We start from the raw sequence: 112,889 nt of genomic DNA, 5'->3' as shown, positions 1-112,889 counted from the left end.
CTGCGTCACGGAGGTGCACCGGCACCGGCTCGACGCCCTCGCGCCTGCCGCCACCCGGGCGCTGGGCGTCCTGGACACCGTGCTCGGCGACGCGGCGCCCCGGCAGGTACGGGAGGAGACCGCGCTCCGGGCCCTGGGCGAGGAGCGCAGGCTCGTCCCGGCAGCGGTGCTCGTCAACTTCGAGGACCCGCAGATCGACACGGCGCAGGGCGATCAGCTGGTGCGCCGCCTCGTCGGCGAGGGGCTCGCGCCGAGTTGCCGGGCGCTCACCTCCCGGGAGTTCGGCGGCGACGAGGTGCTCGTCGTGCAGAGCGTGCTGGCGAGCTGGGCGCTGGGCACGTTCCGGCCCATCGAGGCCGATGTGTTCGACCGCGAGGCCTACCGGGCCTCGATGGAGAAGACCTGGAAGCAGTTCACGGCGCTCTCCCCCAACCAGCAGCGGAGCCGGGTCGCCGAGGTGCGCGAGGCCGCCCTCGACTGCGAGTTCACCTGGGCGGACGACCTGGCCGGGGGAGCGAAGTGACGGGCGGCCTCCTGCTGTACGCGCGGTCGCGGCGGGCCCCGGCCACGGCCGGAGCGCTCCTCGCCTCGGCGGTGCTGCTCGGGGCGGGCGCGGCGGCCGACGGCGTCGCCGATCCGCGGCTGAGCGTCCTGGCCGTGGCGGTCGCCGTCGCCGCGGCGGCCCCCGGGCTCGGCGGCCAGGACGCGGCCCTGGACCGGACGGCGGCGATCCGCTGGGCTCCGCTCCGGGCGGCGCACGTCCTGCTGATCGCCGTCGTCGTCGCCCTCGTGCTCCTGGCGGCGCAGACGGCGGGGCGGGACCCGGCGACGGCGGCGTTCCTGCTCCGGGACGCCGCCGGGCTGACCGGTCTCGCCGCGCTCGGGGCCGTCGTGGTCGGTGCGGAGTACGCCTGGACGCCGGTCGTCGGCTGGCCGGCCGTCACCTTCTTCGCACCGCCCGACCCGGGCGGGTTCGGCGGCTGGCTGCTGGCCCCGCCCGACGCCCGGGCCGCCGCCTGGACCGCCGGCGCACTGCTGGCGGCCGGCGTCACCGTGTACGCGGCGGCCGGACCCCGGAGGTGACCGACGGCGGGGAGGACCCCGCCGGTCGCGGCTACTTCGCGATGCCGTGCTCCGCCGCCCAGTCGTTCGCGACGTCCTCGGGGTCTTTCCGGTCCTTGTCCACCAGGCGGTTGAGCTCGGTGAGGTCCTCGGTCGTCAGCACGGCGCCGAGGCGGGCGAGCGCCTTGCGGACCGTTGAGTCGGCCTTGCGGTCGGCGATCAGCGGAACGACGTGCTGGCCGGGGATCAGGTTCTTGGGGTCGGTGAGGACGACCCACCCCTCGGCGGCGATGTCGGTATCGGTGGTGAAGAGGTTCGCCACGTCCACGTCGCCCTTCTTCAGGGCTCCCTTGACCAACGGGCCCGAGGAGTCGAGGGACTTGAACTCCTTGAACTCCACGCCGTACACGTCCTTGAGGCCCACCGAGCCCACCGTGCGCTTCTTGACCTCGGGGGCCGCGCCGATGACGAGCTTGCCGTTGTGCTTCGCGAGGTCGGCCAGGGATTTCAGGCCGTACTCCTTCGCGGTCTCCTCGGTCACCGCGAAGGCGTCGGCGTTCTCCGCCTCGCCGTACGGGAGTATCTGGAGGCCGCGCGGCAGTAGCATCGCGAGGGCGTTCTGCATCGTGCCCTCCTCGGTGGCCGTGGCCTTGGTGTCGAGGTAGTGCAGCAGCGCGCCCTGGTACTCGGGCAGCAGATCGATGTCGCCGCCCTTCAGTGCGGGGATGAGGATCTCGCGGGTGCCCAGGTTGGGGCGGACCTTCGTCTTCACCCCGGACGCTTCGAGCGTCGCGGCGTAGAGGTATCCGAGGACCTGGTTCTCGGTGAAGTTGGCGGTGCCGATGGTGACGCCGCCCTCACTGGAGCCCCCGCCCCCGCCGCCGGCCCCCGCCCCGTCGAGGGAGGTGATGCCGCCGCTGCACGAGGCGAGCGCGGGAACGGTGGCGGCGGCGAGGAGTCCGCCGAGGAGGTTTCTGCGGTTCATGGGGGGCTCCTAGGCCTGGGCCCGCGGGGCGGGGCGGTGGCGGAAAAGGACGCGTTGGAGGGCGGAGAGCGCGAGATCGAGGACGACGGCGACGAGCGCCACGAGCACGGCGCCGCCGAGCACCTGCACGAGGTCGCGCTGGGCGAGCCCGTCGAAGACGTACCGGCCGAGCCCGCCGAAGGAGACGTACGCGGCGATCGTCGCCGTCGCGACGACCTGGATGAGCGCGAGCCGGAGCCCCGTCATGATCAGGGGCAGTGCGAGCGGCAGTTCGACCTGGAGCAGGACCTGGTGCCAACGCATGCCCTGGCCGCGCGCCGCGTCCCGCACCTCGGGGTCGATCGCCGTCATCCCGGCGTAGGTGTTGGTGACGATGGACGGCACCGCGAGCGCGACGAGGGCGATGTAGACCGGCCACATCGACAGCCCGCTGGCGAGGAAGACGAGGACCACGAGACCGACCGTGGGCAGGGCCCGCCCGAAGCTCGACAGGTTGATCGCGACGAACGCACCGCGCCCGGTATGGCCGATGAGCAGACCGATCGGCAGGGCGATGGCGGCGGCGACGACCGTGGCGAGCAGCGAGTACTGGAGGTGCTCGGCGAGGCGGTGTCCGATGCCGTCGGAGCCGGTCCACTGCTCGGCGCCGACCAGCCAGTCGCCGAGGCCCTTGAGGAGTTCGTACATGAGGTCAGGCCCCCTGCTTCTGCCGGCGGGTCCACGGCGTCAGGACGTACTGGAGGGTGACGAGCAGGGCGTCCGCGACGAGTGCGAGGAGCAGGGTCAGGACGACGCCGACGATGACGGGGGTGGGGAAGTTGCGCTGGAACCCGTCGGTGAAGAGCTGCCCGAGCCCGCCGTCGCCGATGTACGTGGCCACGGAGACGAGGGAGATCGCCATCACCGTCGCGATCCGCACGCCCGCCATGATCACGGGGAGCGCGAGGGGCAGTTCGACGGTGAGCAGGGTGCGCAGCGGCCGGGAGCCCATCGCCTTCGCGGCTTCCTTCGTCCGGGCGGGGACGGAGTCCAGGCCCTCGACGGTGTTCCGCAGGAGCACGACGAGCGTGTAGATCGTCAGACCGATGACGGTGGTGGTGCGGGTGAGCCCGCTGACCGGCAGGAGCAGTACGAACACGGCGATGGACGGGATCGTGAACAGGACGTTCGACAGCCCGAGGAGCAGCCCGCGCAGCCTGCGCACCCGGTGGGCCACCACGGCCAGGGGGAGCGAGACGAGCAGACCGAGGAGCACGGCGCTCAGGGCGGCCTGGAGGTGGGAGAGCGTGAGCGCGGTGAGATCGTCGGTGTGGTCGGCTATCCACGACCAGTCGACACTCATGCGGCCACCGTGCTCGCCGCGCTGTGTACCCGGCCCGCGCGGTCGTGGATGTCCTCGCGGGACGTCACGCCGGTGAGGACGCCGTCCGCGTCGACCCGGGCGACCAGGCCGCTCGGCGCGGCGATCGACTCGTTGAGCGCGGAGAGGAGCGAGTCGGCGTCCCGCAGGCGCCGGACCGGCGTCTCCGTGTCCGTCTCCGCGTCGCGCCAGGCCAGCGGCTTGCCGGCCGCGTCGAGCGAGAGCCGCCAGCGGCCGCCTTCGGGGGCGGGGCCCTGGGCGACCCCTTCGAGCGTCGTCAAAGACAGCAGCTTCAGGCCGCGCTCCGCGCCGAGGAAGTCCGCGACGAACGCGTCCGCGGGGCGGGCCAGGAGCTCGGCGGGGGAGGCGCACTGGACGAGATGGCCACCGGTGCGGAAGACGGCTATCCGGTCTCCGAGCCGTACGGCCTCGTCGATGTCGTGCGTGACGAAGACGATCGTCTTGTTCAACTCCCGCTGGAGTCGCAGCAGTTCGTCCTGGAGCTGGGTGCGGACCACTGGGTCGACGGCGCCGAAGGGCTCGTCCATGAGGAGGACCGGCGGGTCCGCCGCGAGCGCGCGGGCCACGCCGACGCGCTGCTGCTGGCCGCCGGAGAGCTGGTGCGGGTAACGCTTCCCCGCGTCGGCGGCGAGGCCGACCGTCTCCAGGAGTTCCGCCGCCCGGGCCCGCGCCTTTCTGCGGCCCCAGCCGAGCAGCAGCGGTACGGTCGCGATGTTGTCCAGGACGGTGCGGTGCGGGAAGAGCCCGGACTGCTGGATGACGTAGCCGATGGAGCGACGCAGCTCGGCGGCGTCCTGCTCCAGGACGTCCTTACCGCCCACCCTGATCGTCCCGGAGGTCGGCTCGACCATCCGGTTGATCATGCGGAGCGTGGTCGTCTTGCCGCAACCGGAAGATCCGACGAGGACGGTCACGCCCCCTTCCGGCAGGTCGAGCGTGAGGTCGTGCACCGCGGTCGTGCCGTTCGGGAAGCGCTTGTGGGCCTTGTCGAATTGGATCATGAGGAGTCCCTTGCCCGGCTGCATATCATCATGCAGAGTTCTCGGTGACTGAATAGGTTGTCAATAGGTCGTCGCCGTGCGGGCGTAAAACCCTGGATACCAGAGGCCGCAGAACAAGACGGAGCGCCCGACAGAGGAGGAATTGCTACTGATGTCGTCTCGTATCTCGGACAGGGCGGTAGGCGGCAACGGTGCGGTCGTCACCCTGGACGGCCGCCGCCTGATGGTCGCAGATGTCGTACGAATGGCCGAATCCGTCGCCCGGCCCGTTCCGGGGACCGAGGGCATGAAGCGCGTGGAAGCCTCCTGGAACGCCGCGCGGGAGATCGCTTCGTGGGGTCGCGTCTACGGTCGTTCCACCGGCGTGGGGGCGAACCGGAACGAGACCGTGCCCACGGAGGCGGCTTCCGGCCACGGCCTCCGCCTGCTGCGCAGCCACGCCGGGGCGATCGGCGAGGAGCTCCCCGCACGGCAGGTCCGCGCCATGCTCGCCGTCCGCGCCAACCAGCTCCTCGCCGGCGGCGCCGGACTGCGCCCGACCGTCGTCACCGCGCTCTGCGAAGCTCTGGAGACGGGTGCCTACCCGAAGGTCAACGAGTTCGGCTCGGTCGGCACCGGCGACATCGCCGCCCTCGCGCAGCTGGGCCTCGCGCTGGCTGGTGAACACCCCTGGCAGGGCGCCGGGGCCGCCCCCGCGCCGCAGCCCCTCGACAACAACGACGCCCTCGCCCTGATCAGCAGCAACGCCCTCACCCTCGGCCAGTCCGCGCTCGCCCTGCACGAGCTGCGCACCCTGATCACGGCCACCCAGGTGGTGGCGGCCCTGTCGCTGATGGCGACCGACGGGAGTTACGGGGCCTACGCGCTGCCCGTGCACGAGGCGCGGCGGCACGCCGGTTCGTACGCGGTCGCGGAGCGGATGCGGCTGCTGCTGGGCGCTCCGGACCGCCCCACGCCGCCGCTCGGCCGGATCCAGGACCCGTACGGCTTCCGCTGCGTACCGCAGATCCACGGGCCCGCCCACGATGCGGCGGACGCGCTCGAAGAGGTTCTCGCGGTCGAGATCAACGCGGCGGCCGAGAACCCGCTGATCTCGGCCGACGATATGGCCGCCTACCACCACGGCGGCTTCTACCTCGCCCAACTCGCCCTCTCCCTCGACCACTTCAGGCTCGCGGTGACCCAGGTGGCCCGGCTGTCCACCTCCCGGCTCTCGACGCTGAACGAACCGGGCTTCACCCGCCTGCGCCCGTTCCTCGCGGACGGCGAGCCGGCGTCGTCGGGCGTGATGATCCTCGAATACGCGGCCGGGGCGGCGCTCGGCGATCTGCGGGCCTTCTCCGCGCCCGCCTCGCTCGGCCACGCGGTCCTCTCGCGGGGAGTCGAGGAGCAGGCGAGCTTCGCTTCGCTGGCGGCACGGCAGACCCTGCGGGCGTGCGAGGCGTTCCGGCTCGTCGTGGGCTGTGAACTCGTCGCGGCCGTCAGGGCGTTGCGCCAGCGCGAGCTGCGCCTCGACCCGGAGCTGCCGGTCGGCCGGGCCTTCGCACTCGCGGCCTCGGTGCTCGACGCGGAGCAGGCGGACCGGCCGCTGACGGACGATGTGGCCGCGGCGGCCGGGCTGCTCGACCGGTTCGCGGAGCTGGGGGAGGCCTCGGTCCGGCCCGGGCCCGGGGCCGGCGGCTCACCCGAAAGTGAAGGCATAGGCCTGTAGGCCCTCGTCCACGCGGAGTTCGAGGCGTGCGGTGCGCGGGCCCCGGTCGTCGGTGAGCCGGTGGAGCGTCGGCGCGCCGGTCACCCGGAGGGTCTTGGTGACCTCACCGTTCACGAGAACGGTGACCTCGCCGGCGCCGGCGACGCCATTGCTCCGCTGCTGCCGGGCGGCGTCGCTGTCCTCGATCCTCCGCTGGACATTGGAGGTGTAGTCGGGCAGCCACCGCGACCGGGCCGTGCCGCGCGGCGCTTGCCGTCAACGCTCCCGCGCGCGGGGCGCGGACCGTCCCTCCTCAGGAGCGGGTGGCGGTCCCGCAGCCCTCCTCGTCGCTTTCCCGCATACGCTCCTCCATCGACGTGCTCCGGTCGTACGGGTCGACCCCGGCACCGTCGCGCGCTTCGGCGGCGGTGCGCTCGGCGAGGAACTCGGGGGTCAGATAGCCGGTGAGGGTGTCGCACCCGCCGTTGGTGGTGTCCACCTTGTAGGAGACGAGCGAGAACGTCCCCGGTTCGATCACGACCTTCGCCGGGTCGTCCCAGCTCATCACCACCTCGCGGCGCACGATGGTGCGCGCGACCTCGTCGCTGTCCCCCTCGGCGCGCACGACCGGGTAGACGTAGGTGACGTCGGTGGACACCCGCACCGCTCCGCGCTCGCCCTCCTGGAAGGTGACCCGGCCGCGGGTCTTGACCACGTCCCCGGCCGGCCGCACATCGGCGGACCGGAAGCGGCTGAACAGCAGGAGCGGGTCGTTCTCGCGATCGGGCGCGCGGAGCGCCTTCTTGAGGAAACTCCGCACGTCCGCCTGGTGCGGGTTGATCAGAGCGATGGCCTCGGTCGGCCGCTCGCCGCGCAGTACGGCGGGGTCGAGGCTGGACGCGGCGAGGAAGTCCCGGGTCCTCGCGAGCGCGTCCGCGACCTCCGCCCTGCTCATCCAGCCGGTCGCCCGCGCCTCGGGCAGGTGGATGCCCGCCGGCCCGTCGCTCCATCGCGCGGCCGGCGATCCCCTGAACGGCTCGGCCAGGGTGGGCGGCCGGTCCGCGGCCTCCTGCGCCGGCGCACCGGTCGGACGCTCCGACTCCGCGGCGAGGGGCGTGACGCTCGCACCGTCGCCGCCGTCGAACCAGCTGCCGATCCCCCAGGGGCCGACGGCCACGACCACCACGGCGACGGCGGCCGCCAGACCGAGCACGGCCCAGCCCCTCCCCCCGCGCCGCCGGGCCGGCGTGTACGTCCGCCACCCCTCCGGCCGACCGGACTCCTCCTGGAGCCGCCGCGCCACCATCCGGGCCCGGGCCGACGGCTCCTCGGGTGCTTCCCGGCCCCCGGCCTCGGCCTCCCGCAGGAAACGCTCCCACTCCTCGTCCGGTATGGACGCCCCGCCCTTGCTCAACCCACCGCTCCCGCCGCGTGCTTGTGGCTCGTCCCCTCCCCAGGTCCGAGCGCTGTCCGGGGCATCATCACACGGGCCGCCGACACCCGGTGGCGGGCGCTCCCGTCAGCGGTTGGGCGCCCCGGCGCGCAGTCCGTCCATGACGAGATCCAACAGCCGGCCGGCCCTCGGCTCCCAGTCCTCGCGCGGATCGATCTGCCAGAGACCGGCGATGGCGAGGAAGAAGTCGTCCGGGGTCACCCCGGGGCGGACGACGCCGGCGTCCTCGCAGGCGCGGAGCAGGGTTCCGGCCGCCTCCATGACCGGGGTGGGGCCGGGCTTGGCGGGTCCGCCCGGCGCGCTGGTGACCAGCCGGATCGCGTCCGCGAGGCCGGCCTTGGTCATGGCGAAGCGGGCGAGGCGGTCCATCCACTCGCGCAGGGCCCGTTCGGGCGGCCGCGTCCGGAGCAGCTCGCCCGCGGCATCGGCGACCTGCTGCATCTCGTAGCGGTAGACCTCCAGGACGAGGGCCTCCCGGTGCGGGAAGTTGCGGTAGAAGGTGCCCTGCCCGACGCCCGCCTTCTTGGCGATCACGCTCAGCGGGGCGTCCGCGCGCAGTGTCAGCTCGGCCATGGCCACGCGCAGGATGCGCTCGCGATTGCGCTGCGCGTCGACACGCAGGGGGGCGTCCTTCTTCGGCTGGGACACGGATCCTCCTCGCGGGCTCGTGGCCGAAACCCGTCCTTGTTAACCGGACAGCTGTCCGTTACGTTTTTTCCGTGAACGGACAACAGTCCGGTTAGGCCTACCTTAGCGCCGGTCACGTTCGCCGGTCACGTTCGCCGGTCACCGGACCGACCGGTCCCGGCCGGCGGCCCGGTTCACCGTCACCAGACACCAGAGAAGGCTGATCATGGCCCCAGCGACCTCGTCGACGTCCCGTGCGATCATCCTGAACGTCAACGGCGAGAAGCACCACCTGCCCATCGACCACCGCATCACCCTGCTCGACGCCCTGCGCGAGCGCCTCGACCTCACCGGCACCAAGAAGGGCTGCGACCAAGGACAGTGCGGCGCCTGCACCGTCCTGGTCGACCAGCGACGCGTCGTCTCCTGCCTCAGCCTCGCGGTCGCGGCCGAGGGACGCGAGATCACCACCATCGAAGGCGTGGCCGAGGGCGACGAACTGCACCCCGTCCAGCAGGCGTTCCTCGACCTCGACGGCTACCAGTGCGGCTACTGCACACCCGGCCAGATCTGCTCGGCCATCGCCGTCATCGAGGAACACGCGGCCGGCCGGCCGAGCGCCGTCACCGACGACCCGGGGCCCGAGGCGGGACTGCCCCCGCTGACGCCCGACGAGATCCGCGAGCGCATGAGCGGCAACCTGTGCCGCTGCGGCGCCTACGTCTCGATCGTCCAGGCCGTCGCCCGCGCCGCCGAGTCCCGCGCCGCCGAGTCCCGGCCGGCAACCACGAAGGAGACCGCCGCGTGAAGGAGTTCGGCTACCAGCGCGCCCACGACGTCACCGGTGCCCTCACGCTCCTCGCCGCCGACCCGGACGCCCGGTTCCTCGGCGGCGGCACCAACCTCGTCGACCTGATGAAGTCCGGCGTGGAGCGCCCCGCCCGCCTCGTCGACCTCCGCGAACTCCCCCTGGGCGGCATCGAACCCACGGCGGACGGCGGTCTGCGCGTCGGGGCGACCGTCACCAACAGCGATCTCGCGGCCCACCCCGAAGTCCGCCGCCGCTACCCGGCGTTGGCCCAGGCCGTACTGGCCGGAGCCTCCGGGCAGCTGCGCAACATGGCGACCGTCGGCGGCAACCTCCTCCAGCGCACCCGCTGCGGCTACTTCACCGACGTCTCCAAGCCCTGCAACAAGCGTGTCCCGGGCAGCGGTTGCCCCGCCGTCGCCGGCGAACACCACAACCACGCCGTCCTCGGCGCCTCCGGCCACTGCGTCGCCGTTCACCCCTCGGACATGGGCGTGGCGCTGACGGCGTTCGACGCGGTGGTCTCCTACGAGAGCGCCGACGGGCCCGGCGAGACGCCGTTCACCGACTTCTACCTCCCCGTCGGGGAGACCCCGCACCGGGAGACCGTCCTGCCCCCCGGCGCGCTGATCACCCACGTCAGCCTCCCCGCCGCGCCCGTCGCCACCCGCTCCCGCTACCGCAAGGTGCGCGAACGCGCCTCGTACGCCTTCGCCATCGGCTCCGTCGCCGCGGCGCTCGACATCGAGGACGGCCGCGTACGCGAAGCGCGCCTCGCCCTCGGAGCCGTCTCCTCCCGGCCCTGGCGCGCCCGTGCGGCGGAAGCCGTGCTGACCGGCGCCCCGGCCGACGGGGCGACCTTCGCCGCCGCGGCGGACGCCGAACTGGCCGCCGCCCGGCCGCTGCCCGACAACGGATACAAGGTGACCCTCATGCGCAACCTCGTGGTCTCCGTACTCACCGAACTCGCCGGAAGGGACGCCCGATGACGACCACCACGCCGGGACCCCGGGCCGTGCGCGGAGCCGTCGGCATCGCCCACACCCGCGTCGAGGGCCGGGACAAGGTCACCGGCGCGGCCCGCTACGCGGGCGAGATCCCGCACCCGGACCTGGCCCACGGCTGGCTCGTGCTGTCCACGGTCACCCGTGGCCGGATCCTCGACGTGGAGACCGCCCCGGTCCTCGACATGCCGGGCGTGCTCACCGTGCTGCACCACGGCAATGCCCCGCGCCTGAACCTCGATTACGTCGGCACGCTCGGCACCCCGCCGGACCCGACCTGCGCCGTCTTCCAGAACGACCGGGTGCCGTTCGCCGGCTGGCCGGTCGCGCTCGTCGTCGCCGAGACCTCCGAGGAGGCCCGGGAGGCCGCCGAAGCGCTCGTGGTGACGTACGAGCGGGAGCCCCACGACACCGCGCTCGTCGCCGGCCACCCGGACGCCTACCCCGCCGCGAGCCACATGCCCGCCGAGACGGAGAAGGGCGACCTGGAGGACCGGATGGCCGCCTCCGCGCATGTGGTGGACGCGCGGTACACCACCCCCGAAGAGCAGCACAGCATGATGGAGCCGCACGCGGCGATGGCCCGCTGGGACGGCGGCCGGCTGGAGCTCGTCGACTCCAACCAGGGTGCCGTCTGGGTCCAGTCCGAGCTGGCCATGCTGTTCTCGCTCGACGCCTCCTCGGTGCGGGTCCGCTCCGAGCACATAGGCGGCGGCTTCGGCAGCAAGGGCCTGCGCGCCCACCAGGTGTCCGCCGTGATGGCCGCCACCGCCCTGCGTCGCCCGGTGCGCGTGGTGCTGACCCGGCGGCAGACGTTCACCCTGGGCGGCTACCGCAGTCCCACCATCCAGCGGATCAGGCTCGGCGCGGCCCCCGACGGCCGGCTGCTGGCCCTGGAACACCTCTCGCTGAGCCAGACGTCGACGGTGTACGAGTTCGTCGAGCCCAGCGCGGGCGTCGCCCGGGTGATGTACGACGCCGAGGCGCACCGCACCGGCAATCACGTCGTACGGCTCGACGTGCCGTCCCCTACCTGGATGCGCGCGCCGGGAGAGGCCCCGGGATCCTTCGCGATCGAGGCGGCCCTCGACGAACTCGCCGAACACACCGGGGTCGACCCCATCGAACTGCGCCTGCGCAACGAGCCGGAGGTGGGTCCGGTCTCGGGGCTCCCGTTCAGCAGCCGCAATCTGGCGGCCTGCTTCCGCGAGGGCGCGCGCAGGTTCGGCTGGGCGGACCGCGATCCGCGTCCCGGCATCCGCCGCGACGGACGCTGGCTGCTGGGCACCGGCACGGCGGCGGCCTCCTTCGGCGCCGGGGCCGCCCCGTCCACCGCCCTCGTCACGGCGGAGGAGGACGGTTCGTTCACCGTACGGATCACCGCCGCCGACATCGGCACCGGAGCCCGCACCGCGCTCACCCTGATCGCCGCCGACGCGCTGGAGACCGCACCCGAACGGGTCCGGGTCCGTATCGGCGACAGCGACTTCGGCCCCGCGATGATCGCCGGCGGTTCCATGGGCACCCGCTCCTGGGCCTGGGCCGTCACGGCCGCCGCCGCCGAACTGCGGGAGCGGCTCGCGGTGACCACGAACATCCCCCCGGAGGGGATCACCGTGCGGTCCGACACCACCGAAGCGCTCGGGAGCCTCGCGGCGAAGGAACGGCACTCCTACGGGGCGCAGTTCGCCGAGGTCGCCGTCGACACCGCCACCGGCGAGGTCCGGGTCCGCCGCATGCTGGGCGTCTTCGCCGCGGGCCGCATCGTCAATCCGCTCACGGCCCGCAACCAGCTCGTCGGCGGGATGACCTGGGGCATCTCCATGGCCCTGCACGAGGAGGCGGTCCGCGACCGCACCAGCGGCGGTCACTACGCCCCCGATCTCGCCGGCTACCACGTGGCCACGCACGCCGACGTCCCGGACATCGAGGCGGACTGGGTGGACGACCACGACCCCGAGGACCCGGTCGGCATCAAGGGCATCGGGGAGATCGGCGTCGTGGGCGCGGCGGCCGCCGTCGCCAACGCGGTCTGGCATGCCACCGGCGCCCGCCACCGGGACCTGCCGATCCGCCCCGACCGGATCCTCGCGGCGACGGTGCCGGACCCCGCCGGGGGAGCGCCGGATGCTTGACATCGCCGGTGAGCTGCACCGATGGATGGCGGAGGGCCGGGAGTTCGCCGTCGGCACCGTCGGCACCGTCGTCTCCGTCGCCGGCAGCGCGCCGCGCGGGCCCGGCGCGGCCCTCGCCGTCGACAGTGAGGGCGCGGCGATCGGGTCGGTCTCCGGCGGTTGTGTGGAGGGCGCGGTCTACGAACTGTGCGCCCAGGCCCTCCAGGACGGCCGGACCGTGCGCGAACAGTTCGGCTACAGCGACGAGGACGCCTTCGCCGCCGGGCTGACCTGCGGCGGGGTCATCGACATCATGGTCACGCCGGTCCGCGCCGACTCACCGGAACGCGCGGTGCTGAAGGCCGCGCTGTCCGCCGCGGTCTCCGGCACGGGGGCCGCCCTCGCCCGGGTGGTGAGTGGCCCGGACGGGCTCCTGGGACGGGCGCTGCTCGTCCGCGCCGACGGCAGTCACGAGGGCGGGCTCGGCGGGCGCCCGGAGCTGGACCGTACGGCGGCGGCAGAGGCCTCGGCCCTGCTGGACGCCGGCCGCACCGGCGCCGTCACCCTCTCCGAGGACGGGACGCACTGCCCCGGCGGGCTCACCCTGCTCGTCGAGAGCAGCGTGCCGCCGCCCCGCATGATCGTCTTCGGCGCGGTGGACTTCGCGGCGGCGCTGGTACGGGCCGGGAAGTTCCTGGGCCACCATGTGACGGTGTGCGACGCCCGGCCCGTCTTCGCCACCCGGGCCCGGTTCCCCGAGGCGGACGAGGTCGTCGTCGACTGGCCCCACCGCTATCTCCGGCGTACCCCCACCGACGGGCGCACGGTGCTGTGCGTACTGACGCACGAGGCCCGGTTCGACGTGCCGCTGCTCACGGAGGCACTGCGGATGCCCTCCGCGTTCGTCGGCGCGATGGGATCGCGCCGCACCCACGAGGACCGCAGCCGCCGGCTGCGCGAGGCAGGACTGAGCGACCGGGAGCTGGACCGCCTGCGTTCGCCCATCGGCCTGGACCTCGGAGCCCGTACGCCCGAGGAGACGGCCCTGTCCATCGCCGCGGAGATCGTGGCGGCCCGGCGGGGCGGCACGGGCCTGCCCCTGACCGGAGGCGCGGACCCCATCCACCGGGAACAGCACCAAGGAGTCCCAGGGGGAACAGCATCAGGAGTCCCATCGGGACCCGCCGGCCGTCAGCCGGCGCTGAGTCCGCCGCGGATCCGGTCGACGACGGCGGCGACGAGTTGGTCGAACTGCTCGTCCGCCGAGGGAAGGGACAGCGCGGCGGCCTCCCGCAGGGTGGGAATGTCGAGGCCGGCGTGAGCGGCGAGCCAGGTGTCGGGGACGAGCGTGTTCCGGTCGTCCCCGGCCCGGCCGGCGGGCCCGTCGACCACGAGGGCGAAGGACAGCACGAGCAGGGAGAGATGGCGGTGCGCCGCGAGCGCCGCCGGGAGGTCCAGGCCGATGTCCCGCAGCAGCCGGAGGAATCGGTCCAGGTTGAGCAGGCGATTGGGGTGCACCGAGGCCGGGGGCGTCTCCTCGTCCAGGGAGACCAGCAGGGCGCGGGGCCAACGGCGGTAGAGCGCGCGCAGGGAGCCCGCGTAGCCGGCGACGGAGGTCTCCCAGGCCGCGGGGTCGAGCGGGGGCGGGTTCCAGTAGGTCAGCATCAGGTCGACGGCCAGGCTGACGACTTCCCCGCGATCCTCGACGTAGTTGTACAACGCCCGCACGGTCACGTCCAGTTCGGCGGCGAGGGCCCGCATCGTGAGGGCCGGGAACCCTTGTGCGCCCGCCATCTCCAGAGCCTTGGCGGCGATGATCCCGCGAGTGAGGACAGGGCGGCCCTTGCGTGTGGCGGGTCTGCGGCGAGGCGTGGCAGGCATGGCCACAGCGTACGGCCCGCTTGAACTTCACGCGTGTTGACTTTAGTGATGGGCGGAGCCAGGCTGTCCATGTCACGGGCCGTCACGGCTCGTTCGCCTGCTCTCGCCGTGCGGGCCGTCCATGCCCGCCGAGCCCCGGAGGCCGATTCCGCATGCCTGCTCAGAGAACCCGACGCCTTCCGCCGCTGAGCGGGGTGCTGGTGCTCGTGATGGCCTCCACGGGCCTGGTGGTCGTCGACCTGACGATCGTGGCCATCGGGCTCCCGTTGATCAGCGCCGACGTCGCGGACGGAGCTTCGGCCGAGTCCGTGGTGGTCACGTACATGGTCGCCATGGGCGCGCTCACCCAGGTCGTGGGAAGCCTGTCGGACCGCTGGGGCCGACGGACCCTGTTCCTCGCCGGGATCGCCGTGTTCACCCTGGCCTCCCTGGCGGCGACCGTGGCAGCGGATCTGCTGTGGCTCAACGCCGCCCGTGTGGTCCAGGGGGCGGGAGCCGCCGCGATCATGGTGAACGGCGTTCCGCTGCTCTCGGACCGCTATGAGGGTGAGGAACGCGACCTCGCGATCGGCGCCTGGGGCTCGTTCGCGACCGCGGCGGGCCTGCTCGCGCCGACCCTCGGCGGGGTGCTCGCCGAGACCTTCGGCTGGCGGGCGGTCTTCGCGGTCAACCTGCCCCTCGGCGTGGCCGCCTGGGTGCTGGCCGTACGCGTGCTGCCCCGCTCCCCGGGGGCGCCGGGGGCGGGGCGGACGGACTGGCTCGGCAGTCTGCTGCTCATGCTCGGCCTCGGCACGGCGACGCTGCTGATGCTCCGCCCCGGCGACGCACCCTGGTCCGGGCAGGAGACCGCGGTGCTGCTCACCGCCTGTCTGGCGCTGGCCGTCTTCCTGGCCGTCCAGCTCCGGGTGCCCGCGCCCACGCTGGAGCTCCGGATGTTCGGCCGGCCCGCGTTCTCCGGTGCGATGCTGGCCGTCCTGCTCAGCCGCGTCCTGACCATCGGCGGCTCGGTCTACCTGGTGCTGTACTTCTCCGACGGCCTCGGTATGGGCCCGACCGGGGCGGGCCTGCTGATGACCCCGATCTTCCTCGCCCAGATCGTCATGGGCCTGGTCGGCTCCAAACTGATCGGCCGCTGGGCACCCGGCCTGGTCATCGGCGCCGGCTACGCGCTCAAGGGCGTCGGCCTCGCCGCTCTGGCGCTGCTGATCACCCCCGACGTCCCGTGGTGGGCGCTGCTGGTGCCGTTGCTCGCCTGGGGAGCCGGCGGCGGCATCGCGGGCGCACCCGTCATGGCCGTCGCCGTGCGGGTCACGGCCCCCGAACGGGTCGGCATGGTCGCCGGGACCGTCGCCACCCTCGCGTCCCTCGGCGCGGGGGTCGGCACCGCGGCGCTCGGCGCGGTCTTCACCCTCCACGGCGGCCACAGCGCCCAGGCGGTCACCGACGGCGCCCGAGCCGTACTGGGCGTCTCCGCGGCACTCGCGGTCGTCGCCGTGCTCACCACCGTCACGCTCATCGGACCGCGCCGCGTCCCCGGCCCGCCCCCCGCCCCGGCCGCGGCGGAGGAAGGCGGCGATCCTTCGGCCGCCCGGAGCTGAAGACCGCCGGAGGCGTCGGCCAAGGGCTGGGCAGCTCGCGAAGCGGCTGAGGACGCAGCAGGAACTCAGCCGCCGCCCGTGGGAGACGGATGACACCGCGGCGATGCCGCCGGCCATTCTGATCTGCCGGCCGAAGGGCACGCAGCTTGCCGAGGCTGACCCCGTGGTCGTCGCCGGGCTTCTCGTTCACCGCGCGCGCCCTCGGATCCCCCAGCGCGGCCAGCTCGGCCATCACCTCGGCCACCGTCACCTCCGCCGGCGTCTCTGCGGCCACCTCGGCCTCCTGTTGGTCCGCTCGTCCGTTCCCCTGCCGGTCCGAACGCCGGATTCAGCGTACGACGGACCTCCGGCGCACCCCGAACGCCCCGGTGCGGCGAGCGGCGCATGTTTGGCGGGGCCGTTCGGGGTGACTCCACTACAGCGGCGCGAGCCACCGGAAACAGACCCGCCCGGGTAGCGGACCCTGGGGCGCACGCCGGGGACGAGGAGACATGAACCGCTCGATGGAGCTACTGCTGACCGCACAGGAGGACACGATGCGTGACGTTCGCAGGATTCTGCGGGCCAAGGTGCTGAAGGCCCGCGGACTTGCCACGGAAGCGGACGGCAAGGCGCTCGACGACCAGGACCGCAGGGACGAGGGCCGACGTCGGCAGGGCGAGGCGCGCCGCCAGGAGCAGGGCCGCCCCGACGGGGACCCCGGCCGTTGAACGGGCCGGAGGTCAGGGTGCCCGAGGGCGAGGACGGCCCGATGGCGCGGCCGACCCCGTCCGACGAGTCCGGCACGGCCCGGCGGCCGGGCGCGGAAGCTCATCGGCCGGGCCGGGTCGTACGGCTGCCCGGCGTCTACCGGCCGCAGACCGACACCCTTCTCCTCGCCCTGGCCATGCGCCGCGAGGGGATCGGCCCGGGCACGGACCTGCTGGACCTCTGCACCGGGAGTGGCGCGCTGGCCCTGCACGCCGCCCGGCTCGGCGCCCGCGTCACCGCGGTGGACATCAGCCGCCGGGCCGTCGCGTCCGCGCGGCTGAACACCGCGCTGGCCCGCCTGCCCGTCACCGTACGCAGGGGTGACCTGCTCGGGGCCCTGCCCGGCCGCACGTTCGACGCCGTCGTCAGCAACCCCCCGTACGTTCCGGCGCCCGGCCTGTCGGTGCCACGGCACGGGCCCGGCCGCTCCTGGGACGCCGGCCCCGAAGGGCGGGTGATCCTCGACCGCATCTGTGACGACGCCTTCGCCGCGCTGCGCCCCGGCGGGCTGCTCCTGCTGGTCCAGTCGGGGCTGAGCCGCCCCGAGGAGACGGTCGGCCGGCTTTCCGCGGCCGGACTGGACGTCACCGTGACCGACCGGGTGACGATCCCGTTCGGGCCGGTCACCCGACGCCGGGCGGCCTGGCTACGGGACAAGGGTCTGCTGAGGGACCGTCTGGACAGGGAGGAACTGGTGGTGATCCGTGCCCGGAAGGAATGAGACGCCGCGCCGCGTGGTGATGAACCGGGAAGGCCCGATCCTGGTGGAAGGGCCGGTCGAGGTCGTGGGCGACGACGGCACGACGAACCGGTCCGACCGCTTCGCCGTCGCTCTCTGCACCTGCCGCCGCAGCCGCGCCTACCCCTGGTGCGACACCAGCCACCGCCGCCGCAAGCCCGCCGGTTCCACCGGGACCGACCAGGGCGGCCGACAGCCCCAGGCGGGCGAGGAGGAGCCCCGACCGTGACGACCCCGGACACCACCATCCACAGGACCCCCGTGGCGTCTCCCGGACTTCCCCGGGCACGCGGCCCCCTGAGCGAAAGCGTCCTCGCCGTGCTGGCGGGCGGCGGAGCCCCTCTGCCCGAAGCCGGTGCGGTCCGCCGCTCCGACCCGTACGGGGGCGACCTCCAGCTGCTCCTGTACATCCTGTACGAGCTCCACTACCGGGGCTTCGCGGGCGTGGACGAGCGTCTGGAATGGGACCCCGCTCTGCTCGCCGTGCGCGCGGCGGCCGAGGACGTCTTCCTGGACGCGCTGCGCCGGGACAGCGGCCCCGGCGGGAAGGACGTGGCGGAGGCGGTCGACGCGCTCCAGCTGGAACCCGTGGGGGACGACGGCCACAGCGTCAGCCACCACCTCCGGCGGGAGGGAGAGCTGTGGCAACTGCGCGAGTACGCCGCCGTGCGCTCCCTCTACCACCTCAAGGAAGCCGACCCGCACCTGTGGGTGGTGCCCAGGCTCCACGGGCGGGCGAAGGCGGCGATGGTCGCCGTCGAATTCGACGAATTCGGCGCGGGCCGGGCCGAGGACATCCACGCGCGGCTCTTCGCCGACCTGATGACCGACCTCGGCCTCGACGCGCGGTACGGCCGTTACCTCGACGCCGCGCCCGCCCAGGCCCTGGCCACCGTCAACCTGATGTCCCTCTTCGGTCTCCACCGGCGGCTGCGCGGCGCGCTCGTCGGGCACTTCGCCACCGTGGAGATCACCTCGTCCCCCGGATCGAGAAGGCTGGCCGAGGCCCTGCGCCGCGCGGGTGCGGGCCCCGCCGCCCAGCGGTTCTACGACGAGCACGTGGAAGCCGACGCGGTCCACGAACAGGTGGTGCGCCACGAGGTGATCGGCGGCCTGCTGGAGGACGAGCCCGGCCTGGCGGCGGACGTCGTCCTGGGCATCGAGGCGACCGGCCACCTGGAAGACCTCCTCGGGAACCACCTGCTGGCGGCGTGGCGCGAGGACCGCTCGGCCCTCCGCACACCACTGACGCCCTGAGTCCGGCGCCGCGAGGAACCGCGGGACAGTGGCACACGGCATGTTTGGTGTTCGCTGCGGGGGTACTCCTTCCTCAGGTATCCGGCGTACGCGGATCTCAGGCGCCGACCGGTTGGGAAAGCAGCCATCGGCGCCGTCCTCGTCACGGACGGGGGCGCAGGCGGGAACCACCGGAGGGAGGGCCGCCGGAGACGCTGCTGACCAGTTGCGCGCAGAGGTCACGGAGCTTGACGTTGCGGTGCTGCGAGGCGGTGCGCAGGGTCCGGAGCGCTTCCTCGGAAGTGCAGCGGCGCTGGATCATGACGATGCCGGCCGCCTGGTCGATCACCGTGCGGGACCGGAGCGCCGCCTCCAGGTCGGCGGTGAAGGTCCGCGTGTCCGAGAGCCGCTGGGCCAGTGCGACGGCCCCGGTGGCCTGGGCCGCGAGCGCGCGCAGCCCGCTCAGGTCGGCCTCGGCGAAGCCGTTCTCCTTGGGCGAGTAGAGATTCAGCGCGCCCGCCGTGTGGGAGCGCGCCGCGATCGGCAGCGACAGCGACGACCGAGTGCCGGCGGCGACGGCGAAGGCGGGGTAGCCGTTCCACCGGCTCTCCTCACCCATGTCGTCCACGCTGACCTCGTGTCCCTCGCGCAGGGCCTGAAGGCAGGGGCCGTCGTCCTGCCCGTACTGGGCCTCGTCCAGCAGTGGGGCGCTGGTGCCCGCGCTCGCCACGGTCAGGGGGCGGTTCTCACGCTCCAGCGTGACTCCGCAGCCGTCGGCCGTGGGCGACAGGTCCAGCGCGCTCCGGGCCAGGGCTCCGAGGAATCCGTCCAGGGTGTCGGTCCGCAGGAGGAGGGAGACGAGGTCCGGCGGCCCCGGAGCGAGCACTCCGTCGTCGCTCATGGTCGCTCCCTTCCGGGCCAGAACCCTGTGACCAGCATCGCACTATACGCGCCGCGCCGCCCCGCTTCCCCGGCGTGATCACCCCTGTCGCAGCGGACCGCCGCGCCCGACAGGTGTCGATCGCCGCGGGGCGGGCAGGCGCGTACGGAGGTCAGGAAGCGGCCGCGCTCTCAGCCCTGCTTCCCTGGAGTGCCCATGTTCCTGCTCAGCTACCACCTCGACGCCGCTCACCTGGTCGTGGAAGTGGGCGCAGTGGTCGACCTCGACAACGAGGCGACGATCGAGCGCGAGATCGTCCGCCTGCTGCCGTGCTGCGGCCCCCGGTCACTCATCGTGGACCTCCGCACCCCCCTGCTCACCCCCCGGGCCCTGGGACTGCTCCTGCGCGTACGCGGCCGGGCCGGGGAGCGTGGTGTCTCGATGGCGGTCGTGGCCGGCTGCGCCACGGCCCGCGAGGTGCTGAGCGCCGCCGGTCTCCTCCGCGTACTGAGGGTCGCCCCGACCCTCCAGGGCGCGGAGGCGCGCAGCCGGGGCTGCCGGTGGGAGCCGGAGTCGCCCCGGGACGGGAAGCGTGGCGACCGGCACGGTGAGGCGTCTTCCGGCAAGCACCCGGAGGGGCCGATCGGCCCGTACGCCGACACCTCCCGCCCTCGATTCCCGGGGGAGCGCTGACAGGGCGGACGCCGAGCGTGCCGATCCTGACAGGACACAGGCCGTGACCACCGCTCCGGACGAGAGGGCATAATGAAGGGCTGGAGGTCAGGAAACGGCCCTTGAGAATTCTTCCTGCCTCCGTGGAGTGTCCCGTGAACCTCTGTACTCGTCCCCGCGCCGCCCGCGTGGCTCCGGCCACCGGTGCCCCGTACGTCTCGGTACGAGCGGCCCGCGGCCGGCCACCCGCGACGAGGTCCCGTCTCGCGGACATTCCGCCAACATTGGCTGTCCCGACGGCCGGGGGCGCGCCCGCCCCTCGGCGGCCTTCCCGCGACGTCTGACCCCCTCACCGCCCCACGCCCGGAGCCCGCTCGGCGCCTCGGTGCGTAGGTGGCGGCTGCCCCCGTCCCGGCGGCCCGGACCGCGCCGCCCAGCTCTGCCCCGCCCTTTCCCGCGGCGGGCCCCCGCCGAGAACGAGATGATCATGACTGACAGGCCCGTGGCCGAGGCGCCGGACACGACCGCGCTGCTCCTGGAGACGAAGTCGCTGGACGAGTTCCTGCACGCACTCGCCCGCAGCGCCCTCGCCCTGGTGGAGGAGGCCGACGGCTGCGGTGTCACGCTGGAGCGGAAGGGGCGTCCCGTCACCGTCTCCAGCGTGGGAGCCAGCGCCACGAAGCTGGACGAGGCCCAGTACGGGCAGGACGACGGCCCCTGCCTCCAGGCGATGCGCACCGGCCGCGAGGTGAGTGTCCCGGACACGCTGCGGGAGAGCCGCTGGGCCGACTACCCCGCCTACGCGGCGGTCTGCGGCGCCCGGTCGTCGCTGTCCCTGCCCATCGCGCCCCACAGCCACACGGCCGGGGCCCTCAACCTGTACGCGCCCCTCCCGCACGCCTTCGACACCGCCGACCTCACGGCGCTGAGGCTGCTCACGGCGCAGGCCACCGGGGCCATCGCGCTGGCCCAGCGCATCGCGGACACGGAGGAGTTCGCCGCCGACCTGGAGGCCGCCCTGCGGTCGCGCACCGTCATCGACCAGGCGATCGGCGTGGTCGTCGGCCAGCAACGCTGTTCCCCGGAGAAGGCCTTCGACGTACTGCGCACGGCATCGCAGCACCGCAACATCAAACTGCGCGATCTCTGCGCCGAGTTGATCGCCAGCATCACGGGCGAGGTCCCGCCCGAGGGCCGGATCCAGCCCCGGGGCTGAATCCCCGGGGCCGCGGAATCCTCGCACCGAGGTGGCCCTTTCCGGCCCGCTGCCCGGTGCATCGCGTTTGAACTCGCGCGCAGGGGTATACGGCGCAGATCCCGGACGACCTGTACGAAGGAGATCCTGTGCCCCGAGATCACCGCAAGAACATCTTCGTCATCGGAATGGACGAGGCCAATCTGCGGACCCTGGAGACCGTTCCCGACGCCGACGGCCACCGTCTCCATCCGCTGCTCACCATCAAGGAGCTGCAGGAGGAGAGCAACACCGTCGACGAGCTGATGACCCGCGCACGTGCCGTGCTCGACGCGCACGAGGGAGACATCGACGCGATCGTCGGCTACTGGGACTTTCCCGTGAGCACCCTCGTACCCATGCTGAGCAGGGAGTACGGCACGAGGAGCACCAGCCTGGAATCCGTGGTCAAGTGTGAGCACAAGTACTGGAGCCGGCTGGAGCAGCAGAAGGTCATCGACGAATACCCCCGCTTCGGCGTGGTGGATCTGCACAGTGACGACCCCCGGCCGCCGGACGGCATGAGCTTCCCCATGTGGCTCAAGCCCGCCCTGGCCTACTCCTCCGAGCTGGCGTTCGGCGTCTCGGACATGACGGAATTCCGGGCGGCGGTCACGGAGATACGCGAGGGAATAGCCCGGGTGGGGAAGCCCTTCGAAGCCATACTCGACCTTCTGGAACTGCCGCCGGAGATGGCGGGGGTCGGCGGGCAGGTCTGTCTGGCCGAGGAGGCCATGACCGGTATCCAGGTGGCCGTCGAGGGATATGTGCACCAGGGCGAGGTCACCGTCTACGGCGTGCTCGACTCGATCAACTACCCCGGCTCCTCGTCCTTCCTGCGCCACCAGTACCCCAGCACCCTCCCGGCCCCGGTGATCCAGCGGCTGCACGAGGTCAGCGAACGCACCATGCGGCAGATCGGCATGGACGCGGCGACCTTCAGCATCGAGTACTTCTACGACCCGAAGACCGCCGACATCAGCCTGCTGGAGATCAACCCCCGGCACTCCCAGTCGCACGCGGAGATGTTCGCGTTCGTCGACGGTGTGCCCAACCACCACCGGATGTTCCGGCTCGCCCTGGGCGGCGACCCGGCCCTGCCGTCCGGTGGCGGCCGCTACAAGCTGACCGCAAAGTGGTACTACCGCTGGTTCGGCGAAGGGCGCGTCCACCAGGTGCCGACCGCCGAGGAGATCGCGGCCATCGAACGGGAGATCCCGGGCGTACACATCGACATGGTCCCCTCCGAGGGCCAGCGGCTCTCCTCGGTCAAGGGCCAGGACAGCTACAGCTACGAGGTCGCCCACATCTTCACCGGCGGGGACGACGAGGACGAGCTGCGCCACAAGTTCGACGCGTGCGTCGCGGCCCTCGGTCTGAGCTTCGACGAGACAGAACCGGGCGGGCGCGGCCGGAATTCTTCGTGACGCCCCGGGTACCCGCCCCCACCGGACCCGACGTCAGGAAGGAAGCCGCCGCCCGTATGCGATACGTCGAGCAACTCCCGTACGAGACGGGGGAAGAGAACCACGTCACCATCACCATGGCGGACGGGGTGCGCCTGTCGGCCAGGATCTGGCGGCCCGCCTCGTCCGACGGGGAACCGGTCCCCGCGGTCGTGGAGTGCATCCCCTACCGCAAGAACGACCTCACCTCGACCCGTGACGCCATCCACCACCCGTACATCGCGGGCCACGGCTACGCCTGTGTGCGCGTGGACCTGCGGGGGACGGGGGAGTCGGAGGGCGTGCTCCTGGACGAGTACCTGGAGCAGGAGCAGCGCGACACCGAAGAGGTGCTGGCCTGGGTCGCCGCCCAGCCCTGGTGCGACGGGAAGACCGGCATGATGGGCATCTCCTGGGGTGCCTTCGCCGCTCTCCAGACGGCGGCCCGTCAGCCCGAGAGCCTGAAGGCCATCGTCATCGCCTCGTTCACCGACAACCGGTACGCGGACGACATGCACTACCTCGGTGGCGCCATGCTCTCCGACAACCTCGCCGAGGCCGGCACGATGTTCGCGTACGCCACCTGCCCGCCCGATCCCGAAGTGGTGGGGGAGCGGTGGCGCGAGATGTGGTCGGAGCGGCTGGAGGCCGCCCGGCCCTGGGTCCTCGAATGGCTCCGCCACCCCCACCGCGACGCCTACTGGCAGCACGCCTCGCTCAACGAGGACTACGCGCGGCTGCGCTGCCCCGTCCTCGCCTCCAGCGGCTGGGCCGACGGGTACTCCAACGCCGTCACCCGGCTCCTGGCCAACGTGGACGTCCCCCGCAAGGGGCTGATCGGCCCCTGGTCCCACAAACTGCCGCACCTCGGCGAGCCCGGCCCGGCCATCGGTTACCTCCAGGAAGTCGTCAAGTGGTGGGACCACTGGCTCAAGGGCATCGACAACGGGGTCATGGAGGGGCCGATGCTCCGGACCTGGATGCAGGACAGCGTCCCGCCCTCCACGTCGTACGAGGAGCGCCCCGGCCGCTGGGTCGCCGAGCCCTCCTGGCCCTCACCGCGGATCAAGGAAGTGGCGTACCCGCTGCGGGGTTCCACCATCGTGACGGCGGACGACGAGGAGCCCCTCCCGCGCGGCCGGGCCCGCACCGTCCAGTCCCCGCTCTCCGTGGGCCAGTTCGCCGGCAAGTGGGCCTCGTACAACGCCCCGCCCGACCTGCCCTACGACCAGCGTGAGGAGGACGGCGGCTCCCTGGTCTTCGAGACCGAACCGCTGGCCGACCGGCTGGAGATCCTCGGCTCGCCCTGCGTCGACCTGGAGGTCTCCGCCTCCGCTCCGGTCGCCCAGGTCACGGCCAGGATCTCCGACGTCGCACCCGACGGCCGCGCCACCCGGGTGACGTACGGCGTGCTGAACCTGACCCACCGCGAGAGCGACGAGCACCCCGAACCACTGGAGCCCGGCCGGCGCTGCCGCGTCCGCGTGCCGCTGAACGGGGTCGCGCAGGCGTTCCCGCCCGGCCACCGCGTCCGGCTCTCCCTCTCGACCTCGTACTGGCCCCTGGTGTGGCCGGCGCCGGAACCCGTCCTGCTCACCGTCCATGAGGACGGCGGCGAGCTGATCCTGCCCGTACGCCCCACCCAGGAACCGGACGGCATGCCCCAGGCGGACTTCGGGGAGCCGGAGGGCTGCCTGCCGCCCCCCGTCACCCGGATGAGCGAGCCCGAGCAGGCCTGGAACGTCTCCAGGAGCCTGGTGGACTACCACTCGGCCCTCGACATCGTGAAGGACCGGGGCATGCAGCGGTACGAGGAGAACGGCATCGAGGTGGGGCTGCGGGCCTGTGAGAAGTACACCTCCGTGGCCGACGACTTCACCTCCCCGAGCGGCCGGTCCGCGTGGACCATGCGGTTCTCCCGGCCCGGCTGGGACGTACGGGTCGAGACGAGCACCACCCTGACGTCGAACGCGGACGAGTTCACCGTCGACGCCACCCTGGACGGCTATGAAGACGGCCGCAGGGTCTTCTCCCGCACCTGGAACGAGACCGTTCCCCGGCATTTGGCCTGACGGCACGACAGGAGGCTGGGACCGCACGTGTCGATCACCACCGAAGGCGCGGTGTACGCCTGCCTCGGCATCGGAGCCTTCCTCGCCGCGGCGCTGCCCAGGCTGCTCTCCCGCCTGCCGGTCTCCGTACCGATCGTCTTCCTCGCCGCCGGAGTGATCCTCTACCTGACGCCGCTGCCGCTGCCCGCGGTCGACCCGGTCGCCGACCGTGCGTGGGTGCACCACACCGCCGAGCTGTGCGTGATCGTCTCGCTGATGGGGGCGGGCCTGGCCATCAACCGGCCCTTCGGATGGCGGCGCTGGTCCGCGACCTGGCGGCTGCTCGGGCTGGCGATGCCGCTGACGATCGGGGCGACGGCGCTCGCCGTCTGGTCCCTGCTCGACTGGCCGGTGTCCGCGGCGCTCCTGGTGGCCGCCGTCCTCGCGCCGACGGACCCCGTGCTCGCCTCCGAGGTGCGCGTGGGGGAGCCGTCCGCGGAGAAGGAGGACGAGGACGAGGTCCGCTTCGCGCTGACGAGCGAGGCCGGGCTCAACGACGGCCTGGCCTTCCCGTTCGTCCTCGCGGCCGTCGCCCTGGCCGCCGCCGGGGAGAGCTGGGCCGGGGGCTGGGTGCGGCACTGGGTCTGGAGCGACGTGTTCGTCCGGATCGGCGTGGGCGTCGCGGTGGGCCTCGCCATCGGCCTCCTGCTGGGGCGGGTGCTCTTCCGGTCCCGGGCCAGATCGCTGCGGCTCGCCGAAGAGGGCGAGGGGTTCGTGGCGCTGGCGGCGACCTTCCTGTCCTACGGTGTTGCCGAGGCCCTGCACGGGTACGGCTTCCTCGCCGTGTTCGCCACCGCGTGCGCCCTGCGCAGGTCGGAGCACAGCCACGGCTACCACCAGGTGATGCACTCCTTCGTGGAGCAGATCGAACGCCTGTTGATGGCCCTGCTCCTCTTCGGCGTGGGCGCGTTCGTCGCTTCCGGAGGCCTGGCCGCGCTCACCTGGAGGGGGGCGGCGGTCGGCGTGCTGCTGCACCTCCTCATCCGCCCGGCCGCCGGCCTGCTCGCCCAGTCGCGGGGCCCGGGCCGCCCGAACGAGCGCGCGGCCATCGCCTTCTTCGGGATCCGGGGCATCGGCTCGCTCTTCTATCTCGCCTACGCCTTCGGGGAGGGCGGATTCGAGCCTTACGAGAAGGAGATGTGGGCGATCGTCGTCTTCGCCGTCCTGATCTCCGTCGTGGTCCACGGAGTGGCGGCGGCCCCGGTGACCGCCTACCTCGACCGACGTTCGGCCAAGTCTCTCTGAATGTGCCCCGACCGGGTGAGCCGTGTCTCACCGGGGCCCCACGACTTGTCTATGCAACGAGTTGCATAGAAGGATCGCGGTATGGCCCTCGACCACGCGATCCTCGTCTCCCTGCTGGAGAAGCCCGGCTCCGGTTATGAGCTGGCCCGGCGGTTCGAGCGGTCCATCGGCTACTTCTGGACCGCCACCCATCAGCAGATCTACCGTGTGCTCGGGCGGATGGTGACCGACGGCCTGCTCCTCGTCCGCGAGGTGGAGCAGCAGAGCCGGCCGGACAAGAAGGAGTACTCCGTCACCGGGACCGGCCGCGCGGCCCTCGCCGCGTGGCTGCACAAGCCGATCGAACCGGAGAGCCTGCGGCACGACCTCGCCGTGAAGATCCGGGGCGCGGCCTTCGACGACCCGGCCGCCCTGATCCGCGAGGTCGAGCGGCACCACCAGGCGCACCGGGACCGGCTCGCGCACTACCTCGCCGGGGAACTGCGCGACTTCACCGGGCCCGAGGCCCCCGCGCCCGCGGACGCGGGCCAGGAACTCCAGCACGTCGTGCTGCGCGGAGGCATCGCGTTCGAGCGCATGACGATCGCCTGGCTCGACGACGTACTCGACACCCTCAACCGGCTCGCGGCCTCGGGGCCGGACGCCTGAACGGCGCCCAGGCCGCCACCTCCGTGACCACCACGACCCTCACCCTTCCCGGAAGGCACCGCCATGGCTGAGTCTTTGCTGTTCAACCCGCGCACCTACGACCCCGAGCACTTCGACCCGGAGACCCGCAGGCTGCTGCGCGCCACCGTCGACTGGTTCGAGGAGCGCGGCAAGCGCCGGCTGATCGAGGACTACCGCTCCCGCGCCTGGCTGGGCGACTTCCTCGCCTTCTCCGCGAAGGAGGGGCTGTTCGCCACCTTCCTGACCCCCGCCTCCGCCGCGGTGGACGGGGCGGAGACGGACCAGCGCTGGGACACCGCCCGGATCGCCGCACTCAACGAGATCTTCGGCTTCTACGGTCTGGACTACTGGTACGCCTGGCAGGTGACCATCCTCGGTCTCGGCCCGGTCTGGCAGAGCGACAACGCCGCCGCCCGCGACCGGGCGGCCGGGCTCCTCTCCCAGGGCGAGGTGTTCGCCTTTGGCCTCTCCGAGAAGACCCACGGCGCCGACATCTACTCCACCGACCTGCTGCTGGAGCCGGACAGCGAGGTCGAAGGCGGCTTCCGGGCCTCCGGCTCCAAGTACTACATCGGCAACGGCAACGCCGCCGGTCTCGTCTCCGTCTTCGGCCGGCGCACGGACGTCGAGGGCCCCGACGGTTACGTCTTCTTCGCGGCCGACAGCCGCCACGAGGCGTACCACCTGGTGAAGAACGTCGTCGACTCCTCCAAGTACGTCAGCGAGTTCCGCCTCGCCGACTACCCGGTGGCCCCCGCCGACATCCTGCACACCGGCCGAGCCGCGTTCGACGCCGCGCTCAACACCGTCAACGTCGGCAAGTTCAACCTCTGCACCGCCTCCATCGGTATCTGCGAGCACGCGATGTACGAGGCCGTCACCCACGCGAGCAACCGCATCCTTTACGGCCGCCCCGTCACCGCCTTCCCGCACGTGCGCCGCGAGCTGACCGACGCCTACGTCCGGCTGGTGGGGATGAAGCTGTTCAGCGACCGCGCCGTCGACTACTTCCGCTCCGCCGGGCCCGAGGACCGCCGTTACCTGCTCTTCAACCCGATGACGAAGATGAAGGTGACCACGGAGGGCGAGAAGGTCATCGACCTCATGTGGGACGTCATCGCCGCCAAGGGCTTCGAGAAGGACAACTACTTCGCCCAGGCCGCCGTCGAGATCCGGGGCCTGCCGAAGCTGGAGGGCACGGTCCACGTGAACCTCGCGCTGATCCTCAAGTTCCTGCGCAACCACCTGCTGGACCCGGTCGACTTCCCGGCCGTCCCGACCCGCACGGACGCCGCCGACGACGCGTTCCTCTTCCGGCAGGGACCCGCGCGCGGCCTCGGCTCCGTGCGCTTCCACGACTGGCGCCCCGCGTTCGACGCGTACGCCGAGGTGCCCAACGTCGCCCGCTTCCGTGAGCAGGCGGACGCCCTCTGCGCCTTCGTCGGGACGGCCGCCCCCGACGAGGAGCAGAGCCGCGACCTCGACCTCCTCCTCGCCGTCGGCCAGCTGTTCGCACTCGTCGTCCACGGCCAGCTGATCCTGGAGCAGGCCCGCCTGACCGGCCTGGACGAGGAACTGCTCGACGAACTGTTCGCCGTGCTCGTACGCGACTTCTCCGCACACGCCGTCGAGCTGCACGGCAAGGACTCCGCCACCGAGGACCAGCAGAACTGGGCGCTCGGAGCGGTACGCCGCCCCGTCGTCGACGCGGCCCGTTCGGCGCGGATCTGGCAGCGCGTCGAGGCGCTGTCGGGAGCGTACGAGATGGCGGAGTAGCCCGCTCCCGGGCGGCCGACGGCGGGGGCGGCAGGCCGGGGGCCGTTCCGTTTGCGGGGCGGATGACATCGCGGTTCACCCCCGGCCCGTCCGATCCGCTGTGGGCGGCGACGCAGGTCGAGCCCTCGCGCAGGCCGCTCTACCGGGCCGGGGCCGACCCTGGCGCCGAGCATCGCCGCGGGTGAGGCGCCCGACACCCTCAAGGACCAGCGGGTCGTCTCACTCGACCTGGTCCGCCATGGTCGCCGGAGCCCAGTTGCGAGGCCAGTTCGAGGAGCGGCTGAAGAAGGTCACCCGTCAGCTCCCCGGAAGGGTCAGCCGCCGTGTGACGCGCAGCGCCGACTCCAGCAACCGCGCCCTGACCTCCGAGGTCCGGTACATCCGGTCCGACCGGAACGAGATGCCGATCGAGCCGACCTGGTCACCGCTGTACACAGGAGCCGCCGCACACGTCGTGCCCCGTGCGTACTCTCCCCGGTCCAGCGAGAGCGGGCCCGCGGGGGCGGAGTCGAGCTGCCGCAGCAGCTCCTCACGAGAGGTGATGGTGCGGGGGGTGAGGTCGGCCAGCGAGTGCCGGGAGAGGTAGCCGGCGCGGGCCTCCTCGTCCAGCTCGCGGAGCACGCTCTTGCCGAGCGCGGTGGCGTGTCCGGCGTCGTGGAAGCCCACCCACAGGTCCACCCGTGGGGCACGCGGGTTGTCGACGATCTCCAGGACCCGGATCTCCCCCTCGTCGTACAACGTCAGGTAGGCGGCGGCGGACAGGCTGTCGCGCAGCGACGACAGCAGCGGGCGGATGTGCTCCCGCAGCGCCTGGCCGTCGATGGCGGTGTGCCGCAGCGAGTCGCGCTCACGGAGGGTGAACGCGTCGTCGTCCAGCTCGTGCAGATAGCCGTCCCGGGCGAGCTCGTGCAGGAGCCGTCGGGCGGTGGGCTCGGGCAACTCCGCCTCCTGGGCCAGCTGCCGCACGGAGGCGCCGTCCCGGTGCGCCGCGGCGGCCTCCAGCAACCGGAGGTCCTGCCGGACGGACACCCCCGGCTCGGGGCCGGCCTGGTCACCCATGGCACCAGCATGGACCCGGTGCCGGAGAGCGGCAAGGCCGCTCCGGCGGGCGGGAAGGTGCCGGCCCCGCCGCGTTACGGACCGTACGCCGCCGTGGTACGCCTCCGATGCGGCCCAGCCCTGACCCGCCCCGACACCACGCAACGGCAGCCCGCCGCGCCGCGCCCCGAGCGGACGGGGCTGACCCCCTGCCGCTACATCACCATCGACCTCACGGTCTGGCGCAAAGCCGAGGAGGTGCGGCAGAGTTGACGGTCCATCACTCCCGGTCCCGCGCCCGTTATCGACGGGCAGCGGGGCCGGCACGGGCGTCAGTCGCGGACGAGCTCGCCGTCCCGGGCGACGATCCGCCCGCCGCGCACCACCATCTCGCGGCGCGGCAGGTCGACCACGACCTGCGGGAGGCACTCCCCGCGCACCAGCAGGAAGTCGGCCGGCGAACCGGGCTTCAGGTCCGCCTCCGGCAGCCCCAGGAGCCGGGCCGCGCCGTCGGCCCCCGAGCGGAAGGCCGCCTCCAGCTCCTCGTCGAGGCGGGCGTCCTGCACCTGGGCCAGCAGGTGCGAGCGGTGCAGCATGTCCGCGTTGCCGAACGGGCTCCAGGAGTCCCGTACGCCGTCCGAGCCGAGGCCCACGTGGACCCCGAGCTCGCGCAGCCGGCCGATCGGCAGCACCAGGTCCGACGAGGGGGCGACCGTCGTCAGGGAGATCCCGGCGTCCGCCAGGTCCGCCGCCAGCCGGTCGAGCTCCCGCTCGGGCAGTCCGGGCACGCAGAAGACATGGCTGACGGTGACCTTGCCCTGCAACGACAGCGCCCGGGTGCGGTCGATGATCGCGCGCAGCGACTCCAGCCCCGTCGCGGCCCGCTCGTGCAGGTGGATGTCGACGCCCACCCCGTGCCGGTCCGCGATGCCGAAGACGATGTCGAGCTGCTCGTCGAGCGCCTCGTCGAACCCGATCGGGTCGATGCCGCCGATCCGGTCGACCGCCCCGGTGCGCGCCGCCTCCTCCAGCAGCTCCTCCGTGCCCGGTGTACGGACCACCCCGTGCTGCGGGAACGCGACGATCTCCACGTCGAGCGCGTGCCGCAGGGCCCTGCGGGCGGATCCGACGCCCTCGACGCCCACCAGGCCGTAGGCGGGAGCGACGTCGACATGGGCCCGCATCGCGCGGGTGCCCTGGGCGACGGCGTGGCCCACCAGGCGCTCCGCGCGCTCCTTCAGGGGAGTCCGCAGCGCGTGGAAGAGCTTCACGTCCTCGGCGGTGTACTCCGCGATGGAACCCGCCGGATTCCGCGTCACCCAGGGCTCGCCCCACGCCGTCTTGTCGGGGTGGATGTGCGCGTCGACCAGGGTCGGCAGCGCGATCCTGCCCCCGCAGTCGACGATCTTGGCGCCGCGCGGCGCGGGCTCCGCGGTGATGACGCCGTCGACGACGGTGAGGTCGACGGGCGGCGTCGCCCCGTAGGGCCGCACGTTCCTGAACACCGTGGCGCGCGCGTGCCGGCCCGTGCGCTCCGGCTGCTCCGTGATCCGGTCGGCGGCGGACGGCGACGCTCCGCCGGTCCGGGGCGCGGCGGCGGCCTCGGACCCGGGCGCGGTAAGGGCGGCGGTGGTGCCCGCGAGGGCGGCGGCGCCGGCCAGCATGGAGCGCCGGGAGAGACCGGCGGTGGGGGCGGCGGTGGAATCGGCATGCATCGAGGGCTCCTTCGAAGGGGAGTGGGAGGGCGGAGGAGGCTGCGGAAGGGCGGGTGAGGGCACGGTCAGGCGGTCGGTACGGGGAACCCTGCCCGCACCACGCGCGCCGGGCGGCTCAGCACGCCGAGGTCGGCCAGCGGGTCGCCGTCCACCACCAGGACGTCGCCCGCGAAGCCCCGCGCCAGGCGGCCGGCCGTGGAGTCGAACCCGAGGAGCTTCGCGGCGCCCGTGGTCGCCGTGCGGATCGCGTCCAGGGCGGAGAGCCCGGCAGCGTGCATCAGCTCCACCTCGCGGCCGATCGGGTCGACCGTTCCGCCCGAGGAGTCGGTGCCCGCGGCGAGGGGGACGCCCAGCTCGTGCGCCGCGAGCACCGCCCGCTTCAGTACGGGCAGATAGCTGCGACCGCGCTCCGCCAGGACCGGGTCCGAGGATTCGGCGAGCCCGGCGATGGCGGTGAGCGTCGGCGTGAAGTAGGTGCCCCTGCGGCGCATTTCGCGCAGGGTGCGCTCGCCGACGAACGCCCCGTGCTCCAGCGAACGGATCCCGGCCGTGACCGCGTCGTGGCAGCCCTTCTCGCTGTAGCTGTGGCAGAGCACTCCCTTTCCGCCGCGCCGCGCCGCCGCCACGATCGTGGACAGCTGCTCGTGGTCGTAGACCTGGACGAGCGGGTCCTGTTCCGGCAGTCCGGCGCGTTCGTTGACCCGGGTTTTGATGGTGTCGGCCCCCCGCGCGAGGTTGACCTCGACCACCCGGCGCAGTGCCTCGGCCGAGCGCACCCCGTCGCGCAGCCGGGCGAGCGGCACGAGCTCCGGGTCGGCGAGGATCGTGTCGCCGAGGTCCGGGGTGACGAAGATTCCCGCGGCCCGGAGCCGGGGCGCCCGCTCCGGTGCCTGGCGGGCCAACTCCCGTACGGCGACGTCCTGGTAGAAGTTGGTCGAACCGCTGCGCGCGCTGGTCGCGCCCTTGAGGACCGCATCCCGCGCCTCGGCGGCCGTGTTGAGATGGATATGGGCGTCCACCAGGCCGGGCAGGATCCACTGTCCGTGGGCCCGCAGTACCGGTACGCCGGAAGGCGTCCGCGTCCCGAGACGGCCCCGGGGCCCGGCCGCGCGGACGACGCCCCCGATGATCACGACCACCGCGTCCTCGGTGACCTCGCCCGTCAGCGGGTCGAGCAGCCTGCCGCCCTCCACGACCAGATCGCCGCCCCGGCCCGACGAACCCCGGGACGCGGCCGACGCGGCGGACGCCGCGGGAGCGGCCTGGGCCAGGACGGCGGACGTCCCGGCCAGGGCGGCGGCGCCCGCGAGCACACCTCGCCGGGTCAGCCGGCCGGAGGGGGGCGGGGTGTTGTCGACGCACATGGAAAGGCTCCTTCGGCCGCGGCAAGCGGAAGCGAATATGGGAGCACTTTGTATACCAGGATGGTTGACGGTCTGGGAAGGAGTGATTCCGCTCCACGCACGTGCGGGAAACGTGCAGCTCTAGGGCGCATCAGGTGAATGCGGGGCGGGGTGTGAGGCGGGAGCGGGGGAGCTCTCCCACGGGAAGGCCCACCTGGTATACAAACCCATCTGGTATGCAAACTAGGCGTTGTCGAACAGGGACCGCAGCGCTACGGCTCGGCTGTCCCGTACGTGCAGCAGCGTGCTCGCCGCCGCGGACTCCTCGTCGCCCGTCGCGATGTACCGGAACATGACCGCGTGCTGGGCGCGCATGTGCTCCGGCTCCTCCCGCATCCCGAACAGCAACTGGAGCTGGCCGCTGAGCTGCTCCATGGTGCGAGCCAGCATCGGGTTGCCGCTCAGGGCGACGATGTCCTCGTGGAAGGCGGTGTGGGCCGCCACCTCTCGTGCCCCCTCGTCGTCGGTCGCCGCCTGCTCCGCCCGGTCGAGGGAGATCCGCAGCGCGGTGACGCCCGGCGGCTCCGCCGGGGCGGACCGCGCCACCCGCCGTGCCGCGAGCCGGGAGGCCTGGACGGCGAGCGGCTCCCACACCTCGTACAGGTGCTCCACGTCGGCCCGCTCCATCCGCCGCACCCTGACCCCGCTGTGCGGCAGCAGCTCCAGGAGCCCTTCACCCACCAGGGCGCGCAGCGCCTCGCGGACCGGGACGCGGGACATGCGCAGTTCCTCGGCCACCTCGCGCTCCACGAGGCGGGCGCCCTGCGGGTAGCGGCGGTCGACGATCCGCTCCCGGACCGCGTCCCGCGCGCGGGCGCTGAGCGACGTGCGCTCCGGGGCGCCCGCCCGCTCGCTCCCGGGATCGTCCGGCAGTGCCCGGTCCCGCCCTGCGCTGCTGCCCGTCACGTACGCCATCCTCCGTTCGCCATGCCCCCCAGGGCCGAGGGTACGCGGGGCCCGCGCCCGTCAGGCCGTGCCCGGGGTCCGTCCGTCCGGCAGGAAGAGCACCGAGTTGATGTAACGCTCCCGGCGCGGGACGAGGGCCCGGCGCAGCAGACCCTGGTGCACCAGGTGTTCCGTCCGCGCCTGGTGGGCCACCAGGTCGAACCCGTCGAGCGCGATCCAGCGCCTGCCCGCCAGGAGCCAGCCCGCGTAGCCCTGGCCGGTCAGCAGGTCGATCGCCGGAGCGATCGGGCCGAGCCGGCTCTCCAGCTCGATGAGGAGGACCGGACGGTCCTTGCGCAGCAGCTCCGCCGCACCGAGCAGCGCCGCCCGCTCGCCGCCGTCGACGTCCATCTTCACGAAGCCGACCCCGCGCAGCCCGAGACTGTCGACGGTGATCGACGGCACCTCCAGGCAGTGCGCGTGGATGTCGCGGCGGGCCAGCGACGACACCCCCCGGTCGCCGCTGTCCCCCTCCGGGAACCACAGCCGCGCCGTGCCCGCCCGGTCGGTCGCCGCGCCCTGGACCACCCGGGCGTTCGACGGCAGCGTCCGGCGCAGGTGTTCGGCCAGATGCGGCACGGGCTCGATGGTGACCACCTCGGCGCAGCGGGCGGCGAGCCGCCGCGACCAGGGGCCGTACCAGCCCCCGATGTCGAGGGCGACGGCGTCCGGCGGGCAGAAGTCGGCGAGCCGCCGGAGCTCGGGCTCGAAGCGCGGATACAGGGCGACGGCGGCCGAGCCGACGAGGCCCCCGGGCAGCCGGGACGCCACCGCCGCGGCGAACGTGGTCACGTGGCCGAGGCCTTGAGCCGGGTGAGCAGCCGCTCGTGGTCGTCCGCCCCGACCTTCCGGCCCGATGAGGGCAGCAGCTGCGGGATGCCGTCCACGATCGGGTAACTCAGACGCAGCCGGGGGTTGTAGAGCGCCTCCTCCTCGGCCAGCAGGGACAGCGGGCCCTTGTCGAGCGGGCAGGCCAACAGGGCCAGCAGCGGGTCGTCGGGGTTCATCGGGTGGCTCCTTGGTGTCGGAGGTGTCGGAGGTGTCGGAGGTGTCGGAGGTGTTGGAGGGGTGGGAGGTGTCGCGGCTGTCGGCGGCGTCCGGGGCGTTGGAGGTGTCGTGGGGTGTCGTGGGGTGTCGGACACGGCGTGCCGTATCCGGGTCAGGACGGGGCGGCGGGCTGCGGATCATGGCGCGGCATGGCCAGCAGGACGGAGAGGGCGAGCGCCGTGCCGCCCACCCGCAGGGCCAGCAGCAGCGGATCGTCGGGCAGCGTCTCGCCGAAGGCGAGCGTCCCGAGGACGGCGGTGAACAGGCTGGTCACCGTGGTGCACACCGGCACGATGAGGGAGGCCCGGCAGCGCTGCAACGCCGTCTGCGACATCACCAGACCGGCCCCCGCCGTGAACAGCAGCAGATACGGATACGGGGACGCCAGCAGCGACAGCGCGGCCTCGCCGGGACCGGTGCCGGTCAGGCGGCTGGACGTGCCCTTGATGGCCAGCGAGCTGACCCCGTAGAGCAGGCCCACCGCCACCCCGTATCCGATACCGCTGGTCGGGACCCGGTGCCGTTTGGCCGCCCGGCTCTCGACCCGTACGTACAGCAAGACGCCTGCCCCCAGCGCGGGCACGCAGACCAGGAGCACCAGCGCCCACGGCGCGCCGCCGCTCACCACGTCCTCGCCCTCGCGCACCGAGGCGACGACCATCAGCAGGGCCACCAGCACCCCGCCCAGCGCGTAGCGTTCGCGGCCCGTCGACTCCTCGCCGAGCACGGCCGACGACAACAGCAGGAGCAGCACCAGACCGGAGACGAAGATGCCCTGCGCCGCCGCGATCGGCAGCGCCCGGTAGACGATCAGCTGGGCCCCGAACCCGGCCGCCAGCGCCAGCGCGCCGACGATCCACAGCGGACTGGTCAGCAGCACCCCGACCACCCGAAGCGGCCGGCCCGCCGAGAGCGCGGGCAGCGAGCCCAGGGCCCGCTTCTCCACCACGAACCCCACGCTGTACAGCGCGTTGGCGACCAGCGCCGCGCCGACACCCCACCACATCGCGCTACCTCCGCCGCGCGTGGGCCAGCAGGATCGAGGCCGCCCCGGGCACCGCGCACGCCGCCCGGTCCAGCAGCCGCAGCGGACGCGGCACCCCGTGGAAGGGGGCACCCGTGATCCTCACGTCGGCGAAGCCGGACGCCGCCAGGAACGAGCGCAGCGCACGGGCCGTGTACAGCCGCAGATGCCCGACCACCTCCGAGCCGGGACGGCCGTGGATGCCGCGCAGGCTGACCTCCGAGAACACCGGCTGCACCCCGGCGAGCAGCAGCGCCCGGTTGTACCAGGCCGCCAGGTTCGGGGTGGACAGCATCAGATGGCCGCCGGGCCGCAGGACCCGCCGCAGCTCGTCCAGCGCCTGGTCAGGATCGACCAGATGCTCCAGGATCTCGCTGAACAGCACCGCGTCCGCGCACCCGTCGGCCAGCGGCAGCCCGCCGTGCTCCAGCTCGCCGCGCACCACGAGACCCATCCGGGGCCCGGCCCTGCGCAGCGCGTCCTGCGACCAGTCGACGCCGATCAGCCGGTGACCGGCGAGAATCGGGGCCGCCGTGGCCGCCGCCGTGCCGTCGCCGCACCCGATGTCGAGGATCACCTGCCCCGGCGCGCCCAGCGCGTCGGCCAGCAGCCGCGCCTGCCGCAGGGTGCGCCCGTCGCCCGAGGCGACGGGAACGGCCGGGTTCTCGTAGAAGCCCCGCAGCCCGGGCGGGGGAGAGGCGGTGCCGGTCATACGGTCTCCGAGGACGTCGATGCCAGGTGACGGGTGAACAGTTCGCGCAGGCGTACGCCGTCCTCGTCGCCCAGCAGGGTGCGCGACCAGCGCAGCGTCAGATGCAGCCGGCCACCCGTGGACGCCGTGGTGAACGTCAGCCCCCGGGGCATCCGGGCGGGCGCGGAGAACCACACGGCGGTGGCCCGGCCCGCCTCCCCGAAGTCCAACGGGTACGGCACCCGGCCGATGTTGCTCAGCAGCGTCGTCGAGGTCCACGGCCCCGCCAGCACCCGCAGCCCCCGGGTGAGGACGGCGCGGGCGGCCACCGGCAGCAGCGGCGCGGTCAGCAGGGAGGCGGAACGGCCCAACGGGGGGCGGGGGCGCGCCTTGAGCGCCCGGGTGCGCTCCGCGGTCGCCCGCAGCAGTGCCGGGACGTCGGCCCCGGGCGCCAGCTCGGACGCGGCGAAGCCGACCTCCACCAGCCGGGTGCCGTTCCCGATCGGCATCTCGGGGCCCCGGGTGCGGTCGTCGACCGGCATGGTGATCCGCAGCGGCCGGCGGTCGGCCCCCGGCGCGCCCCGCTCCCGGTTCCAGTCGGCCACCGTGAGGGCGGTGGCCACCATCAGCTGGTCGTTCACCGTGTAGGGCGCGCCGGACTCCCGCTTCGGGACGGGCAGTTCGACCAGCAGCATGGCGTTGCCCGGCACCGGCGCGGGCCCGGGCGAGCCCGCCGCGATCCGGGCGGGCCGGGCCAGCGGCGCCGCAGGGGACTCCGCGACGAGCGGCTCGGACGCCGGCCGCGCGGGTGCGGGGGCCGGCGGGACGTGGTGCGCGCCGTAGACCTCGGCGGCCGTCGCCGCCAGCCGCATGCACGCCGGGCCGTCGAGGGCGGTGTGGTGCACGGTGAAGAGCAGCACACACCCCTCGGTCCCCGGCTCCTCGACCACGGCGAGCCGCAGCGGCGGCGACGCCGTCAGCGGAGGGGCCTCGTCCAGCGCCCGCGCCCGGGCCCGGGCGAGCGCCCCGGGCGCGGACGGCGGAAAGGAGACCGGATCCGTGTCGGGACTCCCGGTCAGCTCCCACTCGTAGCGCCGGGCGAACGGGGACCGGGGGCGCTCCCGCATCAGCGCCCGGGGATGCCGGGCGAGCGCCTCGGCGAACGCGGAGCGCAGCCGGGCCTCGTCCACCCGGCCGGGCAGTTGGATCTCGATGTGCACGGTGTTCGGCTCGGCGTCCTGCGCACAGTGCCGGGCCACCTCGTCGACCACCGGGAACGGCACCCGGGCCGGGGCCCCGGGCCGGGGCGCACCGCCCCGCGCCCGGGGATGCCGCGTGGTCGCCATCAGGTGCTCCCTCCGGGACGGGACGGCGGCGGCTGCTGACCGCCGAGCTGCTGCGACGGTCCTTCACCGCCATCACCGCCATCACCGCCATCACCGCCGCCTCCCTCGCCCGAGCCCGAGCCCGAGCCCGAGCCGGATCCGTACCCGCTTCCGGGCGCCGGCGGCGGGGCCCCCTGCGGACGCTTCGGGTCGGTGGACAGCGTCCGGCCCGAAGCGGCGGCGGCCTGCGCCGGAACCGTGGGCGCCTCGCCGTCCGCGGCGGCCGTGCCCCGGCCCCCGGCGGCCCGCCTGCCGAGCGGCTCGCGCCCGACCGTGACCAGGGCGGCGAACAGGCCGACCAGCGCCAGGAACTGGGCCGTCGCGCCGAACGCGCCCTCGCCCGCCGCCGTGGTCTCCCCGGTGCCCACCGCGGCGACGACACCCGCGGCGGCCATCGCCGCGAACGCGACGGGCGCGAGCAGCCTCGGCCGGAAGTGGGCGAGTACGGCGAGGACCGGCACCGCCAGGGCGAGCGGCCCCGCGATCACCACCCCCACCAGGGTGAGCGCCACGGTGCCCAGGACCAGACCCGGACCCGGCACGACGGGCTGCACCTCGGCCGCGTACGGCCCGGCTCCCCGCCGGCGCACGAAGGCGAGCCCCACGAGCGCCAGGAGCAGGACCCCCGCGCCGATCAGCCCCACCTGGTAGATCCGGGCCGGCTCGTACTCCAGGGTGACCTTGCCGCCCTCGCCCTCCGGGACCAGCCAGGCCTGCTGCCAGCCGTCGATCCGCAGCGGGGTCAGCTCCTCGCCGTCCAGGGTGGCCTTCCAGCCCTTGTTGTGGTTCTCGTGGATCTGGAGGTAGGAGGCCTCGCCCGCGCCGACGGCGATCGTGCGCCGGTCGCCGTCGCCCCGCTCGACGTCCACCGAACGCGGCGTGCCCGCCGGGGCCTTCGGGGCCCCTTTGCTCAGCGTGACGTCCGTGATGGCGAGCGGTCCCGCCTCACCCGCCTCGACGGTGGTGGACGAGGCTGCCAGCTCCACCGTGCCGCCCTCGGTGCACGGTGTGACCTCGATGGGGCGGCGCTGCGTCAGGTCCCGCACCAGGCCCTCGGCGCGGGTCTCCAGGAACGTACCGCCGACGGACAGGACCGGACCCTTGCCGCAGGCCAGGCTGAAGGTCTTGTCCGGCTTCGGCTGCGGCGAGCGGTACTCCTCCAGGGCCGGGACGTAGACCTCGCTCAGCCCCACCGGCAATTGCAACTGGTCGTCGGCGACCGGGTTGTGGACGGTCAGCGGAGCCTGACGCGAGATGGTGATGTCCATCCGGTCGGTCCTGATGGGCGAGAAGCGGGCCATGCCGTTCTCGTCCACGGAGGCCACCGCCGTGCCGTCGGGGGAGCTGATCTGCACCTGCTCCGGGCGGGTGGACAGACCGCCGGCCGCCGCGAAGACGATCTCCCCGACCTCCTTCTTCTCCGGCCAGGACAGACGCAGCGTGGGGCGTTCGCCCGCGATCCACGCCGTGGTCAGATCACCGTCGGTCAGGTTGCGCGGAGTGAGGCTGGTGCCCAGCCGCGCCGTGGAGTCGGCGCTCACCTCGATCTTGTCCCGCTCGCCCGTCAGCTCGAACAGCAGCTTGTCCAGAGCCTCGCCGGGCACCGGAACCGCGCTCGCGGACACCTGGTACGCGCCCGCCTCCTGCGCGGTGAACTGCCGGTGCAGGCCGACCTCGGCCGCCACCGACGACAGACCGCCGGGGTCGCTGCCCCGCCGCAGCGAGTAGAGAGTGGAGTCCGCGCCCTCACGGGGCGCGTCGGAGGGCAGCTCCAGCATCCGGGTCACCTGCACCCCGGGGATCGCGATGTCGGTGAAGCCGGCACCGGTGAGCCCGGGACGCCCCTGCTGGGACTCCAGGATCGTCACCTTCAGCCAGGACGCCTGCCCGGTGGGCGCGGCCACCGTCTGCGCCGATCCGTCCGTCTTCAGCGGGCTGTCCTTGAAGCCCCGCTCGGTCTCGACCCGGACGACGGTCGGCGCGGCCCGCACGTTCGCGCTGGGCAGCGGCGTCACCTGGAGCGAGGCCGGAAGCTCTGTCGGGGTGGTGAAGTCGATCCGCACCCACTCGTCCTCGGGAGAGCCCGGGGACCCCTCCGCCCAGCCGGTGTCCGGGTTGCCGTCGAAGGCGTTGACCGGGTCGTACTGCGGCAGATGGAACAGCCAGTTCCCCACCGACGAGGCGCTGACCTTCTTGGCCCCGCGCAGCACGGCCGTCGTCTGGTGCTCCGCGCCGGAGGTCGGCAGGATCTGCCGGGGGCTCCGGTCCGGATCCTGCGCGGCCTGAACCGCGTTGCGCTCATCGGCGGTGTACGTGTACGAGGTGTTGGAGTTGACCAGCCCGAACCGGGTGTCGGCGCGCCGCAGCCCGTCGCCCGCCGCGTACAGCGACGGCCGCCCCAGACCCGGGTGCGCGTCACCGGCCAGCACGGCCGGCCGGCCGTTCAGCGCGCCGCTCGCCGACAGCGGCAGCAGGGACTCGGGGCCGCCGCTCACGACGGCCGTCGAGGCCACCGGGGACGTGGTCGCCCGCCCCGGACGCTCCGTCCCGGCGGGCGGCTCGTAGATCTCCACGGCCCGCTGCCGCGGATAGAGGCCCTCGACCTGCACGGGGGTGTCCGCCGCGATCCGGCCGCCGGTCATCACCGGACCGAAACCGGTGACGCGCCGGTACCCGGACGCCTCCAGGGTGCGCTTCACCGTGGCCGTGGGGACGTACCCCAACTGGTCGGGATCCAGGTCGTTGCGGACCACCACATAGTGCAGCCCCGCCCGGTCGAGGTACTCGCTCAGCCCGGGGACCTCGCCGCCGGTGGTCAGCGCCTGCTCGACGGCGTCCATCGCCCGACGGTTGCCCGGTGTGCCGAACGGCACGTAATCCCGTTGCGCCCAGGGCGAGTTCGCCAGCACGTCCAGCGGCTGGTCGATGGGGGAGCCCCAGGTGTAGATGCCGTGCGCGGTCGCGGGGACCACCAGGGCGCGGTCGTCTCCCGAGTTCTTCTCCAGCCAGCTCCCGGTCGTCCCCCAGTACGTGGGCAGCTGCTGGAACGAACCGGTCTGGAGGATCGAGCCGTTGACGTACGGCCAGGCGAGACCCGGCAGCACGAGCGCGGCGGCGATCACCGGCACGAGCCGGCGGGTGCGCACCGCGTTGCCGCCGCCACGCGCAGCCGCGGCGACGGAGGCCACCGCCGTCAGGTGCGCGAGGCCCAGCGCCAGGGCCAGCGCAAGACCCGTCTGGAACTTGTAGATGTTGCGGAACGGCACCAGCCAGCCGTCCAGCCACTCCTGCACGGTCCCGTGGAACAGCCCGCCCAGCGCACCGCCGTAGCCGGCGAGCGTGATGAGCGCGACGCTCAGCACGGTCAGCACCAGCCAGCGCCGCTCGGGCAGATCACGGCGCGCCAGCCCCGCCAGGCCCAGGGCGGCGGCGAGCGCCGAGCCCAGGATGGTGACGGTCGCGGTGGCGACGGTCCAGCCGGCGGGCAGCCAGGCCTCGCCGAAGTTCAGATAGCCCACCCAGTTCCCGCCGCCGCGCAGCACCTCGGTCGCCGACATGGTCGTCGTCGTGGTGTACGAGGACTCCACGTACGGCATGAAGTTCTCGCCGTAGACGCCCAACAGCAGCAGCGGAACGATCCACCAGGCGGTCGCCAGGATCACGCCCGGAATCCACCAGGCCAGCAGGGCGCGCTTGCGCGGCCCGCCGGGCCGGGACAGCAGATACAGCCCCACCGGCAGCAGCGAGGCCAGGGTGGACGCGGCGTTGACGCCGCCCATCAGCGGGATCAGCAGCGCGGACCGGGCCGCTGCGATCCTCGGCGCGAGCCGCGGGTCCGTCAGCGGCAGCAGCACCCACGGCAGCAGGGCGCCCGGCAGGGCCGCCGCCGACGTCGAGCCCACGACGATGGTGTACGTCGGCCACAGCGCGTACGCGACCGCGGCCGGCAGCCGGGTGGCCGGGGAACCCACGTGCAGCCGCTCCGCCAGCCGGAGCGCACCCCAGAAGGCGGTCGCCACGATCAGCGACAGCCACAGCCGCTCCGCGAGCCAGACCGGTACGTGCAGCAGGTCGGCGGCCCCGTAGTACGGCAGCATCGGAATGGCGTAGCCCACGTACTGGTCGGCGATCCCGCCGAACCCGGCCCGGCTGTGCCACAGCTCGCCCAGGTCGCCCAGGAAACGCCAGGGGTCCGCGACGACGCCGAGCTTGGTGTCGAACGTCATCCGGCCGGGCGACACCGCGAGGAACGCCGCGAACACGGCGGCCCAGAAGCCCAGCAGCCAGCGCCGTGAACGGGGCGTGGGCGGTCCGTCGGCGGGACCCGAGGGCGCGGGACCCGCGCCCTCGGGGGCCGTGGACCGGGGTGGGTGGACAGCGCTGGTCATGAACACCGCCGGAGGATGAGGAGGAGGTTCCAGGTGGCGAATTCCCGCAGGACGGGGATGCGCGGCACGAGCTGGGGAAGGACGGGCCAGTAGCGCGAGCGTGCTGAGACGACGGACACGTCGGAGCGGCTCCGGACGTGGCCCAGGGTCTCCCCGACGCCGATCTTGAAGAGGTTCTCGCCGAGCCGGTGCTTGGCCGGGTGGCCGGTGCGCCGCTCGTAGCGGCTCCGGGCGCGTTCGGCGCCGAGGTAGTGCCAGGGCGCCCACTCGTGGCCGCCCCACGGGGAGAGCCAGTTGGTGTACGAGACGTAGATGAGGCCGCCGGGGCGGGTCACCCGCGCCATCTCGCCGAGGAAGGTGTGCGGATCGGCGACGTGCTCCAGCACGTTGGAGGAGAAGCAGACGTCGGCCGCGCCGTCGGCGAGCGGCAGCAGATATCCGTCGGCGACGACGGTGTCCGCGCGCTGCCCGGGGCCGATCTCCGCCGGATCCGGCTCGAAGAGGTAGCTGTGCGCCCCGCGCCGCCGGAACTCCCGGGTGAAGTAGCCGTCGCCGCCGCCGATGTCCACGACGACCTTGTCCCGGAGCGGGCCGTGCCGCTCGACCTGGTCGGCCGCGTCACGGGCCAGCAGGGTGTACGCCGTGGCGGGGTCGCCCTGTTCGCGCAGGAAGGCGCGGAACAGGGCGGCCGACCGCCGGAACGATGGATCCTTCACGCGCTCGCGCCGATCGTCGGGGCGTTCGGGCCGTCCGCCGCCGGAGCCGCGGAACTGGCCGCCGCCTCGGCGGCCACCGCCGCGAACCTGCGCACACTGGCGGTCCACCGGTAGTCGGCGGCCCGTTCGCGGGCCGCCTTGCCCATCGCCTCGCGCCGCTCGTCGTCCAGCGCCAGCGCGCACCAGGAGGCGGCGAAGGAGGACGCGCCCGGGGCGAGGATCCCGGTGACACCGTCCTCGACGGAGTCGCGCAGCCCCGGCACGTCGAAGCCCAGGGTCGGGGTGGACCGGGCCGCGGCCTCCGTGACGACGAGACCCCACCCCTCCACGGCCGCCGGGTGCAGCAGCATCCACGCGGCGCAGAGCAGCCGGTGCTTCTCCGCCTCGGTCACATGACCGGCGAACTCCACGCCAGAACCGGCAAGTTGTTCCAGCCGGCCCCGCTCGGGGCCGTCGCCGACGATGACGAGCCGACCGCCGGTGACCGGCCGGACCCGCTCCCAGAGCTGGAGCAGCAGATCGATGCGCTTGTAGTCGACGAGCCGGCCCAGCGCCACGAACAGCGGGGTGGCGGACCGTGCGCCCTGCGGGCCCGGCTCCTGGACTCCGTTGTGCACCACGCGGATCCGCCGGTCGGGCACGCCCAGTTCGCGCAGGGCGCCCGCCGTGGACGGGGACACCGCGACCATCAGGTGGTCGCGGTAGGCCCGGGACAGGGCCCAGTGTTCGAGCTTGCGTCCGGCCCGGGCCACCGGCGCCGGGAAGCGCATGTCCCACAGGTCGGTGTGCACGTGGTTGACCAGGCAGACCGTGGGTCCGCGATGCCACAGCGGGGCCAGGTACGGCATGCCGTTGCAGACCTCGACGAGCAGGTCGCACGTGCCGATCCGCCGGGCGAAGGCGGACCGCGCGCCGAGGTAGTGCCCCAGCGCGGAGCCTGCCGAGACGACCCGGTAGGGCCGGCGGGCGGCCGGTCCGCCGCACAGCAGCGTGACGTCGTGGCCCTGCTCGGTAAGACCCAGGGCGAGCTGGTCGACCAGCAGCTCGGAGCCGCCGGCGGCCGGATTGTCCAGGTCGCGGTGGGCGAGGAAGACGATGCGTCTCGGGGTCGCGGGGACCGTGACGGGCGCCGGGCCCTGACCCGGACGCGCGACGGCGTCGAGCAGTGGGGGAGGGACGTGCTGGGGCATGGGTGCTCCAACTCGGCTCGGGGGGCGGGGACTGGGGGAGCGGCCCTCGGGGCGAGGGCCGCTTGGAGCGGGAGACGTACCGGGGGGCCGGGACGGGGGCGCGCCGGGGGCCGGGCAACCCGGCTGCGGGGCGAGGGATCGAGAAAAGTGATGAGAGAGAAAGACGGTGAGGGTGGTGAGGGTGGTGAGGAAGTGAAGAGGGGAAGGGCGGACAGGAACGAGACCGGGGGGCCGTGCTCTGGTGGGGATAGACAGTTTTCGGCACGGGTACGCGCCCGGCTACTCACCAGTGCAACAACTTGCCGGTAACTCAGATGTGCGGAATCGTCATCATGTGAGTGTTCGGCGCTTCCGGCTCCGTTCGGCGGCCCCGGACGACGAGCACGACGCCCGCCAGCGCGAGCACACCGCCCAGCCCAGCGGCCCCGGCCGGCGCGGTCGTGCCGAGCATCGCCAGCCGGTCGCTGTCCGCCGACGCCAGCTCGACCTGCTTGAGCTGGGTCTCCTCGGTGAACTCCACCCGCCTGCTCTCCAGGAGCACGACGGCGTCCTTCTCGGAGCCCGGGGCGCGCAGCGTCTTCCTCGGGCCGATCGCCGCGTTCATGATCCTGCCGGTCCGCCGGTCGACCACCAGCTCGATGCCGCTGTTGGAATACCACTCCTCGGCCAGCACCTGGGGGATCTTCTTCTTCCCCACGAGCAGTCCGGGCACCTGGCGCACCCCGGTCCTGGTGGGCTCGACCTCGCCCTTGAAGAGCAGGCCGGAGTAGCCCTGAACCTCCTGCTCACCGGCGTAGGAGAGCCGCACGACCCCGCCGAGCGTGCTGTCCCACCAGCGGTAGGAACGCTTCTCGACGTCGAAGGGGAACTTCAGATAGGCCTCCCCGTCGAAGGTCGGGGATTCCTCGCAGCAGTGGACCGGCTCGTTCGTGACCCGGTCGGTCACCCAGCGCTCCAGCGTCCACTGGAGGGCGTCACGGGGGTCCGATGCGGGCAGGGTGTCCCGGTGGTCGACCGAGGTGGAGACGTCCCACACGGCGTTGCCGCTCTTCTCGCTGTCGGCCACGTCCCCGCGCACCTGCCGCGTGATCGTGATCGTTCTGCCCTCGACCGTCTCCACCTCGGACGTGTCGAAATAGCTGCCCGTCCCGGTGAAGACGGTGGTGGTGTCGATGTCGATGGGGGTGCGCTTGGCGTGCGGCTGGACGTACCAGACGAGCAGCGGCGCGAGGACGAGCAGGAAAACCCCTGCCCCCAGCAGGACAAGCGACAGGGGTGAAGCGTTGTGGCGCATCCGGGCACTCCTGGGTCGAATCTCTTCGCGGAGGTGCACGGGCCCGGGCCGGTCAGCCCTTGATTGGCGTGAACAGTAAGCAAGCCCTTGACGGAATGTCAATGTGCTGTCGACACTGTGTCCCAGCCGGAGGGGCCCGGCTGACGGGGTGGGGATCGCCTCCAGCAAGGAGCTGACCCAACCATGCGCAGACTCATCGCCGCCGCTGTCACCGTGTCGGTGGCCGCCACACTCGCCGTGGGTGCGGCGGTCGGTGTCGTGGCACTGCTCGACGCCACTCCCGACCAGCCCAATACGCCCCTGATCAGCTATGACACCGCCCCGGCGGTTCCGTGACCCGCCCGGCCTGGCAGGACGTCCCCCGGTCGAAGCTCGACCGTTTCGAGGCGATCGCCCGGTCCGAGGCCCCCGAACTCGCTCAGATGATCCTGTACCAGATTCGCCAGGAATATCCCTATCTGCAACTGGTCGAGGACGAGTCCGGGGAGCCGCTGGCCCTCGTCGGAATCCGCCGTGCCATCGAAGGCTTCGTCCACAACCTCACCGCCGGCGCCCACCCCCGGGTGCCGCCGGAGATGTTCCAGGAGTTCGGACGCGGCGAGGGACTGGAGGGCCGCAGCCTCGACGCGCTCCAGGCCATTTACCGCCTCGGCGTCCGGCTCACCTGGCGCAGGCTCGCCGAGATCGGCCAGCAGGCCGACATCCCCGCGCCCGCCATGTACGAGCTGGCCGAATCGGGGTTCGAGTATCTGGACGGGCTCGTGGAACAGTCGGTACGGGGCTACGCCGAGGCGGCGGCCCGGCGCGCCAGCGAACGGCTCCGCCTCCAGCGCCAGCTGATCGAGCTCCTCCTGGTGGAGCACCGGGGCGATGTGTCGGTGGCCCTGTCCGAGCGGGCCGCCCGCATCGGCTGGGAGCTCCCGGAGACGATCGCCGTGGGTGTGCTCATGCGCCCGGCCCGCGAGGCCGTGGCCCCGGCGGTCGGGCAGGGCATTCTGCTGGAGATGGAGAGCGAGCAGCCGCGCATCGTCATCCCGGACCCGGACACGGCGGGCCGTGCGGAGACCCTGCGGCGCGCCACGGCCGGCTGGTCCGGGGCGGTCGGCCCGGCGGTCCCCCTGGCGGCCGCGGCGACCTCGCTGCGGTGGGCGGAGACCGCCGTCCAGCTGATCAATAAGGGGCTGCTGCCGCAGGGCGAGGTGCTGTACTGCACCGAGCGCACGGAGGAACTGCTGCTGCTCCCCGCCGAGGAGCTGATCGACGCGTCGGCCCGACGCTGCCTCGCCCCGCTGGAGGGCCTCGGTCCGACCCAGGCCCGGCGCCTGGCCGAGACTCTGCTCGCCTGGATCGAGACCCCCGGCGGCGCCCCGGAGGTGGCCGCCCGCCTCGGCATCCACCCCCAGACGGCCCGCTACCGGCTGCGGCAGATCCGCGAGCTGTGGGGTGACGCCATCGACGAACCCGATCAGCGCTTCGAGATGCTCCTGGTGCTCCGCGCCCGGCGTCTCCGGGGCGATCCGGCAGCCACCGCGGGCTGAACGGCGAACGGGCGGCCGGACGTCCGCGAACGTCCGGCCGCAGCCGACCCCGTCGGGACTGCCGGGATCAGACCGGGGTGACGTACGCCCCGGCGATCCCGCCGTCGACCAGGAAGTCCGTGGCGTTCACGAACGAGGAGTCGTCGCTCGCGAGGAACGCGACGGCGGCGGCGATCTCGGTCGGCTCGGCGAACCGGCCGACCGGGATGTGCACCAGACGCCGGGCGGCCCGCTCCGGGTCCTTGGCGAACAGCTCCTGGAGCAGCGGGGTGTTGACCGGGCCGGGGCACAGGGCGTTGACCCGGATCCCGTCGCGCGCGAACTGCACCCCCAGCTCGCGCGACATCGCCAGGACCCCGCCCTTGGACGCGGTGTACGAGATCTGCGAGGTGGCCGCGCCCATCCGGGCCACGAAGGACGCCGTGTTGATGATGGAGCCCTTGCCCTGCTCGCGCATGTAGGGGATCGCCGCCTTGCAGCACAGGTACACGGAGGTCAGGTTGACCTCCTGCACCCGCCGCCAGGCCTCCAGGCCGGTGTCCAGGATGGAGTCGTCGTCCGGCGGGGAGATCCCCGCGTTGTTGAACGCGATGTCGACCGAGCCGTAGGTGTCGAACGCGGCCTTGAAGAGGGCGTCCACCTGGTCGGCGTCGGTGACGTCGGTACGGACGAAGAGCCCGCCCGCCTCCTCGGCGGCCGCCTTGCCGCTCTCCTCGTCGACATCGGCGCAGACGACGTGCGCGCCCTCGGCGGCCAGCCGCCGGACGGTGGCCAGGCCGATGCCGCTGCCGGCCCCGGTGACGACGGCGGTGCGGCCGACCAGGCGGCGGCAGACGGAAGAAGTGTCGGTCATGGTGCTCAGGCCTCCGTGCTGATGAAGACGTTCTTGGTTTCGGTGAAGGCCGCCAGCGCGTCCGGGCCGAGCTCGCGGCCCAGGCCCGACTGCTTGTAGCCGCCGAAGGGTGTCGCATAGCGCACGCCGGCGTGCGAGTTGACGGAGAGATTGCCCGCCCGCAGCCCCTGGCTCACCCGCAGCGCGCGGCCGACGTCCCGGGTCCAGACCGAGCCGGCGAGGCCGTAGTCGGTGGCGTTGGCGAGGCGCAGCGCGTCCTGTTCGTCCTCGAACGGCAGGACCACGGCGACGGGCCCGAAGACCTCGTCGACCGCCACCGGCGCCTCGGGCGAGACCCCGGTGAGGACGGTCGGCGGGTACCAGAACCCGGGGCCCTCCGGGGCCGTTCCGAGGATGGCCCGTACGCCGTCGGCACCACGGTCGCCGTCGACGAAGCCCCGTACCCGGTCGAGCTGGAGCGCCGAGATCAGCGGACCCATCTGCGTCTTCTCGTCGGCCGGGTCGCCCACCACGACGGCGGACACGGCCGGGACGAGAGCAGCGAGGAAGCGGTCGTACACGGACCGCTCGACCAGGATCCGGGTGCGGGCGCAGCAGTCCTGACCGGCGTTGTCCAGGAAGGACATCGGCGCGGCCGCCGCGGCGGCCTCCACATCGGCGTCGGCGAAGACGACGTTGGGACTCTTGCCGCCCAGCTCCAGGGTGAGCCGTTTCACGCGCTCCGCGCAGCGGGTCATGATGTGCTTGCCGGTCCGGGTGGAGCCGGTGAACACGATCTTCGCGACGCCCGGGTGCTCGACCAGGGCGCTCCCGGCCACCGGCCCCTCGCCGGGCAGCACCTGGAAGAGACCCTCGGGAAGCCCGGCCTCCAGGGCGAGTTCGGCCAGCCGGAGAGCGGTCAGCGGTGTCGTCTCGGCGGGCTTGAGAAGGACGGCGTTGCCCGCCGCGAGGGCCGGGGCGAGACCCCAGGCGGCGATCGGCATCGGGAAGTTCCACGGGGCGATGACCCCGACGACGCCCAGCGGCTCCAGGACCGTGAAGTCGATGCCGCCCGCCACCGGGATCTGCCGGCCCAGGAGCCGTTCGGCACCGCCCGCGCCGTAGTCGAGGAGATCCCGTACGTTGCCGGCCTCCCACCGGGCGTTGCCGATGGTGTGTCCGGCCTCGCGGACCTCCAGGCGGGCCAGTTCCTCGATGTGTTCGTCGACGACGACGGCGAAGCGGCGCAGCAGCCGCGCCCGGTCGGCGGGCGCGGCGGCCGACCAGCGTCGCTGGGCGGCGGCGGCACGGGTGACGGCGGCGTCCACATCGGCGGCGGAAGCCGCCGGGACGGTGGCGATGACCTCGGCGGTCGCCGGGTCGAGGACGTCCAGGGTGGGATGTGACACGTACGGACCCCGATCGGGATGTGGTGGTCAGAGGCGTTCGAAGGAGCGGCGCAGTTCCCAGTCGGTCACCGCGGAGTCGTACGCGGTCAGTTCGACGCGGGCCATGTTCAGGTAGTGGGCGACGACCTCCTCGCCGAACGCCTCCTTGGCGATGGGGCTGGCCTCCCACAGCTCGGCGGCCTCGCGCAGGGTCGTCGGCACCCGGTCGTAGTCCCCGGTGTAGGCGTTGCCCGTACAGGCCTCGGGCAGCTCCAGCCCGTGCTCGACCCCGTACAGTCCGGCGGCGACCATTCCGGCGACGGCCAGGTGCGGGTTGACGTCGCCGCCGGGCAGCCGGTTCTCGAAGCGCATCGAGCGCCCGTGGCCGACGACCCGCAGGGCGCAGGTGCGGTTGTCGACGCCCCAGGCGACGGAGGTGGGGGCGAAGGAGCCGGGCTGGAAGCGTTTGTAGGAGTTGATGTTGGGCGCGTAGAGGAGGGAGAAGTCCCGCAGGGCGGCGAGCTGGCCGGCCAGGAAGTGCCGCATCAGCTCGGACATGCCGTCCTCGCCCTCGCCCGCCATCATGTTCGCGCCGTCCGCGTCGGTCAGCGAGAGGTGGATGTGGCAGGAGTTGCCCTCGCGCTCGTCGTACTTGGCCATGAACGTCAGCGAGACGCCCTCCTGGGCCGCGATCTCCTTGGCGCCCGTCTTGTAGACGGCGTGCTGGTCGCAGGTGGTGAGCGCCTCGTCGTAGCGGAAGACGATCTCGTGCTGGCCGGGATTGCACTCGCCCTTGGCGGATTCGACGGTCAGCCCGGCCCCCTGCATCTCGTTGCGGATCCGGCGCAGCAGCGGCTCGATGCGGCCGGTGCCGAGGATCGAGTAGTCGATGTTGTACTGGTTGGCCGGGGTCAGTCCGCGGTAGTCGCGGTCCCAGGCCTCCTCGTAACTGTCCCGGAAGACGATGAACTCCAGCTCCGTGCCGACCTGCGCCGTGTATCCGAGCTCCGCCAGCCGGTCGAGCTGGCGGCGCAGGATCTGGCGTGGGGCCGCCACCACCGGGCTGCCGTCGTGCCAGGCGAGATCCGCGATCAGCAGGGCGGTCCCCTCGTGCCAGGGGACGGGGCGCAGGGTGGCGGGATCCGGGACCATGCCGAAGTCGCCGTAGCCGTTCTCCCACGAGGACATCGCGTAGCCGTCGACGGTCCGCATCTCGGTGTCCACGGCCAGGAGGTAGTTGCAGCCCTCGGTGCCGTGCTCCAGCACCTCGTCGAGGAAGAACCCGGCCGCGAACCGCTTCCCCTGGAGCCGGCCCTGCATGTCCGGGAAGGCCAGCACCACGGTGTCCATCGACCCGTCCGCGACCCGTGAGCGGAGCTCGTCGACGCCGAGCGGGGGTGTGCGGTCTGCCACGGGATGCCTCCTTGGGTGAACCGGGAGGCTTAAGGTATGACAGGGAACCATTGCTTGGGAAGGGGATCGACCAGTGGCCGCGAGGAGCAGAGCGGATGACACCCGTCCGGCGGTAGAGGGGGCGGCAGCGGCAGAGATGGCAGCGGCAGAGATGGCGACGGCGGTCGACGCCGCCGGGGACGGGGGCGACGCCGCGACCGACAGGCTGGACTCCGTGCTGCGGCCCGTCCGCGCGGGCAACGGCTTCGAGGAGGCGCTGGAACAGCTCCTCCAGCTCCTGCGCCTCGGGCTGGTCCCGCCCGGCGAACGGCTCCCCTCCGAACGCGAGTTGGCCCAGCATCTGAGGATCAGCCGGGTCACGCTGCGCGAGGTCCTCAAGGTGCTCCAGGATCAGAGCATGGTCGAGAGCCGCCGGGGCCGCTACGGAGGAACGTTCGTCCTGCCGCGCACCGCGGCCCCCGGCGGCAGCGGCGAACTGCGCCGCCGCATCGCCGCCGTCGACGTGGAGGACACCCTGCGCTTCCGCGAGGTGCTGGAGGCCGGAGCGGCTGGCCTGTGCGCGGAAGGGCTCCCGGCGGACGGCGCGGCGAGGCTGCGGGCCGCGCTCGACGCGACGCGGGGCGCCAGGCTTGCGGACTACCGTCGCCAGGACACCCTGCTCCACCTCACGCTCGTCGAACTCTCCGGCTCCCGCACGCTCGCCGCGCAGTACGCCGCGGTCCGGGCCACCCTCAACGAACTGCTCGACTGCATCCCGCTGCTGGTGCGCAACCTGGAGCACTCCCAGCAGCAGCACGCGTCCGTCGTCGAGGCGGTGCTCGACCGGGACGCGGACGCGGCCCGCGAGATGATGCGCGAGCACTGCGGGGGGACGGCGGCCCTGCTGCGCGGCTTCCTGGCCTGAGCCTGAGCCCGGGCCCGGACCGGAGCTGAGGCGGGTCCCCGCATGGCGGCGCGGGCGTCGAATCCGTAACCACTCTTTAACGCACGCCCCTTGCTATTCGCTCCCCCGTTCCACAAAGGTGTGCCGACAAACCTTTGATCGAAGCAGTTCCAACGATGACGTAGACGCACACATCTGGAGCGCTCATGGCTCAGGGAACCGAATCACCCGCCGGACCACCCGGTGACGCGAGCCCGGAGGTGTCCGGCACGGACGCGTATCTGCACCGCAGGACCCTGCGCCGGGGCAGTGCCGGCTGGCTCCTGCTGACCGGGCTCGGCGTCGCCTACGTCGTCTCCGGCGATTTCTCCGGCTGGAACATCGGCCTCTCCAAGGGCGGCTTCGGCGGACTCGCCGTCGCCATGGTCCTGATGGGCGTCATGTACGCGTGTCTGGTCTTCGCGCTGGCCGAACTCTCCGCCATCCTGCCCACGGCGGGCGGCGGCTACGGCTTCGCCCGCCGGGCGCTCGGCACCTGGGGCGGCTTCCTCACCGGCACGGCCATCCTCATCGAGTACATCCTCGCGCCCACCGCGATCGCGCTGTTCATCGGCGACTACGTCGAATCGCTCGGCCTGTTCGGCCTCACCTCCGGCTGGCCCGTCTACCTCGCCTGCTTCGCGATCTTCATCGGCATCCACCTCTGGGGAGTCGGCGAGGCGCTCCGCTTCAGCCTGGTGGTGACCGCCATCGCGGTGGCCGCGCTGCTGATCTTCGCCATCGGCGCGTTCACCGAGTTCGACGCGGGCCGCCTCAACGACATCCCGGCGGACCCCTCCGCCTTCGGCTCCTCCTCCTGGCTGCCGTTCGGACTCCTCGGGATCTGGGCGGCCTTCCCCTTCGGCATGTGGTTCTTCCTCGGCGTGGAGGGCGTGCCGCTCGCCGCCGAGGAGGCCAAGGACCCGGTCCGCTCGATGCCCAAGGCCCTGGCCATCTCCCTCGCCGTGCTGGTCCTCCTGGCCGTCATCACCTTCATCTCCGCCACCGGCGCCCAGGGGGCCGACGCCATCAAGGAGGCCGGGAACCCGCTCGTGGTGGCCCTGCAAGGAACCGGTGAGCCGACCGCCCTGAGCCGCTTCGTGAACTACGCGGGCCTCGCCGGACTGGTGGCCTCCTTCTTCTCCCTGATCTTCGCCGGATCCCGCCAGCTGTTCGCCCTCTCCCGGGCCGGCTACCTGCCGCGCTTCCTCTCGCTGACCAACCGCCGCAAGTCCCCCTACCTCGGCCTGCTGATCCCCGGAATCATCGGGTTCACGCTCGCCGCCTGGAGCGGCGACGGCGGCCGGATGCTGAACGTCGCCGTCTTCGGCGCCACGATCAGCTACGCCCTCATGGCCCTCTCCCACCTGGTGCTGCGCCGCCGCGAACCGGAGCTGCCGCGCCCCTACCGCACCCCCGGCGGCGCGCTCACCTCGTCCGTGGCCTTCGTTCTGGCATGTTCGGCCCTGGTGGCGACCTTCCTGGTGGACCGCGACGCGGCGTTCATCGCGCTGGGCGTGTACGCGGTGGCGCTGGCCTACTTCGCCTTCTACAGCCGTCACCGGCTGGTCGCGGGGGCCCCGGAGGAGGAGTTCGCCGCACTGGCGGCGGCCGAGGCCGAACTCGCCCGCGACTGAGCCCCGCACCCCTTCCGCCCCTTGCCCCGATCCAACGAGGAGTACGTTCCATGTCCCGGCCCGTCATCGGCATCAGCACCTATCAGGACCCGGCCCGCTGGGGTGTGTGGGAGATGCCCGCGGTGCTGCTGCCCGCCGGTTATCCCCGCCTCGTCCGGGCGGCGGGCGGGCTCGCCGTGCTGCTGCCGCCCGACGACGCGCGGGACGCGGCCCGGGACACCGTCGCCGCCCTCGACGGGCTGGTGATCGCCGGGGGAGCGGACGTCGAACCGGCGCGCTACGGGGCGGTCGCCGATCCCCGTACCGGTCCCCCGGCCCGCGAACGCGACGCCTGGGAGCTGGCGTTGATCCGGGCGGCCATCGAAGGGGAGGTTCCGCTGCTCGGCATCTGCCGGGGCATGCAGCTGCTGAACGTGGCCCTCGGCGGCACCCTGCACCAGCACCTGGACGACCACACCGGCGGCCCCGGCGTCTTCGGCAGCCACCCGGTGACCCCCGTGCCCGGCACCGTGTACGCGGACGCCGTCCCGGAGACCACCGTGGTGCCCGCCTACCACCACCAGGCGGTCGACCGGCTCGGCGGCGGCCTGGTGGCCACTGCCCACGCCCCCGACGGGACCGTGGAGGCCCTGGAACTCCCCGGGCACGGGAGCCTGGTGCTCGGGGTGCAGTGGCACCCGGAGATGGGCGAGGACACCCGGGTCATGGCCGCCCTGGTCCGGGCGGCCGGGGTGCGGTCCCGCCGGATCCCTCGAACCCCGGTCCGGAGAAGTCGGGCCCCGCGTACGCCGGTGAGCTGAAACGGGAGCCGTGGCCACCGCCCGCACCCGGCGTGGGCGTCGCCGCACCGGCCAGCTCCTGGAGGAGGAACGGCCTGATCCCCCGGTCGCGCAGCGCCGCGAGCCAGGCCTCACGGGCGTCCTCGACGTCGGGGAACCGGTCGGGCACGGCCGCCGTGCCGTCCGCCGACTGCCTCGCCGCCGTGCGGTACAGGGCGACGGCGCTGACCAGGGCCGTGACCGCCGCGACCACCAGACTGAACCAGCCGACGCCGACGAGGGTGCCCGCCAGGGAAGACAGGGCGCCGGCGAGTCGCAGACCGTAGCCCAGCAGCAGGAAGGTCGCCGCTGCCACGGCGGCGAGCACCGGCGTCAGCACCCCGAGGACGGCCAGCACCCCGGCCCCCGGCCGCTCCTGATCGCCCGGTCCGGAGAGTGGCGGGCTTCCGGCGTTCTGCCGTCCGCCCCGGGCGCGCCGCCGCAGGGCCGCGTACCGCCGGTACTCGGCGTCAGCCGCGGGCGTCGTGCGTGCCACGGCCGCCAGGCCCCGGACGCGCAGCCGGCCGCCGGGGACTCCCGAGCGTTCGAGCAGCCGTTGGATCTCCGGGGAGGCGATCACCTCGTCGAGTGCGCGTCCGTAGTCGGAGCTGTCCTCGTCCCCGAGCCGGGTAGGTCTGCCCATGCTGTCCCTCGGTCGACACAGGTGTGCCGACACCTGTGTGGTGGGTGTTGCGCCACCGCACCGCGGGGGCGCGCACGTGCCGCGTGCGCACCTCCGCGGCTGTCCGGTGAGGCGTTCGAAGCGTGCTGGAAGGGTGTTCCGGAAGGATCTAGAGGTGCTGCGCGACCGCGGGCATGAGGTCCTGGAAGGTCCGCCCGTCCGCCGGCGCGCCGATCGCGGTCATCTGCCAGCCCGAGCCGGACCGCTGGACCTTGGCCATGATCTGGGCGGTGTGCCGCCCGCCGCCGGTCAGGGTGTACCGGGCCAGCTCCTGGCCGTTGCTCTCGTCGACCAGGCGGCAGAACGCCGCCTCGACCTCCTCGAAGGTCTGACCGGTGAAGGAGTTCACCGTGAAGACGATCTGGTCCACATGGACCGGCACGCGCCGCAGGTCGACGACGATGGACTCGTCGTCCCCGCCCTGGCCCGCCCCGCCGACCCGGTTGTCCCCGGTGTGCTGGACCGAACCGTCGTCACTGGTCAGGTGCTGGAAGAAGACCACGTCCTGCGGGGCCTGGCCCGCGAAGAGCACCGCCGAGGCGTCCAGGTCGATCTCGCGAGCGGTCAGCCGCGCCAGAAAGCCCTTACGGGGAGCGGACTTCCAGCCCAGTCCCATCCGTACGACACCGAGCTCGCCGCCGCCGGACTTGGTGAGGCTGACCTGCTGGCCCTTGGTGAGGTTGATCGTCATCGTTCCGCCTTCGGTGACTGGGTGACTGGGGTGACTACGGTAGGGCGTGCGCCTCAGGGATCCCGACGGCTCAGAGGCTGACGCCGAAATCGGCGACGATGCCGCCGAGGCCGGAGGCGTAACCCTGCCCGACCGCGCGGAACTTCCACTCGGCGCCGTGCCGGTACAGCTCGCCGAAGACCATCGCGGTCTCGGTGGAGGCGTCCTCGCTCAGGTCGTAGCGGGCGATCTCCGCGCCGCCCGCCTGGTTCACCACCCGGATGTACGCGTTGCGCACCTGGCCGAAGCTCTGCCCCCGGCTCTCCGCGTCGTGGATCGAGACCGGGAACACGATCTTCGCGACGGTCGCGGGCACCGAGGCGAGGTCGACCTTGACGATCTCGTCGTCGCCCTCGCCCTCACCGGTGAGGTTGTCGCCGGTGTGCTCGACCGACCCGTCGGGGCTCTTGAGGTTGTTGTAGAAGACGAAGTGCTCGTTGGAGAGCACCCTGCCCGCCTCGTCGCAGAGCAGCGCGCTCGCGTCCAGGTCGTAGTCGGTGCCGGTGGTCGTGCGGACGTCCCAGCCGAGACCGACGAGGACCGCGGTCAGCCCCGGGGCCTCCTTGCTCAGCGAGACGTTTCCGCCCTTGGCGAGGCTCACGCCCATGATGTTCTCCCTTGTGCGGTGACAGGTGTTCACGCGCTGGCGGCCACGCCACGGGTGAGGGCGCGGACACTCTGCGACTACGAGAAAATCTACAGCACTGTAGATTTCCGGGGCCAGGCGGTGTTCGGCCCGCCCCGGCCGGTCGCCGGTACCTCCGCCGGCTGGATACGATTTCCCGACGCCCGGCAGGCGGAACGCCACGGCCGGGCGACCGAACGGAGAAGCCGGGCGGACGGACGGAAAGAGGGGTCGGGCCGTGGACGCCGAAGGAGCCGGTGGCGAGCGGGAATCACCCGCCCGCAGGCGTGGCCAGGGCGAGCTGGAGGCCCAGGTGCTGTCGGTGCTGGGCGGGGCGAGCGAGCCGGTGACCGCCGCCTGGGTGCTGGAACGGCTCGGCGCGGGCCTGTCGTACAGCACCGTCATCACGATCCTGACGCGTCTGCACGCCAAGCAGGCGGTCACGCGCACCGGACGGGGCCGCCCCGTCCTGTGGGAGCCCGTGGCGAACGAGGCGGGGCTCGCCGCCCTGCGCATGCGCCGGCTCCTCGACAAGCAGAGCGACCGGGACGCGGTGCTCTCCAGCTTCGTCTCCGTCCTCTCCTCGCACGACGAGGAGCTGCTGCGGGCCCTGCTCGCCGAGAGCGGTCCCGACGACACCGGAACGCCCTCGGACCGGCCGGAGCGCTGACGATGGGCGTCTTCGTCTACCTGCCCCTCGTGCTGCCCCTGACCGCGTTGCCGATCGCGCGCCTGGCCGAACAGCACCTGCACCCCCGCAGGGCCGCCCGGCTGCTGACCACCGCCGCCGTGATCCTCGCCTCCTGCAGCCTGGTCTGTCTCGGACTGCTGGTGGTGGTGGGCACGGCCCAGCTGCCCGGCAACCCGCTGCCCGACGGCTGGTCCGACGCCGAGGTCCGTGACGCCGTGCCGCACGACGCGTTCGCGGGCAAGGCGTCCATCCTCGCGCTCGTCGTCGTGACGGCGGCCTGCGGATTCACCGTCCGCCGCCACTACCGCTTCCGGGCGCGGGCCCGTCGGACGCTCGCGGGCCTGCCGGGCGGCGACGTCGCCGTGCTGCCCGACGACGTCCCGTACGCCTACGCGCTCCCCGGCTCCCCGGGGCGGGTGATGGTCTCCACGGCGCTGCTCGCCTCCCTCGAACCGGCCGAGCGCCGGGCGTTGTTCGCCCATGAGCGCGCCCATCTGGCGGGACGCCACCACCGGTTGCTGCTCGCGACCCGGCTGGCCGGCTGCGTCAATCCGCTGCTGTGGCCGCTGCTCGGCGCCCTGGTCTACAGCACGGAGCGCTGGGCGGACGAGGAGGCGGCCCGGGTCACCGGCGACCGCCGGCTGACCGCACGCGCGGTCGGCAAGGCGGCGCTCGTCTCCCGCCCGGTGCCCGGCGGCACGGCCTTCGCCGCCTTCGCCGCGGCGGGGCCCGTGCCGCGACGGGTGGCGGCGCTCCTGGGCCCGGTACCGCCGGACCGGGGCTGGCCCCCCGCCCTCACCCCGGCCGGCATCGCCGCGCTCGTCGCCGCGGCCGGGACGACCGTCTCCGCGCTGTCCGCGCTGAACGCGGCCGTCGCACTGTTCCTCGTCCTGGAGGCGGCGACACCGCTGTAGCCCGGGGCCCCTCGGGCGGGGCGGGCACCCGGTCCGGAGCCGCGAAAGAGCGCCCCGACACCTGTCGCTACAGGGTTGTAGAGTTCATCAGTCGCGGAACGCGGGCCCCGTCGACGGCGGTTCCTCACCCGCCCGGCATGCAGAATCATGCCCGGGTGCTCACCTCCCGCCGGAGTGCGTCCCACTCGAACCCATGGCTGGAGAACCCAGCCGGACAGGAGCCACGCGTTGTCCGCCAGTCCGGGCCCCTCGGGGCCCGACCCCCACAGTCACCGACCCGCGGCCCCGGGCAGAGCCGCCCGCCGCCTTCCGCGCGGGAGGGGTGACCGATGACCTCCGCCCTGCTCGGCCTGCTGGCCGTGTTCGTCCTCACCGCCGGGACCGGCTACTTCGTGGCCCAGGAGTTCGCGTACGTCTCCGCGGACCGGCTGACCCTCGGCCGGGAGGCAGCCGCCGGGGACAAGAGGGCCGCCCGTGCCGTGAAGGTGCTGGAGCGGCTCTCCTTCATGCTGTCCGGCGCACAGCTCGGCATCACCGTCACGGGACTCGTCGTCGGCTTCCTCGCGGAGCCGTCCGTCTCCGCCCTCCTGCGGCCCGCCCTGAGCGGCACCGGCCTCTCCGACGGGCTCGTGTCGGGCATCTCCGTGGCGCTGTCGTTCGTGGTGGCGACCGTCATCCAGATGGTCCTCGGCGAACTCGCCCCCAAGAACCTCGCCCTGGCCGTGCCCGAGAGCATGGCGAAGTCCCTCGCCTCCTCCACCCTGATCTACCTGCGGATCGTCGGCCCCGTGGTCCACGTCTTCGACGGCGTCGCCAACCGGCTGCTGCGCCGCATCGGCATCGAACCGGTCGAGGAGCTCCACCACGGCGCGACCCTGGAGGAGCTGGGTCACCTCGTCGGTGAATCCCGCGAACAGGGCGAACTCCCGGCCGCCACGGCCGAACTCATGGACCACGCGCTGGAGTTCTCCGAGCGGAACCTGGGCGAGGTGATGATCCCGCGCGCCGACGTGGCGTTCGTCCGCCGGGACGCCCTCGCGGCCGAGGCGGTCGAGCTGATCGCCCGGCACGGGCACTCCAACTACCCGGTGCTCGGCGACCACCCGGACGATCCCGCCGGAGTCCTCGGCGTGCGGGAGCTGATGCGGCTGCCCGCGGCCGACGTCGGGCGCACCACCGTCGGCTCCCTGGCCCGCCGTCCCCTCCTGCTGCCGGAGCTCCTCAGGCTCCCGGCGGCGGTCGCGCAGATGCGCGAGCGCGACGACGAGTTCGCCGTCGTCCTCGACGAGCACGGCGGTCTGGCCGGGATCGTCACGTACGAGGACATCGCCGAGGAACTCGTCGGGGACATCGCCGACGAGTCCGACACCGTCGTCGAGCTCGCGGTCGCCGACGGCTCCGGCTGGATCGTGGACGCGGGCCGCCGCCTCGACGAGATCGAGGAGGCCACCGGCGTCGCACTGCCCCAGGAGAGCGAGGACTACGACACTCTGGCCGGGCTGATCATCGACCGGCTCGGACGCTTTCCCACCGTGGGCGACCGGCTCACCGCCGGCGCGGTCCGGATCGAGGTGCGCACCCTGGACCGGCACGTCGCCGAGTACGTCCGCGTCGAACCCACCGAACCCACCGAATCCACCGAACGTGTCGGACCCACAGGGCCTACCGGACCCACAGGGCCTACCGGACCCACTGGACAGGAGCCGCAGGCATGAGCTTCCCCATGGCGCTCTTCGTGACGGTCCTCCTCCTCATCGGCAGCGGATTCTTCGTCGCCGCCGAATTCGCCCTGGTCGCCTCCAAGCGACACCGTATGGAACAGGCCGCCGCCCGGGGGCAGCGCGGGGCCAGAGCCGCGCTCGACGGGATGCGCGAGTTGTCGCTGATGCTCGCCGGAGCCCAGCTCGGCATCACCATCTGCACCCTGGGCCTGGGCTCCGTTTCCAAGCCCGCGATCTCCCACGAGCTGGACCCTCTGCTGGAGCGGCTCGGACTGCCCGCGGCCCTCAGCTACGGCATCGCCTTCGCGCTGGCGATGATCGTCGTCGTCTTCCTCCATATGGTGGTCGGCGAAATGGCCCCGAAATCCTGGGCCATCGCCCACCCGGAGCGCTCCGCGATGCTGCTGAGCCCCGCCTTCCGCGCCGTCGTGGGCGCCGTGCGCCCGCTGATCCGGCTGCTGAACGCGATCAGCAACGCCCTCGTGCGGCTGTGCCGGGTCACCCCGCGCGACGAACTCGCCTCGGTGCACAACCGCGACCAGCTCACCCACCTGATCGAGGAGTCCGAGCGCCTCGGGCTGATCAGCAAGGGCGACTCCGGACTGATGACCAGGTCCCTGACCGAGCCGGGGACCCCGGTCTCCGTGCTCCGGACCCCCGTGGAGCGGATCGCGACGGTCCCGGCGGACGCCGGACTCGACCGGATCCTGGCCACCGCCGCCGAGGCCGACCGCACCCGCCTGCTGGTACGCGACGGGGAGGAGATCCTCGGATCGGTGCACGCCCGGGACGCCCTCGTGGCCCGCGCCGGAGGCCGGGACGTCCTCGCCCGCGACCTGGCCCGCCCCGTCCCGGAACTGGCCCCGGACGCGACCGCGGCACACGCGGTGGAGCAGTTGCGCGAGCGGAGGGCCACGATCGCCGTCGTACGCGACGGGGAGGGCGGGCTCACCGGACTGGTGAGCCTGGACGACCTGCTCGCCCGGCTGCTGCATCCCCCGACGGCACCGCGGCAGGCCGGGAAGTAGCGTGGAGGCATGGACGAGGCGGCGGACCCGGTGGCGGCGGCCGACGACCGGGGATTCCCGGCGCGGCACGCGCCCTCGTGCACCGGGCTCGCCGAACTCGACGCCCTCGTTCCCCACTGCCGGGCCTGTCCGCGGCTCGTGGCCTGGCGCGAGGAGGTCGGCGAGGTCAAGCGCGCCGCTTTCCGGGACCAGGACTACTGGGCACGACCGGTGCCGGGCTTCGGCCCGGCCGATGCCAGGGTGGCGGTGGTGGGGCTCGCGCCCGCGGCCCACGGCGGCAACAGGACCGGGCGGATGTTCACCGGTGACGCGACCGGCGACTTCCTCTTCTCCGCGCTGCACACGGTGGGCCTCGCCTCGCAGCCGTCGTCGGTCCACGCCGAGGACGGGCTCCGTCTGCGGGGCGTGCGACTGACCTCGCCCGTGCACTGCGCGCCTCCGGAGAACCGGCCGACCCCCGGGGAACGCGACACCTGTCGTCCCTGGCTCGCGGCGGAGCTGGACCTGCTGAGTCCGGGGCTGACCGCGGTGGTCGTCCTCGGAGGCTTCGGCTGGCAGGCGCTGCTTCCGGTCCTCGCGGAGGCGGGGTGGGAGGTTCCGCGTCCGCGCCCCGTCTTCGGTCATGGCGCCCGGGTCGTGCTGCCCGCCACCGGGCGTCGACAGGCGTTGCACCTGCTGGGCAGCTACCACCCCAGCCAGCGCAACACCTTCACGGGCCGGCTGACCATGCCCATGCTGGTCGACGTGCTCCAGGAGGCAGCCACTGTCGGCGGGATCGCCACCTGAGCCGGCCCGGACGTCCGGCCCCGTCGCGGGTCCGCGTCTCCCGTCCGCGTCGCCCGTCCTTCGCCCACCGTCCCGTCAGCGCTTCCGGGCCACCCGCCCCGCCGGCCCCGGCCTCGGGGCGGGGACGAGCCGGAACGCCGTGTTGAGGACGTGGTCGATCACATCGCGCGAGGGCTTGTCCGTCAGGTCGGTGAGCAGCCGGGCCAGCGTGTCGAGGAGGAACGGCGATCCCATGACGTACCGGTTGAGCACCGGCTGGAAGCCCGAACGGCTGAAGATCAGGTCGGCGGCGGCGTTGCCGAGGCGGTAGTAGCGGCCCCAGCGGCGGTTCATCTCCACCGGGTAGCCGCGCAGCACCTGTTCGCGGCGGGGCCCCCGGGGGTGGGCCAGGGCGAGGGCCGCGGTCTCGGCTGCGACCTCGCCCGCCTCCATCGCCTGGGCGATGCCCTCGCCGTTCCAGGGGCTGACCATCCCGCCGGAGTCGCCCACCAGCAGCAGCCCGCGCGCGTACAGCGGATGGCGGTTGAAGCCGAGCGGCAGGGCGGCGCTGCGGACCGGGCCCTCCGCGTTCCCCTCGTGCAGCCCCCACTCCTCCGGGGTCCGGGCCAGCCACTGGTCCAGGGTGGCGCGCAGGTCCGCCTTGCCGTGCCGCCGGTGGGGGAGCGCCCCGAGCCCGACGTTGACCCGGCCGTCGCCCATCGGGAAGATCCAGCCGTAGCCGGGAAGGTACGGGCCCCCGTCCGGGAAGCGGAGGTCGGCCCACAGCTCCAGGTACTCCTCCTGGGAGCGTTCGGGGCTGCGGTAGTAGCGCCGGGCGGCCGTCGCGATCTGCCGCCGGGGGTCCCGCTCAAGACCCAGCGCCAGGGCGAGGCGGGCGGAGGCCCCGTCGGCGGCGATGACGACCGGCGCGCGGAAGTCGACCGGCTCGGGTACGTCCGGGGAGTCCGTGGACGCGACGACCCCCGTGACCCGGCCCGCCCGGTCCGTCAGCGGGCGCTCCGCCTTCCAGCCGCTGTACAGCCGGGCCCCTGCCGCCACGGCATGCCGGGCCAGGATGTCGTCGAAGTCGTGCCGGCTGCGGGAGAGCCCGAAGTCCGGATAGCGGCCCAGCGCGGGCCAGTCGATGTGCACGCGGTGCTCACCGGCCACCCAGCGCATACCGCGCGAACGGGTCCAGCCCGGTGCGGTGATGTCGACGCCCATCCGGATGAGCTGGTGCACCGCGCGCGGGGTGAGGCCGTCGCCGCACACCTTCTCCCGGGGGAAGCGGGCCTTCTCCAGGAGGATCACGTCCACTCCGGCCCGCGCCAGGTGGTACGCGGCCGAGGAGCCGGCCGGCCCCGCCCCCACCACGATCACCTGGGCGTCCTCTCCCGTACGGGACGCCTCCCGCGCCTCTTCCGTACGCGGCGCCTCCCGCGCCTCTCCCGTACGGGGAGTCTCCCGCTGGGCTCCCGCACGGGAAGTCTCCCGCGCCTCTTCCGTACGGGGAGTCTCCCGCTGGGCTCCCGCACGGGAAGTCTCCCGTGCGTCCGTCGTCGTCGGGTCCGGTGGCAGTTCCCGCATCACAACCCCCTCGTCCCACGGGCCGTTGCTCCTTCCGGGGCGGCGGCCCAGGACAACATCATCGATCAGCACGGGCCGGGGCGGTACCAGGCGTCGGAAAACCCCGGGCGTCCGGATGCCCCGGCCGTCTACGCTCCGTCGGTGACCACGCCGCCGGACGAAACGATCACCGACGCCCTCGACCGCGCCGACACCGCGCTCCTCGCCCGGCGCCTCGACGCCCGCACCTGTCCGCCGGAACTGCTCGGACGGCTGGTCCGGCACTCCGCACCCCGGATACGGCACCTCGGCCTCACCCTCCTCGCCGAGCGCGCGGACACCCCGGGGATCCCGGACCTCGAAAGTGAGGGAGAAAGCGTGGCCGGGGCGTGGGGCGGGGCAGGCCATCCTGCCCTGGTGGCCGGACTGTTGCCCGATTCCCCCGGGGCGTCGCCCGAGGAGTCCCTCCTGCTCGCGGGCCTCCATACCCGGCTCGCGGCGCGGAAGCCGCGGCCCCGGCTGCCCGACTGGCGTGCGGTCGCGCTGCCCGCCCGGGTACGGATCGCCTGGCTGCGGGCGGAGATCCTCGGTGACGCGACCGTCCTCCGTACGGAACCGGCAGGCGAGCTCCTCTACCGGGCCGTGCGTGAGAGCGATGCCGCCGGGGCGCGCCGCCCCGAACGGCTCGTGGCCGAACTCGTCGACACCGGGGACCCGGTCCTGGGGACCGAGGCGCTGCGGCTGGCCCGCGACGGGCTGCACGCCGGACTGCTCGCACCGGCGTTCGTACGCGGTCGGCTGGTGCGGCTGCTCGACTCGCCCGACCCCTGCCTCGTGACCGGTGTGCTGCGCGAACTCGCCGAGCCCTGGGCCACGGTCACCCCCGTGGACGCGCCACCGCTGATCCGCCCGGCGAGGGCCCTGGGCGGCCGGTCCGCCGACCGCGACGGGGCGTCGGCAGCGCTCGCGGCCGCCGCCCTCCTCGCCGCCGCCCGGCACGGTCACCCCACGGTGCTGTGGAGCACGGCGGAGGATCCGGCCGAGGCTCCGGCCCTGCGCGGTCAGGCCGTGGAACTCCTGGGCGAACGGGCGGAACGCGCCGACGTCGGCCGCCTGGTGGCCCTGGCCGCGACGGACCCCCTCCTGCTCGCCGGGCCCGTGCTGACCTGTCTGCGCGCACTGCACCGGCGCGGCCACTTCCCGGCGGACCGGGACGTCGGCCCGCTCCTCTCCCTGGCCCTGGCCGACCACACGCTTCCGGCGGAGGACCTCGCCACGGTCCTCTACACCTCACGTCGCCCGCTGTTCGACGCCCTCACCGACGCCCCGCCCACCGCCCCGGACTGGCCACGCCGCCTGGAGCTGCTCATCGCCCTGTCGCGGCAGGGGGCCGCGGACGTCCCCATCGGCGAGGCCGTCACCCGGCTCCTCCCGGCCGCCCGCGCCCCGCGCCCGTTCCTCGCCGCGATCCGCGTCCTGCGACCACCGGCCGCCGAGGAAGCGGTGCTGGCCCTGCTTCCCACGGCCCCGTCCGCCGCCCTGGACGCCCTGGAGGCCATCGGCGGGGACCGTACGCGATCGGCGCTGGCCCGCGCGTTCGGCGTCGGCGGCCCGGCGGACGGATCGCCCACGGCCACCGACGGCCCACCACGCCTCCCGGTCGCACCCGAGCTGCGCTCCGTACGCGACCGGGCGCTGGCACTCCTGTGGCACCTCACCCACCGGCCCGGGCAGCGGGAGGAGCTGCTCGCCCGGCTCGCCCCCCGGCACCTCCCGCGCGCCGTCGAGGCCGACCTCGGAGCCCCCGACGAGCGGGAACTGGCCGTTCTGCGCGCCCGTGTGGACGTGGACGCCCCCGTGGCGGCCTTCTGCCGGATCGCGGCACACGCCGGAACGGGAACCGCGCCCCCGGAGAGTGTCCCCCTGGCCGACCTGCTCCTGCGCATCGTGCGCGACCTCGCCGCCGGCCGGCTCCGGCCCGGGACGGACGTCCCGGGGCCCGGCTTCGCACCCGCGGGACCGGCCCGCCCGGCCGGCGAACCCGAGCTGCCGCCCGAGGTGCTGGAGGCGATGCGCGCCCACGGGAGCCGGTTGTGGAGGCGGCGGCGGATCAGGCCCGTCTGTCTGCTCGACGCACCGGACGACACCGGAGCGGGCCACGCGTTCCTCACCGCCACGGTGCTCGGCCTGCTGGAGCGGCCCGGGCTCACCGGCGGCGAACGGGCGGTGCTGCTCAAGGCGTTGCTCCAGGTCCCCGCGACCCCGTCCACCCGGGCCCGGGTACACCGTCTGCTGCGCGACCGCGACCCGCACGTGCGCAAGCACGTCATCGCCCTGCTGGCCCACGACGCCTCGGGCGAGGACGCGCGGGCCCTGTCCGCGACCCTCGTCCCGCTCACCCGCGACCCGGACATCCGCACCGTGCGCGCGGCCCTGTCGGCGCTGGGCGCGGCACGGGCCCGCTGGGCGGGCGAGGCGGTCGCCGGCTGTCTCCACCACCCGAACATGAACATCAGGAAGACCGCGGCGGCCACCCTCCTCGAAGCGGGCGCGCCGACCGCCGTCCCGCACCTCCTGCGGGCGCTCGGCCGCGACGACAACCCGGGGCTGCGGTCCGCGCTGACCCGGGCGCTGCGTGCCGTCGTGGGCAGCGCCTACGCCGCGACCCTCCTCGCCGCCGCCGAAGTGGCTCGCGACGAGCGCACCCGCCGCCTCCTGCTCCGCGCTCTCGACCACGAGGTGACCGCCCGCGCCGTGCTCGCCCTCGACGTGGGGGGATCGCCGGCCGTCCCCGCCCTGCTGGCGCTCGTCGCCGACGGCGGGGTGCGGCTCGCCGCCGGTTCTGTCCAGGACCTGGCGGAACCACTGGCCCGGCACGGTGTGCCGACGCCGCCCGCCGCCCCGGACGGGCCCCCGGACGAGGCCGACCCCGAGGTGGCGGCTCTGCTGCACTCCGGCTGGGACCCGGCGCTCGCCCTGGCCATCGCCCGGCGGCCCGTGCCCCCCAAGACCGTTGCCGACCACGAACGTCCGGCGGCCCGCGCCCTGTTGGGTCACTGGCTCGGCCTGGCCGGCAGTGCCGGCCAGGCCGGGCTCCGCGGCAGCCTCCTGCGGTGCGCCCTGCGCCTGTGCCCGGGGCCGTGGTCCGCCGACGAGGTGACACTGCTCGCCCGGCACGCCGATATGGTGACCGACGCGTTCGACGCCGCCACCGGCGGGGGAGCGGCGGACGGGTCTCCACGGGCCACAGCCGCGAGCCCGGCGGCCGGGGAGCTGATCGAGGTCCTGCACGCCGTCGCACCACACCTGTCCGCCGGCCGGCGTTTCACCGTCGTCGAAGGACTTCGCGCCCTGCCGCCCGCCGGCCCGGACAGCCCGCCGCACCCCGGGACCGCCGCCTTGGCCCTCACGCTGCTCCGACAGCTGGGCGCGGTGCTCGTCCGCGCCGATCTCGACCGGGCCCTGGACACCGCCCACCTCGGCGCCGACCCCTGGAGTGCCGCGCCCGCCGTGCTCCGGGAGGCGTTCGGCGTACCGGAGGAACCGGAGGTCGTCGATGAACCAAGCACCTGGCGCACCGAGTTGACCGAGGCGGTACGGACGCCCGCAGCACTGGCGGAGTTCCGGGGACGCGTTGTCGCCGCCGGTGGCCGGCCCCGGCGTGCCGCCGGTGCGGACGGTGCCGGGCGTGCACCTGCCCGGACCGAGTCCCGGGAACTGCTCTCCGTGCTCGTCGAGGCGTACCCGACGGCCGCGCCGGACGTGCGCGGGCCTCTCGTCGACTGGATGACCGAGCTCCAGCCGATCGACGCACCGGAATGGACCATCGCCGAGACCAGGGCGGCGCGCACGGCCGCCGGCGCCCCGTCGCGCCCGGTGCGGGCGGACGATCTCGACCAGCCCCGGTCGGCCGCCCAGCGGACCCGGCTGCTGGCCATGCTGGACGCGAAGAGGCCGGAGACCCGGACCGCCGCCGCGCGGGCCCTGCTCGACTGGCCCGAGCCGGGGGTGGCGCGCGCCGTGCTGCGGGCGTATCTGCGCGGCCGGGTCGACGTGCTCCCCGACATCGCCGCCCTGGATGTCCTCGCGCACCCGGAGGACCACGCCGGGGCCCACTTTGACGCCCACCCCACGGAGGGCACCGGCCGGCACCCCGCCCTCGTGGAACTGACCTCCCGAGGGGTGCTGCCCGAGCGGGCGCTGCGCTGGGCGGCGCGGCTGCCCGAGGACGATCTGCCCCCGCTCGTCCCGCTGATCATCGGGTGGTGGGAACAGGGTTCGCCCGCTGTGCACGAGGCGGCCCGCACCACGCTGCGCGACGTTCCCGTCGACGTCCTCGCCCACCACCTGGCACCGCGCGTCGAGGCGGGCGACCTCGGGCTGCTCGACCTGCTGGCCGGGGTGCGGCTGCTCCGGACCCCCGTGCTGACCGGGGCGGAGCGCCGGCTGCGTGCCGAGGGCCGCGATGCCCTGGCCGACGCGCTCGTCCTCGTCGACGGCCCCTTGCGCGCACCAGGGGCCGAACACGAGGACGCCGCCGCGCTCGACGACCTGCGCACCCCGTTCCGGGGCCCGACGGCCGCCCCGGCGGACCGTCCGTCGCTGCCGGAACTGCTCGACCTCGCCCGCACGGGAACGCCCGAGCGGACCCGCCAGGCACTCACCCGCCTCGTCGAGGAGCGCGCACCCGCGCCCGGCGCCGGCCCGGGCCCGGAACTGCACGCGTTGGTCGAGGAGTTGCTGAGCCACCCGGTCGCCGGGGTACGCCTGCACGCCCACCGGACCTCGCGCGCCCTGTTCGACCGGGACACCCATGCCCGGCTCACCGTGGTCCTGCTGTCCGACCCCTTGCCCGACGTGGTGCGCATGGCGGCGCGGACGCTCGGCCGCGCCGGCTGGGCGCCCGCGCTGCCCGACCTCGTCCGGCTCCTCGACCACACGAGGCCGGTGGTCCGGAGGGCGGCCCGGGACGCGCTCGTCGGCTTCGGCGACGCGGCGGTCCCGGTCCTGCGCCGGACCGCGGCCCACGCCAGGCCCGACCGGAGGCCGCTCTACACGGACGTGCTCGCCGAGCTCTCCGGTGCGGGGGCCTGACGGCGGGGCACCCGCGTCACCCGGGGCGCGTGGTCATCCTCCGGGCCCCCGGGACGCCGCCGCGGCGACCTGGTGCAGCGTCCGCCCCGTACGGGCGGACCTGGCGTGGTACGGGTCGGGGGAACCGGGCCTGCCGCGAACGGCGAGGCGGTCGTTCGCCTTGATCAGCAGCCACGCCTCGTGGCCGCCGCTGTCCGGCTCGTCGCCCTTCTGGACGCGGGTCAGCGCGAACTCGCCGTGCAGCTTCGACCCGTACAGCCAGAACGTCGCATGGCCGAGCGCCAGGGACTCGGAGAAGGGGACGGAGTCGCCCTGTCCGTCGTGCCCGAGCGGCCGGTAGGTGCCCTGGTCCCAGACGATGACCGTGCCGCTGCCGGACTCGCCGTGGGGGATCACCCCTTCGAACTCGCGGTACTCCAGGGCGTGATCCTCCGTCGGCACGGCGAGCCTGCGGTCGCTGGGGTTCTCCGACGGCCCGCGCGGCACCGCCCAGGACTTCAGTACGCCGTCGACCTCCAGCCGGAAATCGAAGTGCAGGCGTCGCGCGTCATGGATCTGCACGACGAAGTGGGGCCGCGGTGTGCCGTTGTTCTCCACGTCGTGCTCCCTTCGTGCCCCGGCTCGTCCCGCCGGTCCGTGTTTCCACTCTGCGGCTGCCCGGGACGAACCGCACGATGAGCCGACCGCCTTCAGGCGCATATGCCTTTGTGACATGCCGTTCTCGTTCCGGTCCGGACCAGGTTATTGACGGCTCCTGCGGCACTCCCTTAAATCAAGTAGTGAAATATGGGCCCGAGGTGATCGCCCCAACCGTTCACCTCTCGGCGTCGTTCTGTCATGCGCATGCCCCCCACGCGAAGTGATGTGATGACCGTGCACCCCACGCACTCCACGGCTCGCGGCGTTTCCCGACGCCGCCGCGTCGCCCTCTGCGCCGCCTCTCTGCTCTGCTGTTCCGCCATCCTGACCGCACTCCCCGGCGGGGCGTCCGCCGCACCGGCCGCAGGTTCCCCGGCCTCCGGGCCCGGGGCGCGGGCCGTCGCCTTCGAGGACCAGTTCGACGGGCCGGCCGGCGCCGCCGTGGACGGCGGCAAGTGGCAGATCGAGACCGGCGACAACGTCAACAACCACGAGCGGCAGTACTACACCCCGGGCAACGACAACGCCGCGCTCGACGGTCAGGGCAACCTCGTGATCACCGCCCGGAAGGAGAACCCGGGCAACTACCCGTGCTGGTACGGGACCTGCGAGTACACCTCGTCCCGGCTCAACACCTCCGGCAGGTTCTCCGCCGCCTACGGCCACGTCGAGGCCCGGATCAAGATCCCGCGCGGTCAGGGCATCTGGCCCGCGTTCTGGATGCTGGGCGACGACATCGGCAACGTCGGCTGGCCGAACAGCGGCGAGATCGACGTGATGGAGAACGTCGGCTTCGAACCCGGAACCGTCCACGGCACCCTGCACGGCCCCGGATACTCCGGCTCCGGTGGCATCGGAGCCGCGTACACCCTCCCCAACGGGCAGGCGTTCGCCGACGACTTCCACACCTTCGCCGTCGACTGGGCGCCCGACGCCATTACCTGGTCCGTCGACGGCCAGGTCTTCCAGCGGCGCACCCCGGCCGACCTGGGCGGCAACCAGTGGGTGTTCAACAAGCCGTTCTTCCTCATCCTGAACCTCGCGGTCGGCGGCTACTGGCCCGGCGACCCCGACGGCAGCACGCGGTTCCCGCAGCAGATGGTCATCGACTACGTCCGCGTGACGACCGGCGACTGATCGCCGGCCCACCCCGGGGCGCCCCCGGAACGTGGACGGCGGCAGAGGTGCTCCTGCCGCCGTCCACCCCCGGCCCGAGAGCGGAATAGGGTGATCCTCATGGAACAGCGCACACTCGGCAGGACCGGCCGTGACGTCTCGGTCGTCGGACAGGGCACCTGGCAGCTCGGGGGTGACTGGGGCGAGGTCGCGGAGGACGACGCGTTCGGGGTTCTCGACGCGGCCGTCGCATCCGGCGTCACCTTCTTCGACACCGCGGACGTGTACGGAGACGGCCGCAGCGAACAGCTCATCGGCCGCTACCTCAAGAGCCGCCCCGACGCCGACGTCCTCGTCGCCACCAAGATGGGCCGCCGCGCCGAACAGGTCGCGGAGAACTACGTACTGGACAACTTCCGTACCTGGAACGACCGTTCCCGCGCGAACCTCGGGACCGACACGCTCGACCTCGTACAACTGCACTGCCCGCCCCGCGGCGTCTACTCCTCCGACGCCGTCTACGACGCCCTGGACACCCTGGTCGCCGAGCAGCGGATCGCCGCCTACGCCGTGAGCGTCGAGACCTGCGCCGAGGCCCTCACCGCCATTGCGCGCCCCGGCGTCGCGAGCGTGCAGATCATCCTCAACCCGTTCCGCCTCAAGCCGCTGGACGAGGTGCTCCCGGCGGCGGCAGCCGCGGGCGTCGGCATCATCGCCCGGGTGCCGCTCGCCTCGGGTCTGCTCTCCGGCAAGTACACCCGGGACACGGTCTTCGGCCCCGAGGACCACCGTACGTACAACCGGCACGGCGAAGCGTTCGACCGGGGCGAGACGTTCTCCGGCATCGACTACGCGACGGGCGTCGCCGCGGCGGCCGAGTTCGCCGAGCTGGCTCCCGAGGACGCCACGCCCGCGCAGACCGCGCTGCGCTGGATCATCCAGCAGCCGGGCGTGACCAGCGTGATCCCCGGCGCACGCTCGGTGGAACAGGCCCGCGCCAACGCGGCGGCGGCCGCCCTGCCACCGCTGCCGCAGTCCACGCTGGACGCGGTGCGGGACCTGTACGACCGGTCGATCCGCGCGGAGGTCCACGACCGCTGGTGACGGCGGGCGGGGCCGGAACGGCCGGGGCCCCGGCGGGTGAGGAGGAGCGGGAGCGGGCGGGACTCAGTCGTCCTGCTCGTCGTCCCCGCCCTCTCGGCCACCGTCCTGCTGGTCCTGCGGGTCCTGCTGGTCCTGTTGGTTCTGCCCGCCTTGTCCGTCCTGCTGCTGCCCGTCGCCGTCGCCGACGTCCTGCGAGGGACCCGACGACGGACTCCGGTCCGGCGTTCCGGCCGAGCTGGAGTCCGGGGAGAAGAGGATCATCCCGAGATACACGGCGGCCAGGAACGTCGCCGTGCCCGCGATGACGCTGGCCACCCTGGGCCGACGCCGTATCGCCTCACGGGTACTGCGACGACGGGCCGGAGCCGGTCGGGCCTGCGCCTGCCGTCTTCGCCCCGTGGGCCCCGGAAGCCGGTACGTCGTCGGCCCGGCCGGCTCCGGCGGCCCGGCGGGGGAGGGCTTCGGGGCCACGGGGGCGGTCGCCCGGTGGGACGTGGGCGTCGGCAGGGGGAGGGGCTCCGGCCGGCCGCGCCAGGCGTCGGTGCGGAACCAGTCGGAGACCTGCTGCGCGGTGGGCCGTTCCTCCGGCTTCTTGGCCAGCAGCCCGAGGAGATACGAGTCGAAGGCGGCGGAGATCTCCACGCCCCGCTGGCGCAGCGGCACCGGCGGGGTGTCGACATGCTGGTACAGCGTCGCGGTCGCCGTGTCGGAGCGGAACGGCGGCTGTCCGAGCAGCAGTTGGTAGACGACGCAGCCCAGGGAGTACATGTCGGACGCGGAGTCGGCGGTACGTCCCAGTGCCCGCTCGGGAGCCAGGTAGAGGCTCGTGCCGACGATGTGGCCCGCCGTCGTCAACGCGGTCGAGGGGTCGTCGACGAACTGGGCGATCCCGAAGTCGCCGATCTTCACCGAACCGTCCGCGTCCAGCATCAGGTTGCCCGGCTTGATGTCACGGTGGACGATGCCCTGGCGGTGCGCGGCGGCCAGCCCGGCGGCGGCCTGGCCCGCGATCAGGGCGACCTGCTCGGGATGGACCCGCTCCTGGGCGGCCAGCAGATCCCCGAGGCTCTGCCCCTCGACCAGCTCCATCACGAGGAAGAACCGGTCCTCCCAGGCCCCGAAGTCGAACACGGCCACCAGGTGCGGGTGGCTCAACCGGGCGGCGGTCTGCGCCTCCAGCCGGAAGCGGGCGGTCGACGAGGCGTCCGCCTGGTCCCCCAGCAGCAGCTTCACGGCCACGGCACGTCCCAGCACCTCGTCCGTGGCGCGCCACACCTCGCCCATGCCGCCACGACCGATGGGGGATACCAATCGGTACCGACCAGCTACCAGCACCTGTACACCTATCTCGAATTGTGGCCCGCTCCGGCTGCCGGGCCCCATGGCTCCCGGTCTCCGGCAAAGTCCGGGGCGGAGCGGCGAACGACATGATCAGGATATCGGTCCGGCGGAGCCCCGATGCCCCGACGGGCCTTTCGCCGGGCTCTGCTGACGGCCCGGTACTCCTGCGCACCCGCCCCGGCGCCGGGAGCGCCCGCCGGCCCCGGTTCAGTCGAGCAGCCGACGGTACGCGGCCTCGGCCGTGAACGCGGACTGCCCGCTGCTGAAAAGCAGTTCGACGGTCCCGAACGCCGGGTCGGACTCCGTCCCCGGCACATAGGGGACGGCGAAGCACCGCATGCCCGCCGCGTGCGCGGCCGCCGCTCCGGGAGGGGCGTCCTCCAGCACCACGCAGTCCGCCGGCTCCGCCCCCATCCGCCGGGCCGTCTCCAGGAACACGTCCGGCTCGGGCTTGCCGTGCGCGACCTCCTCGGCGGAGACGTACAGCGGGATGTACGCGTCGAGCCCGGTCACCGCGAGGACCGCCCCGATCGCGGCCCGGGACGAACCGGAGGCCACCGCCATCGGCACCCCGGCCGCGTGCAGGCGCTCCACGAAGACCCGCATCTGCGGGAAGACCTCCGTCGACGACCCGGCCAGCTCCAGATACAGGGCGTTCTTCCCGGCGAGCAGCTCCTCGACGGGGGCGTCGATTCCGTACTCCGCGCGCAGGACCGTCAGCGTCTCCCGGGTGCCGATGCCGATGAACCGGGTGTGGGCCTCCCAGTCGAAGTCCCGTATCCCGTACCGGGCGAGCAGCCGGCGCCCCGCCTCGAAGTAGTTCGGCTCGCTGTCCACCAGCGTCCCGTCGAGATCGAAGATCACGTGCGGGCCGGGCGCGGTCACGGGGCGGGACGTCATGACCCCAGCATGCCGCAGTCCGCCGGTGGCGGGCCCGGTCACCCCTGACCGGGTGCGGTGCCCGGCCGGCCCCGGTCACCCCCGACCGGGTGCGGTGTCCGGCCGGTCCCGGTCGCCCGCCGCCCGCCCCACGGATTCGACCAGTGGGAGCATTCGGTGCGCCACCCGCTCGCGGAGCGCCACATCGGTCCGGGTCCTGACGACCCCCGGGAGCTGGATCAGCCGCTGGATCACGTCCTCCAGATGCCCGGCGTCCCGGGCGACGACGCGGGTCAGCAGGTCGCCCCCGCCCGTCGTCGAGAACGCCTCGATGATCTCGGGCACGGCCGCCAGGGCGTCGCCCACCTCGACCAGACGCCCCTGCGTGACCTCCAGGTGCACGAAGGCGAGCACGGGATGACCGAGCGCGGCGGGGGAGAGGGTCGGCCCGGTACCGGTGATCACCCCGTCGCGCTCCAGCCGGTCGAGCCGGGCCTGAAGCGTGCCGCGGGCCACGCCGAGGATGCGCGCGTACTCCCGGACGCTGGTACGCGGCTGCTCGATCAGCAGGCGCAGGATCCGGGTGTCGAGAGCGTCCACCGCCATGATCCGCAGATCTCCTTCCGAGCCGTCCGGTGCGGCCCCGACTGTACCCAGGGCGAGGGCCCCGCGCCGCCGGGGCGGTACGCCGGCGCCTCACCCCTGGAACGACAGCAGCCAGGCCATCAGTACGGCGGTCAGGGCGAACTGGGCCACGGCGGCGCCCCAGTACCGTCCCCAGCACAGTGCCAGCCCCGCAGCCGCCGGCACGCCACCGCTCACCACCAGTTCCGTCACCGGGACGGTGGCTTCCTCGCCGTTGTGCGCGGCGGCCCAGCCGTTCATGCCGACCACGAGCCAGGCATGGCCGCCGACGAGCGCGTCGAGCGGCAGCAGAGCCAGGAACACCAGGAGGTTCGCCCCTCCGCTCCGCGGTTCGCGCCCGTCCTGGGCCCCGTCAGGGTGCAGGTCATCGTCCATGGCGGCATCGTGTGCCGCCCCTCCCGCCCGGGGGATGAGTACGCGTACTCATCCCCGCTCCCCCGAACCGGAGCCAGGCCGTCCGGTGCGTTCATCCGCCGCGCGTGCGGTGGTACCCGCCCCGGGTGGTCCGTTGGCGCGCCGGTGACCGAACGCTCACGAGGTCTGCTGGGCCATTGGTACATGCTTCTCCTCCCGGTTTGATCCAAGGGCCCGACAGATGCTGCAATGGATCCATCGATGGCGCTGCGGACTTCCGTGGCGCCTTTTTCATGCGAGTTCTGCGGCGACGCGGAAGGGGCGGAAGTGTGCTGAAGAGGGTGTTCGTGGCACCGGACCCGGGGCGGGTGCGGCTGCGCTTCGCCGGCCGTGGCGTTCTCGGCATCAGCCTCGCGGTCGTGCTGTGCGGCCTCGCCGGGCACTCGCTGGTGGCGGCCATCACGGGTGGCCTCGCGGCGCTGCTCGCCCTGTTCACCGTGACCGACCCGACGGTGCGCGGTCAGGCGGTCACCACCGTCCTGCTCCCCGTCGTCGGCCTGCCCGTCCTCGCGGTCGCCGCCGTGCTGCACGACCAGCCGGTCGCCCGCGACCTGATCTTCCTCGCCGTGATGGGGGCGGGCGTGTACGCCCGGCGCTGGGGGCCGCGCGGGCACGCGCTGGGCGTCTTCGCGTTCATGATGCTGTTCGCCGCCCAGTTCCTGCACACCGTGCCCGGTCAGCTGCCCGAGCTGTACGTCGCCGTGCTGCTGTCCCTGGGGGCCTCGTCCGCCGTGCGCTTCGGCCTGTGGTGCTACGAGCGGCGGCTGCCCGTCGCCGCCGCGCCCGCTCCCCCGGAAGGCCCGGGCCCGCTGCGCATCACCACCCGGCAGGCCGTCCAGGCCACCCTGGGCGGGGCGTTCGCGCTGGGCCTGGGCGCCGTGATCGGGATCGTCGCCGACTTCGCCGCGGCCATACCGCTCGACGGCGCGGGAGCCCCGACCGCCGCCGTCGTCGCGGTCAGCGTCTTCGGCATCTTCTACACGGCGGCGGTCTCGTACAGCTGGATGATGTTCTTCGTGACGTCAACCGGGCGGGTGGCGAGAGCGTGCGGCATCACGCGCGTTTCCGCAGATCAGGCAGGGTTTCGCTGGCGCCGCTTGATACGCGGGCGTGGGCATCTTCGGCAGTCTGTGGGCGGACTGATGCTGACTCCTTGCTGACTTTTCTGATGCTGTGCCAGTTGTGTGGGTCGGTGGGTTTGGTCTTCGGAGGAGAGCCGTGTTGAAGAGGTTGTTCGTAGCGCCGGATCCGGGCCGGCTGCGCTTGCGGAGTGCCGCGCGTTCCGTCGTGGGGGTCGGCGGTGCGGTGGCCGTGTGCGGGGTGACGGGGCATTCTCTGGTGGCCGCGATCACGGGTGGTCTGGCTGCTCTTCTGGCTCTGTTCACTGTCACGGATTCGAACGTTCGTGGTCAGGCCCTGACCACCGCGCTGCTGCCGGCGGTCGGTTTTCCCGTACTCGCGCTTGCGAGCGCGTTGCACGAAATGCAACTGGTCCGGGACGTGGCTTTGCTGGCGGTGATCGGTGCGGGGGTCTATGCGCGACGTTGGGGGCCGCGCGGGAATGCGCTGGGGATTTTCGCGTTCATGATGTTCTTCGTCGCCCAGTTCCTGCACTCCACACTCGTCCAACTGCCCGGCTTCTTCACTGCTGTCGTCCTTGCTCTGCTGGTTTCTTCGGCAGTCCGTTTCGGTCTGTGGTGCTTCGAGCGCCGCTTTCCGCCCGCGACTGTGCCTGCTCCGGCGGGAGGTCGAGGTCTGGGGCGTGCGACGACCCGCCAGGCGATACAGGCGACTGTGGCCTGCGGGTTGGCTCTTGGGGTGGGGCAGGTGCTGTCGCAGGACCGCTGGTACTGGGCGGTGGGCACGGCCTGGTGGATTTTCGTGAACACCGCCTCGCGTGGTGAGACCCTGGTCCGCGGTTTCCGCCGGGTGGTGGGCACGGTGCTGGGTATTCCCGCCGGATTGCTGATCGCTGTTCCCCTCCACGGAAATCTCGTGGGCACTGCGATCCTGGTGGCGGTATGCGTCTTCGGGATCTTCTATACCGCCGCGGTGTCGTATTCCTGGATGATCTTCGCCGTCACGTTGATGATCTCGCTGCTCTACGGCCTGCTGGGAGTTCTGAACCCTGAATTGCTCGTGCTGCGGCTGGCGGAGACCGGGGTCGGGGCGCTCGGGGCCGCCCTCGCGGTGCTGGTGGTGCTTCCTGTCACCACGCACGCGACGACCCATTCCTGGATCCAGCGCGCACTGACCTGTGTCCATGCCTGCACCGACCAGGCCGCTGCGCGTCTTGCCGCCGCTCCGGGCGCCGACCCCGAGCCTCACATCGCTGAGCTCGAATCTCTGCTGGGGCGGGTACGGCTCTCCCTCGCGCCCTTGGTTCACCCGCTCAACCCACTTCGTGCCCGCAAGGCGCGCGCCCGCAAAGTCGTGGCCCTGCTCGACGATTGCGCCCGCGAGGTCCGCGGCCTGGCATTGGTCGCCGCCGACCCGGACGCTTCGCACGACGACCGCCTCACGGCAGCCTGCTGGCGGGTCCAGGCCGCAGTAGAGATCCTCACCGCGCCCCGGCCCGGCTCGATCCCCGCAGTGTCCGTTCGAGGGAATCGCTCCATGGCGGCAGAGCCTGCCCTTGCTCACCTGCACGACCTGGAACGTGCCCTCGCTGAACTTGTCAGCCCGCTAAGTCACGCTCCTTACGCGGGATCGACAAACGCCTGAAGTCCGGCGTCAGGGGGGACAAGGGGGCGCGCATCGGCCACGTCCTGCCTCTCCAGGAATCGGAGACGACGCGTTTCCGATGACGCATCATGTGGAGTGTGTCGCGATCCTCGAATCGACCGCGAAGCGCTCCTGACCTGCGATTTCTTGCGCGCGCATTATGTGCGGTGTGGGCGTTACAGGCGATATCTTGACGCTCAGATGACGCTCGTTCTGATGGCGCGTCAGGCACGCGATGGGCAGGTCAGGCGGCGTCACGGCTGCGAGTGACGATGCAACGACGAGGGCTGGTGACGCTCAATGCAGAGTCGCCGGGTCCTGCAGATCAGATGTCCCGGAAGGGACCAGCGAGTGCGGTGACCTGCCGCGATGAGCCGTTGGTGGTTGCTGACCTGTACGAATGACCTTGCAGCTATTCCACATTCGTGCCGCTTGATGGGGCCGGAAGTCCCAGAAAAGTCCCAAGGCCGACGGGCGCCTTTCGGCTCTATACGGCAGCACGGGCTCGGCGGTGGAGCTCGAACCCTCCCTCTTGGCCAAAGGCCCCAGCGACTGCTCGCCGGGTCGGCGTCGAGCATCCCGGTGTCCAAGGCCGGATCCATGCTCGCACCACGTCGCCGTGCCTGGCCGGACGCAGGGATGCGCCGCAGATCTTCGTTTCCGGCTCCGGCGTGCACACAACGATGTCGACGCCGTATCCGCGTGCGAGAGCGTCGAGGTCGTGGTCCCATCCCTGGCCGACGGCGCGTAGGCGCCAGAGCGTGCCTTTGCGGTAGATCTCCGCCGAGCGGCACGGGGCGTTCGGTGGTGGCGGCGTCCAGGGTGGCGCGGGCGAGTGGCAACCCGCCGCTGCCGGGGGCCGCGCCGATCTGGACGCGCCGATGCTGAACATCATCGCTACCTGCTCTGCGGCACCGTCCCCTACTCGCCCCCTCCGGGCGCGAACAGATGCCGGCTGTCCGACCTCCCGGCGCTCGCCGCGCCCCACCCCGGCCGACCGGCCCCCGCGGTTGGGGAGATCCGCCGGAGCACGGACTACGCGCTGTTCTGGTCTCTGTCCTTCGTCGTGACGGCCGACACCTGGCACGCCATCGGCGGATTACGCGAGGAGTACGAAGGGTACGGCGGAGAGGACACCGACTACGGGCAGAAGGCACGCGCGGCCGGTGCCCCCCTCACCTGGGTGGGTGGCGCTCCGGCCTTCCACCAGCACCACCACCCAGTCTGCGACCCGCCGGTGTCGCACCTGCACGACATCTTGCGCAACGCCGAGACGTTCACCGCCGATGGGGCTGGTGGCCGATGAGCGACTGACTCCACGCGTTCGCCGACCACGGGCGCCCGCCCACCGGGACGCTGGGTCCTCGGCCCGGCCCCTGAAGGGTGCTCCGAGGGACGGTGTGAACCGGAACGCGCGGATAGGTGACCGCCTGGTGCTGAAGATGCCTGGATCCCAGGGTCCTAGGGTTGGCTGGAGCGGTCCGAGGCCGGCCAGATGTAGGGCAGGTCGTCAGGATCGTCGCGGAACAGAGGAGTGTAGAAATTCGGGTCTTTGCCACGTAGCGCGGACCGGTGGCTGCGGTGGAAAGCGGGATTCCCCAGCCACGGCGGCAACTCGTGGTCCGCCGCAAGTTGTGCTTGCGTACGCACACCCTCCGTCCGCTGAGCCGAGAACTCGGCTACGAGCGAAGCAGCGCACGTATCCGCGCGTCCAGTTGCCGTCCACACGCGGCAGATCTCAAGCCCGTATCGAACCAGCGCCTCCTGGTAGCCCGCCCACATAAGCACGGCCGGGTGGTGCCGCCACCCGTAGCCAGGGACCGTCAAGCCGCGCAGCACCTGAAGCGCTTCGACACGTTGTTTGCCCAGGCGCCGGGGGTCGAGTGATGCGGCGGAGGCGACGAAGTCGGGATAGGGCAAGAACGTCTGCATGCCGGCCCATCTCCTGAGGTCGATGCCGCCGGTCATGAGGGGACGACCAGCGGAATGCCAGGGGCTTCAATCTCGCACACCAAGAGGCACCCAGCACCTGGGATTTCTCTGGGAACACCGGGCTGGCTGCCAAGCGTCCCGCACCGGCCCGCGCTTCCACATGGGCCCTGCCGGATTACGCCGACCAGGGGAGGGATGGGCCGGGACTTTCGGGACAGACGGAGTAAGCCTCATCGGTTCCGGCAGTGCGGAACCGCACCAGGACTGGTCGATACCCGGCGACAGCTGTGTGAGTCGGCTTCAACAAGCTGCGAGAAAGGCGGGCTGATGACGGTGCTTTTCCTACTGCTCCGGCTACGTCAGCATTGCGGTGTACGAACAGTGCGTCGGCGGCCGATCAGTGCCTGCGGGTCAAGGGCCGTGAGTTGTGCACCCCACCCGACGTACGTCTTTCCCGGCCTTCCGAGTACGGGGAGCGCGCTGAGCTTCGGATCACCGTGCTCGAACGGCCGCATACTGCCCCAACCGATCGCGACTTCCCCGTCGACGGGCCGTCTGCGACTGTGCCGCGACGCAGACGTAAGCCGCGAGTACATTCCGTAACCGTTTGAATGGCGGTCCTCTTACCCGCAATACATCCTGGACGAGCGGCGGACAGTCGTCGCCACTGAGAGGCGAGAAGCAGACATGGCGGAGGGACTTCGCAGCAGGCCGCGACGGATGCTCACCGTGCCGGGCGTCTATGCACCGCAACATGACATGCACCTCTTGATGCGCGCTGTCAGCCGAGAACTCGCCGATCCATGTAAGCGTGTGCTGGAACTCGGCACAGGCAGTGGAGCCTTAGCGGTACACGCGGCCAGGCTGGGCGCTCGGGTCGTGGCTGTGGACATCTCCCGCAGGGCGGTGCTGTGCGCCAGACTGAACGCCGCTCTCCACCGCCAGCGCGTCACTGTCCGCTACCGCGATCTGTCCACCCTCGACGGGGGTGGATACGACCTGGTGATCAGTGCTCCGCCCTACGTACCGGCCCCGGCCGCCCTGCCGCCCGTGCGCGGCAAGGCTTGTGCGTGGGATGGCGGCCTGGATGGCCGCGTGGTCGTCGACCAGGTCTGCGAGCTCGTCCCCGCTCGGCCCGGTGATGCGCTCCCGTCTGCTGTGGCTGCGAGACCAGGGGCTGATGAACGACGAGCAGCGGGACAAAGAGGAACTGGTGGTCTTCCGTGCGCGACGACGCTGACTTCCACCGTACGCGACAGCCGCACGGAGGTGAGCGAGCACTCCCCCGCTTCGGCCGCTGTCCCGGGGCATAGCTCGTCGCGGTCAGCTCCGGAGTGGCCGCCCCAGCAATCTCCTCACCACCTGTCCCACCTCCGATGACAGACGACATGCTCCGCAACGATGGGAACTCCATGAGTGAGAAGAAAAACCCCGTGAAGGCCGCCGCTGACAAGGTGGTCGAGAAGGTTCAGGACGCCGCCGGGCCCGCGAACGAGATCCCCGGTGCGCCGGGTCCGGTGCCGCCGCCGGTGGATGAGCCCATCGAGCCGACCGGCCCGTTGCCGCCCAAGGACGACCAGCGTGGCCCGGACACGTACAGCCCGACCGGTCAGAAGACCGGAGTCCCCCAGAAGAAGGTGGCACAGGGCGGGGAGCGCCTGACGACCGCGCAAGGCGCCCGGCTGTACGACACCGACCACTCGCTCAAGGCCGGCCCGCGCGGGCCGGTGCTGCTGCAGGACCACCACCTGCGGGAGAAGATCACCCACTTCGACCACGAGCGCATCCCTGAGCGCGTCGTGCACGCCCGGGGCGCAGCGGCGCACGGCGTCTTCCAGGGCTACGGCACTGCCGGGCAGATCTGCAAGTCAGCGTTCCTGGCCAAGGACGTCGAGACGCCGGTGTTCGTCCGCTTCTCCACCGTTCTCGGTTCGCGGGGTTCGGCCGACACGGTGCGCGACACCCGGGGCTTCGCGGCGAAGTTCTACACCGAGGAAGGCGTCTTCGACCTGGTCGGGAACAACATTCCGGTCTTCTTCATCCAGGACGCGATCAAGTTCCCCGACATCATCCACGCCGGCAAACCGCACCCCGACCGGGAAATCCCGCAGGCACAGAGCGCGCACGACACGTTCTGGGACTTCGTCACTCTCCACACCGAGGCCACCCACCACACGCTGTGGAACATGTCGGACCGGGGCATCCCGCGCTCCTACCGGATGATGGAGGGCTTCGGCGTCCACACCTTCCGACTCGTCAACGCCGAAGGCGCCACGACGCTGGTGAAGTTCCACTGGAAGCCGAAGCTCGGCGTGCACTCCCTGGTCTGGGAAGAGGCGCAGATCACCGCGGGCGTCGACCCGGACTTCCACCGCCGGGACCTCGCCGACGCGATCGAGGCAGGAGCCTTCCCCCAGTGGGAGCTGGGCGTGCAGACCTTCCCGGACACCGAGGAGCAGATGTTCGAGGGCATCGACCTGCTGGACCCGACGAAGATCGTGCCCGAGGAACTGGCCCCCGTACAGCCGATCGGGTTGATGACCCTGAACGCGAACCCGTCGAACTACTTCGCCGAGACCGAACAGGTCGCCTTCCACCTCGGCCACCTCGTCCCCGGCATCGACGTCACCGACGACCCACTGCTCCAGGGCCGGCTGTTCTCCTACCTCGACACCCAGCTCACACGGCTCGGCGGCCCCAACTTCGGCCAACTGCCGATCAACCGCACCCACGCCCCCGTCAACGACATGTTGCGCGACGGCATGCACCAAACCGCGGCCCACCGCGGTGTGGCGCCATACCGGCCCAACTCTCTGGACGGCGGCTGCCCGTTCCTCGCCGGGGAGGACACCGGTGCCTACATCGAGGTGCCCGCCGAAGTTCCCGCAGCCCGAAAGGTCCGGGACGCCGCCGCTTCCTTCGACGACCACTTCAGCCAGCCCCGCCTGTTCTGGCTGAGCATGACCCCCACCGAGCGCGAGCACATCGTCGCCGCCTACACCTTCGAACTCGGCAAATGCTACGAGCAGGCGATCAAGGAACGGGCCCTGCTCGTCCTGGCGAACATCGACAGCGTGCTGTGCGAACAGGTGGCCGCCGGCCTCGGACTGCCCGCCCCGCAGGCGACCGTGTCCCTGGACGAGCCGGAGCTGAGCCCGGCTCTGTCGCAGCTGGGTGACAGGTGGCCGGGGGACGGCCGGATCATCGGCATCGTCACTGCCGGCGACCAGGACCTGGGCGGCGTTCGGTCGGTCCGCCAGGCGGTGCTGGACGCCGGAATGGTTCCGCTGGTCATCGCTCCGACGGGTGGGAAGCTCGACCAGGACGGCGAGCCCGTCACCGTGCAGCGCACCTTCACCACTGCGCGCTCCGTCGAGTTCGACGCCATCCTGCTCGCCGGCGCACCGGCCCCCGGCACCGACGCGAGCGGTGCCCGCGATGCCAAGGTCGATGACGAAGCGGTGGTGACCGCAGGGGTCGATCCGCGGGTCCTGCTGCTGATCACCGAGGCATACCGGCACGGCAAAGCCATCGGGGCCTGGGCCGATGGCCTCGACGCTCTGGAGACCGCCGGCATCGCTCCCGATGCTCCCGGCGTGGTCACTGCCGCCGAGCCGCTCTCGGCCCTGGAGGGCCTCACCGGAGTGCTGGCCCACCACCGAGCCTGGGACCGGTTCACCCCGGCTGTCTGATCCCTGCCCGCCGGCTCCCGGCGCCCCGGGGGCTGGCGGGCCGTGACCACGTGACGCGGAAGGCGAAGCACCGTGATCAGAGAGCACGAAGGTCCGCGCACTCTCGTCATCCTGGCCAACTTCGTATCTCCGCTGGCGGTCGACCTCGCCGAGGAATCTGTCCTGCGCCAGTGGGCAGAGCAGGCGCCCCGCAAGCTGTGGCTCACCCGGCCCGGCGACGTGCTGATCACCCCGGTCCCTCTCAGCGCGCCCTTCCGACGTTACGTCTTCCACCGGCTCGGCGTGCCGGAGAAATCGGTGGCCGTCATCACCGTGCCCGACACGCCGCACCTGCCAATGGCCCAGGCGCTGGCCGAACACGATCTGCTGGAGCCTCTACGCGCTCTCGTCGCCGACCGCCCGACCGCCCGGCTGCTCCCGACCGCGCTGGACGAAGCGTCTGCCGCTCTCGCCGCAGACCTGCGCATCCCCGTCGTCCCCTACGAAACTGGCATCCCGAGCTCCGGCACCTTGCGGGCAGTCTCCGCCATGAACACGAAGTCGGGGTTCCGTGCGGCCGCACAGTCTCTCGGGCTGCGCCTGCCGCACGGCCGGGCCTGCACCGGCGCGGAACTCCACCAAGTGACCACCGCGCTACTGGCGTCCCATCAACGAGTGGTCGTCAAGACGGACCGGTCCGCAGGCGGCCACGGCCTGCACTTCGTCAGCCGCGGCGACCAGCCGCCGCAGTCAACTCCGCCACCCCCCGAGAGTCGTTGGGTGGTGGAGGAGTACGTGGAGCACACCCGCGCCATCAGCGCCCAGGGGAACGCCACGGCCACCTGGGCGGAGGTGGCGTACGACGGCGAGATGCGCATGAGCAGCGGCTCCTTCGCTGGATACCGCTCACCCCTGAAGGACCTGCCTGCGAGGGCACGCGAGGAGCTGACCGACTGGACCCAGGCGCTGGGCGGTCAGCTGGCCGCCGAAGGCTACCGGGGGCCGTACAGCCTCGATCTGGTGTGCACACAGGACGGCACGCTGTACGCACTGGAGTGCAACGTGCGGCGCACCGCCACCACCACCGCACACGCCATGGTCAGCCGCCTGACCAGCGCAGGCTGCTCAGCCTGGTCCACCGGTACGGCCACCGCTGTCGCGCCCATGGCCTTCGACGAGGCGGTCAGGCATCTGGCCGAGGCGGGGCTGGACTTCCGACCCGGCGACTCCGAGGGCGTCCTCCTCTACGCCGACCGCCCCCTCGACGGCCGGAGCTGGCGGTACACGGCCCTGGCTCCCACCCACACCCGGCTCACCGAACTCGAAGTCCGACTGGCCGCAACATTCGGACACGAGAGGCTCTGAGCAGGGTTCCCCGGGAGGCGTCCAGATGATCGCAGGCGCCTGGCGGGCCGCTCGATCGCGGCCTTGGCCCGCGATCATGGCATCAGCCGCGGCGCCGTTCGCACGGTCATCGCCGACCTCCTGCCCGACCACGCCGCCGTCGAGGAGATCGCCCCCGCCCGGGAGCGGCTGGCCACCCTCGACATGCCGGGCAATGCCGCACCCAGCGGCGCCGCTCTGAGCGCCTCCAACTCGGCGATGGTCTCGTCTTGGAGCTCATCGACGCGAAGGGTGTGCGGCATCGCCCGGGCCGCGTCCGCGACGATGAACGCCCCGCTGCCGGCCCGCAAGGCGCGCGCCCGGCAGGTGCTCGCGCTGCTGGACGACTGCGTGACGGAGGTCCGGGGCCTGGCCTCGATCGCCGCCGACCCGGACGCCTCGCACGACGCCCGGCTGTCCGCCGCGTGCTCCCGTGTCGAGATGGCCGTCGAGGCGCTGACCGCGCCCGAAGGCTCCCGCGGCTTCCACCTGCCCGAGCTGCCCGGGGTCGCCGCGGACCCGGCCCTGGCCCACCTGCATGGCCTGGAGCGCGCACTCGCCGAACTCGTCAGCCCGCTGAACCACGGTCCGCACGCGGCGTCGACGAACGCCTGAAGTCCGGAGCCAGGGGCGCGGTGCCGGGCCCTCTTCGGTGCTTCCCGCGAGGGTTCCGTCCCGCCGGTGTCCCGAGGGCGCCGCAGGCAGCCCTGGCCCGGAGGTTCGCCGGGGGCGGGCAGTTCTCAGGCGCCGCTGTCCTTTCCGCCCGAGCGGGGGCCGGCGGGGCCGGTGTCGCCCATGGCTCTGCGGTCCTCGTCGGTCCACTTGCGGGTGTCGCGGGGGTCCACGTACGGCTCCTCCGTCGGTGGGTGGCCGCCGATGACGGCTCGCTCGCGGGTCATTTCCGCGTCGAGTTCCAGGCCGAGCAGGATCGCGAGGTTCGTGATCCACAGCCAGACGAGGAAGATGATCACGCCTGCCAGAGCGCCGTAGGTCTTGTTGTACGAACCGAAGTTGGCGACGTAGAAGGCGAAGGCGGCCGATGCCACCATCCAGATCAGCAGCGCCAGCAGGCTGCCCAGTGATACGAACTTGAAGCCCCGGCCCCTGGCATTCGGCGCGGCCCAGTACAGGAGCGCCAGCATGATGGTGACCAGGACCACCAGGACGGGCCATTTGGCGATCGACCAGACGGTCATGGCTGTGTCACCCACGCCCAGTGCGGTGCCGACCTGGCGGGCGATGCCGCCCGAGAGCACGACGATCAGCGCGCTGACGCACGCCAGCACCATCAGCACCAACGTCAGGCCGACACGGACCGGGAGGACTTTCCAGGCCGGCCGGCCCTCAGGTACGTCGTACACCGCGTTCGAGGTTCGGATGAAAGCGGCCACGTAGCCGGACGCGGACCACAGTGCGGCCAGCAGACCCACGATGGCCACGACCCAGCCGGTCCCGCTGCTGGACTGCAGCTGGGTCACCGCGTTGGTGAGGACATCGCGGGCCGCTCCCGGCGCGAGCTTCTGCATGTTGTCCAGCACGGTCCGGGTGGTCTCCTTGCCCGCGATGCCGAGCAGGGAGACCAGGACGAGCAGCGCCGGGAACAGGGCCAGGATGCCGTAGTACGTCAGTGCCGCCGCCCGGTCGGCCAGCTCGTCCCGCTTGAACTCGCTCAGCGTGCGCTTCAGCACGGCACCCCACGATCTCCTGCCGAGCTTCGTGGGCGATTCGGGCGGATCATGCTCCGGCTGTGCGTGCGGGCCCGCACCCGACCGGCTTCCCTCCGGCCCCAGGCTGTCTCGGTCATGCTGCTCGTGCGCCATGGGATCACACCTCCTCGACGGTGTACGGCCGACGGCCTCACGGCCGCTTCATGCCGCTGGGCGGACAGACACGCCCGCCGGGCGGGGCCCCGGAGCGCAGGGGCCCCGCCCGACGCCGGTCGCTTCTCGGTGGCGGTCCGGCACGTGGAGCGGGCGATTCAGCTCCCGGCCTGCCGAGCGGCGTCCTGTCCGACCTCGCGCAGTCCCGTCCCTGCCTCCTGCCCCGCGTCCTGGGCTTTCCGCTTGGTGGTCTGCGCCGCGTCCTGGGCCGTGCTCCTCACCGCGTCCACGGCTTCCGTCGCGGGCCCCCGCATTTCCTCCTTGACGTCCTGTGCGACGTCCTGGGCGGTCTGCTTCACGGGTTCGAGGAGTTCGTCGGAGTGCTCGCGGAGCTGGGCGCCGGCCCGCTCCTCGGCCTCCGTGGTGGGGAGCAGCGCGGCTGCCAGCATCCCGGCGCCGAAGGCGATGACGCCCGCTGCGACGGGGCTGCCCTGCGTCTGCCGGGTGATCCGGTCGGGGGCCTGGCGTACGGACCGACCCACCTGGTCGGTGGTGTGCCTGACCGCGTCCCCCGCCTGTCCGGCGGTATCCGCCACGCCTTGCCTGCCTGTGGCCGCGGTGTCGCTCGCCGCACCCATCACACGCTCCTTCACGCGGGTGATCCGCCGCTGCGTGGCGTCGGCCTTGCGCCGGGCGACCTTTCCCGGGGCGACCTTGTCCGCGAGACGGTCCACGTTGTGGGCGAGGTGGGCCCGGGTGTCCTCCACGTCGGACTTCAGCTCGTCGGGTTGCGTGCCCATTGCGCGTCCTCCTTCAGCGTTTCGACAGTCCGTTCGGGCTTGGCGCTGACTGTCCTGAGGCGTTTGCGGCCCACCACGAAGAGGATGGCCGCCAGGAGCGCCCAGACCCCGGTCACGATGAGCGCGGCCCAGGCCAGGTCGACCACGTGCGCGAGTCCGAAGACGGCCGCCAGGCTGCCCATCAGCAGAACCAGATGGCCGGCGTACCCGGAGCCGGCGAGCATGCCCGCCGCCTTGCCCGCTCGGGTTGCGCTCTCCTTGACCTCGGCCTTGGCCAGTTCGATCTCCTCGCGCACCAACTGCGTGAGATCCTCGCTGATTTCGCCGACCAGCTCCCCGATCGAAGGATCCGGCGACGGTGCGCGGGTGGATCCGGCGGACGGGGCGGCCGGCTTGTCGGTGGTGTGTGGTGAAGACGGTGTGCCCACGGCTCGGTTCCCCTCTCCCTACGGCTGCTGCGGATCCGGGTTCGGGCCGCTCACCGGGACCTGCCCCGGTGTGACGGCTCCGTCGGCGGACGGAGCGAGGGGCGGCGAGGACGGCGGCGGGTGGGTGTCCGGGGCCTGCTGGGCCTCGCGACCCGTCCCGACCTGTGGCGCGTCCGGGCCCGTACCGCTGTCCGTCGTGCTCGTGTGCCGGTCTTCTCCGCCGTCCGCGGACTTGGCGCCCTTGGCGAGCCGGGCGGTGGCGAAGCCCGCGAGCGCCGCGCCCGCCAGAAACGCCCCGGGGCGACGGCGTGCGAAGTCCTGCAAGTCGCTGAGAAGACCGTCCGGCCCTCTGTCCTCCAGTCGGGCCGCGGTCTGGTGCCCGCGGTCCGCTATCTGCTTCACCGCGCCGACGGCGGCGGAGTCGCTGTCGCTGTTGCGGCTCATGTCGTGCAGCTCGTCGGCCAGCCGCCGTACGTTGTCCGCGAGCCGCTGGGTCTGCGAGCGAGCCTGTCCCTCCAGTTGGCTCCGCAGCTCGCCCATGACGTCCTGGGCTCGTGCCGTGGCCTCACCCGCCACATCGGCTGCCTGTTCCCTGGCGGTGCCCGCCACGTCACCGGCCTTGGCGGCCACCAGGTCGGTACCCTCACCGGCTTTGTCCCGTGCGGTCTGTGCCGTCGTCGCCGTCGTTCCGTCGCCCGGACGGCTCGTACTTTCGAAGTCGCTCAAAGCTCCTCCTAGGTCGGCCCTGCTTGGGAGGTGTGTCGCGTCGCCCCCTCGACGCTCCTCAATGGTTGCAAAGACGGCGAACATGCGCGATTGGGGACAAATAATGGAGTGTCCGGGAACTCCGGGCGACATCCGGAGCCCCCTGATCGTGGCCGACCGCCGCACGAGAGCGGCACCCGTTATGCGGCAAAGTGCGTGGCCCGGACGGGCGGGTTCGCGGGCTGCGAACGCGGCCGGGGCGCGACGCCCAGGCCGGGCGGAGCGCGAGCCCACGTGTGCTGACCGCCTCACAGCACGCGTCGCTGACCGCTGCGGGGGAGGCGGTCAGCGCCTGGGCAGACGGTGCAGCACGACCTCGTCGAGCACGCCGTCCGCCACCGTGCATGTCATGTACGTGCAGTACGGCTGTCGTCTGCGGTCCGTCGGCGAGCCCGGGTTGAGCAGGCGCAGTCCCTCCGGCGCCTCGGTGTCCCAGGGGATGTGGCTGTGGCCGAAGACCAGGACATCCAGGTCCGGGTACAGCGCGGCGCAGCGCGCCTCCCGACCACGGGCCGCCCCTGTCTCGTGGACGACGCCGAACCGCAGGCCCCCCAGTTCCACGCGGGCCACCTCCGGCAGCCGGGCCCGCAGTTCCGGGCCGTCGTTGTTGCCGTACACCCCGACCAGGCGCCGCGCGCGCCCCTTGATCAGGTCCAGGGTGGCGACGTCGACCCAGTCCCCGGCATGGACGACGACGTCCGCCCGGTCCACCTCGCACGACAATGCGCCGGGGAGTTGCTTGGCGCGCAGTGGCACGTGGGTGTCCGAGACCAACAGAAGCCGTACGGGCGGCTCCGCCGCCGCTCCGGTCGAGTCACCGTCCATCCGCTGTCTCCTCTCCCGGTGCGTCAGCTCCTACGGCCGTGGCCGTCCGTCCGAGGGGCGGGGCCCGCCCCGGAGTGGCGGCCGGGGCGGGGCGGCGCGACTGCTTGCTCATGATTCGCTGGGTACCCATATCCGGACTCTCGACGCGTCACGGGCTGCGGTCAGGGGTGGGGAGAGGAGCCCGGTAACGGGCGGCGGCCAAGGCGCGACGGCGTCGCAGCTCAGCCGCAGCTCAGCCGCAGCTCAGCGAAGCCGAAGAAGCCGGTGGATTCTCAACCGGGCCGTTCAGGACACCCGCACGGCCGCGGCGAAGTCTCTGAGGCCCGAATCAAGAGGCCCGGGGTGACCGAACCGCGGCGATGACGCCCAGGCAGCCGCCCACGGCCAGGACGAGGAGCCCCCTCAGCCATACGTCACGTTCGATCTGGGTGGCGAGCACGACGCAGGACACGGCTCCGAGGACCGGCACGAGGGTCGGCGCCCGGAAGTGGTCCGGAGTCGCCGTGTCACGGCGCAGTACGAGGAGTGAGGTGTTGACGAGGAAGAAGACCACCAGCAGGAGCAGGACCAGGGTGGAGGCGAGCGTGGTCACGTCGCCGGTCAGCGCGAGGAGCAGGGACAGTGCGGTCGTCGCAGCGATGGCGGCCCAAGGAGTGCGCCGACCGGGCAGGACCTTCGTGAGGAAGCGGGGCAGGAGGCCGTCCCGCGCCATGCCGTAGGCGAGGCGCGAGGACATGATGCCCGTCAGGAGGGCCCCGTTCGCGACGGCCACCAAGGCGACGGCGCTGAACAGCTCCGGCGGGACTCCTCCGGCCGCCCGGACGACTTCGAGAAGCGGCCCGCTGGATCCCGTCAGCGTTTCGGTCGGTACGGCCACCGTCGCGGCTACGCCGACCAGGACGTAGACGGCCCCTGCTGTGACCAGGGCGCCGAAGAGTGCTCGGGGATACGAGCGGCGGGGGTCACGGGTTTCCTCGGCCACGTTGACGGACGTTTCGAAGCCGACGAAGGAGTAGTAGGCGAGCACCGCGCCGCTGAGCAGCGCAGCCGCCGGGCCCTGGTGCGCGGTGCCCAGGTCCGTGAGCCGTCCCATGTCTCCGTCGCCGCGCAGCACGATCCAGGCGCCGAGCCCGATCACCAGCAGGAGACCGCTGACCTCGATGACTGTGGCGATGACGTTGGCCCGGGTCGACTCGCTGATGCCCCGGGCGTTCAGCAGCGCCAGCGCGGTGAGGAAGACGATGGACACCAGCACGACGGGGAGGGAGACGAACTCGGACAGGTAGTCGCCGCCGAACCCCCGGGCGAGGGCGGCCACCGACACCACTCCGGCGGCCAGCATGCAGAAGCCGGCGAGGAAACCGAGGAACGGGCCGTAGGCCAAGGAGGCGTAGTGCGAAGCGCCGCCCGCACGCGGATACTTGGTGACCAGCTCCGCGTAGGACGCCGCCGTCAGGAGAGCCAGACACAGGGCCACGAGCAGGGGGGCCCACACCGCGCCGCCGGACTCGGCGGCTACCTGCCCCACGAGGACGTAGACGCCCGCCCCGAGGACGTCTCCCAGGATGAAGAAGTAGAGCAACGAGGTGGTCAGAGCCTTCTTGAGCGGTGCCGGAGAGTCCGGGGCCGGGTGCGTCGTAGGAAGAAGTTTCACGCGGCACCATTTACCCGGCCTGCTGCCCAGCAGACGCCGAATCCCTCTGATGCCTGTGAAGGCCTGTGAAGGTGGACGCGCAGGTGGCCGGAAGCGCTTCCACCGTTCGGACCTGCCCGACCTGCCCGACCTGCCCGCCTGCCCGGCCTTCCCGGGGCGGCCGGACACCCGCCGTGGCGCCCGAACCGCCCTGACCGCCGGGGCCGTGGGCCCGGCGGTCAGGGCGATCTCTTCGGCAGCATCGGTCTGGACCGCGGAGGGCTGCCTGCTACCGTCGGCCGTGAAGATCGCGGCGACGGTGAAGAGGGGTAGCGCGATGATCGGCAACAGCTCCGGGCGGGCATTCATAGGGTCGTTCACCTCGGCGGGCGGGCGCGGGATCACCGCCGCCGCCGTGGACCGGGGCACCGGTGCGCTGACGGTGCTGGGGTCCACGGACGCCGTGCCCGACCCCTCGTTCCTCACGGCCGGCCCGGGCGGCACGATCCTGTACGCGGTCGGTGAGAGCGCCCCGGGCGTCGCCGCCGCCTTCGCTCTCGACGGCGACGTGCCGGCGCTCCTGGGACCCGTCCGCGCCGTCGACGGCGATGCGCCCACCCACCTCGCGCTCGCCGCGAACCACCTGGTCACGGCCAACTACACCTCCGGGAGCGTCACCGCCCTGCCGGTTCTCGCCGACGGCTCGCTCGGAGCGGCGGCCTCGGTGCTCCAGCACGAGGGCAACGGCCCGGACACCGGCCGCCAGGAGGCCCCGCACGCCCACCAGGTGCTCGCCGACCCCTCGGGGAACTGGGTGGTCAGCGTGGACCTCGGCACCGACTCGGTACGCGTCTGCGCCCTGGACCCCGCCACCGGCGCCCTGAGCCTGCACAGCGAGACCTCCCTGCGCCCCGGCACCGGTCCGCGCCACCTGGCCTTCCACCCCTCGGGCTCGCTCGCCTACGTCCTGGGCGAGCTGGAGCCGACGCTCACCGTGTGCCGCTGGGACGCGGCCGCGGGCCGTCTCGACGTGCTCGGCGAGACACCGGTCCTGCCCGAGCACGAGGCGGCCGACGACGCGGTGCGCACCTACCCGTCCGAAGTGGTCGTCGCGCACGACGGGCGCTTCCTGTGGACCGCCAACCGGGGCCACGACAGCATCTCCGTGCTCACCCTCGACGAGAGCGGCGAGAAGGCGGCCCTGGTGGCCACCGTCGGCTGCGGCGGCCGCTGGCCGCGCGACCTCACCCTCGACCCGAGCGGCCAGTGGTTGTACGCGGCCAACGAGCACTCCGGGAACGTCAGCTGGTTCGCCGTGGACGCCGAGACTGGCGTCCCGCGGCACGCGGGCTCCGTCGAGGTTCCCGCGGCCTCCTGCGTCGTCCTCGTCTGACAGCGGTCGCGCCCGGGGACAGCGCGTCCGGCAGCGGTCGCCCCGGACGGTCGCGCGTGACGGCGACCGCCCCGGACCGCGCATCCGGCAGCGCTGCCCCGGACACGTATCCGACAGCGGCCCACCCCGGGCAGCGCGGCGGGCCCGGACCGGAGATCTCCTCCCGTCCGGGCCCGCCGCGCTGTCCGGCTTCCCGAGCCACCGCCCCACGGCGACGGCGTCCGGTCAGTGCGTCTGCACTCCCTGAGCTCCCTGCGGCGTCGCCGGCGTGATGCCCAGCGTCGTGGCGTACAGGGACAGCACGAGCTTGCCGATCGCCGGATAGGCGCCCAGCGGCTCGGCCGTCGCGCAGCCCGCCTCCTTCGCGGCGGCGTCCAGCAGGCCGGGGTCGACCTCCGGGCCCACCAGGTACGGCGCCAGGGCCAGCTGCGCGGAGCCGGAGCCCTGCAGCTGCTCCGCGATCGAGGCGACCGAGCCCTCCACGTCCAGCGCGGCGGCCATCACCGGCACGGCGAGCCGGGCGGCCAGCAGCATCCCGGTGATCCCGGCGGCCTGCACGGCCTCCTCACCACCCACGGTGACCAGCACGATGCCGTCGGCGGCGGTAGCCACGGTGAACAGCCTGGCGCGGTCAGCGCGCGCCAGCCCGGCCTCCGACAGCCGTACGTGCAGGGCCTCGGCGAGCAGCGGGTGCGGGCCGAGCACATCGGTCAGCTCGGCCTGCGTACCGCTGTCCATCACGGCCTGCCGTATCCGCCGGATCAGCGCGCTGTCGGGACCCGCGAGCAGCGGGACCACGACGGCGGGCGGACCCACCGGCTCGGCGACCTCACGGCCGACGGCGACAGCCTGCTCGAAGCGGGCGACGCGCTCGGCGGCGGTGTGGGTGAGAACGGTGGCAAGGGTCGGGTACTCGGCATCGTCGCCGTCGAGGTAGCCGATCCGGGCGTTGAGGCCGGGCAGCTCGGAACGGGCGATGCTGATCACCTCTTCGGCCAGGCTGCGCGTGGCCGACGAGGGGGTACCGGGAACGGCGAGAACGAGCGCGGCAGCGCCCTCGGGTGCGACCACGGGCTCCGGGCGGCGGTGCCGTCCGGACTGGCGAGGTCGCGGCATTCGTACAGGCAGGCCGGAAGCGGGCCCAGTGGGGGTGCTCATGGCGCCGCATGCTACTGGTTTTGCCTGCCCCTCTGTTCGGGGAGGGTCCGGTCGAGCGTTAACTATCCGCTTATGTCCGATGAGTGACGTACCGCCGGAGTGTCCCTGTCTGTCGGGTCGTTGTTCTGTCGGCCTCCGTCGGCCTCCGTCGGCCTCCGTCGGCCTCCGTCGGCCTCCGTCCGGGTCCCCTTCGTCCGTCGACCGTCACCCCGTGCGGGGCTCGTCGCACACCGTCGTGCCGCCGCGCTGTCCGCTCCCGTGCTCCTGGGGCACGAACAGCATCGTCGGATGGAGCGGCAGTCGCAGATCCCCGGCAGCCAGGGCGCGCGCGATCCGGAGTGCGCCGGTCAGCGGATCGCCCGCCGCCGAGGTCACCCGGGCCCCCGGCAACAGCCGTGCCAGCTCCTCGCGCAGAGGTGCGATCAAGGGCTCGCCCATCTTGAACAAGCCACCCGTCAGAGCCACTTCACCGCCCTCGCCGTCCTCGACTTCCGTCCCGGCGGACCTCGGGCACACAGCTGCCGCGGCCTCGGCGATATGACCGGCGGCCTGCCGAAGAATGTCGGCGGCCACCGGATCCGCTCCGGCGCACGCCGCCACCTCCGGCGCGAACGAGGCCAGCACGGCCGGCCGGTCGGAGCGCGGATAGAGCAGCCCGGGCAGCGCTTCGGCCGGTCCGAACACGGCCCGCACCCGGTCCAGCAGGGCGGGGGAACCGCCACGCCGCCCGTCGTGGGCCCGCATCGCCGCGTCCAGCCCGGCACGGCCGATCCACGCACCGCCGCCGCTGTCACCCAGAAGATGACCCCACCCGTCGGCCCTGTGCCACTCCGTCAGGTCCGTACCGAGGGCGATCATGCCCGTGCCGCCCGCGACGACCGCCCCCGGGCGCTGTCCCACCGCGCCCGCGTAGGCGGTCACCGCGTCGGCGGCCAGCGCCAGCCGGCGCACTCCCAGCGCGTCCCCGACCGCGCCGGGCAGCTCCGACCGCAACCGATCGCCGAGCGTGGCCATGCCGGCGGCCCCGATCGCCAGCGCCGCGACCTCACCCGCCGGGGCGCCACCGGTCGTGGACGCGGACGCCCGGACCAGCAACTCCCGGGCCGCGGGCAGCAGCTGGTCCAGCAGATGCCCGGCGTCGATGCCGCCGGGCCCCGTCCGCACCGGCTCCGCGCAGAGCGTCGTCGAGAGGGGCCCGGGCAGCTCCACCCGGCCGAGTGCCACCCGCAGACCGGAGCCGCCGGAGTCCACCCCCAGGACGTACGCCCCGGGTCCGGCCGCGCCGGCCGCCGCCGGGGGACGGGTCACGGAAGCCGCCAGTCCACAGGCTGCGCCCCCTGGCGCTCCAGCAGTTCGTTGACGCGGCTGAACGGCCGCGAGCCGAAGAAGCCCCGGTCGGCGGACATGGGGGAGGGGTGCGACGACTCGATCGCGGGGAAGTCGCCCAACTGCGGGCGCAGATTGCGGGCATCGCGCCCCCACAGGACCGACACCAGCGGCGTGCCCCGGGCGACCAGCGCCTTGATGGCCTGCTCGGTCACCTCTTCCCAGCCCTTCCCCCGGTGGGCGGCGGGCCGCCGCGGCGCGGTGGTCAGCGCCCTGTTGAGCAGCAGCACCCCCTGCCGCGTCCAGGGCGTGAGATCGCCGTTGGACGGCCTGGGCAGCCCCAGGTCCGCTTGCAACTCCCGGAAGATGTTCTCCAGACTGCCCGGCAGCGGCCGGACGTCGGGCGCCACCGCGAAGCTCAGCCCGATCGCGTGCCCCGGGGTGGGATACGGATCCTGGCCGACGACCAGCACTCTCACCTCCTCGAACGGCTGCTGGAACGCCCGCAGTACATGAGCCCCCGAGGGCAGGTACGTGCGTCCCGCGGCTATCTCCGCGCGGAGGAAATCGCCCATAGCGGCGATGCGTTCGGCGACGGGTTCGAGGGCGTCCGCCCACCCCGGCTCGATGATCTCTTTCAACGGTCGTGCTGCCACGGCCCGCACTCTACTGCTGATACGACCACTCCGATCAACTGCCGTCAGCCGAGCGCCACCGCGCGCACGCACAGGACGTCCGGCAGATGCGACGCGAGCTGCCGCCAGCTGTCCCCGTCGTCCGCGCTGGCGTACAACTCGCCGTTGCGGTTGCCGAAGTAGACCCCGGCGGGATCCGCGTCGTCCGTGCACAGTGCGTCCCGCAGCACCGTGCCGTAGTGCGCCCCGTCCGGCAGACCCTCCGTGAGCGGCTCCCAGGTGCGCCCCGCGTCGGTCGTGCGGAACACCCGGCACCGGTGCTCCGCCGGGACCCGGTCGGCGTCGGCGTTGATCGGGAAGACATACGCCGTGTCGCCGCGGTGCGGGTGCGCGACGGCGGCGAACCCGAAGTCGGAGGGCAGGCCCGCACCGATGTTGCTCCAGTGGTCACCGGAGTCGTCGCTGCGGAACACGCCCCAGTGGTTCTGCAGATAGAGGCGGTCCGGGTCGGCCGCGTCCCGGGTGACCTTGTGCACGCACTGGCCGAACTCCGGGTTCGGGTCCGGGAGGAAGACCGCGGAGACGCCCTTGTTCGACGGGGCCCAGCTCGCACCGCCGTCCTTGGTCCGGAACACGCCGGCCGCCGACACGGCCACGGTCACGGCCTTGGCGTCCCGGGGGTCGGTCAGGACGGTGTGCAGTCCCTCGCCGCCGCCGCCCGGCTCCCACCGCGAACGGCTCGGATGCTCCCAGAGCGGCCGGACCAGCTCGAACGACTCGCCCCGGTCCTCGGAACGGAACAGCGCGGCCGGCTCCGTGCCCGCGTAGACCACGTCCGGCGCCTCGGGTCCTGCCGGGTGCAGCTGCCAGACGCGCTCCAGCGACGCCCCGGTGGACTTGGGGAACTGCACCGCGGGCTGCCGCGGCTCGGTCCAGGTCTCGCCCAGATCGTCGGAGTGGAAGACGGACGGCCCCCAGTGCGCGCTGTCCCCGCCGACCAGAATTCTCGGGGTGTCCCCCCGCGTGTCCACGGCGACCGAGTAGATCGCCTGCGCGTTGAAGTGCGGGCCCGTGATCTCCCAGGTCCCGCCGCGCCTGCGGCCGATGAAGAGACCCTTGCGGGTGCCTGCGGTGAGCAATACGTCGGTCATGGTCCTGGACCTCCCGAAACGCCGTTGTGCCGGAACAGTGCCAGTCTGCACCGGGCCACTGACAGCGGCCCCCGCACACGCCCGCCGCTCCGGTGTGGCCCCCGTACGGGCGGGCGGGCGCCGTGCCCTCGACCGACGTCGGCGGCGGCCCTGGGCCCTGCCGCCGATACCCCGGGAGCCCCCGTGGGTGACCTTCGAAGGCGGAACAGCGGGCTGCCCGAGGCGGGCGACGCCGTACCGACACGGCGCACGGCAGATTCGGCATGTGACGGCGCCCGGACGTCTACCGGAGCGGCTGGTGGAGCGGCTCCACCAGCCGCTCCACCGGTGTCCCCGACGGCACACACCACGCCTCCACCCCGCTCGCGCGTCCCGCCGCCAGGTGCTGACATGCTGGCGGGGGCCCGACGACGGCCGGACGGCGGCCTGGTCACGGCCGGGGACAGGAACACCGAGGAGACGACGATGCAGAGCGGGATCACGGACGCCGACGGCCACCCGGTGCCGGTCACGGTCGCCGCGGGCCAGCCCGCGCCGTTCACGGTCGCCGCGGGCGAGCCCGGCCCCCGCGTCTCCATCCGGCTCTCGCCCCCGGGCGGCGAGCTCGTCTGGTCCTGCACCTCCGGGGCGGCCCGCGAGCTGGCCGCCGTACTCCTCCGGGCGGCCGAGGAGGCCGAGCACGCGCCGGGGTCGCGTCCCGTGACGGTCGAGGCGGGCGAACTGCGCCGCGGCGACGTGCGCGACGGCGACCGGTCCATGACCGTGGAGAGCGCCCGGACCGACGGCTCCACGGTCCATGTCACCTGGAAGTCCGGGGCCGGCCGCAGCTGGACCCAGGCGTACGCCGCCGATACCGCCATCACCCTCAAGCGGCGACTTTCCGAAGGACGTTGACGCTTCCCCGCCCCGCCAGGACCCGCCGTGCCCCCCCGCCGGGCCTTCACCCGTGCCCCGGCCCGCGCCCCGACCGGCCGCGGCGGGTGCGCCGCGTCGGTAGGGTGGCCCGTGATGTTCACCAAACAGGGCCCCACCGTGCGCGAACTGGCCGTTCAGGCGCTCTCCTCGACCGAGCGCGGATACGACCTCCTCGCCCCCAAGTTCGACCGGACGCCCTACCGCACCCCTGACCGCGTGCTCGACGCCGTCACCCGGGCGGTACGCGAACTCGGACCCTTCGACACCGGACTCGACGTCTGCTGCGGCACCGGCGCGGGGGTCGGTGTGCTCCGACAGCTGTGCCGGGAGCGCGCTGTCGGCGTCGACTTCAGTGCGGGCATGCTCGCCGAGGCCCGTACCGCCTTCCCGCCCGGGGGAGAGGGGCCGGCGGTGCACTGGGTGCGGGCCGACGCCCGCTCCCTGCCCTTCGCGCCTGCCTTCGATCTCGCCCTGAGCTTCGGCGCGTTCGGCCACTTCCTGCCCGCCGAACGCTTCGGCCTCTTCGCCGAGGTGCACGGATCGCTCCGGCCGGGCGGGCGGTTCGTCTTCCCGATCGGCGCACCGCCCCCGGTGGGATCGCGCGCCTACTGGTCGCTGTTCGGCTTCGACGCGGCGATGCGCGTGCGCAACGCCCTGTGGCGCCCGCCGTTCGTCATGTACTACCGCACGTTCCCGCTCGGCGACGTGCTGGAGGACCTGACGCAGGCCGGATTCGCCGTGCGGCTGCTCCCGCTGACCGAGCTGGGCCCGCGCCCCGACGGCAGCCCCCGCGCCCGGCTGGTGGTGGCGACCCGGGAAGGGTGACGCGGGCAGCTGTTCAGATGACGCGGGCAGCTGTTCAGCGCTCCCTGTTCCGGGCCGCCGCCAGCAACCCGGTCCAGTCGGGGATCTTCACCGGGCCGCGCCCCAGCGAGCGGCCCAGCTCCGCCTCCGCACGCTCGATCGACAGCCAGCCGGACCACTCCACAGGCCGCAGCCCCCACCCCCGCAGCACGGCCAGCGGGTCGCCCGCCGCCGCGCGGCTCCTCAGCGCGGCCGCGTCCTCCAGGAGCGCGGCCACCGTCTCCTTGGCGCAGGAGCGGTTCGAACCGATCACCCCGGTCGGCCCCCGCTTGATCCACCCCGCCACGTACTCGCCCGGCGCCGGCGTCCCGTCCCGCAGCACCCGGCCCGCCGCGTGCGGCACTGTGCCGCGCACCGGATCGAAGGGCAGTCCCGGCAGCTCCACCCCCCGATAGCCGACCGCCCGCAGGACCAGTCGCGCCTCGACGTCCTCGTACGCGCCGGTGTCCCGGACCCCGCCCCCGCCGTCCGGAGCCGTCCGGGCGAACCGCACCCCGGCGACCCGTCCGTCGCGCTCCAGCAGCTCCACCGGCCGCAGGAAGAACCGCAGCCGGATGCGGCGCCCGGCGTCGGCCGCCGCCGGCTCCCCGGCCGCCGACCAGCCGCGCAGGACTTCCAGGTTCCGCCGCACCACGGCGGGCAGCGGCAGCGCTCCGGGCAGGCCGTCCGGAGCCGCGTACGCGGGGTCGAGCGCGAGCTCCGCCGGGTCGACGACGACCCGCGCCCCGGGCAGCGCCCCCAGCTCCCGCAGCTCCTTGGTGGTGAACCGGGCCTGGGAGGGGCCCCGGCGGCCCACGATGTGCACGTCGCGCACCTGACTCTCCTCCAGCGCGCTGAGCGCCGCGCCGGGCACGTCGGTGGCCCGCAGTTCGTCGGCGCCGCGGGCCAGGATCCGTGCCACGTCGACCGCCACGTTGCCCACGCCGATCACGACGGCCGAGCGGGCGTCCAGGACGAACGGGTCGGCGCCGACGTCCGGATGCGCGCTGTACCAGGAGACGAAGCGGGTGGCCGAGTAACTGCCCGGCAGCCCCTCGCCCGGCACCGCGAGCGTCCGGTCGGCCGACGCCCCGACGCAGTAGACGACCGCGTGGTAAAGCTCCGCGAGCCGCGCGGGGGAGACCCCCTCCGCCCCGCCGACGCCGACGTTGCCCACGAAGGTGACCCGGTCGTCCTCCAGCACCGCCCGCAGACTGTTCTGAAGCGACTTGATCTTCTCGTGGTCGGGGGCCACCCCGTACCGCACGAGTCCGTACGGGGTGGGCAGCCGGTCCAGGACGTGCACACGCACGTCGGGCACGAGCGACTGCTGGAGCAGGGCCTGAGCGGTGTAGACCCCGCTGGGACCGGAACCGACGACGGCGACGGAGAGCACGGCGCACCTCTTCCCGGAGGTTCCCTCCAGGATGGCACCGCCGGGCCGATCCGCACCGCCCGGTGCGCGGGGCGCTCGGCCGAGTGGCTCAGTCCATCAGCCCGCGCATCCGGTTGATCTCCACGGTCTGCTGGGCGACCACGTCGCTCGCCATCTCCTCGACGATGACGTCGTTCCCCTCGGTGAGCGCCTCCGTGGCCATGGTGATCGCTCCCTGGTGGTGGGTGATCATCAGCTCGAGGAAGAGCTTGTCGAAGGCCTTGCCCTCGGCGGCGCGCAGCTTCTCCAACTGGGCATCGGTCGCCATCCCGGGCATCGTGGTGTGCTCGTGGTGCTCCTTGCGCCGGTCGCCGCCGTTCCTTTTCAGCCACCCTTCCATCGCGCCGATCTCCGGCTTCTGGCCTGCCGATATGCGGTCCGCGAGCCGTTTGACGGTGTCGGCGGAGGCCCGCCCCGGGACCAGCCCGGTCATCACGATCGCCTGGCCGTGATGTTCGATCATCATCCGCGCGTAGCGGAAGTCGGCGGAGTTGGCGGTGTCCTGACCGGCCTCCTTGACAGCCTCCTCGGCGGAGAGTGTCCGGGCGGGCTCGCCCGGTCTGCCGGGCGCGACCACGCCCGGACCCGCGTCCTTGGCCTTGTCCGACGCCCCGTCACCGCTGCTCGTCTCACAGGCCCCCAGCACGAGCACAGCGGCAACCGCCGTCGCCGTGAGAGCGGTTGAGCGCAGACCTGCGGACCGGCGATGGATCAACACGGCGACCTCCTGTGCCACATGGTTTGTTGCAGACCGTCCTAACACGCTTCCACCGGGCGAAGATCGAAAACTTTCATTACGTCTCTGTTGCCATCTGTTGTTGTGTACATGTGAGGGACGATACTGCCGGGGGTTCATGAACCGTTCGACCCCGAACGGAGACAAGGGAGGACGCAGTGACCTCGTTGCACACCACCCGCGTGCGGCGCAGACGCCTGGGTGCGGTGGCAGCCGCAGCCGGACTCCTCGCCACGCTGCTGACGGCCACCACAGCGGCCGCCACCCCCGATCCGGGCGATGCCCCGGCCGAGCGCGGTTCCGTCACCAAGAGCGAGCAGGCCGAGGCCAGGGCCGCGATAACCGGTGGTGACATACCCGGCGTGGACGAGATCGTCCACAGCTCCAACATCAAGCACCTGACGAACGTGCCGAAGGGCGCTCTCAAGGGCCTCAACACGGACCTCGCCTTCCAGGGGAAGTACGCGTTCGTCGGCAACTACGACGGCTTCGTCATCTACGACATCAGCAAGCCGAAGAAGCCGAAGACCGTCGCGCAGGTCCTCTGCCCCGGTTCGCAGAACGACATCTCGGTCTCCGGGAACCTGCTGTTCCTGTCGACGGACTCCTCGCGCAGCGACGACTCCTGCTCCAGCACCTCCCAGCCCGCCACGGAGAAGTCCTCCTGGGAGGGCATGAAGATCTTCGACATCAGCAACAAGCGGCAGCCGAAGTACATCGCCGCCGTGGAGACCGCCTGCGGTTCCCACACGCACACGCTGGTGCCGGACGGCAAGAAGAACGTGTACGTGTACGTCTCCTCGTACGCGCCCAACGAGGCGTTCCCGGACTGCAAGCCGCCGCACGACGGGATCTCCGTCATCAAGGTGCCGGTCAAGGCGCCCCAGAAGGCCCGGATCGTGAACTTCCCGGTGCTCTTCCCGGACGGCGGCAACCCCGGTGCGCCGGAGAACCCCGGCGTCACCAAGACGACCGGCTGCCACGACATCACGGTGCTGCCGTCCAAGGACCTCGCCGCCGGCTCCTGCATGGGTGACGGTCTGCTGTTCTCCATCGAGGACCCGGAACACCCGAAGATCATCGACCGTGTCCAGGACAACGTGAACTTCGCGTTCTGGCACTCGGCGACCTTCAACCAGGGTGCGAACAAGGTCGTCTTCACCGACGAGCTCGGTGGCGGCGGCGCGGCCACCTGCAACGCGCAGATCGGGCCCGAGCGGGGCGCCGACGGCATCTACGACATCGTCGGCAAGGGCGACCAGCGCAAGCTGGTCTTCCGCAGCTACTTCAAGATCGACCGGCACCAGGCCGAGGCCGAGGTCTGTGTCGCGCACAACGGCTCGATCATCCCGGTGAAGGGCCGCGACCTGATGGTCCAGGCCTGGTACCAGGGCGGCATCTCCGTATGGGACTTCACCGACTCCTCCAAGCCCAAGGAGATCGCCTTCTTCGAGCGCGGCCCGGTCACGCTCGACCAGGTCACCACGGCCGGCCCCTGGTCGGCGTACTACTACAACGGTCACATCTACTCCAGCGACATCGCCAAGGGCTTCGACGTGCTGAAGCTGGAGGACCGGCGCACCGACCCGGCCGAGCGGGTCGAGCTGGACGAGCTCAACGCACAGACGCAGCCGGACTACTTCGCCCGCTGATCCGTCAGCGGTCCCGCGGTCCGGTTGTTCGCGCATCCGGGGCCGGTGTCTGCCGGGCGATCGCCTGCCCGGCAGACACTGGCCCCGGTGCGTGTGCCGTCGGAAATTCATTGACCGATGAGCCGGGTGGGGACATGCTGGATCCCTGCGACGGCGGACTCCGCAACTCCGGTCCCCGGCGCGGTCCGCGGCCGTGTCCCACGTGGCACGCCGAGGGTGCGCCCGGATCCGGCGACGCGGGGGATCGCCGGATCGGGCGCGATCTCCGCACGGGCCTGCGGTGCCGCCGAACCGGGGGTACGACGGTCAGGCGGCAGTACGGCGGTCAGGCGGCGGTGCGGACGCTTCCGCCGGTGGCGGCGGCCCACTCCACCAGCAGTCGCTGGTACTCCGCCTCGTCCTGCGGCGTCAGGCACCCGCCCGAACGCTGCCACAGGTCGCGGATCTCCGCGTTGACCTCGGCTGCGGAACGAGCGGACAGGGACGACGGCATGGGGGACATGTCCACCAGGCTACGGCCACGAGCCGCTGCCTCTACCCCCTCCGCGGCGGGATATGCCTCACATCCCGGTCCGGTCTTCCTTGTTCGCCGCAGGCCTCATTCCGGCACGAGACCCAGCGAACGCAGGCCGTCCGGCCGCTCCGCCACCGGCAGGTGGTCCACGAACCGGACCCCGCAGCCCAGAGCGGCCGCGCCACCGTCCGCGACCCGGTCGTCACCGACCATGACCACGTCCGCCGGCTCCCGGCCGATCAGCGCACAGGCGATGCGGAACAGTCCCGCGTCGGGCTTCTGGAGCCCGTGCTCGAAGGACAGGGCATAGGCGTCGACCAGGGCGTCCAGCCCGTGCGCGCGGAAGACCGGGCGCGGGTCCCACCCGATGTTGCTGACCACACACACCCCGATCCCCGCCCTCCGCAGCCCCGCCAGCACGTCGGCGGCGTCCGGATAGGGCCGCCAGGCCTCGGGTCGCATATGACGGTCGTACAGCGCGTCGTACAGCCCAGGCTCGGGCAGGGCGACGCCCCGGGCCAGACCGGTGTACGCCTCGCGGTGCAGGGCGGCGCTCAGGTCCCGGCGGGACACCGCCCCGGCCAGCCTGTCGGGGACCCGGAGCGGGGGCGGGCCACCCGGGAGAGCGCCGGCCTCCGTGAGCCCGCTCACGTACCCCTCGAAATCCTCCGGGGTGACGTCGACGCCCTCCTCGCGCAGCACGGCGGCGAGCCAGTCACGGACCGGCTCGATACGGAACAGGGTTCCGGAGAAGTCGAACAGCACGCCTTTGACCATCATGGTCGCGATCCTTCCCGGTCCGTCCCCGCGCCCACAAGGGTGCCCTCGCGCGCCGCCGCGTACCGGGCGTACGCCGCGGCGCTCAACGCCACCACGGCCACCCCCAGCAGTGCACCGCCCACGACATCGGTCAGCCAGTGCACCCCCAGGTACACCCGGGTCGCCGCCACACCGACCGCCGAGACCACCGCCACGGCCAGCACCGCGGCCCGGGCGGCGGGGCCGGCGCCGTACAGCCACAGCAGCCAGACGAACAGGCCGCAGGTCACGACGGCCGTCATGGCGTGCCCCGAGGGGAAGGCCGCGTAGTGGGCCGAGTCCACCGGATCGGGCCACTGCGGGCGCTCCCGGTCCACCGCAGCCTTCAGTCCCTGCTGGAGGAGGGTGGCGACCAGGCTCGTCGCGGCCAGCCAGACGGCGAGCGGGCGCGCGCCCCGCCACCACAGGGCGACCACCACCGCCGCGATCAGGGCGCGCATGGTCCAGGGATCCCACACCCAGTCCGTCAGTACCCGGCTCACATGGACGAGACCCGGATCGGTCACCGCGTGCCGGTGCAGGGCGTCGGCGACCGCCCGGTCCAGGGACATCAGCGGCGACCAGCGTGCCGCGACCAGCACGAGCAGCACGAGAGCTGCCGCGCCGACGACGGCCCCGGTCCACAGGGCGGGCAGGGTGCGGGCAGGGCGATCCGGCGAGCGGAAGCGGAACAGGGGGGAGGACATGGGGTGATCCTCGCGGAGGACTCCGCCCGAAGGCCAACCCGGGGCGCGACCAACGTGCTGCCGCGTGTCGCTGCCCCGGCTCCCGAAGCGGCGAGAGTGCGTGCATGGCGCCGCGGGGCAGCCCTTAGCCCAGCGCGCGGAGCCCCGGAACGAAGGCCACGAACACCGGGACGACCGGGACCAGCGCGGCGGCGGCTGTCAGCCGGAGCCTGCGGCCCGCCGTCAGCCGCTCGACCGGGGCCAGCAACCGGTTGACCCGGAGGGGCACTTGGGCCTGCGGGGCGGGGCACGGGCCGAACACCCCGCGGTCCTCGTTGAGTCCGACGAGCGCGAGCGCGGTCGTCAGCCGGCCGAAGCGGCGTGACGCCACGTCGTCGGCGGCCAGTTCGACCAGCCGGTGCATCTCGTCGCGGAACGCGGCGAACACCGGGATCTGCGGGAAGCCGATCGCCAGCGCCGACGAGCAGTGCAGCAGCCAGTCGTGCCGGGCCTGGGCGTGCCCCTGCTCATGGGCGAGCACGGCATCGAGCTGACGGCCCTTCAGGCGGCCCAGTGCGGCGGTGGTGATGACGAGTTGCGGAGCCGTGCCGGGCAGCCACCAGGCATCGGGGCGTTCGCCCTCCAGCACCACGAGGCGGTCGGCGCCCGGCTCCTCGCCCGGCAGCAGCGGGGAACGCACCAGCAGTTCCGCCCGACGCTGTTCGCGGCGACGCCGTGCCCGCCGGATCTCCCTCAGGAGCATCGCCCCGGTCCACAGCCCGCCCATCGCCAGCAGCACCGCGATGACCGCCGACCACGGGCCGTACGCCGCCAGGGCGTACGCCTCGACGACGGCGTGCGGGGCGGGGGCGAAGACATGGCCGCGCACCGCCTGCCAGGCGGCGGCCGCGCTCAGCGTCATGGACAGGGCGAACGACAGCAGGACCCCGGCCACCACGCACTGCCAGACCCACAGGGCCACGACCGGTTCGCGCTCCGGCCACCGGGCGCGCGCCATCACGCGGGGAGTCACCAGGGCGGTCAATGCACCGAGCAGCAGCAGCGCGAGGGAGACCAGCATGGCCTCAGCTTAGGAGGGGCGGGTCGGCCGGGGGTACGGCCGCGACCGGCAAGTGACGTAGACCACGGTTTGCCGGGGGTTCTGTCCCACTTCCCGTCTCACAGGGTGAGCAGCATGGCGAACATGCCGATGCCCATGGTCAGCCTGCACGCCGTCGTGAGCTCGGACAGGCCGTCCGACGCGCCCCCGAATCCTCCTGGGGACCGGGGGGAGGGGGCCGTCCCGCCGGCCGGGACCATGGCGGTCCCTGGCAGCAGGCGGCCGGCCGAAGCCAGCACGTAGAGCGCGTAGTAGACGAGCAGCGCGCCGGTCAGCAGGGGTATGCCGCCGGCGCCGGCTCCCGCCCCGTGCCCGGCATGCCCGCCGCCGCTCCCCGTGACCGCGGGGGCCATCGCCACGGCCATGTAGACCATGGCCAGTGAGCCGACGAGATGGTGGAGGTGGTGGCCGCCGCGCAGGGCGGGGCGCAGGGCTCGCAGCGCGGCCGCGCCGAACAGCACCGCGTACACCGCCCAGGCCCAGTCCGGGGGCGACAGCACCGCCGCCGGAACGGCCATCGCCGCCATGCCGAAACCCATGAGCGCCTCCGAGCGTGCGGTGCGGCGCTCCCGCGGCGTCCCCGCGCGGGTGCGCAGCAGGCAGTAGGCGCCGCTCACCGCGCACAACGCCATCAGCAGCGAGCCGGTCAGGGCCCCTCCGTGCACGGCGCGCCTCCCCCGTCGGACGTACGGCACTGTTGCGGGTCGTCCCATCGATGCCCGGGGGGCCGACGCCGAATCCGGCGCACGGGGGTGTGAAGGGGGTGCGTCGGGGCCCGCCGGGGGCGCTTCGGGTCGCGTTACTCTCGACCCCACGTGCGACGGCGGAGACCGCGACCGTACGTCCAGCAGCGGGCAAACGCGTACGGCAGCACAGAAGTGCGTACGGCAGCAGAGAAACGGAGCACCCCACCATGGACACCGCCACGCCCCCCGACGCGGCCCGGCTGACCTTCCGCGACGCGACCGAGAACGACGTGCCGGCGCTGGTGAGCCTCATCGAGTCCGCCTACCGAGGCGACTCCAGCCGCACCGGCTGGACCACCGAGGCCGACATCCTCCAGGGGCAGCGGACCGACGAACAGGGTGTGCGCGAGGTCATCGACGCTCCGGCGGGCCGGCTTCTCGCGGTCGAGCGCGACGGCGGGCTCGTCGCCTGCTGCCAGCTCGAACACCGGGGCGATGCGGCCTACTTCGGCATGTTCGCGGTGCGGCCGGGGCTTCAGGGCGGCGGACTCGGCAAGCTGATCATCGCCGAGGCGGAGCGCGCCGCCAGGGAGAGCTGGGGCGTCGGCGAGATGCACATGACGGTGATCTCGGTGCGCGAGGACCTGATCGCCTGGTACGAACGCCGGGGCTACCGCCGTACGGGAGTGCTCACCCCGTTCCCGTACGGCGACGAGCGCTTCGGGATCCCTCAGCGCGACGACCTGGCCTTTGAACTGCTCGTCAAGAACCTTGAGTGACTCGTCAAGAACCTTGAGGTGAGCGACGCGGGGGAGGGCGCCTGAGGACGCCCGCCCTCAGGCGGTGAAGCGCCCGGCGCGGCGGATCTCGGGGAAGTCGGTCGTCGCGCCGTCCAGGCCCAGCGCCCGCGCGAGACGCAGGTGGTCCTGGGTGTTCACCACCCAGCCGATCACCTTCACCCTCTCGGAGTGAGCCTTTTCCACGATCTCCAGCGTGAGGCGGCGGATGTTCAGGGCGAGTGTCGCCGCGCCCGCCGCCTTCGCCCGGTCCACCACGTCCGAGCCCCAGCGGCTGGCGATCAGGACGGTGCGCACGCCCGGCACCAGCCGCGCGATCTCGGTGACGGCCTCGTCGTGGAACGAGGACACCTCCACCCGGCCGACGAGATCGCGTTCCCGGATCACGTCCGCCAGGGCTCGGGCCGCCGCCACGTCCTTGATCTCCGCCTGGAGCGGGGAGGAGACGGCCTCCAGCACCTCCTCGAAGACGGGGATCCGCTCACCCTGGCCGGCGTCGAGCTCGCGCAGCTCCGCCAGGGTCCTGGCCGAGATCGGTCCGGTCCCGTCCGTGGTGCGGTCCACGTCCGCGTCGTGCATCACGACGAGCGCGCCGTCCCTGCTGAGATGGAGATCCAGCTCGATGGCGTCCATTCCGGACGCCTCGGCGCGGACGAACGAGCGCAGGGTGTTCTCGGGCTCGACGCCCATCACTCCGCGATGACCCAGGGTGAGAAATGACAAGGCGACCTCGTTTCCGTCGGCGGCGGTCCGTCGACTGCTCCCGCCCGCGCGGAGGGGCGGCGAGCGGACGTACGGCAGTGCGGCACTGGGGAGGGTAACGGCCGGGGCCCGCGAAGTCCCCCGCTGCGCGGGCCCGGTCGCCCGTGCCCGGGAGCGGCTGATTGAACTGTGCGCCTACCCGGGATACGACAGGAAAAACAGCGGTGACCATGGGGGGTACGCAGGATAATTTTCAGGGCCCCACTTGTCGGGAGGAACCCCGCACGGCTACGGTGAATCCACGCGAGGTTCTCCCGTGGAGGAAGTGTTATGACGGAAATTCTTGTGCACGACGCCACCGACGGCGCGATAGTTACGAACCAGCGGGTGGTCGAACACCCGGCCTGGCCCGTGCTCAAGGATGCCGTCGAGGAGATCCGCCCCTGGCAGTCCAAGGACGGATCCATCGACTTCGAGGCCGAGGGCGCCCCGTCCCCGGCCGTTGTCGAGCGGGTCCTCGACCGGGTGACCGGAGCGGTCGAGGAGCTCTCCCCGCTCCTCCCGCACGACGCCGCCTACCACCGCGCGCTCGTCACCGACCTGCGCCGCTGGGCCGCCGACGGCTTCCGCGTCCCCGACTTCCTGGACTCGCTGCTGGCGTTCCAGCCCGCGAAGGACCGGACCGACGGTCTCCAGCACCTCGTCGTCTTCGCGATGTACACGCAGAACGGCAACCCCGACCGCAACCTCGAAGCGGTCGTGCTGAGGATGGTCTGGCCCGACTGGCTCGCCGACCTGGAGGCGAACCGCTACGACAACCCGCTCTTCTGCGGCATCACCTTCGAGGACTTCACCGCCGGGTACGACACCCACTCCGCGGTGCTCTTCCCGGAGACCATCGCCGTCCGCGAGGCCCCCGAGCGCTTCAGCTGGGGCGGCATCTTCTGCGACCGCGAGGCCGCCCGCTTCCGCCGCGTCACCGAGGCCTCCGTCGACCTGCTCGGCCTGGAGCTGCCCGACGACATCCGCGAGATGATCGGCGACCAGCAGCGCTGCGAGCAGGCGTTCGTCCTGTGGGACATGGTCCACGACCGGACCCACAGCCACGGCGACCTGCCGTTCGACCCGTTCATGATCAAGCAGCGCCAGCCGTTCTGGATGTACGGCCTGGAGGAGCTGCGCTGCGACCTCACCGCCTTCAAGGAGGCCGTGAAGCTGGAGTCCGAGGGCAACGCCCACGGCCGCGACGTGCAGTACGCGGTGCTCTTCGACCGGATGTTCCGCTTCCCGGTCTCCGGCGAGCGCGTCCGCAACTACGACGGACTCGGCGGCCAGCTGCTCTTCGCGTACCTGCACAAGCACGACGTCGTCCGCTGGACCGACAACACCCTGAAGATCGACTGGGACCGCGCCCCCGAGGTCACCAACCAGCTCTGCGGCGAGATCGAGCAGCTCTACCGCGACGGCATCGACCGCCCTAAGCTGGTCCACTGGTTCGCCGCGTACGACCTCGTGTCCACGTACCTCGCCCCGCACCCGGGATCCCGCTGGGCCAAGGGTCCCGACGCCCTGGACCTCACACTCCCTCCTCGCAAGCTCGTCGACGACGTGCTTCCGGACGAGTTTCCCCTGAGCATGTTCTATGAGGCGCTCGCCAAGAAGCTGAAGCACGTGATTGCCTCTGCCAAGGGAATCACCGCGGCGAACGACGAGCGGGCAGCCGCGTGAACCATTCTCCCGAGGAGGCGGTGGCCATGAACACGAACGGCACGGGCGAGGGGACCGGTGTGCTCGAAGGAGCCGTGGTCGCGGTCGCCGGAGCGGCCGGCCCCGCCGGCCGCGCGACACTGCTGCGGCTCGCCGAGGCGGGCGCGACGGTCGTCGGGTGCGACGCCCACCCCGAACGGCTCGCCGAGGCGGTGGACGCCGCCCGGTACGCCCACGGGGGCGCGACCGTCACCGGCGAGACCGTCGATCTGCTCGACCTCGACGCCACCCGGGACTGGGCCAAGCGCACCGAGGCGGAGTTCGGCCGCATCGACGGCCTGGTCCACCTCGTCGGTGGCTGGCGGGGCAGCCCGTCGTTCCAGGAGACCGTGCTCTCCGACTGGGACGCCCTGGAGAAGCTGCTCATCCGCACCGTCCAGTCGACCTCGCTGGCCTTCCAGGAGGCCCTTGAGCGCAGCGACCGGGGCCGCTATCTCCTGATCAGCGCCGCGGGAGCCAGCAAGCCCACCGCGGGCAACGCCGCCTACTCCTCCGCCAAGGCCGCCGCCGAGGCGTGGACCCTCGCGCTCGGCGACGCCTTCCGCAAGACGGGGGGCGAGGACGGGCCCGCGGCGGCTGCTGCGATCCTGGTGGTCAAGGCACTGGTGAACGACGCCATGCGCGCCGAGCGCCCGAATGCGAAGTTCGCGGGCTTCACCGACGTCACGGAGCTGGCCGAGGCCATCGTCGGCGTCTGGGACAAGCCCGCCCCCGAAGTGAACGGAAAGCGCCTGTGGCTGACCCCGCAAACGTGAGGACCGACGCGCGACGTCACCACGACCCGCAGGTACGCGGCTTCGCCAGTGACAACTACGCCGGCGCGCACCCTGAAGTCCTCGCGGCCATCGCCCTCGCCAACGGCGGCCACCAGGTCGCCTACGGCGAGGACGACTACACCGGCCACCTTCAGCGCGTGATGCACAGCCACTTCGGCGCCACCGCCGAGGCCTTCCCGGTCTTCAACGGCACGGGCGCCAACGTGGTCGCCCTCCAGGCTCTCACCGACCGCTGGGGCGCAGTCATCTGCGCCGAGTCCGCGCACATCAACGTGGACGAGGGCGGCGCGCCCGAGCGGATGGGCGGGCTGAAGCTCCTCGGCGTGCCCACACCGGACGGCAAGCTCACCCCGGAGCTCATCGACCGGCAGGCGTACGGCTGGGACGACGAGCACCGGGCCATGCCGCAGGTCGTCTCGATCACCCAGAACACCGAGCTGGGCACCGTCTACACCCCCGACGAGATCCGTGCCATCTGCGACCACGCCCACGAGCGCGGCATGAAGGTGCACCTCGACGGGGCCCGGATAGCCAACGCCGCCGCCTCGCTGGACGTGCCGATGCGGACGTTCACCAACACGGTCGGCGTCGATGTGCTGTCCTTCGGCGGCACGAAGAACGGCGCGCTCTTCGGTGAGGCCGTCGTCGTGCTGAACCCGGACGCGGTCCGGGCGATGAAGCACCTCCGCAAGCTCTCCATGCAGCTCGCCTCCAAGATGCGCTTCGTCTCCGTCCAGCTGGAGGCGCTGCTCGCCCGCGACCTGTGGCTGCGCAACGCCCGGCACGCCAACGCCATGGCCCAGCGGCTCGCCGAGGGCGTCCGGGCGATCGACGGGGTGGAGATCCTCTACCCGGTCCAGGCCAACGCCGTGTTCGCCCGGCTGCCGCACGCGGTCAGCGAGCGGCTCCAGAAGCGCTTCCGTTTCTACTTCTGGGACGAGGCGGCCGGGGACGTCCGCTGGATGTGCGCGTTCGACACCGGAGAGGACGACGTCGACGCCTTCCTCCAGGCACTCAAGGAAGAGATGGCGCGCTAGCCTCCTGCATGAATATGCGGTCGACCGGAAATTGATGGACTTCCGGTCGGCCGCTCCGTACGCTCTGCGGTCATGGAGCTGGCGCAGCAGTCCCCCGAGATCGACGCGTATCTGGCCGCCGACGAGGCCATCGACCACGAGCATCCTCGGATCGCCGAGGCCGCGACCCGCCTCGCGCTCGACGCCGACACCACATACACATACGCGCGGGCCGCCTTCGAGTTCGTCCGCGACACCATTCCGCACTCCGCCGACTCGGGGGACCCGCGCGTCACATGGCGCGCCTCCGACGTGCTCGCCGCCCGCACCGGCATCTGTTACGCCAAGTCGATCGCGCTCACGGCGCTGCTACGGGCCGGCGGTATCCCGGCCGGCCTCTGCTACCAACGCCTGGCCGGCCAGGACGGCGCGACTCTGGTGCTCCACGGCCTGGTCGCGTTGCGGCTCCCCGGGGCCCGCGGCTGGGCGCGGGTGGATCCGCGGGGCAACAAGCCGGGCGTCGACGCGCAGTTCTCGCTGGACGAGGAGCGGCTGGCCTGGGTGGCACGCGAAGAGTTCAACGAAGTCGACTACCCAGTGGTCTATGCTGCACCGCCCGAGGTGATCCTCCATGCGCTGAAGAGCGCCCGGGACCGCTCGGAGCTGTTGCGGAACCTCCCCACGGCTCTCTGAACGCAGTGCCGCGCCCGGACCACCGCGCCCCGAGCGGCCGCCGGACTCACCGCGGCCCTGGAGCGGCTGAGCCCCGGGGCGCCGGATCACCGTCCACGGGCCGCGGTGAGGTGACGACGCCGCGGCGGTCGTGGGGGCGGCCGTCAGCCGAGCTCGCGCACCTCGGCGGGGGTCGGGGCCGTACCGCCGAGATGGGCCGGCACCCACCAGGTGTCACTCGCGTCCTTCGGGCGCACCGGGTAGGCCCGCTGCGCCGCCTCCAGCAACTCCTGGACCCGCTCCCGCAGCCGTCGGGTGATGGCGCCGGCGTACTGGTCGGAGGGCGCCTCCATGGGCTCGCCGACGCGGATGGTGATCGGGATGTGGCTGCGCTGGAAATTGCGCGGGCGCCCCTTCGTCCAGATCCGCTGCGTGCCCCAGAGCGCCATCGGGATCAACGGGACCCCGGCCTCCTGGGCGAGACGCGCGGCACCCGACTTGAAGCTCTTCAGGGTGAAGGACTGCGAGATGGTGGCCTCGGGGAACACTCCGACGATCTCACCGGAACGCAGCGACCGGAGCGCGTGGGCGTACGCGTCCTCGCCCTGGTTGCGGTCGACCGGGATGTGCTTCATTCCCCGCATCAGCGGACCGGAGATCTTGTGCCGGAAGACGGATTCCTTCGCCATGAACCGCACCAGCCGCTTCTGCGGCAGGGCGCCCAGCCCGGTGAAGATGAAATCGAGATAACTGATGTGGTTGCTGACCAGCACCGCGCCACCGGTCTTCGGGATGTGCTCCGAACCCTGAGTGTCGATCTTCAGGTCGAGCGCCTTGAACAGGGTGCGAGCGGCGCCGATGACCGGTCGATAGACGAGTTCTGCCATCTGGATGAAGACCCTTCTTCAGTGCCTGGGGAGGGTTCTCCCGGCGGAAGTTACGCAGCCGTAGGTTTTCGGCATTGTGGCGATGGTGCCCCATGCGCGAGTCCCTGGCCAGTCCCGGCGGACGCGGGGCGCGAGATTCTCGTCACGTGCGCGTACCCCCGGAGCTGCGGGGAATGCGTGGCCGGTGGCCGGCGCTGACCTCTTACGAAGAGCTCTGATCAGGAGGCACCAAGTGGACCGCCGGACCCACGGCCAGCGACTCGACGCATCCCAACTCGGCGCGGAACTCGGAGAACGCGCGACGCTCGTCCAGTTCTCCAGCGCCTTCTGCCAGCCGTGCCGGGCGACCCGCCGCACCCTCGGCGAGGTGGCCGGGATGATCGACGGGGTCGCTCATATCGAGGTCGACGCCGAGGCCCGTCTCGCACTGGTGCGGCAGCTGGACATCACGAAGACGCCGACCGTCCTCGTGCTCGACGCCGAGGGCCAAGTGGTCCGCCGGGCATCCGGCCAGCCCCGCACCGTCGACGTCGTCGCGGCGCTGGGGCACGCCATGTGACGGGCCGTGACGCATCTCCCACATTCCGGAACGCCCTTGACTGCGCCCGCTCCGCATCGTCAGTCTGACGTTATGCCGCCAGAACTCCTTCTTTACGGCCGGGTCCATGTGGACCTCGCGCGCCATGCGAGTGCGCGTTGTCCGGGTGTCTGAGCCCCTACGGACCCGTACGCCACTTCCGCAGAAGGACACGTCCATGACGGCCACGCCCGAGCTCGCCCCTACCCCGACGGTCGCCACCCCCGAACTGTTCCGCTCGGTCTTCCGCCGCCACGCCGCGGGCGTGGCCGTGATCACCGCCGCGGGGGAGCGCCCGGTCGGCTTCACCGCCACCTCGCTGACCTCCGTCGCCGCCGAACCCCCGCTGATCTCCTTCGGGATCGGTACGTCCTCCTCCAGCTGGCCCGTGGTGTCCGAGGCCGCTCATGTCGGCGTCCACATACTCGGCGAGGACCAGCGGGAGCTGGCCGCGACGTTCGCCCGCAGTGGAGCCGACCGCTTCGGTCCGTCGACCGAGTGGAGCAGCGGCCCCGAAGGCGTTCCGCTGCTCGCCGGCGTGTCCGCCTGGCTCGTCTGCCGCGTCGTGGCCCGTGTCCCGGCCGGGGACCACCGCATCGTCATCGCAGAGGCGCTGGCGGGCGCGCCCTCCGGAGCCGGTCGCCCGCTGGTCTACCACCAGGGACGGTTCACGGCTCTGCGAGACTGAGGGGGCGCGCGCGCGGGCCCGCCGCGTTGGCAAGGTCACAGTGCGCGGCGCTTGCCCAAGGGTAGGAGACTGGGTGTACTGGCGAGTAATATCGGGCTCGGAGCCTCGGCCGTCCTGACCGGATCCGGCCCGACGAGGCGCCTATGCTGCGTGCAGCAAGGCAGCCCGGAAATGACGATGCAGTAGGAGAGCCGGCGTGAGCTTGAGGATCGTTGTCTGTGTGAAGTACGTGCCCGACGCGACCGGTGACCGGCGTTTCGCCGATGACCTGACGCTGGA

101 protein-coding genes and 7 pseudogenes (1 of these 108 running past the window's edge) are annotated in these 112,889 nt (G+C 72.6%); 52 read left to right on the top strand and 56 right to left on the bottom strand.

What is annotated here, in order from left to right; genetic code table 11:
- Both ACH4KB_RS33630 and ACH4KB_RS33625 read left to right on the top strand, forming a co-directional pair.
- Positions 1-523: the 3' end of a hypothetical protein gene (locus ACH4KB_RS33630; protein ID WP_398070160.1), read on the top strand. It extends 860 nt beyond the left edge of the window; the window shows 523 of its 1,383 coding nt (coding positions 861-1,383); its start codon lies off the left edge, out of view; the stop codon is at positions 521-523.
- A complete protein-coding gene (locus tag ACH4KB_RS33625; RefSeq protein ID WP_398070158.1) occupies positions 520-1,083 on the top strand; it encodes a hypothetical protein in 564 nt (187 codons plus the stop codon). Before ACH4KB_RS33630 ends, ACH4KB_RS33625 begins: the two co-directional genes overlap by 4 nt.
- Positions 1,084-1,114: 31 nt before the next feature.
- Here ACH4KB_RS33625 and ACH4KB_RS33620 read toward each other — a convergent pair whose 3' ends face one another.
- From ACH4KB_RS33620 to ACH4KB_RS33605, 4 genes are read right to left on the bottom strand one after another with little or no spacing between them, the layout of a single operon-like run.
- The gene (locus tag ACH4KB_RS33620; RefSeq protein WP_398070156.1) at positions 1,115-2,047 is read right to left on the bottom strand and encodes an ABC transporter substrate-binding protein; all 933 of its coding nucleotides are present in this window, start codon (positions 2,045-2,047) and stop codon (positions 1,115-1,117) included.
- Between the two features lie 9 nt (positions 2,048-2,056).
- Complete coding sequence (locus ACH4KB_RS33615; RefSeq protein WP_398070154.1) at positions 2,057-2,734, bottom strand: ABC transporter permease; 678 nt, start codon at positions 2,732-2,734, stop codon at positions 2,057-2,059.
- A 4-nt stretch (positions 2,735-2,738) separates the two neighbouring features.
- Complete coding sequence (locus tag ACH4KB_RS33610) at positions 2,739-3,389, bottom strand: ABC transporter permease (RefSeq protein ID WP_398070152.1); 651 nt, start codon at positions 3,387-3,389, stop codon at positions 2,739-2,741.
- A complete protein-coding gene (locus tag ACH4KB_RS33605) occupies positions 3,386-4,429 on the bottom strand; it encodes an ABC transporter ATP-binding protein (protein WP_398070150.1) in 1,044 nt (347 codons plus the stop codon). Before ACH4KB_RS33605 ends, ACH4KB_RS33610 begins: the two co-directional genes overlap by 4 nt.
- 151 nt (positions 4,430-4,580) lie before the next feature.
- On the opposite strand from ACH4KB_RS33605, the gene ACH4KB_RS33600 reads away from it, so the two are divergent.
- Positions 4,581-6,140, top strand: a complete 1,560-nt coding sequence (locus tag ACH4KB_RS33600; RefSeq protein ID WP_398070148.1) for an aromatic amino acid ammonia-lyase — start codon at positions 4,581-4,583, stop codon at positions 6,138-6,140.
- Here the strand turns inward: ACH4KB_RS33600 and ACH4KB_RS33595 are convergent.
- From ACH4KB_RS33595 to ACH4KB_RS33585, 3 genes are all read right to left on the bottom strand, one after another.
- Positions 6,111-6,254 (bottom strand): hypothetical protein, encoded by a 144-nt coding sequence (locus tag ACH4KB_RS33595; protein WP_398070147.1) that lies wholly within the window; start codon positions 6,252-6,254, stop codon positions 6,111-6,113. The two genes, ACH4KB_RS33600 and ACH4KB_RS33595, sit on opposite strands and share 30 nt — an antisense overlap.
- A 178-nt stretch (positions 6,255-6,432) precedes the next feature.
- Positions 6,433-7,533, bottom strand: a complete 1,101-nt coding sequence (locus ACH4KB_RS33590; RefSeq protein ID WP_398070145.1) for a hypothetical protein — start codon at positions 7,531-7,533, stop codon at positions 6,433-6,435.
- A 105-nt stretch (positions 7,534-7,638) separates the two neighbouring features.
- The gene (locus ACH4KB_RS33585; RefSeq protein ID WP_398070143.1) at positions 7,639-8,220 is read right to left on the bottom strand and encodes a TetR/AcrR family transcriptional regulator; all 582 of its coding nucleotides are present in this window, start codon (positions 8,218-8,220) and stop codon (positions 7,639-7,641) included.
- Positions 8,221-8,425: 205 nt separating this feature from the next.
- On the opposite strand from ACH4KB_RS33585, the gene ACH4KB_RS33580 reads away from it, so the two are divergent.
- Genes ACH4KB_RS33580 through ACH4KB_RS33565 form a run of 4 tightly spaced genes read left to right on the top strand, consistent with a single transcriptional unit; the run spans position 8,426 to position 13,446 of the window.
- Complete coding sequence (locus tag ACH4KB_RS33580) at positions 8,426-9,007, top strand: (2Fe-2S)-binding protein (protein WP_398070141.1); 582 nt, start codon at positions 8,426-8,428, stop codon at positions 9,005-9,007.
- The gene (locus ACH4KB_RS33575) at positions 9,004-9,996 is read left to right on the top strand and encodes an FAD binding domain-containing protein (protein WP_398070139.1); all 993 of its coding nucleotides are present in this window, start codon (positions 9,004-9,006) and stop codon (positions 9,994-9,996) included. The genes ACH4KB_RS33580 and ACH4KB_RS33575 overlap by 4 nt, the downstream gene beginning before the upstream one ends.
- A complete protein-coding gene (locus ACH4KB_RS33570; protein WP_398070137.1) occupies positions 9,993-12,146 on the top strand; it encodes a xanthine dehydrogenase family protein molybdopterin-binding subunit in 2,154 nt (717 codons plus the stop codon). Before ACH4KB_RS33575 ends, ACH4KB_RS33570 begins: the two co-directional genes overlap by 4 nt.
- On the top strand, positions 12,139-13,446 hold the full coding sequence (locus ACH4KB_RS33565; RefSeq protein WP_398070135.1) for an XdhC family protein: 1,308 nt from the start codon (positions 12,139-12,141) through the stop codon (positions 13,444-13,446). The genes ACH4KB_RS33570 and ACH4KB_RS33565 overlap by 8 nt, the downstream gene beginning before the upstream one ends.
- Here ACH4KB_RS33565 and ACH4KB_RS33560 read toward each other — a convergent pair.
- Positions 13,446-14,006: pseudogene (locus ACH4KB_RS33560) on the bottom strand (TetR/AcrR family transcriptional regulator); the annotation flags it as partial. The gene ACH4KB_RS33565 and the pseudogene ACH4KB_RS33560 overlap by 1 nt on opposite strands.
- A 152-nt stretch (positions 14,007-14,158) precedes the next feature.
- Between ACH4KB_RS33560 and ACH4KB_RS33555 the strand changes: the two are divergent.
- Positions 14,159-15,604, top strand: a complete 1,446-nt coding sequence (locus ACH4KB_RS33555; protein WP_398070133.1) for an MFS transporter — start codon at positions 14,159-14,161, stop codon at positions 15,602-15,604.
- 133 nt (positions 15,605-15,737) lie between these two features.
- On the opposite strand, the pseudogene ACH4KB_RS33550 reads toward ACH4KB_RS33555, so the two are convergent.
- A pseudogene (locus ACH4KB_RS33550) lies at positions 15,738-15,878 on the bottom strand (DNA alkylation repair protein); the annotation flags it as partial.
- A 217-nt stretch (positions 15,879-16,095) separates the two neighbouring features.
- On the opposite strand from ACH4KB_RS33550, the gene ACH4KB_RS33545 reads away from it, so the two are divergent.
- Genes ACH4KB_RS33545 through ACH4KB_RS33530 form a run of 4 tightly spaced genes read left to right on the top strand, consistent with a single transcriptional unit; the run spans position 16,096 to position 18,350 of the window.
- A complete protein-coding gene (locus tag ACH4KB_RS33545; protein WP_398070131.1) occupies positions 16,096-16,314 on the top strand; it encodes a hypothetical protein in 219 nt (72 codons plus the stop codon).
- 41 nt (positions 16,315-16,355) lie between these two features.
- A complete protein-coding gene (locus ACH4KB_RS33540) occupies positions 16,356-17,075 on the top strand; it encodes a HemK2/MTQ2 family protein methyltransferase (RefSeq protein ID WP_398070129.1) in 720 nt (239 codons plus the stop codon).
- Positions 17,059-17,322 (top strand): CDGSH iron-sulfur domain-containing protein, encoded by a 264-nt coding sequence (locus ACH4KB_RS33535; protein ID WP_398070127.1) that lies wholly within the window; start codon positions 17,059-17,061, stop codon positions 17,320-17,322. Before ACH4KB_RS33540 ends, ACH4KB_RS33535 begins: the two co-directional genes overlap by 17 nt.
- Positions 17,319-18,350 (top strand): iron-containing redox enzyme family protein, encoded by a 1,032-nt coding sequence (locus ACH4KB_RS33530; RefSeq protein ID WP_398070125.1) that lies wholly within the window; start codon positions 17,319-17,321, stop codon positions 18,348-18,350. The genes ACH4KB_RS33535 and ACH4KB_RS33530 overlap by 4 nt, the downstream gene beginning before the upstream one ends.
- Before the next feature lie 142 nt (positions 18,351-18,492).
- Here ACH4KB_RS33530 and ACH4KB_RS33525 read toward each other — a convergent pair whose 3' ends face one another.
- Positions 18,493-19,230: a GAF and ANTAR domain-containing protein gene (locus tag ACH4KB_RS33525; RefSeq protein ID WP_398070123.1), complete on the bottom strand. Its 738-nt coding sequence runs from the start codon at positions 19,228-19,230 to the stop codon at positions 18,493-18,495.
- Between the two features lie 195 nt (positions 19,231-19,425).
- Between ACH4KB_RS33525 and ACH4KB_RS33520 the strand changes: the two genes are divergently transcribed.
- The 7 genes from ACH4KB_RS33520 to ACH4KB_RS33490 all read left to right on the top strand — a co-directional run bounded on the left by ACH4KB_RS33520 (position 19,426) and on the right by ACH4KB_RS33490 (position 28,361).
- A complete protein-coding gene (locus ACH4KB_RS33520; RefSeq protein WP_398070121.1) occupies positions 19,426-19,902 on the top strand; it encodes an STAS domain-containing protein in 477 nt (158 codons plus the stop codon).
- Positions 19,903-20,368: 466 nt separating this feature from the next.
- Positions 20,369-21,097, top strand: a complete 729-nt coding sequence (locus ACH4KB_RS33515; RefSeq protein ID WP_398070119.1) for a GAF and ANTAR domain-containing protein — start codon at positions 20,369-20,371, stop codon at positions 21,095-21,097.
- Positions 21,098-21,225: 128 nt separating this feature from the next.
- Positions 21,226-22,542 (top strand): acetyl-CoA carboxylase biotin carboxylase subunit family protein, encoded by a 1,317-nt coding sequence (locus ACH4KB_RS33510; protein WP_398070117.1) that lies wholly within the window; start codon positions 21,226-21,228, stop codon positions 22,540-22,542.
- A gap of 56 nt (positions 22,543-22,598) precedes the next feature.
- A complete protein-coding gene (locus ACH4KB_RS33505) occupies positions 22,599-24,632 on the top strand; it encodes a CocE/NonD family hydrolase (protein ID WP_398070115.1) in 2,034 nt (677 codons plus the stop codon).
- A 27-nt stretch (positions 24,633-24,659) separates the two neighbouring features.
- Positions 24,660-25,916: a cation:proton antiporter gene (locus ACH4KB_RS33500; RefSeq protein ID WP_398070113.1), complete on the top strand. Its 1,257-nt coding sequence runs from the start codon at positions 24,660-24,662 to the stop codon at positions 25,914-25,916.
- An 81-nt stretch (positions 25,917-25,997) separates the two neighbouring features.
- Positions 25,998-26,564 (top strand): PadR family transcriptional regulator, encoded by a 567-nt coding sequence (locus tag ACH4KB_RS33495; RefSeq protein ID WP_398070111.1) that lies wholly within the window; start codon positions 25,998-26,000, stop codon positions 26,562-26,564.
- Positions 26,565-26,627: 63 nt separating this feature from the next.
- Positions 26,628-28,361 (top strand): acyl-CoA dehydrogenase family protein, encoded by a 1,734-nt coding sequence (locus ACH4KB_RS33490; RefSeq protein ID WP_398070109.1) that lies wholly within the window; start codon positions 26,628-26,630, stop codon positions 28,359-28,361.
- A 297-nt stretch (positions 28,362-28,658) separates the two neighbouring features.
- Here ACH4KB_RS33490 and ACH4KB_RS33485 read toward each other — a convergent pair whose 3' ends face one another.
- On the bottom strand, positions 28,659-29,420 hold the full coding sequence (locus ACH4KB_RS33485; protein WP_398070107.1) for an IclR family transcriptional regulator: 762 nt from the start codon (positions 29,418-29,420) through the stop codon (positions 28,659-28,661).
- Positions 29,421-29,429: 9 nt separating this feature from the next.
- Between ACH4KB_RS33485 and ACH4KB_RS33480 the strand changes: the two genes are divergently transcribed.
- The gene (locus tag ACH4KB_RS33480) at positions 29,430-29,672 is read left to right on the top strand and encodes a hypothetical protein (protein WP_398070105.1); all 243 of its coding nucleotides are present in this window, start codon (positions 29,430-29,432) and stop codon (positions 29,670-29,672) included.
- A 59-nt stretch (positions 29,673-29,731) separates the two neighbouring features.
- On the opposite strand, the gene ACH4KB_RS33475 is transcribed toward ACH4KB_RS33480, so the two are convergent.
- From ACH4KB_RS33475 to ACH4KB_RS33420, 12 genes are all read right to left on the bottom strand, one after another.
- Positions 29,732-31,114 (bottom strand): amidohydrolase family protein, encoded by a 1,383-nt coding sequence (locus ACH4KB_RS33475; RefSeq protein WP_398070103.1) that lies wholly within the window; start codon positions 31,112-31,114, stop codon positions 29,732-29,734.
- A 65-nt stretch (positions 31,115-31,179) separates the two neighbouring features.
- Complete coding sequence (locus ACH4KB_RS33470) at positions 31,180-32,478, bottom strand: amidohydrolase family protein (RefSeq protein WP_398070101.1); 1,299 nt, start codon at positions 32,476-32,478, stop codon at positions 31,180-31,182.
- Between the two features lie 222 nt (positions 32,479-32,700).
- Complete coding sequence (locus ACH4KB_RS33465) at positions 32,701-33,432, bottom strand: GntR family transcriptional regulator (RefSeq protein ID WP_398070099.1); 732 nt, start codon at positions 33,430-33,432, stop codon at positions 32,701-32,703.
- 51 nt (positions 33,433-33,483) lie between these two features.
- Positions 33,484-34,254, bottom strand: coding sequence for an FkbM family methyltransferase (locus ACH4KB_RS33460; protein WP_398070097.1), 771 nt, complete (start codon positions 34,252-34,254; stop codon positions 33,484-33,486).
- A complete protein-coding gene (locus ACH4KB_RS33455) occupies positions 34,251-34,469 on the bottom strand; it encodes a Trm112 family protein (protein ID WP_007453982.1) in 219 nt (72 codons plus the stop codon). The genes ACH4KB_RS33460 and ACH4KB_RS33455 overlap by 4 nt, the downstream gene beginning before the upstream one ends.
- Positions 34,470-34,621: 152 nt before the next feature.
- On the bottom strand, positions 34,622-35,515 hold the full coding sequence (locus ACH4KB_RS33450) for a hypothetical protein (protein WP_398070095.1): 894 nt from the start codon (positions 35,513-35,515) through the stop codon (positions 34,622-34,624).
- A gap of 4 nt (positions 35,516-35,519) precedes the next feature.
- Complete coding sequence (locus ACH4KB_RS33445; protein ID WP_398070093.1) at positions 35,520-36,245, bottom strand: class I SAM-dependent methyltransferase; 726 nt, start codon at positions 36,243-36,245, stop codon at positions 35,520-35,522.
- Entirely contained in the window at positions 36,242-37,570 is a 1,329-nt protein-coding gene (locus ACH4KB_RS33440) for a condensation protein (protein ID WP_398070091.1), read from the bottom strand. Before ACH4KB_RS33440 ends, ACH4KB_RS33445 begins: the two co-directional genes overlap by 4 nt.
- Positions 37,570-41,997, bottom strand: a complete 4,428-nt coding sequence (locus ACH4KB_RS33435; protein ID WP_398070089.1) for an alpha-(1->3)-arabinofuranosyltransferase family protein — start codon at positions 41,995-41,997, stop codon at positions 37,570-37,572. The genes ACH4KB_RS33440 and ACH4KB_RS33435 overlap by 1 nt, the downstream gene beginning before the upstream one ends.
- Positions 41,994-42,713, bottom strand: coding sequence for a class I SAM-dependent methyltransferase (locus ACH4KB_RS33430; RefSeq protein ID WP_398070087.1), 720 nt, complete (start codon positions 42,711-42,713; stop codon positions 41,994-41,996). Before ACH4KB_RS33430 ends, ACH4KB_RS33435 begins: the two co-directional genes overlap by 4 nt.
- Complete coding sequence (locus ACH4KB_RS33425; protein ID WP_398070085.1) at positions 42,710-43,903, bottom strand: glycosyltransferase family 4 protein; 1,194 nt, start codon at positions 43,901-43,903, stop codon at positions 42,710-42,712. The genes ACH4KB_RS33430 and ACH4KB_RS33425 overlap by 4 nt, the downstream gene beginning before the upstream one ends.
- A 310-nt stretch (positions 43,904-44,213) precedes the next feature.
- Complete coding sequence (locus ACH4KB_RS33420; protein ID WP_398070083.1) at positions 44,214-45,197, bottom strand: DUF3068 domain-containing protein; 984 nt, start codon at positions 45,195-45,197, stop codon at positions 44,214-44,216.
- 183 nt (positions 45,198-45,380) lie between these two features.
- Between ACH4KB_RS33420 and ACH4KB_RS33415 the strand changes: the two genes are divergently transcribed.
- Both ACH4KB_RS33415 and ACH4KB_RS33410 read left to right on the top strand, forming a co-directional pair.
- Positions 45,381-45,533, top strand: coding sequence for a hypothetical protein (locus tag ACH4KB_RS33415; protein ID WP_398070081.1), 153 nt, complete (start codon positions 45,381-45,383; stop codon positions 45,531-45,533).
- A complete protein-coding gene (locus ACH4KB_RS33410) occupies positions 45,530-46,735 on the top strand; it encodes a helix-turn-helix domain-containing protein (protein ID WP_398070079.1) in 1,206 nt (401 codons plus the stop codon). The genes ACH4KB_RS33415 and ACH4KB_RS33410 overlap by 4 nt, the downstream gene beginning before the upstream one ends.
- A 67-nt stretch (positions 46,736-46,802) precedes the next feature.
- Here the strand turns inward: ACH4KB_RS33410 and ACH4KB_RS33405 are convergent, their stop codons facing one another.
- The 3 genes from ACH4KB_RS33405 to ACH4KB_RS33395 are packed head-to-tail and all read right to left on the bottom strand — an operon-like array spanning position 46,803 to position 50,368.
- The gene (locus tag ACH4KB_RS33405; protein ID WP_018958030.1) at positions 46,803-47,588 is read right to left on the bottom strand and encodes a 3-oxoacyl-ACP reductase; all 786 of its coding nucleotides are present in this window, start codon (positions 47,586-47,588) and stop codon (positions 46,803-46,805) included.
- A 5-nt stretch (positions 47,589-47,593) separates the two neighbouring features.
- Positions 47,594-48,976, bottom strand: coding sequence for an aldehyde dehydrogenase family protein (locus tag ACH4KB_RS33400; RefSeq protein ID WP_398070077.1), 1,383 nt, complete (start codon positions 48,974-48,976; stop codon positions 47,594-47,596).
- A 27-nt stretch (positions 48,977-49,003) separates the two neighbouring features.
- Positions 49,004-50,368: a glutamine synthetase family protein gene (locus tag ACH4KB_RS33395; protein ID WP_398070075.1), complete on the bottom strand. Its 1,365-nt coding sequence runs from the start codon at positions 50,366-50,368 to the stop codon at positions 49,004-49,006.
- A gap of 151 nt (positions 50,369-50,519) precedes the next feature.
- Between ACH4KB_RS33395 and ACH4KB_RS33390 the strand changes: the two genes are divergently transcribed.
- The 3 genes from ACH4KB_RS33390 to ACH4KB_RS33380 all read left to right on the top strand — a co-directional run bounded on the left by ACH4KB_RS33390 (position 50,520) and on the right by ACH4KB_RS33380 (position 53,727).
- Positions 50,520-51,272, top strand: coding sequence for a FadR/GntR family transcriptional regulator (locus tag ACH4KB_RS33390; RefSeq protein WP_398070188.1), 753 nt, complete (start codon positions 50,520-50,522; stop codon positions 51,270-51,272).
- 185 nt (positions 51,273-51,457) lie between these two features.
- Positions 51,458-52,927 carry an ethanolamine permease gene (gene eat, locus ACH4KB_RS33385; RefSeq protein ID WP_398070073.1) on the top strand — a complete coding sequence of 490 codons (1,470 nt, stop codon included), beginning with the start codon at positions 51,458-51,460 and terminating at the stop codon, positions 52,925-52,927.
- 50 nt (positions 52,928-52,977) lie between these two features.
- The gene (locus tag ACH4KB_RS33380; protein ID WP_398070071.1) at positions 52,978-53,727 is read left to right on the top strand and encodes a gamma-glutamyl-gamma-aminobutyrate hydrolase family protein; all 750 of its coding nucleotides are present in this window, start codon (positions 52,978-52,980) and stop codon (positions 53,725-53,727) included.
- Here ACH4KB_RS33380 and ACH4KB_RS33375 read toward each other — a convergent pair.
- From ACH4KB_RS33375 to ACH4KB_RS33365, 3 genes are all read right to left on the bottom strand, one after another.
- Positions 53,630-54,388 carry a hypothetical protein gene (locus tag ACH4KB_RS33375; RefSeq protein WP_398070069.1) on the bottom strand — a complete coding sequence of 253 codons (759 nt, stop codon included), beginning with the start codon at positions 54,386-54,388 and terminating at the stop codon, positions 53,630-53,632. The two genes, ACH4KB_RS33380 and ACH4KB_RS33375, sit on opposite strands and share 98 nt — an antisense overlap.
- A gap of 148 nt (positions 54,389-54,536) precedes the next feature.
- The gene (locus tag ACH4KB_RS33370; protein ID WP_007451990.1) at positions 54,537-55,118 is read right to left on the bottom strand and encodes a TerD family protein; all 582 of its coding nucleotides are present in this window, start codon (positions 55,116-55,118) and stop codon (positions 54,537-54,539) included.
- Between the two features lie 70 nt (positions 55,119-55,188).
- A complete protein-coding gene (locus tag ACH4KB_RS33365; protein ID WP_398070066.1) occupies positions 55,189-55,764 on the bottom strand; it encodes a TerD family protein in 576 nt (191 codons plus the stop codon).
- 256 nt (positions 55,765-56,020) lie between these two features.
- Here ACH4KB_RS33365 and ACH4KB_RS33360 point away from each other — a divergent pair, with 256 nt between their 5' ends.
- The 5 genes from ACH4KB_RS33360 to ACH4KB_RS33340 all read left to right on the top strand — a co-directional run bounded on the left by ACH4KB_RS33360 (position 56,021) and on the right by ACH4KB_RS33340 (position 60,922).
- A complete protein-coding gene (locus tag ACH4KB_RS33360; RefSeq protein WP_397923693.1) occupies positions 56,021-56,452 on the top strand; it encodes a BlaI/MecI/CopY family transcriptional regulator in 432 nt (143 codons plus the stop codon).
- 2 nt (positions 56,453-56,454) lie between these two features.
- Entirely contained in the window at positions 56,455-57,387 is a 933-nt protein-coding gene (locus ACH4KB_RS33355; RefSeq protein WP_398070064.1) for a M56 family metallopeptidase, read from the top strand.
- A gap of 329 nt (positions 57,388-57,716) precedes the next feature.
- Positions 57,717-59,102, top strand: a complete 1,386-nt coding sequence (locus ACH4KB_RS33350) for a hemolysin family protein (RefSeq protein WP_398070062.1) — start codon at positions 57,717-57,719, stop codon at positions 59,100-59,102.
- Positions 59,099-60,136 (top strand): hemolysin family protein, encoded by a 1,038-nt coding sequence (locus tag ACH4KB_RS33345; protein ID WP_398070060.1) that lies wholly within the window; start codon positions 59,099-59,101, stop codon positions 60,134-60,136. The genes ACH4KB_RS33350 and ACH4KB_RS33345 overlap by 4 nt, the downstream gene beginning before the upstream one ends.
- A 9-nt stretch (positions 60,137-60,145) precedes the next feature.
- Complete coding sequence (locus ACH4KB_RS33340) at positions 60,146-60,922, top strand: uracil-DNA glycosylase (RefSeq protein ID WP_398070058.1); 777 nt, start codon at positions 60,146-60,148, stop codon at positions 60,920-60,922.
- Between the two features lie 75 nt (positions 60,923-60,997).
- Here the strand turns inward: ACH4KB_RS33340 and ACH4KB_RS33335 are convergent, their stop codons facing one another.
- The gene (locus ACH4KB_RS33335; RefSeq protein ID WP_398070186.1) at positions 60,998-62,281 is read right to left on the bottom strand and encodes a geranylgeranyl reductase family protein; all 1,284 of its coding nucleotides are present in this window, start codon (positions 62,279-62,281) and stop codon (positions 60,998-61,000) included.
- A 348-nt stretch (positions 62,282-62,629) separates the two neighbouring features.
- On the opposite strand from ACH4KB_RS33335, the gene ACH4KB_RS33330 reads away from it, so the two are divergent.
- A complete protein-coding gene (locus ACH4KB_RS33330) occupies positions 62,630-67,561 on the top strand; it encodes a HEAT repeat domain-containing protein (protein ID WP_398070056.1) in 4,932 nt (1,643 codons plus the stop codon).
- Between the two features lie 33 nt (positions 67,562-67,594).
- On the opposite strand, the gene ACH4KB_RS33325 is transcribed toward ACH4KB_RS33330, so the two are convergent.
- Positions 67,595-68,158: a DNA polymerase ligase N-terminal domain-containing protein gene (locus tag ACH4KB_RS33325; RefSeq protein WP_398070054.1), complete on the bottom strand. Its 564-nt coding sequence runs from the start codon at positions 68,156-68,158 to the stop codon at positions 67,595-67,597.
- Positions 68,159-68,428: 270 nt separating this feature from the next.
- Here ACH4KB_RS33325 and ACH4KB_RS33320 point away from each other — a divergent pair, with 270 nt between their 5' ends.
- Both ACH4KB_RS33320 and ACH4KB_RS33315 read left to right on the top strand, forming a co-directional pair.
- The gene (locus tag ACH4KB_RS33320; RefSeq protein WP_398070184.1) at positions 68,429-69,337 is read left to right on the top strand and encodes a family 16 glycosylhydrolase; all 909 of its coding nucleotides are present in this window, start codon (positions 68,429-68,431) and stop codon (positions 69,335-69,337) included.
- A gap of 99 nt (positions 69,338-69,436) precedes the next feature.
- Entirely contained in the window at positions 69,437-70,420 is a 984-nt protein-coding gene (locus ACH4KB_RS33315; RefSeq protein WP_398070052.1) for an aldo/keto reductase, read from the top strand.
- A gap of 63 nt (positions 70,421-70,483) precedes the next feature.
- Here the strand turns inward: ACH4KB_RS33315 and ACH4KB_RS33310 are convergent, their stop codons facing one another.
- The 4 genes from ACH4KB_RS33310 to ACH4KB_RS33295 form a co-directional block, all read right to left on the bottom strand.
- Complete coding sequence (locus ACH4KB_RS33310) at positions 70,484-71,704, bottom strand: serine/threonine-protein kinase (protein ID WP_398070050.1); 1,221 nt, start codon at positions 71,702-71,704, stop codon at positions 70,484-70,486.
- Positions 71,705-71,968: 264 nt separating this feature from the next.
- A complete protein-coding gene (locus tag ACH4KB_RS33305) occupies positions 71,969-72,661 on the bottom strand; it encodes an HAD family hydrolase (protein ID WP_398070048.1) in 693 nt (230 codons plus the stop codon).
- Between the two features lie 75 nt (positions 72,662-72,736).
- Entirely contained in the window at positions 72,737-73,246 is a 510-nt protein-coding gene (locus tag ACH4KB_RS33300) for an Lrp/AsnC family transcriptional regulator (protein WP_398070046.1), read from the bottom strand.
- 90 nt (positions 73,247-73,336) lie between these two features.
- On the bottom strand, positions 73,337-73,660 hold the full coding sequence (locus ACH4KB_RS33295) for a hypothetical protein (protein WP_398070044.1): 324 nt from the start codon (positions 73,658-73,660) through the stop codon (positions 73,337-73,339).
- Between the two features lie 308 nt (positions 73,661-73,968).
- Between ACH4KB_RS33295 and ACH4KB_RS33290 the strand changes: the two are divergent.
- Both ACH4KB_RS33290 and ACH4KB_RS33285 read left to right on the top strand, forming a co-directional pair.
- Positions 73,969-74,721, top strand: a pseudogene (locus tag ACH4KB_RS33290) (FUSC family protein); the annotation flags it as partial.
- 196 nt (positions 74,722-74,917) lie between these two features.
- Complete coding sequence (locus ACH4KB_RS33285; protein WP_398070042.1) at positions 74,918-76,423, top strand: FUSC family protein; 1,506 nt, start codon at positions 74,918-74,920, stop codon at positions 76,421-76,423.
- A gap of 682 nt (positions 76,424-77,105) precedes the next feature.
- On the opposite strand, the pseudogene ACH4KB_RS33280 reads toward ACH4KB_RS33285, so the two are convergent.
- Positions 77,106-77,298 (bottom strand): annotated as a pseudogene (locus tag ACH4KB_RS33280) (TerD family protein); the annotation flags it as partial.
- Here ACH4KB_RS33280 and ACH4KB_RS33275 point away from each other — a divergent pair.
- A complete protein-coding gene (locus ACH4KB_RS33275; protein WP_398070040.1) occupies positions 77,259-77,729 on the top strand; it encodes a glycosyltransferase family 2 protein in 471 nt (156 codons plus the stop codon). The pseudogene ACH4KB_RS33280 and the gene ACH4KB_RS33275 sit on opposite strands and share 40 nt — an antisense overlap.
- Before the next feature lie 155 nt (positions 77,730-77,884).
- On the opposite strand, the gene ACH4KB_RS33270 is transcribed toward ACH4KB_RS33275, so the two are convergent.
- Positions 77,885-78,355 (bottom strand): MSMEG_6728 family protein, encoded by a 471-nt coding sequence (locus ACH4KB_RS33270; protein WP_398070038.1) that lies wholly within the window; start codon positions 78,353-78,355, stop codon positions 77,885-77,887.
- 687 nt (positions 78,356-79,042) lie between these two features.
- Between ACH4KB_RS33270 and ACH4KB_RS33265 the strand changes: the two are divergent.
- The 4 genes and pseudogenes from ACH4KB_RS33265 to ACH4KB_RS33250 form a co-directional block, all read left to right on the top strand.
- Positions 79,043-79,595 (top strand): annotated as a pseudogene (locus tag ACH4KB_RS33265) (methyltransferase).
- Between the two features lie 172 nt (positions 79,596-79,767).
- Positions 79,768-82,047, top strand: a complete 2,280-nt coding sequence (locus ACH4KB_RS33260) for a catalase (RefSeq protein WP_398070036.1) — start codon at positions 79,768-79,770, stop codon at positions 82,045-82,047.
- A 72-nt stretch (positions 82,048-82,119) separates the two neighbouring features.
- Complete coding sequence (locus ACH4KB_RS33255; protein WP_398070034.1) at positions 82,120-83,391, top strand: peptide ligase PGM1-related protein; 1,272 nt, start codon at positions 82,120-82,122, stop codon at positions 83,389-83,391.
- 309 nt (positions 83,392-83,700) lie between these two features.
- Positions 83,701-84,024 (top strand): annotated as a pseudogene (locus tag ACH4KB_RS33250) (FUSC family protein); the annotation flags it as partial.
- Between the two features lie 125 nt (positions 84,025-84,149).
- On the opposite strand, the gene ACH4KB_RS33245 reads toward ACH4KB_RS33250, so the two are convergent.
- From ACH4KB_RS33245 to ACH4KB_RS33220, 6 genes are all read right to left on the bottom strand, one after another.
- The gene (locus ACH4KB_RS33245; protein ID WP_398070032.1) at positions 84,150-85,229 is read right to left on the bottom strand and encodes a YihY/virulence factor BrkB family protein; all 1,080 of its coding nucleotides are present in this window, start codon (positions 85,227-85,229) and stop codon (positions 84,150-84,152) included.
- 158 nt (positions 85,230-85,387) lie between these two features.
- Complete coding sequence (locus ACH4KB_RS33240; RefSeq protein WP_398070030.1) at positions 85,388-86,029, bottom strand: DUF3618 domain-containing protein; 642 nt, start codon at positions 86,027-86,029, stop codon at positions 85,388-85,390.
- Positions 86,005-86,457 carry a phage holin family protein gene (locus ACH4KB_RS33235; protein WP_398070028.1) on the bottom strand — a complete coding sequence of 151 codons (453 nt, stop codon included), beginning with the start codon at positions 86,455-86,457 and terminating at the stop codon, positions 86,005-86,007. Before ACH4KB_RS33235 ends, ACH4KB_RS33240 begins: the two co-directional genes overlap by 25 nt.
- 18 nt (positions 86,458-86,475) lie before the next feature.
- A complete protein-coding gene (locus ACH4KB_RS33230; RefSeq protein WP_398070026.1) occupies positions 86,476-87,183 on the bottom strand; it encodes a hypothetical protein in 708 nt (235 codons plus the stop codon).
- Between the two features lie 324 nt (positions 87,184-87,507).
- Complete coding sequence (locus ACH4KB_RS33225; protein ID WP_398070024.1) at positions 87,508-88,047, bottom strand: metallophosphoesterase family protein; 540 nt, start codon at positions 88,045-88,047, stop codon at positions 87,508-87,510.
- 328 nt (positions 88,048-88,375) lie between these two features.
- Positions 88,376-89,701: an APC family permease gene (locus tag ACH4KB_RS33220; protein WP_398070022.1), complete on the bottom strand. Its 1,326-nt coding sequence runs from the start codon at positions 89,699-89,701 to the stop codon at positions 88,376-88,378.
- Positions 89,702-90,017: 316 nt separating this feature from the next.
- Here ACH4KB_RS33220 and ACH4KB_RS33215 point away from each other — a divergent pair, with 316 nt between their 5' ends.
- Positions 90,018-91,073 (top strand): lactonase family protein, encoded by a 1,056-nt coding sequence (locus ACH4KB_RS33215; protein ID WP_398070020.1) that lies wholly within the window; start codon positions 90,018-90,020, stop codon positions 91,071-91,073.
- 225 nt (positions 91,074-91,298) lie between these two features.
- Here ACH4KB_RS33215 and ACH4KB_RS33210 read toward each other — a convergent pair whose 3' ends face one another.
- The 4 genes from ACH4KB_RS33210 to ACH4KB_RS33195 form a co-directional block, all read right to left on the bottom strand.
- Positions 91,299-92,231 carry a sirohydrochlorin chelatase gene (locus ACH4KB_RS33210; RefSeq protein WP_398070018.1) on the bottom strand — a complete coding sequence of 311 codons (933 nt, stop codon included), beginning with the start codon at positions 92,229-92,231 and terminating at the stop codon, positions 91,299-91,301.
- Between the two features lie 204 nt (positions 92,232-92,435).
- Positions 92,436-93,539 carry an N-acetylglucosamine kinase gene (locus tag ACH4KB_RS33205; protein WP_398070016.1) on the bottom strand — a complete coding sequence of 368 codons (1,104 nt, stop codon included), beginning with the start codon at positions 93,537-93,539 and terminating at the stop codon, positions 92,436-92,438.
- The gene (locus tag ACH4KB_RS33200; RefSeq protein ID WP_398070014.1) at positions 93,536-94,213 is read right to left on the bottom strand and encodes a uracil-DNA glycosylase; all 678 of its coding nucleotides are present in this window, start codon (positions 94,211-94,213) and stop codon (positions 93,536-93,538) included. Before ACH4KB_RS33200 ends, ACH4KB_RS33205 begins: the two co-directional genes overlap by 4 nt.
- Positions 94,214-94,257: 44 nt before the next feature.
- Positions 94,258-95,343: a WD40/YVTN/BNR-like repeat-containing protein gene (locus tag ACH4KB_RS33195; RefSeq protein WP_398070012.1), complete on the bottom strand. Its 1,086-nt coding sequence runs from the start codon at positions 95,341-95,343 to the stop codon at positions 94,258-94,260.
- 465 nt (positions 95,344-95,808) lie between these two features.
- On the opposite strand from ACH4KB_RS33195, the gene ACH4KB_RS33190 reads away from it, so the two are divergent.
- Complete coding sequence (locus ACH4KB_RS33190) at positions 95,809-96,237, top strand: hypothetical protein (protein WP_398070182.1); 429 nt, start codon at positions 95,809-95,811, stop codon at positions 96,235-96,237.
- 114 nt (positions 96,238-96,351) lie between these two features.
- On the top strand, positions 96,352-97,083 hold the full coding sequence (locus ACH4KB_RS33185; protein ID WP_398070010.1) for a class I SAM-dependent methyltransferase: 732 nt from the start codon (positions 96,352-96,354) through the stop codon (positions 97,081-97,083).
- Between the two features lie 34 nt (positions 97,084-97,117).
- Here ACH4KB_RS33185 and ACH4KB_RS33180 read toward each other — a convergent pair whose 3' ends face one another.
- Both ACH4KB_RS33180 and ACH4KB_RS33175 read right to left on the bottom strand, forming a co-directional pair.
- A complete protein-coding gene (locus tag ACH4KB_RS33180; RefSeq protein ID WP_398070008.1) occupies positions 97,118-98,497 on the bottom strand; it encodes an FAD-dependent oxidoreductase in 1,380 nt (459 codons plus the stop codon).
- An 88-nt stretch (positions 98,498-98,585) separates the two neighbouring features.
- Complete coding sequence (locus tag ACH4KB_RS33175) at positions 98,586-99,272, bottom strand: DUF305 domain-containing protein (protein ID WP_398070006.1); 687 nt, start codon at positions 99,270-99,272, stop codon at positions 98,586-98,588.
- Positions 99,273-99,430: 158 nt separating this feature from the next.
- On the opposite strand from ACH4KB_RS33175, the gene ACH4KB_RS33170 reads away from it, so the two are divergent.
- On the top strand, positions 99,431-100,924 hold the full coding sequence (locus ACH4KB_RS33170; protein WP_398070004.1) for an LVIVD repeat-containing protein: 1,494 nt from the start codon (positions 99,431-99,433) through the stop codon (positions 100,922-100,924).
- Between the two features lie 325 nt (positions 100,925-101,249).
- Here ACH4KB_RS33170 and ACH4KB_RS33165 read toward each other — a convergent pair whose 3' ends face one another.
- The 5 genes from ACH4KB_RS33165 to ACH4KB_RS33145 all read right to left on the bottom strand — a co-directional run bounded on the left by ACH4KB_RS33165 (position 101,250) and on the right by ACH4KB_RS33145 (position 104,707).
- Positions 101,250-101,426: a hypothetical protein gene (locus ACH4KB_RS33165; RefSeq protein ID WP_398070002.1), complete on the bottom strand. Its 177-nt coding sequence runs from the start codon at positions 101,424-101,426 to the stop codon at positions 101,250-101,252.
- 96 nt (positions 101,427-101,522) lie between these two features.
- Complete coding sequence (locus ACH4KB_RS33160; RefSeq protein WP_398070000.1) at positions 101,523-102,218, bottom strand: HAD family hydrolase; 696 nt, start codon at positions 102,216-102,218, stop codon at positions 101,523-101,525.
- Complete coding sequence (locus tag ACH4KB_RS33155) at positions 102,215-102,943, bottom strand: phosphatase PAP2 family protein (protein ID WP_398069998.1); 729 nt, start codon at positions 102,941-102,943, stop codon at positions 102,215-102,217. The genes ACH4KB_RS33160 and ACH4KB_RS33155 overlap by 4 nt, the downstream gene beginning before the upstream one ends.
- Before the next feature lie 124 nt (positions 102,944-103,067).
- Positions 103,068-104,003: a M56 family metallopeptidase gene (locus ACH4KB_RS33150; RefSeq protein ID WP_398069996.1), complete on the bottom strand. Its 936-nt coding sequence runs from the start codon at positions 104,001-104,003 to the stop codon at positions 103,068-103,070.
- A gap of 98 nt (positions 104,004-104,101) precedes the next feature.
- Positions 104,102-104,707: a DUF5134 domain-containing protein gene (locus ACH4KB_RS33145; protein ID WP_398069994.1), complete on the bottom strand. Its 606-nt coding sequence runs from the start codon at positions 104,705-104,707 to the stop codon at positions 104,102-104,104.
- A gap of 248 nt (positions 104,708-104,955) precedes the next feature.
- Between ACH4KB_RS33145 and ACH4KB_RS33140 the strand changes: the two genes are divergently transcribed.
- Positions 104,956-105,507 (top strand): GNAT family N-acetyltransferase, encoded by a 552-nt coding sequence (locus ACH4KB_RS33140; protein WP_398069992.1) that lies wholly within the window; start codon positions 104,956-104,958, stop codon positions 105,505-105,507.
- A gap of 57 nt (positions 105,508-105,564) precedes the next feature.
- On the opposite strand, the gene ACH4KB_RS33135 is transcribed toward ACH4KB_RS33140, so the two are convergent.
- Positions 105,565-106,215, bottom strand: a complete 651-nt coding sequence (locus ACH4KB_RS33135) for a glycerophosphodiester phosphodiesterase (protein ID WP_398070180.1) — start codon at positions 106,213-106,215, stop codon at positions 105,565-105,567.
- Between the two features lie 342 nt (positions 106,216-106,557).
- Here ACH4KB_RS33135 and ACH4KB_RS33130 point away from each other — a divergent pair, with 342 nt between their 5' ends.
- The 4 genes from ACH4KB_RS33130 (at position 106,558) to ACH4KB_RS33115 (ending at position 110,479) form a co-directional block, all read left to right on the top strand.
- The gene (locus ACH4KB_RS33130; RefSeq protein WP_398069990.1) at positions 106,558-107,955 is read left to right on the top strand and encodes a DUF6421 family protein; all 1,398 of its coding nucleotides are present in this window, start codon (positions 106,558-106,560) and stop codon (positions 107,953-107,955) included.
- 26 nt (positions 107,956-107,981) lie between these two features.
- Entirely contained in the window at positions 107,982-108,749 is a 768-nt protein-coding gene (locus ACH4KB_RS33125; RefSeq protein ID WP_398069988.1) for an SDR family NAD(P)-dependent oxidoreductase, read from the top strand.
- Complete coding sequence (locus tag ACH4KB_RS33120) at positions 108,746-109,807, top strand: low specificity L-threonine aldolase (protein ID WP_215110796.1); 1,062 nt, start codon at positions 108,746-108,748, stop codon at positions 109,805-109,807. The genes ACH4KB_RS33125 and ACH4KB_RS33120 overlap by 4 nt, the downstream gene beginning before the upstream one ends.
- Positions 109,808-109,879: 72 nt before the next feature.
- On the top strand, positions 109,880-110,479 hold the full coding sequence (locus tag ACH4KB_RS33115) for a transglutaminase family protein (protein WP_398069986.1): 600 nt from the start codon (positions 109,880-109,882) through the stop codon (positions 110,477-110,479).
- Between the two features lie 143 nt (positions 110,480-110,622).
- Here the strand turns inward: ACH4KB_RS33115 and ACH4KB_RS33110 are convergent, their stop codons facing one another.
- On the bottom strand, positions 110,623-111,345 hold the full coding sequence (locus ACH4KB_RS33110) for a 1-acyl-sn-glycerol-3-phosphate acyltransferase (RefSeq protein WP_050357432.1): 723 nt from the start codon (positions 111,343-111,345) through the stop codon (positions 110,623-110,625).
- Positions 111,346-111,577: 232 nt separating this feature from the next.
- Here ACH4KB_RS33110 and ACH4KB_RS33105 point away from each other — a divergent pair, with 232 nt between their 5' ends.
- From ACH4KB_RS33105 to ACH4KB_RS33095, 3 genes and pseudogenes are all read left to right on the top strand, one after another.
- On the top strand, positions 111,578-111,904 hold the full coding sequence (locus ACH4KB_RS33105; RefSeq protein ID WP_398069984.1) for a TlpA family protein disulfide reductase: 327 nt from the start codon (positions 111,578-111,580) through the stop codon (positions 111,902-111,904).
- Between the two features lie 196 nt (positions 111,905-112,100).
- Positions 112,101-112,610 (top strand): flavin reductase family protein, encoded by a 510-nt coding sequence (locus ACH4KB_RS33100; protein ID WP_398069982.1) that lies wholly within the window; start codon positions 112,101-112,103, stop codon positions 112,608-112,610.
- Positions 112,611-112,806: 196 nt separating this feature from the next.
- Positions 112,807-112,889: pseudogene (locus ACH4KB_RS33095) on the top strand (electron transfer flavoprotein subunit beta); the annotation flags it as partial.

The organism is Streptomyces sp. NPDC017520 (assembly GCF_044329855.1).
Taxonomy (GTDB): domain Bacteria; phylum Actinomycetota; class Actinomycetes; order Streptomycetales; family Streptomycetaceae; genus Streptomyces.
Note: the sequence above shows the minus strand (reverse complement) of the source record. Positions and strands in the feature narration are given on the sequence as shown.

Coding starts and splice junctions, on each gene's coding strand:
- ACH4KB_RS33620 (WP_398070156.1), bottom strand. CDS start 2,047: ATGAACCGCAGAAACCTCCTCGGCGGACTCCTCGCCGCCGCCACCGTT.
- ACH4KB_RS33615 (WP_398070154.1), bottom strand. CDS start 2,734: ATGTACGAACTCCTCAAGGGCCTCGGCGACTGGCTGGTCGGCGCCGAG.
- ACH4KB_RS33610 (WP_398070152.1), bottom strand. CDS start 3,389: ATGAGTGTCGACTGGTCGTGGATAGCCGACCACACCGACGATCTCACC.
- ACH4KB_RS33605 (WP_398070150.1), bottom strand. CDS start 4,429: ATGATCCAATTCGACAAGGCCCACAAGCGCTTCCCGAACGGCACGACC.
- ACH4KB_RS33600 (WP_398070148.1), top strand. CDS start 4,581: ATGTCGTCTCGTATCTCGGACAGGGCGGTAGGCGGCAACGGTGCGGTC.
- ACH4KB_RS33580 (WP_398070141.1), top strand. CDS start 8,426: ATGGCCCCAGCGACCTCGTCGACGTCCCGTGCGATCATCCTGAACGTC.
- ACH4KB_RS33570 (WP_398070137.1), top strand. CDS start 9,993: ATGACGACCACCACGCCGGGACCCCGGGCCGTGCGCGGAGCCGTCGGC.
- ACH4KB_RS33565 (WP_398070135.1), top strand. CDS start 12,139: ATGCTTGACATCGCCGGTGAGCTGCACCGATGGATGGCGGAGGGCCGG.
- ACH4KB_RS33555 (WP_398070133.1), top strand. CDS start 14,159: ATGCCTGCTCAGAGAACCCGACGCCTTCCGCCGCTGAGCGGGGTGCTG.
- ACH4KB_RS33545 (WP_398070131.1), top strand. CDS start 16,096: ATGAACCGCTCGATGGAGCTACTGCTGACCGCACAGGAGGACACGATG.
- ACH4KB_RS33540 (WP_398070129.1), top strand. CDS start 16,356: ATGGCGCGGCCGACCCCGTCCGACGAGTCCGGCACGGCCCGGCGGCCG.
- ACH4KB_RS33525 (WP_398070123.1), bottom strand. CDS start 19,230: ATGAGCGACGACGGAGTGCTCGCTCCGGGGCCGCCGGACCTCGTCTCC.
- ACH4KB_RS33520 (WP_398070121.1), top strand. CDS start 19,426: ATGTTCCTGCTCAGCTACCACCTCGACGCCGCTCACCTGGTCGTGGAA.
- ACH4KB_RS33515 (WP_398070119.1), top strand. CDS start 20,369: ATGACTGACAGGCCCGTGGCCGAGGCGCCGGACACGACCGCGCTGCTC.
- ACH4KB_RS33505 (WP_398070115.1), top strand. CDS start 22,599: ATGCGATACGTCGAGCAACTCCCGTACGAGACGGGGGAAGAGAACCAC.
- ACH4KB_RS33495 (WP_398070111.1), top strand. CDS start 25,998: ATGGCCCTCGACCACGCGATCCTCGTCTCCCTGCTGGAGAAGCCCGGC.
- ACH4KB_RS33490 (WP_398070109.1), top strand. CDS start 26,628: ATGGCTGAGTCTTTGCTGTTCAACCCGCGCACCTACGACCCCGAGCAC.
- ACH4KB_RS33485 (WP_398070107.1), bottom strand. CDS start 29,420: ATGGGTGACCAGGCCGGCCCCGAGCCGGGGGTGTCCGTCCGGCAGGAC.
- ACH4KB_RS33480 (WP_398070105.1), top strand. CDS start 29,430: ATGGACCCGGTGCCGGAGAGCGGCAAGGCCGCTCCGGCGGGCGGGAAG.
- ACH4KB_RS33475 (WP_398070103.1), bottom strand. CDS start 31,114: ATGCATGCCGATTCCACCGCCGCCCCCACCGCCGGTCTCTCCCGGCGC.
- ACH4KB_RS33470 (WP_398070101.1), bottom strand. CDS start 32,478: ATGTGCGTCGACAACACCCCGCCCCCCTCCGGCCGGCTGACCCGGCGA.
- ACH4KB_RS33465 (WP_398070099.1), bottom strand. CDS start 33,432: ATGGCGTACGTGACGGGCAGCAGCGCAGGGCGGGACCGGGCACTGCCG.
- ACH4KB_RS33455 (WP_007453982.1), bottom strand. CDS start 34,469: ATGAACCCCGACGACCCGCTGCTGGCCCTGTTGGCCTGCCCGCTCGAC.
- ACH4KB_RS33450 (WP_398070095.1), bottom strand. CDS start 35,515: ATGTGGTGGGGTGTCGGCGCGGCGCTGGTCGCCAACGCGCTGTACAGC.
- ACH4KB_RS33445 (WP_398070093.1), bottom strand. CDS start 36,245: ATGACCGGCACCGCCTCTCCCCCGCCCGGGCTGCGGGGCTTCTACGAG.
- ACH4KB_RS33440 (WP_398070091.1), bottom strand. CDS start 37,570: ATGGCGACCACGCGGCATCCCCGGGCGCGGGGCGGTGCGCCCCGGCCC.
- ACH4KB_RS33435 (WP_398070089.1), bottom strand. CDS start 41,997: ATGACCAGCGCTGTCCACCCACCCCGGTCCACGGCCCCCGAGGGCGCG.
- ACH4KB_RS33425 (WP_398070085.1), bottom strand. CDS start 43,903: ATGCCCCAGCACGTCCCTCCCCCACTGCTCGACGCCGTCGCGCGTCCG.
- ACH4KB_RS33420 (WP_398070083.1), bottom strand. CDS start 45,197: ATGCGCCACAACGCTTCACCCCTGTCGCTTGTCCTGCTGGGGGCAGGG.
- ACH4KB_RS33415 (WP_398070081.1), top strand. CDS start 45,381: ATGCGCAGACTCATCGCCGCCGCTGTCACCGTGTCGGTGGCCGCCACA.
- ACH4KB_RS33405 (WP_018958030.1), bottom strand. CDS start 47,588: ATGACCGACACTTCTTCCGTCTGCCGCCGCCTGGTCGGCCGCACCGCC.
- ACH4KB_RS33390 (WP_398070188.1), top strand. CDS start 50,520: ATGGCGACGGCGGTCGACGCCGCCGGGGACGGGGGCGACGCCGCGACC.
- eat (WP_398070073.1), top strand. CDS start 51,458: ATGGCTCAGGGAACCGAATCACCCGCCGGACCACCCGGTGACGCGAGC.
- ACH4KB_RS33380 (WP_398070071.1), top strand. CDS start 52,978: ATGTCCCGGCCCGTCATCGGCATCAGCACCTATCAGGACCCGGCCCGC.
- ACH4KB_RS33375 (WP_398070069.1), bottom strand. CDS start 54,388: ATGGGCAGACCTACCCGGCTCGGGGACGAGGACAGCTCCGACTACGGA.
- ACH4KB_RS33370 (WP_007451990.1), bottom strand. CDS start 55,118: ATGACGATCAACCTCACCAAGGGCCAGCAGGTCAGCCTCACCAAGTCC.
- ACH4KB_RS33365 (WP_398070066.1), bottom strand. CDS start 55,764: ATGGGCGTGAGCCTCGCCAAGGGCGGAAACGTCTCGCTGAGCAAGGAG.
- ACH4KB_RS33355 (WP_398070064.1), top strand. CDS start 56,455: ATGGGCGTCTTCGTCTACCTGCCCCTCGTGCTGCCCCTGACCGCGTTG.
- ACH4KB_RS33350 (WP_398070062.1), top strand. CDS start 57,717: ATGACCTCCGCCCTGCTCGGCCTGCTGGCCGTGTTCGTCCTCACCGCC.
- ACH4KB_RS33345 (WP_398070060.1), top strand. CDS start 59,099: ATGAGCTTCCCCATGGCGCTCTTCGTGACGGTCCTCCTCCTCATCGGC.
- ACH4KB_RS33340 (WP_398070058.1), top strand. CDS start 60,146: ATGGACGAGGCGGCGGACCCGGTGGCGGCGGCCGACGACCGGGGATTC.
- ACH4KB_RS33320 (WP_398070184.1), top strand. CDS start 68,429: ATGACCGTGCACCCCACGCACTCCACGGCTCGCGGCGTTTCCCGACGC.
- ACH4KB_RS33315 (WP_398070052.1), top strand. CDS start 69,437: ATGGAACAGCGCACACTCGGCAGGACCGGCCGTGACGTCTCGGTCGTC.
- ACH4KB_RS33310 (WP_398070050.1), bottom strand. CDS start 71,704: ATGGGCGAGGTGTGGCGCGCCACGGACGAGGTGCTGGGACGTGCCGTG.
- ACH4KB_RS33305 (WP_398070048.1), bottom strand. CDS start 72,661: ATGACGTCCCGCCCCGTGACCGCGCCCGGCCCGCACGTGATCTTCGAT.
- ACH4KB_RS33300 (WP_398070046.1), bottom strand. CDS start 73,246: ATGGCGGTGGACGCTCTCGACACCCGGATCCTGCGCCTGCTGATCGAG.
- ACH4KB_RS33295 (WP_398070044.1), bottom strand. CDS start 73,660: ATGGACGATGACCTGCACCCTGACGGGGCCCAGGACGGGCGCGAACCG.
- ACH4KB_RS33270 (WP_398070038.1), bottom strand. CDS start 78,355: ATGCAGACGTTCTTGCCCTATCCCGACTTCGTCGCCTCCGCCGCATCA.
- ACH4KB_RS33260 (WP_398070036.1), top strand. CDS start 79,768: ATGAGTGAGAAGAAAAACCCCGTGAAGGCCGCCGCTGACAAGGTGGTC.
- ACH4KB_RS33245 (WP_398070032.1), bottom strand. CDS start 85,229: ATGGCGCACGAGCAGCATGACCGAGACAGCCTGGGGCCGGAGGGAAGC.
- ACH4KB_RS33240 (WP_398070030.1), bottom strand. CDS start 86,029: ATGGGCACGCAACCCGACGAGCTGAAGTCCGACGTGGAGGACACCCGG.
- ACH4KB_RS33225 (WP_398070024.1), bottom strand. CDS start 88,047: ATGGACGGTGACTCGACCGGAGCGGCGGCGGAGCCGCCCGTACGGCTT.
- ACH4KB_RS33215 (WP_398070020.1), top strand. CDS start 90,018: ATGATCGGCAACAGCTCCGGGCGGGCATTCATAGGGTCGTTCACCTCG.
- ACH4KB_RS33210 (WP_398070018.1), bottom strand. CDS start 92,231: ATGAGCACCCCCACTGGGCCCGCTTCCGGCCTGCCTGTACGAATGCCG.
- ACH4KB_RS33195 (WP_398070012.1), bottom strand. CDS start 95,343: ATGACCGACGTATTGCTCACCGCAGGCACCCGCAAGGGTCTCTTCATC.
- ACH4KB_RS33190 (WP_398070182.1), top strand. CDS start 95,809: ATGCAGAGCGGGATCACGGACGCCGACGGCCACCCGGTGCCGGTCACG.
- ACH4KB_RS33185 (WP_398070010.1), top strand. CDS start 96,352: ATGTTCACCAAACAGGGCCCCACCGTGCGCGAACTGGCCGTTCAGGCG.
- ACH4KB_RS33165 (WP_398070002.1), bottom strand. CDS start 101,426: ATGTCCCCCATGCCGTCGTCCCTGTCCGCTCGTTCCGCAGCCGAGGTC.
- ACH4KB_RS33160 (WP_398070000.1), bottom strand. CDS start 102,218: ATGATGGTCAAAGGCGTGCTGTTCGACTTCTCCGGAACCCTGTTCCGT.
- ACH4KB_RS33155 (WP_398069998.1), bottom strand. CDS start 102,943: ATGTCCTCCCCCCTGTTCCGCTTCCGCTCGCCGGATCGCCCTGCCCGC.
- ACH4KB_RS33150 (WP_398069996.1), bottom strand. CDS start 104,003: ATGCTGGTCTCCCTCGCGCTGCTGCTGCTCGGTGCATTGACCGCCCTG.
- ACH4KB_RS33140 (WP_398069992.1), top strand. CDS start 104,956: ATGGACACCGCCACGCCCCCCGACGCGGCCCGGCTGACCTTCCGCGAC.
- ACH4KB_RS33135 (WP_398070180.1), bottom strand. CDS start 106,215: ATGGGCGTCGAGCCCGAGAACACCCTGCGCTCGTTCGTCCGCGCCGAG.
- ACH4KB_RS33130 (WP_398069990.1), top strand. CDS start 106,558: ATGACGGAAATTCTTGTGCACGACGCCACCGACGGCGCGATAGTTACG.
- ACH4KB_RS33125 (WP_398069988.1), top strand. CDS start 107,982: ATGAACACGAACGGCACGGGCGAGGGGACCGGTGTGCTCGAAGGAGCC.
- ACH4KB_RS33115 (WP_398069986.1), top strand. CDS start 109,880: ATGGAGCTGGCGCAGCAGTCCCCCGAGATCGACGCGTATCTGGCCGCC.
- ACH4KB_RS33110 (WP_050357432.1), bottom strand. CDS start 111,345: ATGGCAGAACTCGTCTATCGACCGGTCATCGGCGCCGCTCGCACCCTG.
- ACH4KB_RS33100 (WP_398069982.1), top strand. CDS start 112,101: ATGACGGCCACGCCCGAGCTCGCCCCTACCCCGACGGTCGCCACCCCC.